Annotated in this window: 107 protein-coding genes and 1 pseudogene (1 of these 108 running past the window's edge); 64 read left to right on the forward strand and 44 right to left on the reverse strand. The window is 59.6% G+C overall.

The genetic code is table 11. The annotated features are described in order from the left end of the window. Positions 1-142: 142 nt before the first annotated feature. The 5 genes and pseudogenes from AEAC466_RS35525 to AEAC466_RS35545 all read right to left on the reverse strand — a co-directional run. Positions 143-655: pseudogene (locus tag AEAC466_RS35525) on the reverse strand (transposase); the annotation flags it as partial. Between the two features lie 633 nt (positions 656-1288). Further along, the gene (locus tag AEAC466_RS35530) at positions 1289-3850 is read right to left on the reverse strand and encodes a toll/interleukin-1 receptor domain-containing protein (protein ID WP_155913672.1); all 2562 of its coding nucleotides are present in this window, start codon (positions 3848-3850) and stop codon (positions 1289-1291) included. Between the two features lie 308 nt (positions 3851-4158). Next, complete coding sequence (gene rpiB, locus AEAC466_RS35535) at positions 4159-4608, reverse strand: ribose 5-phosphate isomerase B (protein ID WP_023458636.1); 450 nt, start codon at positions 4606-4608, stop codon at positions 4159-4161. Between the two features lie 152 nt (positions 4609-4760). Continuing rightward, the gene (locus AEAC466_RS35540; RefSeq protein ID WP_023458637.1) at positions 4761-5642 is read right to left on the reverse strand and encodes an MBL fold metallo-hydrolase; all 882 of its coding nucleotides are present in this window, start codon (positions 5640-5642) and stop codon (positions 4761-4763) included. Positions 5643-6167: 525 nt separating this feature from the next. Beyond that, positions 6168-6773, reverse strand: a complete 606-nt coding sequence (locus tag AEAC466_RS35545; RefSeq protein WP_444826222.1) for a DUF6968 family protein — start codon at positions 6771-6773, stop codon at positions 6168-6170. A 171-nt stretch (positions 6774-6944) separates the two neighbouring features. On the opposite strand from AEAC466_RS35545, the gene AEAC466_RS35550 reads away from it, so the two are divergent. Beyond that, positions 6945-7652 (forward strand): hypothetical protein, encoded by a 708-nt coding sequence (locus tag AEAC466_RS35550; protein WP_023458639.1) that lies wholly within the window; start codon positions 6945-6947, stop codon positions 7650-7652. A 12-nt stretch (positions 7653-7664) separates the two neighbouring features. Here AEAC466_RS35550 and arsC read toward each other — a convergent pair whose 3' ends face one another. From arsC to AEAC466_RS35565, 3 genes are read right to left on the reverse strand one after another with little or no spacing between them, the layout of a single operon-like run. Further along, complete coding sequence (arsC, locus tag AEAC466_RS35555) at positions 7665-8087, reverse strand: arsenate reductase (glutaredoxin) (RefSeq protein WP_023458640.1); 423 nt, start codon at positions 8085-8087, stop codon at positions 7665-7667. Next, positions 8084-8773, reverse strand: coding sequence for an aquaporin (locus AEAC466_RS35560; protein ID WP_023458641.1), 690 nt, complete (start codon positions 8771-8773; stop codon positions 8084-8086). The genes arsC and AEAC466_RS35560 overlap by 4 nt, the downstream gene beginning before the upstream one ends. Then, a complete protein-coding gene (locus AEAC466_RS35565; protein WP_023458642.1) occupies positions 8773-9108 on the reverse strand; it encodes an ArsR/SmtB family transcription factor in 336 nt (111 codons plus the stop codon). Before AEAC466_RS35565 ends, AEAC466_RS35560 begins: the two co-directional genes overlap by 1 nt. Before the next feature lie 79 nt (positions 9109-9187). On the opposite strand from AEAC466_RS35565, the gene AEAC466_RS35570 reads away from it, so the two are divergent. Together AEAC466_RS35570 and AEAC466_RS35575 are read left to right on the forward strand one after the other, a co-directional pair. Next, on the forward strand, positions 9188-9469 hold the full coding sequence (locus AEAC466_RS35570; protein ID WP_023458643.1) for a metal/formaldehyde-sensitive transcriptional repressor: 282 nt from the start codon (positions 9188-9190) through the stop codon (positions 9467-9469). Positions 9470-9472: 3 nt separating this feature from the next. Beyond that, positions 9473-10333: a nickel/cobalt efflux transporter gene (locus AEAC466_RS35575; protein ID WP_023458644.1), complete on the forward strand. Its 861-nt coding sequence runs from the start codon at positions 9473-9475 to the stop codon at positions 10331-10333. 22 nt (positions 10334-10355) lie between these two features. On the opposite strand, the gene AEAC466_RS43780 is transcribed toward AEAC466_RS35575, so the two are convergent. Continuing rightward, entirely contained in the window at positions 10356-10793 is a 438-nt protein-coding gene (locus AEAC466_RS43780) for a hypothetical protein (protein WP_023458645.1), read from the reverse strand. Between the two features lies 1 nt (position 10794). Then, positions 10795-11211: a GreA/GreB family elongation factor gene (locus tag AEAC466_RS35585; protein WP_023458646.1), complete on the reverse strand. Its 417-nt coding sequence runs from the start codon at positions 11209-11211 to the stop codon at positions 10795-10797. Between the two features lie 381 nt (positions 11212-11592). Between AEAC466_RS35585 and AEAC466_RS43785 the strand changes: the two genes are divergently transcribed. Further along, the gene (locus AEAC466_RS43785) at positions 11593-12174 is read left to right on the forward strand and encodes an EF-hand domain-containing protein (protein ID WP_023458647.1); all 582 of its coding nucleotides are present in this window, start codon (positions 11593-11595) and stop codon (positions 12172-12174) included. Positions 12175-12386: 212 nt separating this feature from the next. Here AEAC466_RS43785 and AEAC466_RS35590 read toward each other — a convergent pair whose 3' ends face one another. Further along, positions 12387-13259: a hypothetical protein gene (locus AEAC466_RS35590; RefSeq protein WP_155913676.1), complete on the reverse strand. Its 873-nt coding sequence runs from the start codon at positions 13257-13259 to the stop codon at positions 12387-12389. A gap of 270 nt (positions 13260-13529) precedes the next feature. On the opposite strand from AEAC466_RS35590, the gene AEAC466_RS35595 reads away from it, so the two are divergent. Beyond that, a complete protein-coding gene (locus AEAC466_RS35595; RefSeq protein ID WP_023458649.1) occupies positions 13530-14294 on the forward strand; it encodes a response regulator in 765 nt (254 codons plus the stop codon). Positions 14295-14394: 100 nt separating this feature from the next. Continuing rightward, positions 14395-14886: a MarR family winged helix-turn-helix transcriptional regulator gene (locus AEAC466_RS43790; protein WP_162148955.1), complete on the forward strand. Its 492-nt coding sequence runs from the start codon at positions 14395-14397 to the stop codon at positions 14884-14886. A gap of 16 nt (positions 14887-14902) precedes the next feature. On the opposite strand, the gene AEAC466_RS35600 is transcribed toward AEAC466_RS43790, so the two are convergent. The 3 genes from AEAC466_RS35600 to AEAC466_RS35610 form a co-directional block, all read right to left on the reverse strand. After that, on the reverse strand, positions 14903-16246 hold the full coding sequence (locus AEAC466_RS35600) for a chloride channel protein (protein ID WP_031238960.1): 1344 nt from the start codon (positions 16244-16246) through the stop codon (positions 14903-14905). 221 nt (positions 16247-16467) lie between these two features. Further along, a complete protein-coding gene (locus AEAC466_RS35605; protein WP_031238961.1) occupies positions 16468-19713 on the reverse strand; it encodes a TonB-dependent receptor in 3246 nt (1081 codons plus the stop codon). A 438-nt stretch (positions 19714-20151) separates the two neighbouring features. Further along, a complete protein-coding gene (locus AEAC466_RS35610) occupies positions 20152-21735 on the reverse strand; it encodes a GH39 family glycosyl hydrolase (protein ID WP_023458653.1) in 1584 nt (527 codons plus the stop codon). Between the two features lie 171 nt (positions 21736-21906). Here AEAC466_RS35610 and AEAC466_RS35615 point away from each other — a divergent pair, with 171 nt between their 5' ends. Both AEAC466_RS35615 and AEAC466_RS35620 read left to right on the forward strand, forming a co-directional pair. Beyond that, complete coding sequence (locus tag AEAC466_RS35615; RefSeq protein WP_023458654.1) at positions 21907-22182, forward strand: hypothetical protein; 276 nt, start codon at positions 21907-21909, stop codon at positions 22180-22182. Positions 22183-22312: 130 nt separating this feature from the next. Continuing rightward, a complete protein-coding gene (locus AEAC466_RS35620; RefSeq protein WP_023458655.1) occupies positions 22313-22708 on the forward strand; it encodes a response regulator in 396 nt (131 codons plus the stop codon). Positions 22709-22713: 5 nt separating this feature from the next. On the opposite strand, the gene AEAC466_RS35625 is transcribed toward AEAC466_RS35620, so the two are convergent. The 3 genes from AEAC466_RS35625 to AEAC466_RS35635 all read right to left on the reverse strand — a co-directional run bounded on the left by AEAC466_RS35625 (position 22714) and on the right by AEAC466_RS35635 (position 26031). Further along, the gene (locus AEAC466_RS35625; RefSeq protein WP_023458656.1) at positions 22714-23850 is read right to left on the reverse strand and encodes an alpha/beta hydrolase; all 1137 of its coding nucleotides are present in this window, start codon (positions 23848-23850) and stop codon (positions 22714-22716) included. A 73-nt stretch (positions 23851-23923) separates the two neighbouring features. Continuing rightward, entirely contained in the window at positions 23924-24997 is a 1074-nt protein-coding gene (locus tag AEAC466_RS35630; protein WP_200863966.1) for a lipoprotein N-acyltransferase Lnb domain-containing protein, read from the reverse strand. 137 nt (positions 24998-25134) lie between these two features. Further along, on the reverse strand, positions 25135-26031 hold the full coding sequence (locus tag AEAC466_RS35635) for a LysR substrate-binding domain-containing protein (protein ID WP_023458658.1): 897 nt from the start codon (positions 26029-26031) through the stop codon (positions 25135-25137). Between the two features lie 305 nt (positions 26032-26336). Here AEAC466_RS35635 and AEAC466_RS35640 point away from each other — a divergent pair, with 305 nt between their 5' ends. Then, positions 26337-27242 carry a class I SAM-dependent methyltransferase gene (locus AEAC466_RS35640; RefSeq protein ID WP_023458659.1) on the forward strand — a complete coding sequence of 302 codons (906 nt, stop codon included), beginning with the start codon at positions 26337-26339 and terminating at the stop codon, positions 27240-27242. Between the two features lie 49 nt (positions 27243-27291). On the opposite strand, the gene AEAC466_RS0122510 is transcribed toward AEAC466_RS35640, so the two are convergent. From AEAC466_RS0122510 to AEAC466_RS43795, 4 genes are all read right to left on the reverse strand, one after another. Beyond that, the gene (locus AEAC466_RS0122510) at positions 27292-27741 is read right to left on the reverse strand and encodes a hypothetical protein (protein ID WP_023458660.1); all 450 of its coding nucleotides are present in this window, start codon (positions 27739-27741) and stop codon (positions 27292-27294) included. Between the two features lie 216 nt (positions 27742-27957). Beyond that, positions 27958-28317, reverse strand: a complete 360-nt coding sequence (locus AEAC466_RS35645) for a sigma factor (protein ID WP_023458661.1) — start codon at positions 28315-28317, stop codon at positions 27958-27960. Between the two features lie 79 nt (positions 28318-28396). Continuing rightward, the gene (locus AEAC466_RS35650) at positions 28397-29167 is read right to left on the reverse strand and encodes a hypothetical protein (RefSeq protein WP_023458662.1); all 771 of its coding nucleotides are present in this window, start codon (positions 29165-29167) and stop codon (positions 28397-28399) included. Between the two features lie 70 nt (positions 29168-29237). Next, entirely contained in the window at positions 29238-31151 is a 1914-nt protein-coding gene (locus tag AEAC466_RS43795) for a glycoside hydrolase (protein ID WP_023458663.1), read from the reverse strand. Between the two features lie 169 nt (positions 31152-31320). Between AEAC466_RS43795 and AEAC466_RS35655 the strand changes: the two genes are divergently transcribed. The 3 genes from AEAC466_RS35655 (at position 31321) to AEAC466_RS35665 (ending at position 34194) form a co-directional block, all read left to right on the forward strand. Continuing rightward, positions 31321-32676 carry a globin-coupled sensor protein gene (locus AEAC466_RS35655; protein WP_031238971.1) on the forward strand — a complete coding sequence of 452 codons (1356 nt, stop codon included), beginning with the start codon at positions 31321-31323 and terminating at the stop codon, positions 32674-32676. A 110-nt stretch (positions 32677-32786) separates the two neighbouring features. Then, positions 32787-33530, forward strand: a complete 744-nt coding sequence (locus AEAC466_RS35660) for a hypothetical protein (RefSeq protein WP_023458665.1) — start codon at positions 32787-32789, stop codon at positions 33528-33530. 163 nt (positions 33531-33693) lie between these two features. Next, complete coding sequence (locus AEAC466_RS35665; protein ID WP_023458666.1) at positions 33694-34194, forward strand: arsenate reductase ArsC; 501 nt, start codon at positions 33694-33696, stop codon at positions 34192-34194. 120 nt (positions 34195-34314) lie between these two features. Here AEAC466_RS35665 and AEAC466_RS35670 read toward each other — a convergent pair whose 3' ends face one another. Further along, a complete protein-coding gene (locus AEAC466_RS35670) occupies positions 34315-35880 on the reverse strand; it encodes an alpha/beta hydrolase (RefSeq protein WP_023458667.1) in 1566 nt (521 codons plus the stop codon). 133 nt (positions 35881-36013) lie between these two features. Here AEAC466_RS35670 and AEAC466_RS35675 point away from each other — a divergent pair, with 133 nt between their 5' ends. The 6 genes from AEAC466_RS35675 (at position 36014) to AEAC466_RS35700 (ending at position 42433) form a co-directional block, all read left to right on the forward strand. After that, entirely contained in the window at positions 36014-36475 is a 462-nt protein-coding gene (locus AEAC466_RS35675; RefSeq protein WP_023458668.1) for a hypothetical protein, read from the forward strand. Between the two features lie 134 nt (positions 36476-36609). Further along, a complete protein-coding gene (locus tag AEAC466_RS35680; RefSeq protein ID WP_023458669.1) occupies positions 36610-38055 on the forward strand; it encodes a caspase family protein in 1446 nt (481 codons plus the stop codon). 210 nt (positions 38056-38265) lie between these two features. Continuing rightward, a complete protein-coding gene (locus tag AEAC466_RS35685; RefSeq protein ID WP_023458670.1) occupies positions 38266-39927 on the forward strand; it encodes a S41 family peptidase in 1662 nt (553 codons plus the stop codon). Between the two features lie 9 nt (positions 39928-39936). Beyond that, positions 39937-40311, forward strand: coding sequence for a hypothetical protein (locus tag AEAC466_RS35690; RefSeq protein WP_235074299.1), 375 nt, complete (start codon positions 39937-39939; stop codon positions 40309-40311). Between the two features lie 79 nt (positions 40312-40390). Continuing rightward, a complete protein-coding gene (locus AEAC466_RS35695) occupies positions 40391-42031 on the forward strand; it encodes a Na+/H+ antiporter (protein WP_023458672.1) in 1641 nt (546 codons plus the stop codon). A 6-nt stretch (positions 42032-42037) separates the two neighbouring features. Next, positions 42038-42433: a hypothetical protein gene (locus AEAC466_RS35700; protein WP_155913678.1), complete on the forward strand. Its 396-nt coding sequence runs from the start codon at positions 42038-42040 to the stop codon at positions 42431-42433. Positions 42434-42494: 61 nt separating this feature from the next. Here the strand turns inward: AEAC466_RS35700 and AEAC466_RS35705 are convergent, their stop codons facing one another. The 3 genes from AEAC466_RS35705 to AEAC466_RS35715 all read right to left on the reverse strand — a co-directional run bounded on the left by AEAC466_RS35705 (position 42495) and on the right by AEAC466_RS35715 (position 44683). Then, a complete protein-coding gene (locus tag AEAC466_RS35705; protein WP_023458674.1) occupies positions 42495-42935 on the reverse strand; it encodes a VOC family protein in 441 nt (146 codons plus the stop codon). After that, positions 42932-43444 carry a hypothetical protein gene (locus AEAC466_RS35710; protein ID WP_023458675.1) on the reverse strand — a complete coding sequence of 171 codons (513 nt, stop codon included), beginning with the start codon at positions 43442-43444 and terminating at the stop codon, positions 42932-42934. The genes AEAC466_RS35705 and AEAC466_RS35710 overlap by 4 nt, the downstream gene beginning before the upstream one ends. An 84-nt stretch (positions 43445-43528) precedes the next feature. Further along, complete coding sequence (locus tag AEAC466_RS35715) at positions 43529-44683, reverse strand: phosphotransferase (protein ID WP_023458676.1); 1155 nt, start codon at positions 44681-44683, stop codon at positions 43529-43531. A 426-nt stretch (positions 44684-45109) separates the two neighbouring features. Here AEAC466_RS35715 and AEAC466_RS35720 point away from each other — a divergent pair, with 426 nt between their 5' ends. The 24 genes from AEAC466_RS35720 to AEAC466_RS44520 all read left to right on the forward strand — a co-directional run bounded on the left by AEAC466_RS35720 (position 45110) and on the right by AEAC466_RS44520 (position 67298). Next, complete coding sequence (locus AEAC466_RS35720) at positions 45110-45430, forward strand: hypothetical protein (protein ID WP_031238981.1); 321 nt, start codon at positions 45110-45112, stop codon at positions 45428-45430. Then, positions 45417-46853 carry a phage terminase large subunit family protein gene (locus tag AEAC466_RS43800; RefSeq protein WP_155913680.1) on the forward strand — a complete coding sequence of 479 codons (1437 nt, stop codon included), beginning with the start codon at positions 45417-45419 and terminating at the stop codon, positions 46851-46853. Before AEAC466_RS35720 ends, AEAC466_RS43800 begins: the two co-directional genes overlap by 14 nt. After that, positions 46853-48187: a DUF1073 domain-containing protein gene (locus AEAC466_RS35725; protein ID WP_023458679.1), complete on the forward strand. Its 1335-nt coding sequence runs from the start codon at positions 46853-46855 to the stop codon at positions 48185-48187. The genes AEAC466_RS43800 and AEAC466_RS35725 overlap by 1 nt, the downstream gene beginning before the upstream one ends. A gap of 3 nt (positions 48188-48190) precedes the next feature. Further along, on the forward strand, positions 48191-49291 hold the full coding sequence (locus AEAC466_RS35730; protein ID WP_023458680.1) for a DUF2213 domain-containing protein: 1101 nt from the start codon (positions 48191-48193) through the stop codon (positions 49289-49291). After that, the gene (locus tag AEAC466_RS35735) at positions 49291-49728 is read left to right on the forward strand and encodes a structural cement protein Gp24 (RefSeq protein ID WP_023458681.1); all 438 of its coding nucleotides are present in this window, start codon (positions 49291-49293) and stop codon (positions 49726-49728) included. Before AEAC466_RS35730 ends, AEAC466_RS35735 begins: the two co-directional genes overlap by 1 nt. Before the next feature lie 14 nt (positions 49729-49742). Further along, complete coding sequence (locus AEAC466_RS35740; RefSeq protein ID WP_023458682.1) at positions 49743-50696, forward strand: DUF2184 domain-containing protein; 954 nt, start codon at positions 49743-49745, stop codon at positions 50694-50696. Positions 50697-50699: 3 nt separating this feature from the next. Beyond that, positions 50700-50876, forward strand: a complete 177-nt coding sequence (locus AEAC466_RS44515) for a hypothetical protein (protein ID WP_023458683.1) — start codon at positions 50700-50702, stop codon at positions 50874-50876. Positions 50877-50880: 4 nt separating this feature from the next. Beyond that, positions 50881-51369 (forward strand): DnaT-like ssDNA-binding protein, encoded by a 489-nt coding sequence (locus tag AEAC466_RS35745; RefSeq protein WP_023458684.1) that lies wholly within the window; start codon positions 50881-50883, stop codon positions 51367-51369. After that, a complete protein-coding gene (locus tag AEAC466_RS43805) occupies positions 51369-51740 on the forward strand; it encodes a hypothetical protein (protein ID WP_023458685.1) in 372 nt (123 codons plus the stop codon). The genes AEAC466_RS35745 and AEAC466_RS43805 overlap by 1 nt, the downstream gene beginning before the upstream one ends. A gap of 2 nt (positions 51741-51742) precedes the next feature. Continuing rightward, the gene (locus AEAC466_RS35750; protein WP_023458686.1) at positions 51743-52051 is read left to right on the forward strand and encodes a hypothetical protein; all 309 of its coding nucleotides are present in this window, start codon (positions 51743-51745) and stop codon (positions 52049-52051) included. Next, the gene (locus AEAC466_RS35755) at positions 52048-52479 is read left to right on the forward strand and encodes a phage tail terminator-like protein (protein ID WP_023458687.1); all 432 of its coding nucleotides are present in this window, start codon (positions 52048-52050) and stop codon (positions 52477-52479) included. The genes AEAC466_RS35750 and AEAC466_RS35755 overlap by 4 nt, the downstream gene beginning before the upstream one ends. Before the next feature lie 77 nt (positions 52480-52556). Further along, the gene (locus tag AEAC466_RS35760) at positions 52557-53276 is read left to right on the forward strand and encodes a hypothetical protein (RefSeq protein WP_023458688.1); all 720 of its coding nucleotides are present in this window, start codon (positions 52557-52559) and stop codon (positions 53274-53276) included. A 191-nt stretch (positions 53277-53467) separates the two neighbouring features. Beyond that, on the forward strand, positions 53468-53905 hold the full coding sequence (locus tag AEAC466_RS35765) for a hypothetical protein (RefSeq protein WP_023458689.1): 438 nt from the start codon (positions 53468-53470) through the stop codon (positions 53903-53905). 8 nt (positions 53906-53913) lie between these two features. Then, the gene (locus AEAC466_RS35770) at positions 53914-54222 is read left to right on the forward strand and encodes a phage tail assembly chaperone (RefSeq protein ID WP_023458690.1); all 309 of its coding nucleotides are present in this window, start codon (positions 53914-53916) and stop codon (positions 54220-54222) included. A gap of 101 nt (positions 54223-54323) precedes the next feature. After that, positions 54324-56732: a hypothetical protein gene (locus AEAC466_RS35775; protein WP_023458691.1), complete on the forward strand. Its 2409-nt coding sequence runs from the start codon at positions 54324-54326 to the stop codon at positions 56730-56732. 86 nt (positions 56733-56818) lie between these two features. After that, a complete protein-coding gene (locus AEAC466_RS35780) occupies positions 56819-57412 on the forward strand; it encodes a hypothetical protein (protein WP_023458692.1) in 594 nt (197 codons plus the stop codon). Beyond that, positions 57409-58005 (forward strand): hypothetical protein, encoded by a 597-nt coding sequence (locus AEAC466_RS35785; RefSeq protein WP_023458693.1) that lies wholly within the window; start codon positions 57409-57411, stop codon positions 58003-58005. Before AEAC466_RS35780 ends, AEAC466_RS35785 begins: the two co-directional genes overlap by 4 nt. 3 nt (positions 58006-58008) lie before the next feature. Beyond that, complete coding sequence (locus AEAC466_RS35790) at positions 58009-58446, forward strand: DUF6950 family protein (protein ID WP_023458694.1); 438 nt, start codon at positions 58009-58011, stop codon at positions 58444-58446. Continuing rightward, complete coding sequence (locus tag AEAC466_RS43810) at positions 58439-61252, forward strand: phage tail protein (RefSeq protein WP_023458695.1); 2814 nt, start codon at positions 58439-58441, stop codon at positions 61250-61252. Before AEAC466_RS35790 ends, AEAC466_RS43810 begins: the two co-directional genes overlap by 8 nt. After that, on the forward strand, positions 61249-61440 hold the full coding sequence (locus tag AEAC466_RS35795; RefSeq protein WP_023458696.1) for a hypothetical protein: 192 nt from the start codon (positions 61249-61251) through the stop codon (positions 61438-61440). Before AEAC466_RS43810 ends, AEAC466_RS35795 begins: the two co-directional genes overlap by 4 nt. 2 nt (positions 61441-61442) lie before the next feature. Further along, positions 61443-63812, forward strand: coding sequence for a hypothetical protein (locus tag AEAC466_RS35800; RefSeq protein WP_023458697.1), 2370 nt, complete (start codon positions 61443-61445; stop codon positions 63810-63812). 36 nt (positions 63813-63848) lie between these two features. Further along, positions 63849-64295, forward strand: coding sequence for a hypothetical protein (locus tag AEAC466_RS35805; RefSeq protein ID WP_023458698.1), 447 nt, complete (start codon positions 63849-63851; stop codon positions 64293-64295). Continuing rightward, positions 64292-66433, forward strand: coding sequence for a hypothetical protein (locus AEAC466_RS35810; RefSeq protein WP_023458699.1), 2142 nt, complete (start codon positions 64292-64294; stop codon positions 66431-66433). Before AEAC466_RS35805 ends, AEAC466_RS35810 begins: the two co-directional genes overlap by 4 nt. 10 nt (positions 66434-66443) lie before the next feature. Next, complete coding sequence (locus tag AEAC466_RS44520; RefSeq protein ID WP_155913682.1) at positions 66444-67298, forward strand: hypothetical protein; 855 nt, start codon at positions 66444-66446, stop codon at positions 67296-67298. Here the strand turns inward: AEAC466_RS44520 and AEAC466_RS35815 are convergent. After that, positions 67295-68365 (reverse strand): acyltransferase family protein, encoded by a 1071-nt coding sequence (locus tag AEAC466_RS35815; protein ID WP_023458700.1) that lies wholly within the window; start codon positions 68363-68365, stop codon positions 67295-67297. The two genes, AEAC466_RS44520 and AEAC466_RS35815, sit on opposite strands and share 4 nt — an antisense overlap. 139 nt (positions 68366-68504) lie before the next feature. On the opposite strand from AEAC466_RS35815, the gene AEAC466_RS35820 reads away from it, so the two are divergent. From AEAC466_RS35820 to AEAC466_RS35830, 3 genes are read left to right on the forward strand one after another with little or no spacing between them, the layout of a single operon-like run. After that, the gene (locus AEAC466_RS35820; RefSeq protein WP_023458701.1) at positions 68505-68795 is read left to right on the forward strand and encodes a hypothetical protein; all 291 of its coding nucleotides are present in this window, start codon (positions 68505-68507) and stop codon (positions 68793-68795) included. Continuing rightward, a complete protein-coding gene (locus AEAC466_RS35825) occupies positions 68792-69238 on the forward strand; it encodes a D-Ala-D-Ala carboxypeptidase family metallohydrolase (protein ID WP_023458702.1) in 447 nt (148 codons plus the stop codon). The genes AEAC466_RS35820 and AEAC466_RS35825 overlap by 4 nt, the downstream gene beginning before the upstream one ends. Before the next feature lie 24 nt (positions 69239-69262). Next, positions 69263-69565: a hypothetical protein gene (locus AEAC466_RS35830; RefSeq protein WP_023458703.1), complete on the forward strand. Its 303-nt coding sequence runs from the start codon at positions 69263-69265 to the stop codon at positions 69563-69565. Here the strand turns inward: AEAC466_RS35830 and AEAC466_RS35835 are convergent. Then, a complete protein-coding gene (locus AEAC466_RS35835; protein ID WP_023458704.1) occupies positions 69562-69879 on the reverse strand; it encodes a hypothetical protein in 318 nt (105 codons plus the stop codon). The two genes, AEAC466_RS35830 and AEAC466_RS35835, sit on opposite strands and share 4 nt — an antisense overlap. A gap of 252 nt (positions 69880-70131) precedes the next feature. Here AEAC466_RS35835 and AEAC466_RS35840 point away from each other — a divergent pair, with 252 nt between their 5' ends. Then, positions 70132-70521 (forward strand): response regulator, encoded by a 390-nt coding sequence (locus AEAC466_RS35840; RefSeq protein ID WP_081714649.1) that lies wholly within the window; start codon positions 70132-70134, stop codon positions 70519-70521. Between the two features lie 11 nt (positions 70522-70532). Here the strand turns inward: AEAC466_RS35840 and AEAC466_RS35845 are convergent, their stop codons facing one another. Continuing rightward, a complete protein-coding gene (locus AEAC466_RS35845) occupies positions 70533-70757 on the reverse strand; it encodes a hypothetical protein (RefSeq protein ID WP_023458706.1) in 225 nt (74 codons plus the stop codon). A gap of 82 nt (positions 70758-70839) precedes the next feature. Further along, positions 70840-72807 (reverse strand): alpha/beta hydrolase family protein, encoded by a 1968-nt coding sequence (locus tag AEAC466_RS35850; protein ID WP_023458707.1) that lies wholly within the window; start codon positions 72805-72807, stop codon positions 70840-70842. 146 nt (positions 72808-72953) lie between these two features. On the opposite strand from AEAC466_RS35850, the gene AEAC466_RS44890 reads away from it, so the two are divergent. Then, positions 72954-73094 (forward strand): hypothetical protein, encoded by a 141-nt coding sequence (locus AEAC466_RS44890; RefSeq protein ID WP_023458708.1) that lies wholly within the window; start codon positions 72954-72956, stop codon positions 73092-73094. A gap of 467 nt (positions 73095-73561) precedes the next feature. Here the strand turns inward: AEAC466_RS44890 and AEAC466_RS35855 are convergent, their stop codons facing one another. The 3 genes from AEAC466_RS35855 to AEAC466_RS35860 are packed head-to-tail and all read right to left on the reverse strand — an operon-like array spanning position 73562 to position 74664. Next, complete coding sequence (locus tag AEAC466_RS35855; RefSeq protein WP_023458709.1) at positions 73562-73900, reverse strand: hypothetical protein; 339 nt, start codon at positions 73898-73900, stop codon at positions 73562-73564. Further along, the gene (locus AEAC466_RS44165) at positions 73888-74256 is read right to left on the reverse strand and encodes a DUF4329 domain-containing protein (RefSeq protein ID WP_081714650.1); all 369 of its coding nucleotides are present in this window, start codon (positions 74254-74256) and stop codon (positions 73888-73890) included. The genes AEAC466_RS35855 and AEAC466_RS44165 overlap by 13 nt, the downstream gene beginning before the upstream one ends. Before the next feature lie 24 nt (positions 74257-74280). After that, entirely contained in the window at positions 74281-74664 is a 384-nt protein-coding gene (locus AEAC466_RS35860; RefSeq protein ID WP_023458710.1) for an RHS repeat-associated core domain-containing protein, read from the reverse strand. A gap of 144 nt (positions 74665-74808) precedes the next feature. Here AEAC466_RS35860 and AEAC466_RS35865 point away from each other — a divergent pair, with 144 nt between their 5' ends. Further along, positions 74809-74988, forward strand: a complete 180-nt coding sequence (locus tag AEAC466_RS35865) for a hypothetical protein (RefSeq protein ID WP_023458711.1) — start codon at positions 74809-74811, stop codon at positions 74986-74988. 8 nt (positions 74989-74996) lie between these two features. Here AEAC466_RS35865 and AEAC466_RS35870 read toward each other — a convergent pair whose 3' ends face one another. The 7 genes from AEAC466_RS35870 to AEAC466_RS35900 all read right to left on the reverse strand — a co-directional run bounded on the left by AEAC466_RS35870 (position 74997) and on the right by AEAC466_RS35900 (position 79943). Continuing rightward, positions 74997-75176 (reverse strand): hypothetical protein, encoded by a 180-nt coding sequence (locus AEAC466_RS35870; RefSeq protein ID WP_155913684.1) that lies wholly within the window; start codon positions 75174-75176, stop codon positions 74997-74999. Between the two features lie 21 nt (positions 75177-75197). Continuing rightward, the gene (locus tag AEAC466_RS35875) at positions 75198-76010 is read right to left on the reverse strand and encodes a SagB/ThcOx family dehydrogenase (RefSeq protein WP_023458713.1); all 813 of its coding nucleotides are present in this window, start codon (positions 76008-76010) and stop codon (positions 75198-75200) included. A gap of 17 nt (positions 76011-76027) precedes the next feature. Next, positions 76028-77326 carry a YcaO-like family protein gene (locus AEAC466_RS35880; protein ID WP_023458714.1) on the reverse strand — a complete coding sequence of 433 codons (1299 nt, stop codon included), beginning with the start codon at positions 77324-77326 and terminating at the stop codon, positions 76028-76030. After that, positions 77317-78189 carry a TOMM precursor leader peptide-binding protein gene (locus AEAC466_RS35885; RefSeq protein WP_023458715.1) on the reverse strand — a complete coding sequence of 291 codons (873 nt, stop codon included), beginning with the start codon at positions 78187-78189 and terminating at the stop codon, positions 77317-77319. Before AEAC466_RS35885 ends, AEAC466_RS35880 begins: the two co-directional genes overlap by 10 nt. A gap of 326 nt (positions 78190-78515) precedes the next feature. Then, positions 78516-78848, reverse strand: coding sequence for a transcriptional regulator (locus tag AEAC466_RS44760; protein WP_023458717.1), 333 nt, complete (start codon positions 78846-78848; stop codon positions 78516-78518). Next, the gene (locus AEAC466_RS44765) at positions 78845-79477 is read right to left on the reverse strand and encodes a hypothetical protein (protein WP_023458718.1); all 633 of its coding nucleotides are present in this window, start codon (positions 79475-79477) and stop codon (positions 78845-78847) included. The genes AEAC466_RS44760 and AEAC466_RS44765 overlap by 4 nt, the downstream gene beginning before the upstream one ends. Positions 79478-79700: 223 nt before the next feature. Beyond that, positions 79701-79943, reverse strand: coding sequence for a PilZ domain-containing protein (locus AEAC466_RS35900; RefSeq protein WP_023458719.1), 243 nt, complete (start codon positions 79941-79943; stop codon positions 79701-79703). Positions 79944-80143: 200 nt separating this feature from the next. Here AEAC466_RS35900 and AEAC466_RS35905 point away from each other — a divergent pair, with 200 nt between their 5' ends. After that, complete coding sequence (locus AEAC466_RS35905; RefSeq protein WP_023458720.1) at positions 80144-80899, forward strand: AcvB/VirJ family lysyl-phosphatidylglycerol hydrolase; 756 nt, start codon at positions 80144-80146, stop codon at positions 80897-80899. Positions 80900-80916: 17 nt separating this feature from the next. On the opposite strand, the gene mprF is transcribed toward AEAC466_RS35905, so the two are convergent. Together mprF and AEAC466_RS35915 are read right to left on the reverse strand one after the other, a co-directional pair. Further along, positions 80917-83502, reverse strand: coding sequence for a bifunctional lysylphosphatidylglycerol flippase/synthetase MprF (gene mprF, locus AEAC466_RS35910; RefSeq protein WP_023458721.1), 2586 nt, complete (start codon positions 83500-83502; stop codon positions 80917-80919). Positions 83503-83632: 130 nt separating this feature from the next. Continuing rightward, a complete protein-coding gene (locus AEAC466_RS35915; RefSeq protein ID WP_023458722.1) occupies positions 83633-84220 on the reverse strand; it encodes a DUF1003 domain-containing protein in 588 nt (195 codons plus the stop codon). Between the two features lie 506 nt (positions 84221-84726). Between AEAC466_RS35915 and AEAC466_RS35920 the strand changes: the two genes are divergently transcribed. From AEAC466_RS35920 to AEAC466_RS35970, 11 genes are all read left to right on the forward strand, one after another. Beyond that, positions 84727-87066: a glycoside hydrolase family 95 protein gene (locus AEAC466_RS35920; protein ID WP_023458723.1), complete on the forward strand. Its 2340-nt coding sequence runs from the start codon at positions 84727-84729 to the stop codon at positions 87064-87066. Positions 87067-87217: 151 nt separating this feature from the next. Then, a complete protein-coding gene (locus AEAC466_RS35925) occupies positions 87218-89914 on the forward strand; it encodes a TonB-dependent receptor (protein ID WP_023458724.1) in 2697 nt (898 codons plus the stop codon). 201 nt (positions 89915-90115) lie between these two features. Continuing rightward, positions 90116-91423: an alpha/beta hydrolase family protein gene (locus AEAC466_RS35930; RefSeq protein ID WP_023458725.1), complete on the forward strand. Its 1308-nt coding sequence runs from the start codon at positions 90116-90118 to the stop codon at positions 91421-91423. Between the two features lie 91 nt (positions 91424-91514). After that, positions 91515-92291 carry a FadR/GntR family transcriptional regulator gene (locus tag AEAC466_RS35935; protein WP_023458726.1) on the forward strand — a complete coding sequence of 259 codons (777 nt, stop codon included), beginning with the start codon at positions 91515-91517 and terminating at the stop codon, positions 92289-92291. 127 nt (positions 92292-92418) lie between these two features. Then, positions 92419-93690 carry a D-mannonate dehydratase ManD gene (manD, locus tag AEAC466_RS35940; protein WP_023458727.1) on the forward strand — a complete coding sequence of 424 codons (1272 nt, stop codon included), beginning with the start codon at positions 92419-92421 and terminating at the stop codon, positions 93688-93690. 109 nt (positions 93691-93799) lie between these two features. After that, entirely contained in the window at positions 93800-97285 is a 3486-nt protein-coding gene (locus AEAC466_RS35945) for a glycoside hydrolase family 2 (RefSeq protein ID WP_023458728.1), read from the forward strand. A gap of 159 nt (positions 97286-97444) precedes the next feature. Continuing rightward, complete coding sequence (gene ybaL, locus AEAC466_RS35950; RefSeq protein ID WP_023458729.1) at positions 97445-99169, forward strand: YbaL family putative K(+) efflux transporter; 1725 nt, start codon at positions 97445-97447, stop codon at positions 99167-99169. 147 nt (positions 99170-99316) lie between these two features. Continuing rightward, the gene (locus tag AEAC466_RS35955; RefSeq protein WP_023458730.1) at positions 99317-99877 is read left to right on the forward strand and encodes a hypothetical protein; all 561 of its coding nucleotides are present in this window, start codon (positions 99317-99319) and stop codon (positions 99875-99877) included. 96 nt (positions 99878-99973) lie between these two features. Next, positions 99974-100345: a hypothetical protein gene (locus AEAC466_RS35960; protein ID WP_023458731.1), complete on the forward strand. Its 372-nt coding sequence runs from the start codon at positions 99974-99976 to the stop codon at positions 100343-100345. Between the two features lie 208 nt (positions 100346-100553). After that, entirely contained in the window at positions 100554-105293 is a 4740-nt protein-coding gene (locus AEAC466_RS35965; protein WP_155913686.1) for an autotransporter outer membrane beta-barrel domain-containing protein, read from the forward strand. 360 nt (positions 105294-105653) lie between these two features. Beyond that, positions 105654-108518: a hypothetical protein gene (locus AEAC466_RS35970; RefSeq protein WP_023458733.1), complete on the forward strand. Its 2865-nt coding sequence runs from the start codon at positions 105654-105656 to the stop codon at positions 108516-108518. A gap of 74 nt (positions 108519-108592) precedes the next feature. Here the strand turns inward: AEAC466_RS35970 and AEAC466_RS35975 are convergent, their stop codons facing one another. Next, positions 108593-108799, reverse strand: coding sequence for a hypothetical protein (locus AEAC466_RS35975; protein WP_023458734.1), 207 nt, complete (start codon positions 108797-108799; stop codon positions 108593-108595). A 30-nt stretch (positions 108800-108829) separates the two neighbouring features. On the opposite strand from AEAC466_RS35975, the gene AEAC466_RS35980 reads away from it, so the two are divergent. Together AEAC466_RS35980 and AEAC466_RS35985 are read left to right on the forward strand one after the other, a co-directional pair. After that, positions 108830-110434 (forward strand): oleate hydratase, encoded by a 1605-nt coding sequence (locus tag AEAC466_RS35980; RefSeq protein ID WP_023458735.1) that lies wholly within the window; start codon positions 108830-108832, stop codon positions 110432-110434. 79 nt (positions 110435-110513) lie between these two features. Next, positions 110514-110894, forward strand: coding sequence for a hypothetical protein (locus tag AEAC466_RS35985; RefSeq protein ID WP_023458736.1), 381 nt, complete (start codon positions 110514-110516; stop codon positions 110892-110894). 26 nt (positions 110895-110920) lie between these two features. Here the strand turns inward: AEAC466_RS35985 and AEAC466_RS35990 are convergent, their stop codons facing one another. Further along, positions 110921-111550, reverse strand: coding sequence for a hypothetical protein (locus AEAC466_RS35990; protein ID WP_023458737.1), 630 nt, complete (start codon positions 111548-111550; stop codon positions 110921-110923). Between the two features lie 634 nt (positions 111551-112184). On the opposite strand from AEAC466_RS35990, the gene AEAC466_RS44530 reads away from it, so the two are divergent. Continuing rightward, positions 112185-112361 carry a hypothetical protein gene (locus AEAC466_RS44530; RefSeq protein WP_155913688.1) on the forward strand — a complete coding sequence of 59 codons (177 nt, stop codon included), beginning with the start codon at positions 112185-112187 and terminating at the stop codon, positions 112359-112361. A gap of 488 nt (positions 112362-112849) precedes the next feature. Beyond that, on the forward strand, positions 112850-113680 hold the full coding sequence (locus tag AEAC466_RS44535; protein ID WP_155913690.1) for a hypothetical protein: 831 nt from the start codon (positions 112850-112852) through the stop codon (positions 113678-113680). 127 nt (positions 113681-113807) lie between these two features. Here AEAC466_RS44535 and AEAC466_RS35995 read toward each other — a convergent pair whose 3' ends face one another. Beyond that, on the reverse strand, positions 113808-114392 hold the 3' portion of the coding sequence (locus AEAC466_RS35995) for a tyrosine-type recombinase/integrase (protein ID WP_023458738.1). 384 nt of this gene lie beyond the right edge of the window; 585 of the gene's 969 nt are visible here — the last part of the coding sequence; its start codon lies beyond the right edge, outside the window — the gene reads right to left on this strand; the stop codon is at positions 113808-113810.

Below are 114392 nucleotides of genomic sequence, written 5' to 3' on the forward strand. Positions count from 1 at the left end.
ATTGTTGATATGAACGGTGCGCCCCACTATTTTTCGTCAATCTTCGATAAAGCTGTTGATGAATATTCTGAGATGTTTAGGGTTTACCCCATCGATGATGAGTTCCTCAATCTAGCGATGAGACAGTGGACCATCTTTAGAGATTGGGAGCGCCGGTTCCACACGGGTCCTGCTTCTCTTCCTGAGTATTGCGCTGCTTCGGCGCGGCCACGACCGTGGCGTCGATCAATTGCCCGGACATCGCAATATAACCAGCGTCCCGGATCATGGCGGCGAATTGCTTGAACAGGCCTTCAATCGCACCAACCTTCACCAGGCGTTCGCGGAACAACCAGATCGTCTTGGCGTCAGGCACTTTGTCACCGAGACTTAACCCCAGGAAGCGCATGAAAGACAGCCGGTCGTTGATAAGAAACTCAGTCCTATCATCGCCCAGATTGTTCTGGGTTTGGATGATCAGGATCTTGAACATCATAACGGCATCAAAAGGGGGACGTCCCCCCTTGGTGCCGTCACAATAGCGGACAGCCGTCTCCAACGCCGGGCGGAAATGCTCGAAATCCACAAGCCTGTCATAGGCCTCGAGCTGATCGCCAAGATCGCTCAACCGCTGTAGTCTGTCTTCAACGTCAAAAAATCCAGCCTGACCATTCATCGAAACCTCCGATGGAAACCATAGTCAGTGAATCACGATCTGCCCGCCTTGACGAGGGGTTTTTAGAGCCGTCCAGCTTGGAACAAACTTATAGAACAGCCATGGCGCATTATGTCGCTCGGCATAAGGGAATGGACAAAGGGGTACTAATCAGTGGAGGTTGGTATTACTGGCGTCTTGTGACGCGGACCCTAGTTGATAGGCTACTGATTGTAGGGCTTTCGTCTGCTATTGGGAATTTCGCGGGCCACAACGCGCAATGGCTGCTATGGGCGCAACTAAGACATCATTGCGAAGTTGAGCAGATCAGGATTGAGGTAGTCCCAAACGTAGCCAAGAGAAGAATAGGTCACGATCCGTGGGTTGTATAGCTCAGGTTCATCGAGGCTTGCAGCACGCGGTGAATACTTTCGGCGTGGCGTGGCGGGTCATCAGAACGGGCGAGCCGCACACCTTGCAAAAATGCCGTGCTTTCAAATTGCCGCTTTCGGCGCGCATGCCGTATCGCGCCGCCTCGCCTAGGGGCGGCCCCGGTTTCCATAGAAAGGCCATTAGTTGACATTTTCCCACCTTTCCTCCGGGCGTACTAATCGAGACCTGCTGGGGTGATCGGTGCAAACTCAATGTTGAGGATCAATACCCCTTGTATTGACTTGCCCAGAGGCGGACTGAGGCGTCCAAGTTGGTACGGTCCCCATTAATGCCTCGTGCTATGATCCGTCCTAGTGTATCAGAATCCGACACGCCGAACTGTTCGAGACTTTTGTGATGAACTGTTGCTTCCGTCCACCTTCTCGCTTTTATTGCAATCTCAATTTCTAACCGTAAGATCTCTGCGTCAAAATATCGGTGCCGATTTTTGCCAGTATGAGTTCGTGCTTTCGCAGCATCACGATCTTCGCGGGCCTCCTTTATCTTTCCAGATGCAAGATGTACTTTGGCGCGCATCAAATACGTAGCTGCGAGATCTGGCGATATGCGAACTGCATCATTAGCGGATTGCAGTGCCGCAGGATATCGACTTAAGGCAAGATCCTTTTCTGCGCTACGAAGCTGATAGAACGAATAATTGTTTCGGTCGGAAGCTCTTTCAAGGCGTTTGAGGACATCTAACATGCGGAAGTCATATTCCAAAGAATGCCGATCGAGCGTCGCCGCCAACGACCTCGCTAAAATATCCAGAATATACGCGGAATCCGACGCCACGATTAGAGCACTGTCAGCGTAATCAATCGCCTTTTCATAATCCCGCGTTAATAATGATAAAAGGGCAAGCTCTCGTAGCAGAGAGACGTCGTCACGTAGAGTTTCACGCGCACGATGGAATTCCGCCTCAGCAGCAGGAAAATCGCCGAGAAGTCTAAAATTGAAACCGCGAACAAAAGCTCCCGCCGCTTTCGAATAAACATCGTCTACGGCGTTGAGCTTTGCTACGGCGCTTTTTACGGTAGCGTCATCGCCCAAACGTGCCGCACTGAGTCCCAATGTTCGGCAAGCGTAGATGTAGGCCGCGTTTGTTAGTGATGCTTGGTAGCTAATTGCAGAATTGCTGTAATCAATGGCCTTCTCATACTGTCTTTTGTTGTAGGCGTGGCGTGCGAGATAGATATAATGTGAAGGCAAGATGAACTGGCTGCTCCAGTTCGTTGCAGTTGTCCCAGCCGTACCGGCCTCGATGCTGGCAATACTTGCGGCATCAATTATGTTGACGGGTATGACTCCGTCATCCTTATATTCGGCTAGAAGAGTCGCAAACTTGATCGCAATAGCGCCCGTCCTTTCTGAGCCCAAGTCAAAGCGCCGGTCCCGACCGGCAGCTTCGACTAGCGGCGCCGATATACTGTATATTCCATGTTCTTCGACAATAACGTGTTTGTCCAATAACTCGTTGCAAACTTCAGCGGCGTCTTCGAACTTATCAAAAAGCGCTGGAATGAATTCGGCTGGAACGTTGAAATAGTGGTTCAACACCGAGACAAAAAACTTGCCGTTTTCTGAGAGCTCAATGCTGTCAAGCAATTTTCGAGAACGATCCCTGCTGACTTCGTAGATGTCATCAAGATTGCCGAGTGCGATCGCTGGCGGATATAACTTGCACTTCTCAAGAATAAAATCGTAATTTTGAACATGACCGCGGCCCAACTCTACAATTTGTCCTATTTGATTGGCGGTCAGTGAAATATGGCGAGTGCGCGACTTTTGGACAATATATTGTCGTGCAGCTTCAGCGTTCATCGGATTAAGGTCAAAGAACGCGATATTCGGAAATGCGGACCTAGCTCTGGCCACCGGTTTCCGCGTTGTAACGAAAAAGACGCGGAGCGCACCTGACTTATTGGACGATTTAACCACCGCCGAGGCTATATTCGTGAGGCTACCGGAGTGATTGATAATACCCCCTCTATCTGAAAATATGACATATTGCTTCTGGGCAGCTAATGTTTCGAGAATACTGTAAAGGTTGCGTCCGCAAGATTCTGCATCATCCGACTTGAATTTCTGTCTCAGGTCCGAAATCGTCTCCGGTGAGATCAACTCGTTCACAGAGCCGTACAGATCGATGGCGATATCCGCACAAGATTGAAAGATGTGAAAGTCGACGACGCGGTTGGGTCGACTAAGCGATGGATAGAGGTTTCGCATCACCTGGTTTATTAAGGCGCGCCTACCCAGTAGCGCCAGACCTGAAACCGAAATACCCGTGATCTCTTTGTCAGGGTCAAGAACAAGGCCTTTTATCTGCGCTAATTCAGCATCCCTGCCGACAAAGTCATCTTCATCTTGGCGATCAATAGCGCTTAACTCTAAGAGGTGACGCTGGATAGCTTGTGCAATGGTGGATGGTTTGGTTAACGTTAAGAATGCAGCGAACTCACGCAGGTTTTCCGGGATATCAGAAATTCCCCCACCATCCGTCGTGAAGACTAGTATTCGTTTGAGACGATCATCCTTTATCCTTTGCCGCGCTTCACGAATTTCATTTTGCACCCAACGGGAGCCAATTGCCTTTGATGTAGCAAAAAGTGCGAAAATTTGGCAACGTTCAAATGCACGGACGATTACTTCCCAATTAGGAAGGCCGCCCTCAAACGTTGCTGCATCATATTCAGCAAACCGTTCTCCAACAATTTTGTATACGGCTTCAACCAGCGGCTTGTCAGCTGAACTGTGCGAAAGAAAAACCTTACCTATCACCGTTCCCCCCGGCTAATTTGTCAATTTACACTTGCAGTTAGGGCATATTAACACTCAACCTGCAATAGGCTTCTTTGCCGATTCATTGGCAGCCTGCCGTAGGTCGAATATGCCTCTGATGCGATTGTAGCTCTGAACGATTCCCCCCAAGGGCGCCGACATGGGCCCAATTACTTAATTCATCCTAGCGGAATATTAACTCGCTGATGTCCGGTCTCGGGCGTCGAATGGTGAATCGTGAATGTCCGGAACGGGCGTGAAGGCGACTATCTTATCTCAGAAATGTAGGCGGGTTGAATGGCGCCCAGCTAAAGCTCGGCGGCTTTGATCATGTCCACGCGGCGGGCGTGACGGCCGCCTTCGAAATCGGCATTCAGGAAGGCATCGACGATATCGAGGGCCAGGGCTTCGCCGACGACGCGCGCGCCGAGAGACAGCATATTGGCGTCGTTATGTTGGCGGATCATGCGGGCGGAGAAGGTATCCGAGCACACACCGCAGCGGATGCCCTTGACCTTATTGGCTGCCATCATGATGCCTTGCCCGGTGCCGCACAGGATAATGCCAAACCGGAATTCGCCGGACGCCACACGTTGGGCGGCGGCGATGCCGTGTTCGGGGTAGTCGGTGCTATCGGGCGAGGTCGGGCCGATATCGACGACCTCCCAGCCGCGCGCCTTGATGTGGCTGGCGATCGACTGCCTCAGCGCAATGGCAGAGTGGTCGCTTGACAGGACTATGCGGTCGGTAGCGGTCATCGCGATGTTTTCCGTAGGGAGTAAAGGTGCCCCACCACCCCGCCCTACGGGCGCGGGTCCCATGGCGTGTCGGACGCTGTACGTCCGCCTACGCCAAACCCCACCGTAGGTGGGGAGGTACAGGGAGTAGGCGGGGAGGTGGGCGGCTTGTTTTACTTCGCGGACAGGGACGGCTTCCAGGCGTAGTGGTCGCCGGATTTCACCACCGTGCCGACGCCGGGATAGGGGAAGTGCGGCGAGAACAGGCGTTCCTGGCTGGCGGCCCATTTGGCCAGCATGGCTTCGCGGGTGTCGCGGCCGACCGCTTCGTCGGTGTCGTAGCCTTGTAGCCATTGCGGCTCGGCCAGGGAGATGATCGAACTATGGGCCGTGTCGCCGATATCGAGCAGGCGGTCCTTGCCCGATACGATTTCATAGCCGACGTGGCCGGGGGTGTGACCCTTGATCGCCATGGCGGTGATGCCGGGGGCGACGATGTCACCGGGTTCAAAGGTTTTGACGTGGCTGGAGATGGCGGCGACCAGCTTGGTCTGTTCCGGCTTGGCTTGCAGCCACGCCCATTCGGCACTCGACATACGGATCATGGCGTTGGGGAAGGCCAGCTTGCCGTCCGATGTCACCAGCCCGCCGATATGGTCCGGGTGGGCGTGGGTGATCAGGATGTCGGTGACGGCGTCGGGGGTAAAGCCGCCCTTGAGCAGGCTGCCTTGCAAGGCGCCGCCGACGCCGGTGTCGATCAGGACGACCTGGGCGCCGGTCTTGACCAGCAGGGCATCGACGCTAAGCGTGATCTTGTCGGTCGGGGCGCCGGCGGCCTTCAGCACCTTGGCGACGGCTTCGGGCCCGACATCGGCGCCAAACACCTTGCCATCATTGGGCGGGGTGAATTGGGCATCGTGCAGGGAGACGGCATCGAGCGTGCCGATCTTAAACGCTTTCGCGGCGGGTTCGGGCGCGGCGGGATCGGCGGCCAGGGCCGCGGTGGCGTGCGCCAGAACCAGGAATGAGCAGGCGGCGAGGGTGTGTTTCAGCATGAGATAGCCCCTATGAGACGAGTCGGCGCGAACTGGCGCGGCGGCAAGATGGCGCATGTTTCGTAAAACAACGATATGGAGCTGTGCGCAGAGTCGCGCAAGGGCAGACGCTGCCGGAATCGGCAATGAGAGGGTCGGTAAAAGGAGAGAAGGGGCGGGCGCGCAGGAGGGGGGGCGCGCCCGCCGGCGCGGCTTCATTATTGGGGGGATGAAGCCGCGCAAACCGTGGCCAGGGACATATCCATTTCCCGGCGAACATGTTGGGCCGATTCGCCCGCAGGCATACATATATAGCACATATTACTTAAGTATCCAAAAAGGACTGTATGTAAATTAGCTTTATGAAGCGTGAACTGAACCAAAATATTCATCTGCGCAGCAATTTTTTGCCGTCGGCGGCAATTGATGCGATCTGTAGATACTGCATAAATGCCATAATTTGCCTCGGATGTGGGCGTGAAACTGGTATATTGTATGTATTTAAGTAATACTTATATGAAGTGGGGGTGATGAAGTGCGGTATGACTATAGTGGCGACTGTTCGGGTCCCGTCTGTGCCGGCGGCTTGCCTTCGCGGGAATGGCCGCAGGCTTCATCATAAAAGGCGCGCGTTTCTTCAAGGTAGGCGATAATACGCCTCAGCCGCTTACCCGCTTTGCCGGGCTGCGTTTCCATATCCTGTTTAAGCGCCGCCAGATGCGCCGTGAGGCTGTCGAGGCTTTGGACGGCGCAAGCGACGTAGGGAACGGGGTGGCCGGGCATCCGGACAACGGCGATGTTTCCTGCCGGTGTCATTAGTTTTGCTTGGCCGAACGCCCCGGTCGTTGGATCTTCCCCGGCGAAATAGGGCAGGCCAAGATCACGACCGCCGAGATAGGTCAGTCGCCCGGTAAGATAGGCGTCGGAATTATAGAGGCGGGCAGCGATGGCGGTAAGGGTCAGGTTGAGCGCCTGAAGACCGTCCGAACCATGGCAGCGATTGACTGTGCTGCCTTCCAGTCCATCTATTTGATACGCGCAGACATAGGCGCCTTTGGGAGCAATCTCGACGGGGCGCCACACATGTATGTCAACCGGGTCATTCCCCGCCCATTCGAAGCGGCGTGTCAGAATCAGATCGGCGGTGGTCATGTCGGTCACGGCGGTGTTCCCCCATTGCGCCGATAGTGTGCGTAATCGCGGGGTATGTCTAGCGGCGGTAGTGTTGCTAATCCCAAGGTTGCGTTTGAGATGTGGTTCGTGTCATGTTTACACGTGTTATGCACGGGGCATCGGCCGCGTCGTTTTGTGTCGGAGGGGGCAATGGCAGATCTTAATCGGCGTCTGATGGTGGCTGGACTGATCGCCTCGGGGGGCGCAGGCGCGGCCGGGTGTGCGGCGGCGGCGGCGAAAGATGGGCCGCTCAAAATCGGCCGGGCCTTTCCTTTGCTGGCGTCCTATTACGATCTGGCGGTCGCGAAGAGGTCCCATTTTAAAATGGGATACACTCTGAGCAAAAAAGGCGTTTCCATAGACAAGATCGCTGTGTCTCTGGTCGAAAAGGGGAAGGAAACACAGCTTCATGTCGACAGCATGGGCTTTGTGAGCCCGTTGCCCGGGCCCGAGCAATTGCGTGGCGAGGCGACGGTGGTCTTCACCGGGCCGAGCGGGGTGGCTTACCGTATGAGTCCGGTTTTCATGCCCGTTTTGCCCCCGTCAATAACGGTCGATGCGAAAAATCTGAGCCTGGCGATCGCGCAGGTCAATGCCTGGCTGCACAAGCTGACCGGGCCTATGGCGCCGATGGTTCCGCAGATCACGTGTCTGTTTATAGCGGGACCTTCGTCCGCGCAGGTCCGGTTGGCCAGCGGCGAGGTAAAGTCGTTGCCGGCGGGGCTCGACAAGATGAAGATGCCGGGGGTTGGGCCGGGACGGGTACTTTTTGACGCTGGCCGTTGGCCCACTGCGCAGAGTTTGAGTTTTGATACTGTGCCCGCCTTCTGGGCCATTGGACCGCTCGTGAAGAAATAGCCGGCCGGTGGCTCAGCCGACGCGGTGGCCGGTGGCGTCGATCATCAGGCTGCCGTCTTCCTTGGTGAAGGGGCCGGTGGGCCAGCGGTCGAGCAGGTCGAGTACGGTTTCGGACGGGCGGCACAGGCGGGTGCCTTTTCCGGTGACGACGATGGGGCGGTTGACCAGGACGGGATGCTGCAACATGGCCTCGATCAGTGCATCGTCGCTGACGCCCGGTTCGAGCAGGCCCAGCTCACGCGCCGGGGACTTGGTTTCGCGCAAAGCCTCACATGGGGTCAGGCCCGCCGCCGCCAGCAGGGCCAGCAGAGGTTCGCGTTGCCAGCCGGTTTGCAGGTAGTTGATGACGGTGGGGGTGTAGCCGGCGGCTTCGATGACGGCCAGGACGTTGCGCGACGTGCCGCAATCGGGATTATGATATATGGTGACGGTCATGAGGGCAGGCTTTCCTGAGTGGGCGGTTGCAGCAGCCAGTGGCAGACGGCCAGGGCCGCGAGGGCGCCGGCGATCTGGGCCAGGATGAACAGCGGCGCATCCTGGGGGCGGATACCGGCGAAGGTGTCGCTCAGGCTGCGCGCCAGGGTGACGGCGGGATTGGCAAAAGAGGTCGAGGCGGTGAACCAGTAGGCGGCGGTGATGTACAGCCCAACCATCACGGCCACCGCATCGGCGCGCGCCTGACGGACGGCCAGTATGGTCAGGATCAGGCCGAAGGTGGCGACGCCTTCCGACAGCCACTGGGCCGGGCCGGTGCGGACCTTATGTGAGGCTTGCGCGATATCGAGGCCGAACATGGCGTGGGCCAGCCAGACGCCCAGCACCGCGCCTGCGATTTGAACGCCCGTATAGGCCAGGCCGGTCCGGGGCGCGATTTCGCCCTTAAGGGTGAAGATTAGCGACACCACCGGATTGAAATGGGCGCCCGACATCGGGCCGAAGGCGGTGATCAGCACCACCAGCATGGCGCCGGTGGCCAGGGTATTGCCCAGCAGCGCGATGGCGACGTTACCGCCCGCCAGGTGCTCAGCCATGATGCCGGAGCCCACCACCGTGGCCAGCAACAGGGCCGTTCCGATCAGTTCGGCGGACAGTTGGCGAGCGAAGGGTGTGGGCGTGGCCATTAACAGCACGCCCGGTTGAGGCGGTCGAATACCGGCTGGCACAGATCGGGACGGCCGCCGCAGCAATCGTCCATGAGGAACAAGATCAGGTTTTGAAGGGCGTCGAAGCGGGCGACATAGCGGATGGTGCGGCCATCGCGATGGCTGTCGATCAGGCCCGCCTGGGTCAGGATTTTCAGATTGGCCGACATGGTGTTCTGTTTGACGCCCAGTCGGTCGGACACGTCGCCCGCGGCAATGCCCTCCGGTCCGGCCTGAATCAGCAGGCGCAGGGCGTCGAGCCGGGTTTCCTGGCTGAGGGCATCGAAGGCGGCGAGGGCGTCTTTTTTATCCATATATCATGATTAGTCGATTCATTTGTTAGGTGCAAGCCGATCGTTGACATAAGATAGGGGGGTATCCTATATTTATCGCATGTCACATGCCGATCGTGAAAAAGAAAAGATGCTGGCGCGGGTACGGCGCATCCGGGGCCAGGTCGAGGCCATAGAGCGCGCCTTTGAGGCCGAGGCCGAGAGCGAAAAGATCATGCACCTGATCGCCGGGGTGCGCGGGTCCGTGTCCGGATTGATGGGGGAGGTGGTCGAACACCATATCCGCTACCATCTGGTCGACGGCGAGAAATTCCCCGGCGCGCTCGATGCCGACGCCCAGGAAGCCCTGGTCGAGATCATCCATACCTATGTCAAGAAGTAGGCCGTGACCGATTTCGCGCACCTGCTTCAGCAAGGGGCGGCCAATGCGTGGCTGTTCATTCCGTCCGCCATCCTTTTAGGGGCGCTGCACGGGCTTGAGCCCGGCCATTCCAAGACGATGATGGCGGCCTTTATCGTCGCCGTGCGCGGCACGGTGGGGCAGGCGGTGTTGCTGGGGCTGTCGGCGACGGTGTCGCATACGCTGATTGTGTGGTTGATCGCGCTGGGCGGGCTGTGGCTGGGTCAGAGGTGGGACGCCAATGTCGCCGAGCCCTATTTTCAGGTGGCGTCGGCGGTGGTGATGCTGGGGGTTGCGTTGTGGATGATCTGGCGCACCTGGTCCTACCGGCAGGGCGGCGATCAGGGTCATGATCATGGGCATCACCATCACGATCATGACCATGACCATGACCACGGGCACGACCATGATGATCACGGGCACGATCACCACCATGACCACCATGATCATGACCACGATCCCGCCTATGCGGACGCCCACGAGCAGGCCCATGCCGAGGACATTACGCGCCATTTCGCCGGGCAAACCGTGACGACGCCTCAGATCATCATATTCGGCCTGACCGGCGGGCTGATCCCGTGTCCGGCGTCGATCACCGTGCTTTTGCTATGCCTGCAACTGAAGCGGATCGCGCTGGGGGCGACCTTGGTCTTGTGTTTCAGCATCGGGCTGGCCCTGACCATGGTGGCGTCGGGGGTGTTGGCGGCCATGAGCGTGCGTCACATCTCAAAGCGGTTCAAGGGGTTTGGACGCGTGGCCAATGCCGCGCCGTACCTGTCGGGCGCATTGATTTCGCTGGTGGCGTTCTATGTCGGCTGGAGCGGTTTGCAAGGTATTTTGAAGTAGGACCTTCGCTACCCGTCATTGCCTAACCATCATTTGCGGCGCGACCGCAAGCGGGTTGCGGGATATGGCGTTCGGCTTCGGGTTGGTACAGGACGTCCATCAGTCTTAGCCGTTCGATTCGTCCGCCATGGCTGACGGCCGCGCTCTGGCCCGCCTTCAGACCGAGCAAGGCGAGACCGCGCAGGGCGGCGACCGAGATGCAGCGCCCATCGGGCACATAGTCCTGAGGCAGGACCAGGGTCCGTTCGTGGACATGCAGGCCATCGATTTCAAAGGCCAGACGGGTATCCAAGGTCACAATGTCGGCAGGCATGGTGTCGGGGCTGACGATGCGGACCTGGGACAGCTTGCGCGCCAGGGCCCGGGCCAGGGCGTCATCCTGATCCGCGCCAGTGCGGACCAGATGTTCGAGCGCGTGGTGATCGCGCGGCGTAAGCAGGAGCGGGGCGGGCGTATGCATGTCATTCCCCCCGCGCTGTCGTCAGGACGGTCAGGGTTTGGCGGCCACCACCGGGCGTGACGAAGGCGATGGGCTTTGCGGGCGCCAGACCGATCAGGGCGGCGCCGACCGGGGTGAGGACCGAAATGCGGCCTTCGGTAATGTCGGCGTCTTCCGGGCGAACCAGTTGCACGCGCCGCGCCGCGCCGTCCCCGGTCTGGAATTCAACCCAGTCGTACAGGCGCACGCGGTCATGGGGCAGGGCGTCATCAGGCACGCGGCGGGCGCGGTCCAGTTCGGTCAGCAACTGGTCGGCGGCGTCGGCCAAGGGACCGCCGACGCCTTCAGCCAGGGCGGTCAGTGTGGCGAAATCGCTGTCGCCGATGACGATATCGGGCGGGCGGGTAGTTTTCGGTTTTTGAGCTTGGATCGGGGACATGGCAGGGACTCGCGCACGGGCCGGAGCGGGCGCGAAACGCGCCCGGCGGCGAAAGGATGTTTGGGGTGATGTGCGCCGGACTGGCGATGGCCGGGTTCCGGAAGGGTTTCAGCGTATCGCGCCATCCCGAAATCCGGAAGGCGCGCGGCCGGACTTCGGGCTATGATCCCGTGACGGGATTTCCCTTGAGCCAGTTCACGAGTGTCAGACGTGCGCGAATATCCATGGCGCGCAGTCTAATGCCGGTGACGGGTGTGTCAAGGGCGGGGCCTGTCGGGGGTGTGAACGCACTCCGTATCGAATGCTGATGTTCGCCGGTCTATGGTTCGTCCGCGCCGGGCCTTTTTCGCCGGACCGCATTACCCAACCACAGGATATGTCATGAAAACGACGCTCGTAACCCTATGCGTGCTCGGCGTTTGCGCCGCCGCGCCCGCCCTTGCCCAGACGACCGGAAGTGCGGCGCAGTCTGACGCGCATATGACTGGGGCTCCCGTGGTTGGCGCTCCTATGGTTGGCGCACCCAAGCCTGATATGCCCAAGATGGCGACACCCATGACGGGTATGCCGATGACGGGCGGCGGGGCGATGGTCGAGGCCAATATGAAGATGATGGACACCAATGGCGACGGTATGGTCAGCATGGATGAGCGCGCCGCCGCCGCCAAATCGATGTTCACTGCTGCCGACACCAATGCGGATGGACAATTGTCCGCAAACGAAATGACCGTCGCTGCGACCGCCGACCATGCGGCCACCGGCATGACGGTTGATCCGGCCCGGATCAAGATAATGGTGTCCCACAAGATGGCGCAGGCCGACACCAATAAGGATGGCCTGATCAGCATGGCTGAGGCGGAGGCCGCGTCGAAGGCCATGTTCATGGCGGCCGACGCCAATGCGGACGGGATGTTGTCGCGCCCGGAAATGATGGCCGGCATGAGTATGCATATGTCGAAATAGCCGCTTTGAAGCCTGAGACTGCAAGCCTGAGACGGTATGCGTTCTCAGGCGGCGGTCAGGGCATGAGGAACGACGTGCCTGGTCGCAAATGGTTTGTCGAGTTGCGGTGAAGCGAGGCGTATGCCGACGGACGCTCGGCACTCACGCCTAGAATGGCAGCTTTATTCCGAAAGCCAATATGGTGCCGGCTTTCGCCAACTAAATATCTTATCTCATACGATCAGGCTTACACTCTTGCCTGCTTTGCTGTTGGCAAGGTTGCTTGTCTTATCTGCCGTGCTGGGTTTTTCCACTTTGTCCTGGCCGGATTGGGAGGGGCTAGTTGATGCGCTGTCCTTTGCCGCCGTAAGCAGCGACAAGGCGACGTCGGCTGCACTCACGGTATTGGGCTCGCTGGTCAGAGTGGTTAGCGCCTGTTTAGCCGAATTGGCTGTGTTTGTCGTCTCGTCTTTGCCCGAGACCAGAGCGTTAACAGCATCTTTTGAAAGCGAAACCGTGTCTCCACTCACAGAAGGCGCGTCGGTAAGACCGAAGCGTTGGGCCACCATTTGTATGGTAATGGTTTGAGTCGTTTTCTTCCCGCTGTTTTCGTCATAGTTCGAAGCAAATTGTGCCATGCCGGCTTTCCAGTCCTCGACGGTATTATATTCCGCATCCCCCATTAGGGAGACAAACAACAACTTCTGGTCGTCGGACGAAAAGGTATTAATGGCATTCAGACTGTTGGCGGGGCCGCCCGTTCCAGAGGCAGCTCTAGCTGAGTACTGATTGCTGACCTTATCAATGCGCTTTGCGATATCAGAATTATGGTATGCATCGATAGCACTTTTTAGATCGTCCGGGTTGCCGGCTTTGTAGAGCTTCGCGCCATTGCAGATTAGGTCCGTCAAACGACGGTACGCATCAACTTGATCATCAAGAGAGGCTTTTGAACCTGAGGCAAGGGCAGAAACGGCGCTGGCTACCCGGTCAGAATAGATTGTCTTTGCGGGCGATGCCACAGGAGCCGAAGGCTGAACGGGGGGAGTGGGTGTTACTACCGCACTCGGTGAAATTGAGGCGGTTGCAAACGTTACGCTATCCATGCTTCGATTCCTTCGTCAAAGCGCATTTTGCGCCAGGCATAAGTAGGGTCAAATATGAATGCGACCCTACCAATTTGCCTTTAATTGAAAGCTAACGTTGCGCTTCGCTGAAACGTCGTACCGGTAGGTTGAGTGGGCTTTGCTTTTGGTCCAGTTGCCGAAAGCTGCAATCCGCACGCGCATTTTGTATAACGACGATATTCTATGTTAACTCCGATGCGTTAGGCTGGTTTCAGTACCTATTGAATAGAGTTGTACGGGAATATTTTTATGGCGGACGGCCTGGCGTTAATTATCGAAGACAGTCACACCCAGTCACAGATCATCGGCAAGATGGTCCAGAGCGAGGATTGGACCTATGCGACGGCCAAAACGCTCGAAGAGGCGTTGAGCGTGCTGGTGCGCCAGCGGCCGTCGCTGGTCTTTGTCGATATCTTCCTGGGCGAGGAAAACACGCTTGGGCACCTTCAGGCGATCCGCGATCTAGCGCCGGAAGCCACGATTGCGGTGATGACGGCCGGCAGCCGCGAAGAGGCGATAGACGAGACCTTGCGCGCCGCGCGCCGCGCCAATGTCGATTACGTCCTGCGCAAGCCGTTCACGCCCAAGCAGCTTCGCGCCATCGTCCAGGCGGCCTATGACAATACGAGCGAAGGGCGCAAACGCAATCACGCCCTGGTGGTCGACGACAGCCCGGTGGTGTCACACCTGACCGCTCAGATATTGACCGATAACGGCTATCGCGTCAGCACGGCGAAATCGATGGAGGAGGCCCTGGCCAATCCCGATATCGCGCATCTCGATCTGCTGGTGTCGGACATCTTCATGCCCGGCATGGGGGGATTGGAAGGCATCAAGATCATTAAGGGCACGTGGCCCAAGGTGCGGGTGCTGGCCATGTCGGCGGGACTGGGCGAACGGGTGACGTCGGAACGGGCGACATCGGCCGCCGTGCGCGCCGGGGCAGATGCCGAAATCCGCAAGCCGTTTCAACCGCATGAACTGATGCATACGGTCATTGATCTGATGGCGTAGAGACTCTATGGCTTGGGAGATTATGGCCTGACGACCTGAGGGTGTCAGGCCTCGGTTACGGATGACAGATCCGGCCGATCTTCGGACAGCGAGTCGTGATATGGATGACAGACCCCAAAGAGCGCTGGATGCGATCAGGCGTATCGTCCAGGCTGCGCGTCTGTCATCCGCGCAATGCGAGCGCGCCTCTGGCCTGACGACGGCGCAACTCTTTATCCTGCGCTATGTCAGTGAAAACGACGGCGTGTCGATCAACGACCTGGCCGCACAAAGCCTTACGCATCAAAGTACGGTGTCCGAGGTGGTTGGCCGGCTGGAAGCCAAGGCCTTCCTGACGCGCAAGATATCGGCCACGGATGGACGCCGGCGCGAGTTGCATATTACGGCGGCGGGCAGGGCGGCGGCTGCGCGTCCGGCGTCGACCATACAGGAAACCCTGACCCAGGCGCTTAGGTCACTTGACGGACAGGCGCTCGAAAATCTGGTCAGCGGACTCGATGATCTGATCCGCGCCGCCGGACTTGATGACCAGCCCGCCGGTATGCTCATGGAAGAGTCGTTTCAGGACGCCCCCGAACCGCCTCTGGCCTGACGGCAAACGGGCCTGTTCAGGCGCCGGTCGAAGCAGCCTCGCTGCGGCGCATCCGGCGTTCCTCATCGATAAAGGTTTGCGACAGGCTGTGATACAGCGGCCGCGGGCAGATCAGCCGGGAGACGCTGTAGGCCAGGACGCTGGCCGCGATGAGCGGCATGACCATGTTGTGGCTGTTGGTCATTTCCATGACGATGACGAAGGACGTCAGCGGCGACTGAACGACGCCGGAAAAATAGGCGACCATCCCGAGCAGCACCATGGTGCCCAATGGGGCGACGGGAAGCAGCCAGTGCATGTCGGCGCCGAGTCCGGCCCCTGTCGACAGGGATGGCGCGAACAGGCCGCCGGGGATGCCGCTGGCGCTCGACAGCAGGGTGGATACCCATTTGAGGACGCCAAACAGGGGTGAGCCGGTGTCAGCCCCGCCCAGCAGGGACCGCGCTTCGGAATAGCCAGTGCCGAATATATCGGTGCCGCTGACCACGCCAATGAGGGCAACCGACAGGCCGCACAGGGCGGCGAACAGTATGCGGCGGCGTTCGAAAAAGCCGTTGAAGACGCGGCCCAGGCGTTTGTTGCAGAACACGAGAATGCGGGCGAACAGGCCCCCCAGCGCCCCGCCGCCCAGACCACAGACAAGAACGGCCAGGGTATCGGGGAGTGGCTGAAGATGGGCATCCGAATGCCCGAAATAGATATAATCCCCGACCATGCCAAGGGAAGCGATACCGGCCAGCATGACGGTAAAGATCACGGTCCCGGATGTCCTTTGCTCGAAGGACTTGCCCAGCTCTTCGATGGCAAAGACGATACCCGCCAGCGGGGTATTGAAGGCGGCGGCGACGCCGGCTGCGCCCCCGGCCAAGAGGAGTGCCGATTCATTGCTGACAATGCCGCCGATGCGGCCGGTCATGCGCATGAGCGCCGCGCCGATCTGCACTGTGGGGCCTTCACGGCCGATCGAGGCGCCCGTCAGCAAGCCCAGGAACAGGAGCGCCGTTTTCCCGAGCACGACACGTAATGACACCAGACGGTCGAGGCCTTTGGGGTTATGCCGGACGATTTCGGTGGCGGCGATGACTTGCGGAATACCGCTGCCCTGGGAGCCGGGGAACCAGCGGCGGGCGGCAAAGGCGCTTATCGCAAATCCAACCGGGGTGATGACAAGCGGCAGCCATCCGACCTTCGCAACGCCCAAATGAAAGAGGGCTTGCGCGCCGTCGGCGACCTTGGCGACCAGAACCGCGACCACGCCGACAAGCAGGCCGCCGATCCAGAATACGAGCTGTGACCGCCAGTGTCTCAGGCTCATCCAGCGCGAAAATACAGGCCTGAGGCGACGGAGATCTTTTGGCATATCATTTCCACGGCGTTTGAACATCAATTGCAAGGGGGCCCTTACAATTAATCGGGCGGGAGGTATCCAAAAATCGGCCGAAGCGGGTTCACTTTTTACGGCTTGCTGTTACGGGCGGGCGTCGATGCCAAATTAAGAACGCCGATCTGAGCCAGTCAGATCGGCGTTCTACTGCTTTGCCTTTATGCAGCGAAACGTGGGTTACACGTTTCGGATGCGGTTTAGAACTTTACCTGCACACCAGCCTGGATGCGGCGATCGTTCTTGAACCAGGCATTGGGGGCCAGGGTGCCGTTCTGATCGACCTGCTGTTTCAGGACAGTGTCGGTATCGAGCAGGTTGGAGCCTTCGAGGCTCAGTTCGACACGGTCGTTGATACGGTATTTCAGCGAGCCGTCGAGATAGCCGGCGGCGTCCTGCCAGATCGGGAAACCGATGCAGCAGTCAACCGAGGTGACCAGGAAGCGCGAGCGCCAGTTATAGGCCAGGCGTGCCGAGAATTTCGGCTTTTCGTACATGAAGATCAGGTTGTACGAATCCTTGGAGATGCCTTCCAGGGCATGCGGATTGATCGAATCCGACGCCTGCCTCAGGCCGCCGCCGCCCGTATTGGTGCCACCGTCGGCCGATTCCGAGATCAGGTTGGTATTGGTGATCCCGTTATTGACGACGTGGGTGTAGTTCGCCTGGATGCCCAGACCGTTGAACGGTCCCGGCAGGAAGTCGAAGAAGCGTTGATAGGCCACTTCGAAGCCCTTGATGGCGGCGCCGTTGCCATTGACCGGGCCGTTGACCTTCACCGTCTTGGTGACGCCATTATTGGTCAGGGTCAGGTCGTAGCTCCCGTACTGGATATAGTCGTAGAACTTTTTGCTGAAGCCGGTGAAGGTGAAGGAGCCGACGCTGGCGAAATAGTGTTCGATGGAGAGGTCGAACTGATCGGCCGTCATCGGTTTCAGGTACGGGTTGGCGGCGTTGCTCTGGTAGCTGAAGTTGTAGCCGACGGCCAGGCCGTTGCTGTCATAGACGATGCGCGGATCGGTCGGGTTGGTGGCGATCGGCGACCCTTGACGGTCGATGGAGGCGTAGTTTTTCATATAGCCCAGGTCGGGCCGCGACATGGCCTTGGAGGCGGCGAAGCGCAGCACCCATTCGTCGTTCAGGTCGAACTTGATATTGAAGCTGGGCAGGACATTGTGGTGCGTCGCCGTGGCGGTGCTTTGGATATAGGCGTTGTTGTTGAAGGCGAGGTCGCTGGCCGAGATCAGGCAGCCGGGCGTCCAGCTATTGTAGGGATGTTGCGGGTCGGAGGTGTTCACGGTTCGGGTACATTGCAACTCCGCCGGGGTGTAGGTGGTGCTGAACGGTTGCGGCAGCAGGATGCCGCCGACGGATTCGTTGCGGGTTTCGACGTAGCGCACGCCGATATTGCCCGATACGCCGAAGCCGAACAGAGTGGCGTCATGGCCGCCGAATTTCAACATGGCGTAGGCGGCCTTGGTCTTTTCCGAGGTCGGGTGGATTTCCGGCGCGGTGTAGCAGCCAAAGTCACCGGACGAGATTTCGCCTGCACGGTAGCCGGCATTCGAACAGACCGGGTAGAAACCGCTGAAGCTGCGGGTCGTGCCGTTGTTGCCGAGATTGTCGCCCACGGCCGCCGACGATTTCAGGTGATCCATGTTGAAGAAGACGAAGGACTGGGTGCCCATCACACCGCCACGGAAGAAATCGCTGTTGAAGGTGTGGCTCTGGTACGGGTCGGTGCCGTAGACGGGCAGGTCGGCATTGTAGACCGCCGACTGATTGCCCCAGGTCGAGGTGATATTGGCCCAGTTATAGGCGCCCCAGCGGACGGTCTGGTCGCGGTCGGCATAGCGCGCGCCGACCTTCAGGGTGTCGAGCCAGGTGCCGTTAAGCGACCATTCGAAATCGGCACGGGCGGCGGTTTCGGTGCCTGACGATTCTTCGGCGTGATCGGAGGCGGAATAGTAGTTGTAGTTATGCGCGTTGGTGAAACCGCCCGTCGCCAGGTTGACATAGGGCACATTGGTATCGGTCAGGGTCATGACCGGATATTTGCCGGTCGTGTCCAGATACATGTTGCCGTAGGTGTTCATGTTGACGTTGGCGTTGAAGTTCGCCACCTCGGACTTCACGTGCTGGACGTCGAAGCTGGCGCGCATGGTGTCGGAAATGTCCCATTTCAGGTTCACCGACACGTCTTCGGTATATTCGTTGTTCTTCAGGTAGTTGGACGCGGACTGGATCTGGGCGCCGCGGCGGGCGTCGGCGCCGGTCGCGCAGCCCGACCAGGAGTGACAGGTGGCCAGCAAGGGAACGCCCGGCGCGATCGAAGCAACATTGGCGGCCGATGCGGCATCGTCGTCGGCCAGGTAGCCGATCAGGGTCGACATCTCGCCGGTCAGGAAATTGCCGTTGCCGTCGAAGGTGAAGGGGGCGGTGCCGTTGGCGGGCTTGACCACGTCGGGATTGGTTTCGACATAGTCGGTCGGCAGGCCGTAGACGCTGAAGGCCGAGCCGGAAATGGCGTATTCCTGCCACGAATTGCGGTACTGGGAGCGGTTATATTGCGCGGTGAGCAGCAAGGAGCCGTCATTGGAGCGCCATTGCGCCGCCAGAGCCACGCCCTTGCGGTTGCGGTCATAGACGTTTTCGCGGTTGTAGACGACGGACGGAATGTACTTCAGGCCGGGGCCGAAGACGGATGGCACGTCGAATATGCCCATGCGGTCGTATTGGATGCCTTGCGAGCCGGTATAGACCTGTGACACGGCGAAGTTGGCCATGACGCCAAATTCGCCCAGGTCGGTGGACCAGCGGTCGGACCAGATGGCGGAGGCGTCGTAGCCTTCCTTCTTGGCCAGGTCGCCATAGTTGGTGCTGGCGTTGACGACAAGTAGGCGGCCCTTGCTGTCGAAGGGCAGGCGGGTGCGCAGGTTGATCGAGCCGGCTATACCACCTTCGATCAGGTCGGCGGTCTGGTTCTTATAGGTATCGACGCCCGCCATCAGTTCCGGTGAGACATCGCCCCACGACAGGCCGCGCGAGGAGTTGGCCGAGAAGGTGTCGCGGCCGTTGAATTCGGAGCGGACCTGCATCAGGCCGCGCACCAGGACGCCGGAGGGTTCAGCGGAGAAGTGCGACGTGTCGTCCGTGCCGTTGAAGCGCACGACGGTGATGCCGGCGACGCGTTGCAGGGCTTCGGCGACCGACTTGTCCGGGAAGGAGCCGATGTCTTCGGAGGTGATCGAATCGACGATGGTATCGGCGTTACGCTTGATCTGCTGGGCGGATTTCAGCGATTTGCGCACGCCGGTGACGACGACTTCGGTGGAATCGGCGGTGGCGGTAGTAGTGGGGGCGGCATTGGCGGCGGCGTCCTGCGCGCTGGCCGGTGTGAAGCCGATGGCCAGTGCGGCCACCGCAGTCAGGCATGCGCCTGTCATCAGTGTTTTTCGCGTATGTCCAAATTGACGGATGATCATCTTGGTCCTTCCTGTGGGCGCCCATGCGACGCGACGGTTATGGCAATACGTTCAGCCCGAATGCGGCCCCTAACGTAACCAACGCATAAATTGGTGCGTACCAATACACGCGCAAAGTTGTCATATGTCCATCTCAATGCGGCTGAGTTCCGTGACTCTTGGTCACAATTTTATATAATTATTGTATTTATGTCGCAATTTAGCCATAAAAAGACCTTTACAGGTGAAAATATCGACATATTTCCTCTGTAAAAACATGATGTTATTAATTGGTTTTAATTTGGTTCTATCAAAATTGGTCGTGACTGGACCAGAGGCAGGTGGCCGTGTGTCTCGCAATTTCGCAACGCGGTGCTGTCCCGGCAGGGAAGGCCGTGCACCGGTATGATCGGAGAGTCGTTATTTTACCGGTGTCAGGGTGACGAGGACGATATCGTTGCTGCGCATGTCCAGCGCCACGGATGCCGTGCCGGATTTGGCCACGGTTATGTTGCGGGCGGTTTCCGGCGCATCGCGGGTGAGGGCGTTCATGTGCGCGATCTGGTCCGGGGTCAGCGATTTGGGTGCGCCCATCTCGATATAGGCCGAATAGGCGTCATTGGCGCGGAAGCCGGTGCGATGGACGCGCAGCGCATAGGTGCCGGGTGTCAGGTGAGACAGGTCAAGCGTGAGGCCCGGTGCGGCTTCGTTGGGGACGATGCGGCTATAGAAGGGTTTGTTGCTGACCGGCTGTTCCGGCTGCTGGAAGTCCCAGACCACGGCGGCGACCGAACCGGCGTCGGTGGCGGCCCAAACCTGCGCGTCGGTCGCGGGGATAGACTTGCCGGTCAGGGCGTTGAGATATTTGTAGGCGAACCAGGCCGGTTTGCGGATGCCTTCGCGCGTCATCAGGCCGAAGCCGCCATGGAAGGGCGTCGGCGGTGGGCCGGGTTCTTCGAACAGGTCGGTATAGACCCAGTAGCTCATGCCCTGGAGCAGGCCCTGGCTGGCCTTTAGTTTGGTGAGGATATAGGGCGCGCTGATATAGCTGTCGTGGACCAGGTCGCGCGGCGTATAGCTGGTGCTCCATTCAGTGAAATAGAGCGGCAGGCCGGGATAGGCCGAGGCTTCGATTTCGGCGCGGACGCGGCGGATGTCGCCGATGATGGCGTCGGGCGAGGGCGAGAGCTTGGTGTCGGACTTGCCCTCTTCGTCGAGAAAGCCGCCATCGACGCCATAGGTGTGGGTGGTGACGAAATCGACCGCCGCGCCGGCTTTATGAACGTGGGCCAGGAATTCCGGCACCCAGGCGGCGCCAGCCGTGGACGGACCGCCGACGCGCAAGGCTGGATCGATCGCCTTGATCGTATTGGCGGTCAGGACATAGAGGTCGAAATAGGCGGCCTGATCGGCCTTTTCCCAGAAGCCGTCGAGATTGGGTTCGTTCCACACCTCGAAGAACCAGGTGCGCACTTCGGCGGCGCCATAGCGCGTCAGGATGTGGCGGATGAAGGCGTCGATCAGGTCTTTCCACGCATCCGGCTTGGGGTGGGAAGTGTTGCCCTGCCAGTAGAAGATACGGTTGTCGGAGGTTTTCAGCGCCTCGGGCGTGAAGCCCAGTTCGACGAAGGGTTTAATACGCCGGGCCAGCAGGGCATCGTAGAGATAGTCGAGTTTCGTCCAGTCACAGACGGTCTTGCCGTCCACGATCTTCACCGTGCCCAGTACATCGTGGAAGATGGCGTGGAAGCGGATATAGCGAAAGCCCAGTTCATCGACGGTTGTTTTCAATTGGCCCAGGCTGTCGTCGCGGATCAGGGTGCCGGGAAAATCGGAGCCTATGGACAGGTCGAAAAAGCGATCCACTGGCGTTGTCGCGCGCGAGAGGTCGAGTGCTACGGTGCGGCCCCTGGGCGGCAGGGCCTTGGCCGTGACGACGGCAGGTGCGACCATGCCCGCCAGTATCAGAGTGGAAAGGGTGCGCCGGGATATCGGGTTCGCCATTTTCGTCCTGCCTGCTTGCTTGCTTGTCTTGTTGTTAACTGATAGCGCTACCAAAAGGCCATGGCAAGCGGAACGCTACCTGATCTTGATGCGGTTCGCCTTGTCCCGCATCCGTTCCTTATGGCGAACGCCGTATTGTGAGATAACAAAGTTTCCAAGAAGGATCTCCGCATGGCCAAATCGATCGTTTCGCACGCGTCTCGGGTACTGAACGTCTTGCCTGCTGCGCATTTTTTGACGCGTACCCTACCGTCGCCTCGGATCGTCGCGGCGGCGGCTGTGTTGAAGCATCCCGCGGTGCGTCGCGCGGCGCCGGGCCTTAGCGCTCTTGCCACCGTCGGACTGGCGACTCTGGCGCTGGTGTCGCTGGCCAAAAGGGTGAAGGCTCGAAAACAGGCGCGGATACCCGGAGATGCGGGGGCGCTTGAGCGTTCGTCCGCAACCTAATTTTATACGGCGGTCCGGTATGATTAGCGGGCCGTTAACCGTCTTCGAATAGGCTCTTCCCGTGCTGGGGGAAGCGGAGACAGGGCTGTCGGGCGGCAGCCAAATACTGCCGAATAGGTGCAGAATGAACATGACCCCTCACGCTTCAGTTTTTCATGACGGTCCTGTCCGTGTTCTGGTCGTCGATGACAATGAGCCGTCGGCCCTGACGCTGACCTGGGCTATGGAAATGTACGGCTATGATGTTCGCACCTGTCACGACGGCCGGGCAGCGGTCAAAATAGCCGATGATTTCGATCCCGATATCGTATTGATGGACCTTGGGATGCCGGTCATGGACGGAGTAGAGGCGTGCCGCCGTTTGCGCGCCAATCCGGCCCATCGCCATACGCTTGTCATCGCCCAGACCGGATGGGGCGACCGCGACTGGCGCCAGAAAACCGCCGAAGAGGGCTTCGATTATCACCTGGTCAAACCGATCGACCTGGATGAACTGCTGGGGCTTATTTCAAGGACGGCGCAATAGATACGTCACGGTTTGAAGACGCGTTTTACAGTTTCGACAAAGGCATAGTCCCATGCCTGCCAGTCATGACCGGCGTAAAGTGTCGTCAGGGTGCAATTGACCGACGCGGCATTGGCGGCGCGGCAAACGGCATCGGTCGCTTTTACGAAGGGCGTTTCGAACCGGCCCGCTTCTACGTAAAGATCAAGCGGCGCGGCGTGGCTGAAATCGAAATAGCTGGGGCCCATACCTATGGACCCTCCGGCGGCCTGGCCGAACACGCCCCTGTGGCGGAGGGCGAAACTCACGGCCCAACTGGCGCCACTTGAGACGCCAAACGTCATCCGGTCTTGAGGGCGGTGGCTGGCATGAAAGGTTGTTTCCGCCAGCGGCATCACCTCGTCACGCACGAAGGCTTCGTGAGCGAGGTATTCGGGCAGTTGCATGGTTTTACCGGGCAGATATTCGCGGTTGCGCTGGTCCTTGCCGCCCGCGACCAGTGGCGGGCCGGCGCCATAGGCTATGCCGACGAGCAGGATAGGCCGTATCGCGCCTTTTAGGATGAGATATTCCAGTAACTGCGCGTAATGCTGCGCGCTTGCGCCATCCGCCATATATATGACGGGGTAGCCGTCGGCGGGGATTTTGCCCGGCGGGGTGTAGATGAAGAGGTCGCGCTTGGCTTTCAAGTTGACGCTGTCGAAGGCGATTTCGGTGATGTGCCCCTGCAAGGTGTCCACGGCCTCAGGGGCAGGGGGTGCATGTGGGCCGCGATAGGTGAGGCGGGGCGAGTCATCGACAGCCGGCAGCATGAGGGAGATGATCGCTTGATCCATACCCGGCACCCGGTAGGCGGCGCCCCACAGGGTGCCGGTGGCATCGTGGTCGAGACGCTCCATCTGCGCCTGGAAGGTGCAGCATAGCCCGGGCGGCTCACCCGAACCGCGCGCCGCAATGCGGATGATGTTGCCATCCACCCAATAGGCCAGCGCTTGGTCGCCAAGATGTTTGGCGGCCTGTTCCGGCGTGAAATCGACGGCAGACCGGCAGTAGTCGGTACATGGCGCCGGTTCGGGAACGGTCGGGGTCTGGCCGAACGCGTCGCCCGCCATCCCGGCCGCCAGTCCCGCCAGCGTTGCGCATAATGCCTTGATCGTTGTCATCGCATCCCCCTGCAACCCTATGTAGGCACGGCGGCTGAGGATTGTGAAGTCTTCATGTTGGGCATCGGCCCGGTTATTTTCCCGAGCGGAGGTAGGCGCTCCAGGCGGCGTCCGACGGAAATTCGGAGGGCGGGCGCAGGCCCGGCCGCAGGGTGCGCAGGCGTTCGAGCTGCGCGGCGGGCAGGCTGTTGTCCACCAGGCCCAGTTGCTGAAACAGGCTGAGCGAATAGCCAGGTATCCAGCGGCGGACATCATAGACCGGCACCGAGGCGAAGCTTTCCGGCGCCAGATTGATGAAGGCGGTCATGCAGCTTTCGTCCAGGGTGGAGTAGAATTTCGGCTGGGTGCTGATGTCGTTGGCGAAGGCGAGGATGCGGCGGAAATAGGCGCGTAAGGTCTCCGGGCTTTGGCGGATCGGATAGATCTGAAGATTGTCCGGCGGCGTCCGCGACAGGCGTTCCCAGAACAGGTCGCGTTCCGTCGCCAGTTCGGGATAGAGCTGGTCGTGGCGGAAGAAGCCCGCAATGGCGTCAAAGGATTTGCCCTTGGCCTGACGCGATTCCATCGACACGACGACGTGGCTTCCGTCTGCGAAGCGGAACGACAGAAGGATGTGCGCCGTGGCCTTTGATGTGCCGAAGGGTTGGATGACGAGATCGGCCCCGTCCAGTTGCGACAGGTCGAAGCGCGCCGTCGTCCACACCGGGATTGACGGCTGACCCGTGCGGTGCACGGCATCGCGGTAGTTGGATAGGGTGACGATGTTGCCATCGATAGTGGCCGTGGCGTGGCGGCCCATTAGCGGCACCCAGTCCTGTTCGACCGGCGTTTTTGTCATATAGGCGGTGGCTAAGACGCCGAGCAGTAGGGCCGCTACGCCGCGTTGCGCCAAAAGGCGGTCAGCGGGCCGGTGAAGGTGGCGGAGTCTGGGCCAGAATCTGTCGGTAGGGAAGAACCAGAGCAGGCCTATGGCGACGGGAAAGAGTACCGCGCCTACCTGACGCAGCCACACGGGCCAGCCGAGCCAGTAGAAGAGGGCCAGGCCGAAATAGAGGGCGAGGAGGACGATGGTGCTGTTAAGCGCGGCCCGGCCCACCAGGCGGGCGTAGCGCAATCCGGCGGGGTGTGACCTCACGTGTAGCGGCACAGGCGCGGCCCCTTTCCCAAATCGCAGCGGTGGCAAAATCTAGCGCCTGAGGTCTATCACATGACGCGTCAATCAATAAAGCGCATCCCTTTGTCATCATACAGACCGCAGACATTCAGGGCGGCGAGCGGCAGGGCTTATATTTTCGTCCGGCCGACGCGATCACTTAGCCATTGGGTTAGCTGTTTTGTGGGTTCGCTCAGGCGATTGAAATTGCGGCTCACAATAAAGTAAGCGCCGTAGGGCAGGGACAGGTCGAACGCCTGAACCAGGCGCCCCGCCGCTATTTCATCGGCGACGAGTATTCGGTCGATGAGCGCGATGCCCTGGCCCTGCAGAGCCGCCTGAAGCACAAGGCCGCCATCGGGCAATACGGGACCACGGGTGGTTGCGGGCAGGTCCATGCCCGCCGAACCGAACCATTGCGCCCAGCCATCTCTGTTTTCTTCATGGAGCAGAACGTAGCGGAGCAGGTCGGCCGGATTGGAAGTGTGGCCATCGCGGTCGCGCAAGGCGGGCGTCATCACCGGGATTATATCGACGTCGGCGAGCCGCCGGCTTTCTGTGCGTGGCCAGGTGTGCCGCGCGCGGCTGTAGCGAATGGCGATGTCGGCGTCCTCAGCACGAAACTGAACCAGCCGCGGGTCTGAATCGACAACCAGATCGATGTCAGGGTGATCGCGCTGAAACGCCGGCAAATGCGGAATAAGCCAGCACGCCGCAAACGAGGGTTCCACGGATATGCGCACAAGCTGTGATGCCCGGTCGCTGCGTAACGTCCTGAGGGTCGCATCGATATTGTCGAACGACGGGGTCAGAACGGACAGGAGCTTAACGCCTTGGTCCGTTAAGATAACCGCTCTATGTCGGCGTTCAAACAGGGCATGGCCCAATTCAGATTCGAGGTCGCGGATCTGGCGGCTGATGGCTGCCTGGGAGACGCAGAGTTCGTCCGCGGCCGCCGTAAAGCTGTGTAGCCGGCCTGCGGCTTCAAAGCTCCGTAACGCGGTTAAAGGCAGTCGTCCTCGCTTCATCCATAACCTCAAGTCATGCGAGTAGATGCATTAACTCGTTTGAGCGAACCCAGCAAGGCGAGAATACTGGGGTCGAAAGACTACTGGGGCCAGAAGGAGTATTCAGCATGTGGGCAAAGATAATCGAGACTTTGGTGGACGTTATTCTCATCATGACGTTTCAGAGGCGATAGCCAGGCTCAAAGCCGTGTCGAGACGGCGATAGTATGTTCACGCGCACCGGTGTTTGCAGCTTTCAGCTAAGGCTTGTGAATTGTCGCCCTATGGTGACAATTGTGGGCTGATGATTCGCAAGAAGGCTCACAATGGCTAAAGATGACGCTGCCTGTCCGTCGTGCCAGTCGCGAGACCTGAACATCGAGTATGAGCTGATTGATCCGACCTATCATACCGCCAGATGCAGGCGGTGTGGTTTTATCGCCATGCACCCTTATCCTTCGGATAGGTTCCTGCATGACCATTATAAATCGCGCGAATTGTACAATGCCGGCAACGAAGCCTCCAGTTACGATCGGGCGGTCGCGGATCGAAGTGCGCTGTTACAAGGGCTTTTGACCCGCGCGGGGATTACCGATACGACCGGTCGTTCCATCGATTTCGGCGCCGGTGTCGGCATCGCCGTCGCCGCTCAAAAGGCGCTTGGGTTCGACGCCGCAGGCATAGAGACCAATCCGAGTGCACAGGCGGTGGGCCGGGAGATATTTGGCGTCGATATTCGCGATATGGACATGAAGGATATGCCGAATGACTTGAAGCTCTTCACCGTGTTTGAGGTGTTGGAGCACATCAAGTTCCCCGGCGACTTCATGGCGGAGGTGCGAGGGCATATGGCGCCCAACGGCGTTGTGGCGGGGTCCGTCCCGAACTATGATGGTATGGCGCGATATGTGCGGGGAAAGCACTCCATCGCCCTGGCCTGGCCCGAACATGTCAATCAATTTACGCGCAAGACGCTGGCGGACACGCTGAAATCTGCTGGCTATGAGGTGGTCTATATTGGTTTTCCGCCACCCTATGGCGTCGTCATAAAGCTGGGACTTCGCGAGTGGCTTAGGAAGGGGGTGGGCGAGGGGCCGTTTCTCAACGTGTTGATTCAGGTTCTGACGTGGGTCAAGAAATATATCGCCTACCCACTGCCCAATCTTATCGCAGAGCACACGGGGCTTCTGGGGCACGGACTCGTTTTCGTTGCCATCAATCGCAACGCCTAAGTCGAGCAGGGGGCGTCAGGCGACGCCCGCCGCCTTGAAGCAAGCGCGCTTACTTCGCGGCTTTTTTACCCGACTTCTTCACCGCGCCTTCAACCTTGGCAATCTTAACCTTGGCAGTTTTAGCCTTGGCGGTCTTAACCTTGGTATCCCTAGCCGGGGCAACCTTAAGCTTCGAAACCTTGGCCAAGGCAAGGTCAGGCTCTGGTTTTTCGGATATTGGCTTTTCAGAGATTGGCTCTTCCACCAAACGATGTTTGATCGCCAGATCATACAGGGCGTCCAGAGTGGCTCTATCCTTAATTTCGGGGTCGCTCAGGGTCAGGAAGGCTGCCTTGACAATGATCTTGCTGCCTGCCTCAGGGCAGGCGGACTGAACATGGGCGTACAGGGCGTCGCCGGTCAGGCCCTTTGCTGCACCCTCTTTGAGCGCATCATAGACGGCAACCTTCTTCGCGCCTTTCTTGAGGCCTTTGGGCTCGCTCTTTTTCTTGTCGCTCATTTTTTAAAACCTCTTGGTAATCAAGCCATGCACAATGGCGTATAATCGTCAGTATACGTCCTTTTTCGGTCACGTGCCAGGTGATTCCTGATTAAATAAAAAGATAGCTTTATCAATCTGTTGACGAAAGTGTACGTAATGGATGCGGCGGTGTGTGTTGTGATATTAATCGCATTTTTCGCGAATAGTCAGCGCGGGGCCGGTCGAAAGCGAATGTCAGTGCCTTAGCCGCGGGTGCGCCGGCAACAGGGCGTCGAGCGATCCCAGTGCGGTGACGGCTTCGTCGCGCAGGATCGAAAACAGCCAGTCAGAGGCCGTGCCCGGAAAGGTCTGGAAGTCTTCTGCCCGCCGCCATATCGCCACGAATGTTGCGGTGATGACGCCTTCGGCGGCGGCGCGGTCCGGGGTGACGTCCAGAAGAAGTGCCAGCATCTTGCCCGCCATGAGGTGATAAATCGCAGTCAGGGCTGGTCGTTCACCGGCGGCGACGCGGGCGATCAGAATGTCGAGGGCATCGACGGATCTGCCGCTGCTCTTGGCCGTTGCAATATCTGTTTCAAGGCGTATGGCCGGCATCCGTACCTCGTGCTGTTTCAGCAGGGAGCACATGACAGCCATAAGATTTCAATTAGGCGTTTCGGGCGTGCGTTGCGGGCTATTTCTTCTTTGACACGGTTATATGAAATTTCGGCGTGTAGATGGCTTTCATCAGGGCAAGGTCGCGTTCAAAGGCTTCCGTGCCTCCGCACAGGGCTTCGTTATCAAGGTCCAGGTCGGATTTTTCCGTGCCTTTCAGGGCCGCGGTAAGGCTGGTGAAGTCCTTGGCCGATGTCCCACCGCCCTTGTCACCAGTGGTGAGCGCAGCACCGAGGATCTGTTCCATCATGTCGTCACCTTCGACGCGTGATTTCACGATGTCGATGCAGCGCAGGCTTTGGGTCAGGACCTCGGGCGCCACGTCCGCCGGGGCGGCGCGCACCGGCGTCAGCCAGACCGCCGGATTGTTGATATGATCAACGAGACGGACGGCGAAGACCTCCTGGTCGGTCGGGGTGACGAAGGCGTCCATGGGCATGGTCGAGGTGTCGGCCTTCTTGTGCTTTTTCTGATAGGCGGTCCGTGCTGTGTCGACGCGTTGGCTGTAGTTCAGGTACAGGTCGCGTTGATTGGCGGGCAGGGGATCGAGGGTGTGACGGTCGGCGGACAAAGCCAGGGCATAGATCCATTTGTCATGTACCGCGCCGCCTTCGGCCGCCCGGTACAGGTCGGTGAGCGGGCGGCTTAGGGCGGCCTCGATTTCGCCGGTTAGTTTCGGCCCCAGGCTCAGCGCGGCGGCGCGGTCCACCGGTGGCCCGACGGGAGCGTCGTCAGCCCAGGCCGGGGCGGACAGTAGCGTCAGGGCGACGCAGGCTAAGGCTGTTTTCATGGTGTTTCCCCCGGGGGCTGTTTCCCCTGTTTCCCGCAGCAACCATAGATAGGGGTGGAGGAAAAGGGAACTACTTAAATGCGGGCGGATCGGCGGGCGGGCAGAGGTCGACGGGTGGCGTTTTCGGTCGCGCCACGCGCACGCAGTCCGAGGCCAGGCCTTGCCACGGCGCGTCGCCGAAATTGGCGGTGAGGACGCGGCCGTCGGCGTAGGTGGTTTGTTGCACGAGCCGGTCGGGCGTCAGCCAGTCGAAGCCGGTCAGAGCGACGGGGGTATCGACGCCATGGGCGGTGCGGAAGTCATCCTGGGCCGCCTTGAGCCACGGGCCGACGCGCGCCAGTTCGCGCCGGTCGAGATTCCACATGGTGGGCGTGCCGTAGAGCAGGGCGCGGGCGAAGCGGCGGCGTTCTTCGCCCTTGACCTTCATCAGGCCAAATTCCCAGCGATCGGCCGCGACCACGCTGTCGTGGAAGACGGCTTCGAACAGGGGTAGGCGGTCAGCGGCACCGAACAGGGAGCGGGCTTCGTCGGCGGTCGGGGTGAAGGGGGTAAAGAAGAGGGGCGGGCGTTCGCCGGGCCACCAGCCATTGAAGCGTTTATCGCTAAGCAGAGGCCAAATGGCCAAGGCATGGGTTTGGGCGGTGCCGTGGGAATAGTGGGCGACGCCGCTGCTCCAGGCGGTGACGTTTTCGGAGCCGATCACCAGATGGTAGGTGTCGATCCCCTGGTTCAGGCGGGTCAGGCGGTTGGCGCGGTCCTTGGCCTGGGTCATGGGGTGATCGGGGCTGAAATCGGCAAAGAAATCACCGAAGGCGTCCACGTCGATAAAGACCTGATTTGCGCCGTCGGCGATGTGGCCGGCATAGCGCGCGCCGGTGACCGATGGGCCGGGGTGGCGGGCGATGGCTTCGCTGGACATATAACAGCCGCGATTGGCGAAGCCGACCTTTGGCTTGCCGTCGGCGGTTATGATGCAGCCGGACGGATAGAGGTCGTCGCTCCAGACGGCGGAGGGGGAATCGGCGGTGGCCGGCGGCTGGCCGTTGTCGAAGGCATCGTAGGGGCCGGCCAGATAGCCCATGGCGGCGGCGCGTTTCAGGTAGGCGGGGCCGACCACAGTCTTGTTTTCGCGCGGGTTCTGGTCGTAGCTCAGGACGATGCGGTCGATGCCGAGCGTTTTCAGGTCATCGAGAAAGGCCAGGTCGCGTCCATCGCCCCAGACATAGGCCTGAGGCGCCCCGAACAGGCGGGGCAGGTCGGGCACGGCCTTGTCCGCAAAGGTGGTGTGCTGATGGCGGTCGATCATCAACTGGCGGAAAAAATGCGCCGGGGCCAGGGGTTCGGGGGCGCCCAGGGCGAACAGCAGTTCCAGCGTGCCGGCGCCTTCGGAAAAGTCGTGGCTGAGGCGCGTTTGCAGGCCGTCCGCGTCGATCACGCACAGTTTCGAGGCCAGGCCGTCGCCCAGGGCATAGGTGACGGCGCGGGTTTTGGTGAGATAGCTCCAGGCCGGAAAGGACAGGAGGGTGGTGCCGCCCAGGCAGCGCTGGGTCTTATAGGCGGCGCGCCAGAACGGATCGGCGGCGCCATAGGCCATGCCTTCGCCATCGGGGATCAGCCAGGTGCCGTCAGTGGCGGCGGGCAGCGGCCAGACGAGGCGGGTCGTGCCCGTGACGGTTAAGGTCAGGCGCAGGGCGTCGCCTTCGGTCGACAGGGTGATCAGGCGGCCTTCGGCATCGGTCCAGCGCCAGCCCGCGCCATCGCGTTCGGGCGTGGCTGATTCGGCGGGATGCAGCGGCGGCATGACGGCCACCACCGATTCGTTATTCGGGTGGGCATCGATTTGCAAGGTGGCCGGATCGACCGAATAGGTGGCGGTTCCGGTTTGCAGAGTAATGGGGGGCGCGGCAATCGCGCAGGCGGGCGCCATAACCAGGCCGCAGACGGTCAGGACAAGGCTCAGAGGCGTTTTGACTATGTGGCGCATGGTCGCACGATACCACAAGAAATCTGTTAACGCTATTCGCCTTATAGTGGTCGATGTACACAGGCCGATAGGCCAAATTTCGCGTTTAAGAGTAAATTTACAAAAGAAACGCACTCTGTCACAAAAAATGGGTCGGGGCATGGGCCTGACGTTCCCGCCGGAGATACGCATGACACAAATAAAAACGGATGCCGCATCTGAACGCCGCGCGTTTCACGCTATCGGCGACGATGTCCGCCAGACCTTACGGGAGCATCGCACCTACATCCTCGGTCTGCTGCCGGATGCGCTTACCAGCTTTTATGATCATGTCGAACAGTTCGAGGAGGCCCGCCAGTTCTTCCGCGATCGCCGCCATATGGACCACGCCAAGCAGAAGCAGATTGAGCATTGGGGCGTGTTGCTGACCGGTCATTTCGACGACGCCTATGTGGCTTCGGTCACGACCATCGGCGAGGTGCATAACCGCATCGGGCTTGAGCCGCGGTGGTATATCGGCGGGTACAACTTCCTGCTTAATTCGTTGCTGGCCAGCATCGCGCGGCGCGCGCCCAAGGGGATGTTCGGAAAATCGAGCACCGAGGATATGCTTCGATTGCAGCAGGCGGTGACGCGGGCGACATTGATGGACATGGATTATGCCATTGCCGTTTACCTTGATGCCGGACGGCGTCAGCGCAACCAGATCATCGAACAGATCGTCGGGTTCGAAGGCTCGGTGTCGTCGATTCTGGCTGAAGTGTCGGGCAGCGCGAAGGGGCTTAATGAAACGGCGACGGGGCTGTCGAGCATATCGACCCAGGTAAGCAGTCAATCGATGGCGGTGTCGGCAGCTTCGGAAGAAGCGTCGGTCAACGCCCAGACGGTCGCGGCGGCGGCGGAAGAGCTGGTGGCGTCGATTTCGGAAATTTCGCGTCAGGTGAACGAGGCGATGCAGATCGCCGGCACGGCGACCCAGAACGCCGAGCGCACGTCGTCGCGGATGCAGGAGCTGACCGGTGCGGCGCAGAATGTCGGCGAAGTGGTCAATATCATCAACAATATTGCCGGTCAGACCAATCTGTTGGCGCTGAACGCCACCATCGAGGCGGCGCGAGCGGGCGAGCAGGGCAAGGGCTTTGCCGTCGTGGCCACGGAAGTCAAGTCGTTGGCCAACGAAACCAGTCGCGCGACCCAGACGATCAGCGCTCAGATCGCCGGTATTCAGAAATCGACATCGGAAGCGGTGGATGCGATCAATGAGATCAGCAGCATCATATCGTCACTCAGCCAGGTATGCGCGGCCATAGCCGGATCGGTGCGGGAACAAAGCGGCGCGACTCAGGAAATATCGGTCAATATCCAGCAGGTGGCGACCGGTGCGGGTGACGTGACGCGCAATATTACCGGCGTGTCGCAGGCGGCGCAGGAAACATCGAACGCGTCGCGCTTCGTGCTCGATGCATCGGGGACGTTGGGGACCCAGGCGGAGCGGCTGGGCGGCGAGGTGACGCGGCTTATCGAAAGTGCCCGGTCTGCGAGATAGGCGATTTGGGCGATAGGCGACTTGCTCCCCTAAGATTGGGCTCCTAAGATACATTCCGGCCATAATTTGGTTGCAGATGCGGTTCAGGGTGCTGCGTCGGAGGTGTGTTCATGTCTGTATCCCGTATTGTGCTCGCGTTTGCCGTGACGGCCTTTTTAGGCGGTGCGTCGTTTGACGTAGCCATGGCGGCCGGCGATGAGGTGGTGGTGGCCGCGACGCCCCCGGCCAAGTTGCCGACAGCGGCCGAAGTGGCGAAAGCCAAGGCGGACGCCGATGCCAAGGCCGCAAGCACCGCAAAGCCCGCCAGCACACAGGATCAGGTCATTGCCCGTCTGGCGTCTGCGCCGCGTATCGACCGCAGCGGTCCCGCGCCCGCCGATGCATCGGGCGCCCGCGTGCAGCCGAGCGGCGACAAGACGGGCCTTAGCCAGATACACGGATCGGCGGGCGTCAGCATCGGCACGGGCGGATACCGCAGCGCCTATGTCACCTCGGTTATTCCGGTCGGTGAAACCGGGCTTTTGGGCATAGCGGTCAGCCAGACCGATTACGGCAAGAACGGCGGCTATTACGGATACGGCTATGATGGTTACGGTTATGGCGGCTATGGCTATGACGGCTATCGTCATGGATACCGGGACGGCTATCGTATGGGCCAGCGCGGCGGCACGTCGCAATCGTTTGGCCTGTCGCTTGACATGACCGGCCGTGGCCGCGCCAATTCCGATACGCCCGAAGGGTGCGCACCAGGCTTCCGCGACGGCGGACGCTATATCGAACCGGTCTGGGTCACCCAAATGCGCGACCGCGACAGCGACAACGAATGTCAGGCCGCCGTGGCTGATAAGCCGTAGCGGGCGCTAAAGGCGGACCAGACTTTTTACAACGAGTATAGGCGACGGGTAGGGTTTGTCCGCGTCAGATGTTAAGCGTCTCAGGATATGGTGAAGGTTGCGTTTTAATATGATATGAAGGTGATGGGCGTAGGCCATCATAAAGCTCTGATGAGTAGGTCATATGAAATCTGTGCTGTTCCTGTGTTCCTCCAATGCCGGCAGATCGATTTTAGCCGAAGCATTGGCCAAAGAGCTTGCCAGCGATCACTTTCAGGCGTTTTCAGCCGGAGAGGAACCGAAATCATCCGTTAATCCTATGGTACTCGCACTCCTGACGCAAAAAGGTGTGTCGACTGAGGGCCTGCATTCCAAGTCATGGCAGACATTTGTCGGCGAAGATGTTCCCCACATCGACCTTGCCATTACGCTGTGCAACAACGCCGTCGGGGAAATGTGTTTTCCGATGATGGGTGTCGATTGCGTTGCCCATTGGGATATACCCGATCCGGGCGCGGCGAATACGATAGACGAGCGGAAGCTGGCCTTCGAACGTGTGTATGAGCGCCTGTCTCGCAATATCCAGGATCTTTGCGATCTGCCGGATTATGAGGGCCAGAGATTGGAGGTCGCGGTGAATCACATCGGCTGGCGCAATTCCGTATCTGCCGAGGGCGACTTGTAAATCGACGGCGCTCACGCCAGGGGCGCCTTCCTATTCCGGTCCGATTGACTCAGGTCGGCACTCCAGGCCCTTGCGGTTACGCGCTTTTTTCCTGAAAAGAACAGCACAGGTTTTGCAAAGTCAGGGGCGTTTCGCGTCTGGGCGGGCGGTGAGATACATCTGCCAGGCAATGGTTTTCAGCAAGGCCGTGCGGTCATTGCCGTTGGCATAGAGATCGAAATGGGTCTTGTCCGGTACGAAGGTGAAGTCTTCGTGCGCGCCCAGACCGTCGAACACCGCCTTGAGCTTGTGCGCGGCGCCATCAAGATAGAAGGTGTCCGCCGTGCCGACATAGAGATGAATCTTGCCGTCGAGGTCGGGCTTCAGGCGGGGCCAGTCGCGGGCGACGATCTGGGCGATGTCCCAATGGGCACGCCAGTAGGCGGCGACGGCCGGATCGACCTTGCCCGTGGCGCGGTCGAACATGGGGACCGGCTTGCCATCCGCGCCCTTGGGCGAGAACACCCAGTCGAACGACGCCATCTGACCGCCATAGGCGCCGAGCGCCTGTTCCAGCCGGGCGAAATCCTTGAACGTGGCCAGTACTTTGCCGTGGTCGCGTACCAGAGGCACGGGCTTGCCGTCCGCATCGGTATAGACATTGGCGTCGGGCCGGTAGAGATCGGCGTTGGTGAAGTCGGAGAAGTCGCTGGAGTCGGGTGAGGTCGGCCATGTGCCGCCGAACACGGTCGGATAGCGCACCTGCAGCCACAGGCTGGTCCAGCCGCCTGACGAATGGCCGGTCAGGAAGCGTGAGGACGGTTTGGCATCCGTTGCGTACTGGGTTTCGATCCACGGGATCAATTCCGTGGTCAGGGCTGTTCCCCATGGGCCGTTATTGACCGAGTCGGCAAATTCGTGTGCGCCGGTCGGCAGGCTCTGGTCGAGGAAGACCCAGATCATCGGCGGTATGTCGCCGGACGCCATCATGGCCGCCATGCGGGCGGCTGCGAACTTCTGGCTGGCCAGGGTCGCGCCGAAGCCGCTGGTCGTATAGACCGTCGGGTAGGTCTGGCCCGCCTTGGGGTAGCCCGGCGGCAGGGCGACCCAGCCGCGAATATGCGTCGGCGTGCCGCGGAAGGCCGACAGGGCAGGGCTTACGAAATCGATCGCACGGACGCCGGCCAGGCTGGCGCGCACGGCCTGGGCCTGATCGGGGGGCAGCCGTTTCAGCACGTCGTCGTCGCTGCGTTCGGGCACAAGGTCGCTGAGGGTCAGGAGCGGCGCGTCACCCGGCAGATTGGCCGAAACCACGGGCGAGACGCGGTCACCCGCGCCGCGTCCGCCGTAATTATAGTCGTGATTGCGATCGAGCACGGCCTGAACGTAGTATTGACCCGGCGGCAGATCGGAAAAGGCCGAGGGGAAGGCGTCGGTGTCGGCATCGACCACGATCGTCTGACCGGGCGCGGCGGTGTTGATCTCACGCGCGGCGATGGCCGTCCCGGTGGGTTCGAAGGGGGAGGTATCGACCTCGGTCGGCGCGGGCTCTCCGGGCTTGGCCTTGGTGGCGAAGATCAGCAGACGGCCGCTTACCGGCGCTTCGGCCGTGGCGGGCACCTCGACCTTGAACTGAACCTCGGCATAAGCGGAGGACGTACAGGCCAAAGTGCCGGCCAGCACAGTTGCAGCGATCATCGCGCGCATTAGAACCTCTCCACGTTTCGGTCCGTGAAGGAAAGCAAAAGTCCAGGCCCGATGCAATGTCTGTTTGAAATGCGCCCATAATTGTGGAACGCTTTGCTTGTTATCAGGTTGTAAAAGAGGTTGGGGGAGCACAATGGATTGGCCAAGCGACGCCGATGGCGATGTCATGAGACGCCTTCAAAAAGGGGGCTTCGACTTCGACCGTGAGGTCGAAATCGACTTCAATATCGATTTCGACAGGTGGCCGCCCGACGCCTCAATAATGGCGGTTTTGGCCAACGCGTTCCCTTCGGCAACCGTGTCGGTGGAGGAAGGTTACATGCGGGTCCAAGTGCGGTCGCTTGTTACCTATGCCTTTGATGAAAATGCAGGCCGACCTCACTCAGATATGTGCCGCATTTGGCGGAATATGCGAGAGCTGGGGGATATTATGGAAGCTAAACTCGCCGTAAATTCGATCGGTTGGTGTGGCAGCGGCCCAACAGCCTTAAGGCGTGACCTGTTCGCGGGTGCAGGGGCGGTTACTGCGGCGCTTGTGTCAGACCGCTCATTCCCGTGGGGACACCGAGCTTTCGCACAGCCGGACGTTATATAGCGCGCGTCTGGTCAACCAGACGCACAACCACGATAGCGACAATAGTAACCGGTAATAATTTTCTCAACCCGCAATTTTCGTGCAAAAGTTGGATTGCAGCTGTAGCTTCGGCACTATAAGTCGGGAGGTTAGAAATGGCCAAAAGTTTGGCTTTTGTAGTAGGAATCGCCAAAGCGCAAAAAGACGGCTTCGGACCGCTCACAGCGTGTGAAAAGGATGCAGTCGCAATGCGTGAACTGCTCCAAGCGACCGGCCGCTTTCACGTCGAAATCGCTATAGATGTCTCAGCTGCGAGCCTCAAAACGATTATCCGAACGCAGTACGACAAACATGAAGCAGTCGAAGAAGTCCTGTTTTATTTTAGTGGCCACGGCGAGTCGCTTAGAAGCGCTTCATATATGGTTTTTGATGGGTATAATGTCGCGAGCCCCGATTTAACGGGGATTGCTCTTTCAGATTTAATAGATTTACTGCGACCTTTTTCAGCTGATCGAACTGTGCTCATTGTCGATGCCTGTTTTTCGGGTCAACATCTAATTAAGTCGAGCAACCCAACCTTTGCAGTCCAGCATCAACTCAAGTCTCTTTGGTTCTTCGCCTCTTCAGGGGACAAAGAGGAGACACCAGCAGGTGCTGAGCTCAGCCCCTTCACCAATGGATTCATAGAAATAATTGCCCAAATCCCAGGGCCTGAGATTTACTATATGGATATTGCGAGCGGACTGCGCACTGTATACGGCACCGAAGCTAACATATCGCCGACCGTTAATATTGCCAGTGATGTACGCCAGATGTTTTGTCCGGACAAAGCCAGTTTGCAAACAGTTTTGGACAGGTATGCTAGCCCTGAATCCGCCGGTGATGATACGGAGCAGGAACATGACCAACAGCTTGAGGAGCTAGCTCTTGTCGAGTCCGAATCTGTGTCGGACCTGCTTATTTTGTCAGAATATGAAGCCAAGTTAACAAATGAAACTCAAGCACAAGAGTTGCTTCAGACGATACAATCGAATATTGTGACCCGCGTTGAGACGACCAATACAGTAGCGGAGTTTTATACTTTTAAACTTGAATCTAAGGACCATTACGACTCTGTCCACGATCACGAAGCCATCGTGAGCGCGTTAAAGAACGCGAAGAGACCTGATCGTTTTGTCGAGGCAAGAAGCGTTCGACGCGAGAAGAAGCCGAAACGATCCATTTGGGAGTTTGCCCCATTTGCCAACGTGCTAGAGGCTAAAGAATATGAAATCGAATATATATTGGTAAATCACTCATCGATTAAACGTGTGCATTTCCGACTACTTGCAATACCCAAATTCGGCGCTCTGCGTAGAGGGGTGCTGGAAATCGTGTTCGCTCCGTCCTTAGAGCGTTGCTTTGTATATTCGAGGTTTGCCTTGCAGTGGCGGTCAGATTTTGAAGAATTCGACAATTCCTCGGGATTGAGTGATTGGAGCAGACATGTTGTGGGTTGGGACGGGCTTCCGTCTGACTTGATCGACGAAATGGCTTCGGGTCTTTGTCATCGAATTTCTGATCATGTTCGCGCAGTTTCTGACGAACTGTCGCGGAGGTAATATCTCCATTTCCGGAAGAGTGCATCGGGATATGGGACCTTTATGCCGGTGTGCCAGGTCCGTTTCAGTCGTAAGCTGAAGACGAAGAGCCTCACTTTTTTGTCAGTATACCGGTGTTTTCGCACCTGTGGCAAAAAATAATCGCGATCCGGGTGCGGCGGGATAACGCCCCTCTTGCGGGCGAGAGATAATCGTGATCATCTTCGGTTTATGATGAAAACAGGGTTCAAAAACATCGCGGGGGCGCTCGCGCTCGTGGTCGCTGCGGCGATGCTGGTGTCATGCGGTGGCGGCGGGGGCGGGGGGACGTCCATTCCGTCTTCGGGCGGGGGGTCCGGCGGCGGCGGCGGGTCTGGCGGCAGCAGTTCGGGCTGGGTTTCCGGGGTGTTTCAGGCGGCCAGCCTGTTCAAGGACAAGTGCCAGAGCCCGCGTTCAGGCGTGGACAGCGAAGGCAATGCCTTCCCCGACAAGGTGGGGATGCTTTCGGACGAAAAGAACTGGCTGAGGTCGTGGACGCACGAGACTTATCTGTGGAACACGGAGGTCTACGATACGGACCCCAGCCTGCCCGGTGCGGTTCTCGACTATTTCGGGATATTGAAGACCCAGGCCAAGACGGCTTCGGGCAAGGATAAGGACAATTTCCATTTCAGCCAGCCGACGGCGGATTATCTGGCGCAGCGTAATTCGGCGGCGACCGCCAGCTATGGCGCGAGCTTCACCATTATTTCCGGCACGGCGCCGCGCGATGTACGTGTCGCCTTTACCGACCCCGGTACGCCGGCGGACGATGTGGTTGGCGGCCAGAAAAACCTTATCCGCGGGACGCAGATATTGAGCATCAACGGGATCGATCTGGTCAATGGCGGGACGACGCAGGCGCAGGTCGATCAGTTGAACCAGGGGCTTTTCCCGCCGACGGCCGGGACGACCAACACCTTTGTGGTGCGCGATCCGGGCAGCTCGGTCACGCGGACCATTACGCTGACGTCGCAGAATCTGGTGTCCAAGCCGGTGAACCGCACCAAGGTGCTGACCGATGGGTCTGGGAACAAGGTGGGTTATATCCTGTTCAACACGTTCAGCCCGTATTCGAGCGAAAGCGATCTGGTGTCCGCGATCTCGACCTTGCGCGACGCCAATGTGAGCGATCTGGTGCTGGATATACGCTATAATGGCGGGGGGCTTCTGGCCGTCGCGTCGGAGCTTGGCTACATGGTGGCGGGCAATACGCGCACCACCGGGCGGACGTTCGAGCGGCTCAGTTTCAACGCGGCGGCCGGGACGCGCAATCCGGTGACGGGCGAGACCAATTCGCCGGTGCCTTTCTATAACAGTGCGCAGGGGTTCAGCGTGACGGCGGGGACGGCGCTGCCCACGCTTAACCTGGGGCGGGTGTTCGTGCTGACGACGGGATCGACGTGCAGCGCCAGCGAGGCCGTTATCAACGGTTTGCGCGGGGCGGGCGTGGAGGTGATCCAGATCGGCGGCAAGACGTGCGGCAAGCCTTACGGTTTCTATCCGCAGGACAATTGTGGCACGACCTATTACAGCATACAGTTCAAGGGCGTGAACGATGTCGGGTTCGGGGACTATGCCGATGGGTTCGTGCCGGCCAATTCCACCGAAGCCAATGGCGTCAAGGTGCCGGGTTGTGCCGTGGCGGACGATTACAGCCGCGAATTGGGCGACAGCGCCGAAGGGCTTTTGAGCGCGGCCTTAGGGTACGGCACGGCGGGGAGCTGTCCGGCGGTATCGACCATAGTGGCGAAATCGGGCGCCAGCAGCGGGGCACGGGTGTCTTCGCCCGCCTTGTCTCCGCCGGTCCGCTTTATCATGGACACCAATCGCGACATGACCCGCATACGGTAGGAGGCGCCAGTGAACCGGTCATTGCCAGTTATTGCGGTGGCGATTGCGGGGGCGCTTATGGGCGGGTGCCAGAGCGTGGCGGCCGCCGGTCCTCCTGTGCCGGCGACGGTCGATATGGACGATGCCGGGACGCGGGCGGCGGTGACGGCGGTGCTGGCCAAGGCTTTGGGGCGGGCGCACGTCGAACTGGGGCCCGGGGCGTCGGCGCAGACGGCGACGGTGAGCGTCTTGCCACCGCCGCTGGGGCCGTATGAAACCCATTCGACCGCCATGCCGGTATTGTTCGATATCGTCACGGCGGGGCGCGCGTGCCGGGCCGTGCGGCGCGATACGCAGGCGGTTTACGATCTGACCGGCATCGCGTGTACGCCAGCGGGGCGGTAAGCGCAGCTTTTCCATTTTGGCTTTTGGGGCCGGCTTTTCCCGGTTGATCGGGCAGGGCGGCGCGGGCTATAGATCCGGCATGGAAAGCGTTACTCTGTCTCTGTTTCTGATGGTTGCGGTCGTGGCCAGCGGATGGTTGTCGCGGATGTCGCCGGTGCTTGTGCCGACGCCTTTGGTCCAGATCGGTCTGGGGGCGGTGATCGCGGTCACGACAGGGGCGGCGGTCGATCTCAAGCCCGACGTTTTCTTCCTGTTGTTCCTGCCGCCGCTGCTGTTTTACGACGGGTGGAAGATTCCCAAGGAAGGGTTGTTCCGCGACAAGGGGACGATCCTGCAACTGGCGCTTGGGCTTGTGGTGCTGACGGTGCTGGGCCTTGGGCTGTTTATCCGCTGGATGATCCCGGACATGCCTTTGGGGGTGGCGTTCGCCCTGGCCGCCATTCTGTCGCCGACCGACCCGATTGCGGTGTCGGCCATTGCGACGCGCGTGCCGATCCCTAAGCGATTGATGCATATTCTGGAAGGGGAGGCGCTGCTTAACGACGCGTCCGGCCTGGTGTGCATGCGGTTTGCGGTGGCGGCGGTGCTGACCGGCAGTTTTTCGCTGGTCGATGCGTTCGGCACCTTCCTGTGGGTGGCGGCGGGCGGGATCGGCATCGGGGTGGCCGTTACGTGGGTGATCACCCGGCTGAAGGGGATAATTTCGCGCCGCATCGGCGAGGATACCGGTTCGCAGGTGGTCATCAGCCTGCTTATCCCGTTCGGGGCTTACCTGCTGGCCGAAGAGGCGAATTGTTCGGGCATTCTGGCGGCGGTGGCGGCGGGCATTACCATGAGCTATGCCGAGCAGAGCGGGCAGGTCATGGCCGAAACGCGGGTGCGGCGAAACGCGGTGTGGGATACCATCCAATATACGGCCAATGGCATCATCTTCGTGTTGCTGGGTGAGCAATTGCCGAGCATAGCGGCGCGGGCGGCCAATGTGGTGCGCATGACCGGGCATAGCGATCCGTTGTGGCTGGTCGTCTACGTCGTCGGCATCAATCTGGCGCTGATCGCATTGCGGTTTTTGTGGGTGTGGGTGGCGTTGCGGTTCACCCTGTTCCGGGCGGCGCGCAAAGGGATGGCTGTGCGGCGGCCCAGCCTGAGGCTTGTCGCGGCGACGTCTCTGGCCGGGGTGCGCGGGGCGATTACGCTGGCCGGTGTTTTGACCATTCCGTTCATGTTGCCCGATGGGGCCGCTTTTCCGGTGCGCAACCTGGTCATATTCCTGTCGGCGGCGGTGATTGTGGTGTCGCTGATCCTGGCTAGTGTGGGTTTGCCGTTCCTGTTGAAGGGGCTGGAGTTGCCGCCGGAACCGCAGGCTCAGGCGGAGGAGGATGCGGCGCGGGCGGCGGCGGCCGAGGCTGCCATTGTGGCGATAGAGCAGTTTCAAAGGGCGATGGCGGTGGGCGGGCGCGAAAGCGAGCTTTACGGGGAGGCCGGGGTGCGGGTGGTCGATCTGTACCGCAGGCGCATTGACGGTCGGCATCTGGGCGGGGCGGAAGGGGCGCGATTAAAGCAACTGGAGGAGGCCGAACGGCGGCTCAGGCTGGCCGGCATTCGGGCTGAGCGGGAGACGTTTTATACGCTCAGCCGGTCGCGCGAGTTGTCCGACGAAACGATGCGCAAGCTGGTGCGGGAGGCTGACCTGGTGGAAGCCCGGTTGACGAGCGGGTAGAATGGCGTGTTGATAAAGGCTGAGTTGGAAGCCGAATTCGGTTGCTCTTTGGTGCAGGTTTACTCTGACAGTCATGTTCTTGTCTGGCTGGCCGACGACCGGCGCGCGGTCCGGTTGGTTTTGACCTCCCGGAATATGGAAGCGCCGCAAAACCTGGAATGGTACCAAACCGTTGCAAGGGGCGCCTTAATGGATGGCGTGAACTTTGTGCTGAAGCGGCCGGATAGGTTCATCGAGGAAAAAGCTGGCCGCACGGGGTCAGGCGTTTCCTATCGCCTTGTGGCGGAAAATGTCTCCGTCACAGACCGCAATTTGAAAGCTACAGCTTATGATCCGATAGTGCTGGAGCAAGTCAGGCTTAAGGTGAATAACACGTTCGAACGGGCGGTCGGCTGGACGTGATGTATGGCGAGCAGGCCCCGTTCGTTTCTTTTCGCTTGGTGCTGAGTGGGGCGACTGGATTTTAGTCCGCCTTGTCCATCTGGGCGAAGTGGAGCAGGATGCCGGCCGGATCGATGACGTGGGTCACGAGCGCGCCATAGGCTTCGCGGCGCGGCGGGTTGACCTTCACTTCGTCGAAGCCGCCTTCGGTTTTTACCCGTAGAGCCGTGTCGTACCAGGCCTTAGCGTCGTCGACGACCAGGTGAAGCATGGTGTTGTGAGCCCAGGCTTCGACGAAGGCGTTTTGCAGGAACATATGGGACGCGCCCAATTCCATCAGGGCCAGGTCGGCGTCCTGATAGACCGAGGTCCAGCCCAGGCGGGTGTAAAAGTCGATTGAGCGGCGGAAATTCTGTGTCGCCAGGAAGGGGCGCTGGTCGAGTATGGCGGGCATGATGGGCTCCTTTGGCGTGGTGGTCGGGGCGATGATGGAGATGGCGTGAGGGGGCGGTTCTGGCGTCACGGCTCATTATTTTGATCGACAAGGTCAGACCAGAAGCGGATGCGGCGCGCGGTATTCGGCAAGGCTTTATTGGGCTGTTCGCCCAGTTCTCGCGCCACATAGTCGGCCAGGTCGGTGCCGTAGATGATGATGTCCGACTGATAGATCGAGAATACGGGGTTGCCAACGCTGTTCGGTTCGGCGGGCAGGTAGCGATGGCCGAAGAGGGGGATCAGTTTCGGCGCGGCGGTGACCAGGGCTTTGAGCGCTTCGGCGCGTTCCTGAGGTGTGTCGGGCCGTTCGCCCCAGGATGTCGGCCACAGGGCGTTTTGTTCAACGTCGAAGATCAGGCCGTCATAGGGCCAATCCAGCATTCCGCGAAGAGTGGGATTGTCGGTGCGCCAGTCGTAGGTTTCAAGCCAATGGTCGTTCGACAGATAGGCGATCAGGTCCGGGGGAAAGGTCAGATCGTAGAGGGTCTGAGCGCGGTCGAGCTCCGTCAGGGTGTAGGCGCGTCGGGGGCTTGTCATGGGCGGTATCTCCTGGGGGCGCGTGTCGTATGGTCTTTTACAGTCAGCCTTGGAACGCCGAATTGCGAAGCGCCTGTCCTGAAGTCAGGTTTGGAAGGCAGGGTATTTTGCAAGCGGTTTGCTATCCGGCCAAATTTTTGACAGATGGGCAAGCCAAGCCGCCATGACGACACCGGACTGCGGAAATAAGCCTGAGCGGTCACAGGCTTTAATTGCGGCCTTGAGGTACCAGAGTATTCGACTGCGTCGGGTTGCTGTGCCCCAGATATTGTCCTCGTCCAAAGCTTGATTGAGCATCCAAGTGAGGCTGAATAGCGCCCTTGCGACTGTTACCAAGGTGATTTCCCTCTCAAAAATATGGTCGCTCAATGCAACGGGAAATACAGCCGCCAATTCATTTCTGTAGACGCATTCGATTCTCTGCGCGACGTCTTCGGGGATGACACCGGCACACCAGCAGGATGGGAAGCCGATGCGCCAATATACGGCGTCGAGCAGCATATGGCCGGGGGCGGAAAATTCAAAATCGATGAGCCTGGCGACGCCATTGTCCAACAATAGGTTGTCCGGACATCCGTCGGCATGGACGAGAGCGAGCCATTCGCCAGGATTTACCAGACGCGAGCGAATCGTCTGCAAATCATCTTCGGGGAATTGAAAGCGGGCCAATGCGGGCGGGGGCTGGTCGAGCCAGGTTGCGCCAACCAGATTAGGGGCGATGGACTTGGGAAATGTCGATGCGACGGCGTCGGCGTGGCGTTGTTGGCAGTTTAGGGTTGCCACATGCAGTTCTGCCATCGCGCGCGCGTACGCCGTCATCGCGGATTCCGCTTCGTCTGCCGTTCCTTCGAGCAGAGGCTTTACGAGCGATGGCAGGTGAGCGCCAAAATCGCTGAAAACGATCAGGCCGTTCTCGGCGTCGCCGGCGAGCAAGAGCGGACATTCGCCGGGTTCATTTCCGCAAAGGATTTGTCTGGCTACCCATTCTTTAGCCAGGCCGGAATCTGCGAAGACGGTCGGCGACGTAGAGCAGAACGAAGTGAGCCGCGTGGTCTTCACGATAACAGGGCGCGACGTCTGGCCCAGTTGGGCCTGCGCCCTGAGGATCAGGTTGCGGCGGTCCTCCCGGCCGATAGGTTCGATATTCAGCAGTTTGGCCGGGACGCCGAACGCACGTGTCAGGGCCGCTTCCGCTAGATCCGCCGCGCCGCGTTCGTCGATAGAGCGATAATTGTCCATCCGTTTCCTGACTGCTTGGTCATGGTCGCCGAGGAGGCGCGCAATTGATCGCATGGCATTGGCTGACGCGAAAGAGCCTTGGTGTGCAAAATGGGGCGATTTGATTGCGGCCTCCTGAGGCGGGTCTGCGTGCGGCGCTTCACACGGAAAGAGGGAGGCGGGGTGCTGCCTTAAGGCCCCCACCACCAACGCGCTGAAGCGCGTCGGTCCCCCGCCCCGCAGGTGGGGCGGTATAGGGGGATTGAAAAAAGTTCACGATACGTTCCATTTTTCGATTGACGGAACGTTCGAAAAATGAGACAAATATGCAGGGTCGGAGATGAGCGCCCACACATTGAAAAGAACAGCCCGCAGCCGTCATTGGCGCGGGCTTTTTTATTACGCTCCAGGCTACCGGCCCACCTGATTTAAATGGAACAGTGAACGATGGCCAGGGGCGTAAAGCGAAGCGGCCCTACGCAACGTGATGCGCACCCAGGTGATGTGCGGGCGGGCGATGTGCGGTCGGTCGCTGCGGGCCATGGCGAGGCGGCGATTGCCACCCTTTACGACATTATGAGCGACGCCGGTCAGACCGCGACGGCGCGGCTGGCAGCGGCCAAGGAATTGCTCGATCGCGGGCATGGCAAGGCGACGGCGGGCGGTGACGCGTTTGTGGCGCCTGTGGAGGCGCTGTCCGCACCGCTCAGCGACGCCGATGCAGACCGGGTGGCAGCGCGGATAAAGCAACTGGATGATGAGTTCTGACGAGATCGAGACGATTGCTTTGCGGCACAAGCTGGAAAGCGATTTCTACTTCTTCGTCCGCTACGCCTATAAACAGACGACCGGCCGGCGGTGGTTGCGCAACTGGCACCATGAGGTGTTGTGCGCGCGGCTGGAGGCGGTGTGGCGCGGCGAGGTCAGGCGGCTGATTATCAACATGCCGCCGCGCTATTCGAAGACCGAGATTGTGTGTGTGCTGTTCATCGCCTGGTGTTTGGCCAAGGCGCCGGACTGCGAGTTCATCAATGTCTCCTATGCCGCCCGCCTGGCCGCCAATAATGGCGCCCGGGCGCGCGACATCGTGGCGGCGGCGTGGTTCCGAACCCTGTGGCCCCGGTGTGGGCTCAAGGCGGGCGCCGCCGCCCGGGACGATTGGCGCACAACGAGCGGCGGGGTCATCTATTCGACCGGCTCCGACGGCACGATCACCGGTTTTGGTGCGGGTAAGCCGCGTGACGGGTTTGGCGGGGCGATCCTGATCGACGATCCGCACAAGGCAGACGAGGCGGCGTCCGACACTATTCGCCAGTCGGTCATCGACTGGTTCGGCAATACATTGGAAAGTCGGTGCAATACGGCGCAGACGCCGATTGTCGTCATCATGCAGCGCCTGCATCCGGAAGATCTGTCTGGGTTTTTGCTCGGCGGCGGCAATGGTGAGGATTGGGAGCATATCTGCCTGCCCGCCATCGGGGCCGATGGCCGGGCGTTGTGGCCGGAGAAACATTCGCTGGAGCGGCTCAGCCGCATGAAGGCGGCCAATCTGCGGGTCTTCACCGCCCAGTATCAGCAGGCGCCGTCTCAGGCGCTGTTGCGCGGGGCGTTGTGGACGCAAGGGCTGATCGATGAGGCATGGCGGCGCGGGCGGCTGGCGGCGGAAACACAAGAGTGGGGCCGGGTGGTCGTCGGCGTCGATCCATCCGGCGGCGGGGACGATGTCGGCATTGTCGCGGTGGCCGAATATGGCGACGGGGCGATTGTGCTGGAAGACGCCACGGTATCGGCCGGCGAAGGGGATACGGCACTGGCGCGGACGCTCCATTGGGCGACGCGCGTGGCGCAGACCTGCCGTCGGTGGAATGCCGACTGCATTGTCGGGGAACGCAATTTTGGCGGCGATATGGTGGAAGCCACGCTACGGGCGGCGCAGATCGAGGATCGCGTCGTCATGGTGACGGCCAGCCGCGGCAAGCATGTGCGGGCCGAGCCGGTCGCCGCCTTTTACGACCAGGGCCGCATGGCGCACCTGGACAGATTTACGGAAATGGAAGCCGAAATGAAGCAGACGACGCCGCTGGGTTATCAGGGTGCGGGATCGCCCAACCGCCTGGACGCCCTGGTGTGGGCGATCCATGAATTGAAGCTGAGATCGGGCTTCGGCTACGGTATGTTGGAGGTGGTGTGATGCTGTTTTTTGACCGTCTCATCAATCTGGTTACTGGGCTGGGGCAGGGCAGCGACAAGGCGGCGGGCAATGTCTTTGGGCTGCGCCGCATCGATGACGCCGAGCTGGCGGCCATGCACCGGTCGGACTGGCTGTCGCGCAAGATCATCGACATCGTGCCCAATGACATGACGCGCGAATGGCGCAACTGGCAGGCTGCGCCGGAGCAGATTGCCGCCATCGAGGCGCTGGAAACCGCGCCGGCCATCACCTTGCGCGCCAAGGTCAATGAAGCCTTGCGCCGGGCCCGTCTGTTCGGCGGATCGGCGCTGTTTTTGGGGATGCGTGACGGCACGCCCGATCTGCCGCTTGATGTCGAGCGGGTGGGGGCGGGCGATCTGCTCTACCTGCATGTGCTGAACCGTCAGGACGTGGCGACGGGGGAACTGGATCGCGACGTGACCAGTCCGTTTTACGGCGAGCCGTCGTTTTACGAGGTACGCGGCGGCAATGGCGTGGCGGTGCGGGTGCATCCATCGCGCATGGTGCGTTTTACCGGCGCGCCGGTTCTGGATGGGTGCGGTGGCCCGCTGGCCTGGGGCGATTCCGTGCTGCACGCCGCCTATGACGCCATTCAGAATGCGGCGTCGGCCCAAAGCCATATTGCGTCGCTGATCCCGGAATTGAAGACCGACATCATCTATGTGCCCGGTCTGTCGAAGCATTTGCAAAACGAGGCGACGACCAAGGCGCTGACCGAGCGGTTCAGCTACGCCAACATGCTCAAGTCCATGTTTCGGTTGACTCTGCTGGAAGGCAATGGCGGCTCGGGCGACAGCGCGCGCGGCGAGAAGTGGGAGCAGAAGCAGATCAATTTCGCGCAATTGCCGGAATTGATGCAGCAATATCTCCAGATCGCCGCCGGGGCTGCCGATATTCCTGTGACGCGGCTTTTGGGGCAATCACCCGCCGGGCTGAACAGCACGGGCGATGGCGATATTCGCAACTATTACGACCATATCACCGCGCGTCAGCGGACCGAATTGGCGCCGCGTCTGGGGCGACTGGACGAGGTGTTGATCCGATCGGCCACGGGCACGCGCGATCCGGCCATTCATTACACCTGGGCGCCGCTGTGGGGCCTGTCGGAAAGCGAGCGGGCGGACGTGTTCAAGACGACGGCCGATGCGGCACGGGTTCTGGCCGGATCGGGGGCGGGGACGCCGCCATTGGTGCCGGTGGCGGCCCTGTCGGCGGCGCTGGTCAACCGTTTGATCGAGGACGGGGTCTTGCCCGGACTGGAAGCGGCGCTGGCCGACATCAGCCCGGCAGATACGGCCACTCGGGAGACATAAGCCATGCAATTTACCGATACAGTGACCGTCGCGGGCGCTCGCCGCCGCGACGACGGGGCGCTATTGGCCGAAGCGCGGATCGCGCGCACCGGCATTCAGCTCTACCTCGGGTCCGAGGTAGGGCGGCCTGAATTCGACCGGGTGCGCGTCTATCGCCCCGGCGCGGAGGTGTTCAGCCGCGAGACCATGGCGTCCGCCGCGCACCGTCCGGTGACCAATGATCATCCGCCGGAACTGGTCACGTCCGCCAACTGGAAGACCTATGCGGTGGGCAATACGGCCGATGAGGTGACGGGCGAGGCGGTCTTTATCCGCGTGCCGCTGATGGTCAGCGATGGCGCGGCGGTGGCCGACATTCAGGCGGGCAAGCGGGAGCTAAGCGCCGGATACACCTGCGATCTCGACTTTACGCCCGGTGTGACCGAGGCGGGCGAGGCCTATGACGCCATTCAGAAAAACATCCGGCTCAACCACGTCGCCATCGTGCGGCGCGGCCGGGCCGGCAGCCAAGTCCGCATCGGCGACGGTGCGGCGTCATGGGGCATTGCCCCGATCACAGCAGACGAAAGGACCCCGGATATGCCGGATACTCTGCGTACCGTTATGGTCGATGGCCAGGCGGTTTCCACGACCGGCCAGGGGGCCGAGGCCATTGAGAGCCTGAAAAGCGCCCTTATGGCGAAAGACGAAGAGATCGGCGCGCTCAAGGCCGGTCTGACGGCGGCGCGTGAAGCCGCCCACGATCTGCGCGATCTCGATGCCCTGGTCGCTGCGCGAAGCGAACTGGTCGCCGCCGTCCAAGCCATCGATGCGCGCATCGAGGTCAGCGGTCGCAGCGATGCCGAATTGCGCCGCGCCGCCGTCACCGCCCGCCTGGGCGAGGAGATGACGCGTGACGCCAGCGACGCCGAGGTGTGCGGCATGTTCAAGGCGATCAGCCGCGCCGCAAAGCCCGCCACGGCCTCAGGCGATCCGTTTGCCGGGGCCGTTCGTGACGGCCTGACCGGTGCGGCCACGCCCGCCACCGCCTACCGTGCCATGACCGTTCGACTGACGTCGGCGTGGCAGACCCCAAACCTGAATAGCTCGAAGGGAGCCGCCTGATGCCCGCCATCCAGTCCACCTATGCCGCCCAGCACGCCCGCTGGGTTGAAGGCCTGGTTCTGACCACGGAACCGAATGTCATTGTCACCCGCATCGCCGAAGACGCCGAAGGCGTCGGGTTCGGCAAGGTCTGCGTCCAGGGCGACGCCGACAATACGATCACGGATTCGGAGCCGTCGAAGAAGTTCGAAGGCATTGCCGTGCTCGACGCCACCCAGCCCAACGGCACCTATGAGCGCTATGCCAGCGTCGCCGTGCTGAAAAAGGGCGTCGTCGCCGTTCAGGCCTCGGTCGCTGTCGCCAAGGGGGACGCCGTTTACTTCGTGCCCGCCACGGGCGTGCTGACCAATGTTTCGACCAACAACACCCTCATCCCCAACGCGCAATGGGACACCAGCACCTCCGGTGCCGGTCTCGCCGCGCTGCGCCTCGCCTAAGGAGCCGCCTTACCATGCAAAAGCTAAACATCCAGGACGCTCAGCAAGTCGCCATGAGCTTCCTTCTGCGTCAGGCCGCCCTGATCGAGCCGGAAGTCTACCAGATCAAGTATCAGGACATTCAGTATCCGACGCTGATCCCGGTCGATACGTCGGCGCCGGAATGGATCCAGTCGGTCACCTACATGTCGATGGACGCGGTTGGCCAGGCGCAGTGGTTCAACGGCAATGCCCAGGACGCGCCACGCATCGAGCTGACGCGTGAAAAGTTCGAGACCGGCGTGTCCATGGCCGCCATCGGTTATGGCTATACGCTGGAGGAACTGGGCACCGCTCAGATGCTCGGCATGAATCTGGCGGCCGACAAGGCCTTGGCCGCGCGTCGCGCCGCCGAGGAAAAGATCGATGCCGTGGCCTTTGCCGGTGATGCCCAGAAGGGCTTTTCCGGTCTGGTCAATGCCGCGACGCCGACGGCGACCATGGCGCCGGCCGATGGTGCGTCTTCGGCCACCACCTTTGCCAGCAAGACGCCGGATCAGATCCTGCGCGATGTCAACGGCGTGCTGACCGGCATTTTCACCGGCACGTTGGGGGCGGAAATCGCCGATACCCTGTTGATGCCCTATGCCGTGCTGCTCGACCTGTCGACGCGCCGCATGGACGCCGTCAACCAGACGACGGTTCTGGAATGGATCGAGCGCAACAACATCTTCACGCGCACGACCGGCCAGCCCCTGACCCTGCGGGGTGTGTTCGGTTATCTGGATACGGTGGGCGCGTCGGGCACGAAGCGTCTGGTCGCCTATCGCCGGTCGCCGGAGGTGCTGAAAATGCACCTGCCGATGCCGTTCCAGTTCCTCCAGCCGTGGCAGACCGGGCCGATGCGTTTCGACGTGCCGGGCATCTTCCGCGTCGGTGGTGTCGATATCCGCCGTCCGAAGTCGGTCCGTTACCTGGACGGGATCTAGCACATGCAGATTACCAATATCCAGAAGGGCGCGCGCGGGCTCAATACGACCACCGGCGCGGTCCTGATCGGGCCGGGCGAAAGCGTGGCCGGTATCGAGCTGAACGAGGCCGAACTGGCCATCGCCAAGGCGACGGGCTGGTTCGAATTCGACAGCAAACCCGTAAAGAAGAAGGACTGACACCATGGCAGGGTATGGCAGTGACGACGCGTTCCAGGCGTGGCTGAGCGGCAATGGCCATGCCCTGCCGGCCGGTGCGCCCGCCGCGGCGGTGCTGCGGCAACGCGGCAGCGCCTATATCGATGCGACCTATGGGCTGCGCTTTCCGGGCCAGCCCGTGGGCGGGTTCGATCAGGACCGCGCCTGGCCCCGCGCCGGGGCGGTTCTGATCAGCGGGGCTTTTGTGCCGCCGGAGGTGGTGCCCAATGCCGTGGTGCAGGCCAGTTACGCCGCCGCCTTTCAGGAGGCGGTGTCGCCGGGCAGCCTGTCGGTGGTGGGGTCCGTTGCCGGACGGGTCAAGCGTGAAAAGGTCGAAGGCGCGGTCGAGGTTGAGTACCAGGTCGGCGGCGATATGTCCGCCGCCGGATGGGTTCCGATCCTCACGGCAGTCGAAGGGCTTTTGGCGCCGTTGCTTGTGCCGGTCGCGCCCATTCCCGGCATAGTGGTGGTGTGATGGCGCAATTCGATTATAGCCGGATGCAGGCGACGGCGGCGCGTTTGCTTGGCCGCTTCGCTCAAGGCGAGGTGGTGTTGCGGCGGGCCGGTGCGCCGGTGGCCGATGCCGCCGCTCCGTGGGTTGCGCCCATCGCTACCGAGGCTCAGGCTTGGACGCTTAATGCCACCATCAAGGGCGTCAGCCAGAAATTCATCGATGGCGATCTGGTCACGGCGTCCGATCTGGAGGTGACGGCGGCGGCATTCGCCGACGCACCCCGGGTCGGTGATGTGTTGATCGTCGATGGTCAGGCGCGCACCGTATTGAGCGTCAGCCGCGTGCCCGCTGCCGGTCCGGTGGTGGCATGGACCTTCGTGGTGAAAGGATAGGCATGGACAGTTTCAGCAATGCCATTGCCGCCTGGACCCGTGCGGCCGAGACGCAGATTGCGCGGACCTTTCTTTTGAGCAGCCGCCGTGTGGTCGATCGGATGGACGAGGTCATGCCTGAACCGGTCAGGGGGACGCTGAACGTCTTCGTATCGGCGTCCGGCCATGACCTGATTGCCAGTTATCAGTCGCCGGACGCGCAGGCCGCCAATTACGGCCAGCAGGGCAAGCCGCCCGTTCAGGCCGTGAAACGCGCCGCGCAGGCGTGGCAGTCCATCGTCAAAACGGTCGCCAGCGAGGTGCAGTCATGACCCCCGGTGTCGAGACGCGGATTTGGCTGGCCCTGCGTCAGCGTGTAACCAGTTTGCCGGGCGGATTGGCCATAGATTGGCCGGGCAGCGATTTTACGCCGCCGGCGGATGACGGCGGGCCCTTGGGTTTCGTCGAGGTTCGCCAGGTGCAGAGCCCGGGCACGCGTATTCTGATCGGATCGCAGAGCGCCTCCGGTCGGGCCGGTGTCTTGCAGCTGTCGCTCATGGTGCCCATTGCCCGAGGCGTGGCGGATGCGGCGGTGGCGGAGATGGCCGGTCAGATGGCCGCCCATTTTCCCGCCGATCTCAAACTTCGCTTCATGGGGTTGGAGGTCCGTATCGAACGGGCCGCCGACATCGCCGCCGGTTACCGCGACGGCGTTTACTGGCGCGTGCCGGTCAGTGTGCGCTGGCGTGCCTACGCTTAAATTTCACTTTTCCTCTTCCGGCCCGTGCCGGTTCTCCTGACCCGCTTCGGCGGGTTTTTCCTTGAAAGGACAGACATATGTCTCTCTATCCCGTAGCGGGCGCCAAACTGTATATCGGCGGTGCGCTCAACGACAAGAACGCCGACTTTACCGCCGCCGACTTCGCGTCGCAAACCTGGACCGAAATCGACGGCTGGGAAACCATGGGCGCCATCGGCGATACGTCGAAGGAAATCGCCACCGAGCTGATCAACCGTGGCCGTTCCATCAAGCAAAAGGGCACGCGCGACGCTGGTTCGATGGAAAATGAGTTCGCCATCATTTCGGGCGACCCGGGCCAAGAAGCGGTGTTGGCCGCCGAACGGACGCGCAGCAATTTCGCCTTCCGCATCGTGTTCGATGACGCGCCGATCACCACGGCTAAGGCTGCCACAATCACCATCGCGTCGCCGGGCGTCGTCACCAGCACGGCGCATGGCTATAGCGACGGCGACAAGGTGGTCTTTTCGACAACCGGCGCCTTGCCGACCGGTCTGGCGGCGGGCACCACCTATTACGTGGTCAGCAGCACGGCCAACAGCTTCAGCGTCGCCGCCACCTCTGGTGGTTCGGCCATTGTTACGACCGGCACGCAATCGGGTGTTCATACGGTGTCGAAGGTGGCCTCCGGGTCGCAGCGCCTGTTCATCGCCCTGGTCATGTCCGCCGAAGAGCAGGGCGGCGGCGCCGATACGGTTCAGAAGCTGAAGGCCAAGTTCGGCATCAATTCGAACGTTGTGAAGATCGCGGCGGGTTAGAGCCGGTTCCGGCCCGACACCGGATCATTACACCGCGCGAAGACGCGCGGTCAGGGGAGGGTGATGTCGGCATCCTTCCCGCCCGTAGAGCGCCGATCTGACGGCCTCCGATCGGCGCTCTACATTTTTGTTTTTACGCGTTTTTTTAGACAGCGCTCTTGATGTGCTCTGGCCGACAAAGGAAACAGATTATGGATATTTCGACCCTCAAAAAAGACAGTTCCGCCATCGCCGCCGGCCAATGGGTCGGCGATATTCCCGGCCTGGGGGAGGTGCGGCTCTATGTGCGCGGCCTGTCCAGCGCCGCGGCGGTCAGTTTGCGTCAGCGCAAGGAGCGCGCGGTGCCCAACGATCAGCGCGAGCGCGACGGTAGTCTCAAGCCCGATGCGGCGGTGCGCCTGACGACCGAAGTGCTGCATGAAGCCATTCTGCTCGGCTGGGAAGGCCTGACCTCGGGCGGCAAGCCGTTGGCCTATGACAGCGAAACCGCGCGCAAATACCTGACCGATCCGGATTTTGAGGCCTTTGCCGACGCGGTGGTGTGGGCGTCGCGGGTGGTCGATCGCGGGACGGCAGCCACCAAGGAGGCGTTGGAAAAAAACTCCGTGACGCCGTCCTCTGGGGCCTAGATGGCGGCATGGACACGGCGCCGCCCCCGGCCTTGCTGCCCGGCGCTAACCAGTTTCTTCAGGCGTTTTGGGAAGTTTCCCATGACCGTCCGGTGGGGTTCGGCGTCGGGCCGGTGCCGTTTGGGGCCATCGACCGGTGGGCCAGACGGTACGGCATCGATGACGCGGACGATTTCGATGACCTGGTCGGCGCTATCCGCGTGATGGATGGCGTCTATCTGGACCGGTGCAACAGCGCGTCGGATAAGACTGCGGAGCGCAAGCCCCGCGTCTCGCGGCCATTGACGGCAAATCTATTCGACGTTCTGCTGGGATAAACCCGGCGAATATGGGTTTTGAATGAGGGTGAGCGGCGGACCGTTCGCACGTTAAACGACCCCGCCCTGACCGGCGGGGTTTTTCTTTGGAGTAAACCGCGATGGATATTGCCGAGCTTGGCCTCAAAATAAAGCTCCAGGGCGCGGATGAAGCGCTCAGAGCCTTAAAGGCCGTCCGTGATGAAGCGGGTAAGGCCGAAGCGGCGATCGGGCGTTTGGAAAAGATTTCCGGCCGCGCCGATGGAACTCTAAGGCAACTGGTAACGGGCGCAAATAAGGCTGAGGGGGCGTTCAGGACCCTTGGAAACAGTCTGGGAAACGCCGGTGGGGCGCAGAGCACCTTCGTTTCGCAGGTTAAGGATGCGGAAGGGATTTTTCGCAAGGCGGGCGACAGCTTGCGTGGCTATCAGGCCGAACTGGATCATGCGAGCCAGACGCAACAATCGGTTGGCGCAAATGTCAAGACAGGCCCTGGTCCGAACAAACCGGCGACGGGTCATGGCGGTGGCGCCGAGACAGCGGAACCTGGGGGTGGCGCGGGGGTTCGTGCGGGTGGGTTCGGGCATGGGCCAGGCGCACAGCCAGGAAAGGCGCCCGGAACAGGGCTTGGGACGGGGCCTGGGACGGGGATTGGCGGTGGCGAGGGTGCCGGCGAGGCATTAGGTACATCCTTACAGTCCGCAGGCACAGGGGCGGAAAAAAGCTCGCGCAGCTTCGACAAGTTGAATTCTACCCTGTTTGATATGGGTAAGAGCATGGTGCAGGGCGAGGGATTTTCGACTGTCCTCAAAGGTAGCGCGCTGGACCTCGCGCAGGGCGCTTTGGAAGCCTCGGTTGGCCTTGATGGTCTGGGTGTTGCGGCGCTTGCTGCCAATCCGGTGGTTTGGGGCGTAGGCGCAGCGGCGGGCGTCGCGGCCGGCGCATTTATGGTGTTCAAGTCAGACGTCAATAAGGCGGCGGATACCGACAACTTTGTCAAATCGCTCGGGCTTTCTGAGGGCCAGCTGAAACGGTTGGGGGACACCAGCGTAACCACGGGCGACATGATGACGGGGCTCTGGAATACGGCGGACGAGGCGTTTCACCTGAAAGACACCTTTGACTCCCTTTCCAAGTGGGTCGTGGATAGTTTCCGCGCTATTCTGGATTGGGGTGTTAAAACGTGGATAAACCTGGCGTCTGCTGTTGGCGCCACGATCAGCACCATTCAAAAGGTTTTTGCCAATGTGCCGGCGATTGTCGGAGATGCCTTTATTACGGGAGTAAATTTCGCCATTAAGGCTATCGAAGGGTTGGTCAATAAGGTCATCGACGGCATAAACCTTGTGATGAAATCGGCAAATGGCGTCCTTGGTGCCCTAGGGCAGGCGCCCGTTTTCAAGCCGATTGAACACGTCGAACTGGGGCAGTTTGAAAACAAATTCAAAGGCACCATCACGAACATCAATACGTTTTGGGGGGATGAGTTCAAGCGCATTTCCGGTAATATGTTGGGCGGTATGCAGGCCTTTCTGGACGAGTGGCAAAAGAAATCCATCGAAGCACGTAATGAACGGGTGACCGGCCAGTCCGACGCCATAAAGGAACAAGATAAAGCGGCAACACCCGCGCCGTCCGGTGGTGGCACGGCGCCGTCAAAGGTGACGCCAGAATCGGAGACCGTTGCTGCGGCGTCCGCTGAAACTGCACCCAAATCCGCGACTGTTGGTACAGGCGACCCATCTCTCGCGAGTTTTGCGACCAACATTGCCAATACTGCTCTCACCGGCGGCCTTGGTGCCGCTATGGGGCTTAATGTTGCCGCCGGTGCGCTCGCCAATATCGCGGCGGCAGGTGCGAAGGTGGTAAACACGGCGTCGGATGCGGTAGCGACCGTAAATGACGGTCTTGCGAAGACCGCCGAAAGTCTCCATCCGGTGCGTGACGAGATCGCCGGAATGGGCGAAGACCTGGCCAAGGCTATCGTCAGCGGCAAGAGTTTGGGCGCGACATTCACCGACTCCCTGCGCAAGATGGCTCAAGAATGGATGACCAGCGGTATCCAAAAGATGTTCGATGCTTTGATCGGTGCCAAGGGCAGCGAAGGCACGGGCATATTCGGTGGAATATTTGACAAAGCGGGCGCGGGAGGCGGTTTGGGTAAGGTTCTCAAAGGTCTCGGTGGGCTTTTCGGCCTCGGCAAGAATGCCATGGGCACGGACAACTGGCGCGGCGGGCCGACCTGGGTCGGGGAACGCGGGCCGGAGATCGTCAATCTGCCGCGCGGTGCGCAGGTTATACCCAATCATCGGATCGGGGCGGCGGCGGGCGGCGGTGCCGGGGGTGGGCCGGTCGAGGTGCGCGTGCATGTCGATCAGGATGGCAACTGGCAGGCGGCGGTCGGCAAGATCGCCGGCAAGGTGGCCGGGCCTATCGCTCAGCAGGCCGGCAGCCAGGCCGCCATGGCCGGATCGCAGATCGCACAGAGCAGCATGGCCGACCGTCAGCGCCGCAGTCTCAGGGCTGTTTAGCCCCGGCGGAGCCAGGGAGGTGCGGGTTAATAGCTCTAGCATATTCTTTTTTAAGCGCTTTTTAGCGCCAAGCGGAGACACTCATCATGAGCGTGACCCTTCCATCGTGGCCATCGCCGCAGCAATTTACGCCGCGCCTGATCGGCTATGGCAATGACCTGACGCCGCCGCTGGGCGGCGATATTCAGCGTATCGTCCGTCTTGGCGACCGTTGGGCGGTTGAAGTTACCCTGGCGCCCCAGTATCGCGAAGACGCCGAAATCTGGCTGTCGCGGCTGGCGCAAGGGACGCGCGACAGCGTGATCTACGACTGGCCGCAACGCGAAGGCGGAGTGGGTACGCCGGGGACGCCCGTGGTCAATGGCGCGGGCCAGTCCGGCAACAGCCTGAGCCTGGACGGCCTGACGCCGGGCTATGTGATCGGTGAGGGGCAGTTTTTCAGTGTGATTGTCTCAGGGCGGCGCTATTTGCACATGGCCACGGCCGCGGTGACCGTCAACGGGGCGGGGCAGGCCGTGGTGCCGATCCTGCCGCTTCTGCGCGTTACGCCGCCGGACAATGCGGTGGTGGAGATCGCCCAGCCGAAGATCGAAGGCCTGATCCAAAAGGACGATGTGACCCTGCCCATGGGCGCGACCGGCATCATCATTCTCAAATTTTCTATAACCGAGCAAAAATGACCCTCGATACAGCTTTCAAAACGGCGCTTGACGGCGATGTCGTCGGGCTGTTCGCCGCTATCGAAATCGTGCATCCGGCCGGTACGGCGCGGCTTCTGGACGGATCGGCCGTGCTCGGTTTTAATGGGCACACCTGGACCGGCAGCGATCCGCTCTTCGGATCGCTGGGGAATCTGGAGGCGATCAGCGATGGCAGCGGCGAAGAGGCCCCGGCCTTCAAGCTGTCGCTTTTGCCGCCCAGCGCCAGCGCCGCCGTCGCCATGGTGACGCCCGCCGCGCAAGGGGCGCGCGTCAGCGTCTATGTTGGGTGTTTCAATGTCAACACCGGCCAGGTGGTCGGCACGCCGGACCTGCGTTTTGTCGGCGAGATAGACACCGCCACCCTGTCGCCCGGAAATGCCCAGGCCATGGTGGTGTTCGACGTCGTGTCGGCGTTTGAACGGTTCTTCGCGGTGGAGGAGGGCGCCAAGTTGTCGCACAGTTTCCACACCAATATCTGGCCCGGCGAGCTGGGCTTTGAATATCTGACCAACGTGCTGAGCAAGATGCCGTGGGGCCAGAATGGCAATTTGCCGCCGCTAAGCAGGGCGTAATCGATGACACATGAACTGATCCGGCGTGCCCGGGCCGCGGAGGCCTTGGTCGCGCAATACGAACACGCGCCTTATCGGCTGGGCAAGGCCGATTGCGTGCGCATGGTGGCCAACCATCTGCGGCGCATGGGGCATGCGGTGTCACTGATCAAGGGCGGGACCTATTCGACGCCGCGCGGCGCGGTAAAGGCGCTGGCCAAGGCCGGTTTCGACAGCCTGGAGGCGGCGCTGGACGCGCGGTTTATCCGCATCCCTCCGGCGGCGGCTCTGACCGGCGATGTGGTGGCGATGGAAAGCGATTTTCCGTTGTCGGCCCTGGCGGTGTGTCTCAGCAACAATGCGGTTTTGCATACGCAGGGTGGTGGCTTCGCCATCAGCCGGCCGCTGCAATGCCTGGCCGCCTGGCGGGTGCCGTGTCTGAAGGCGGTGGACCATGGCTGATCCGGTAACGTGGACATTGGCGGCAATCAAGGGCATGGCAACGGCCTATGGGACGTGGGCAACGTCGCACGCCCTAGCTGCGGCGGCGGTTCAGATGGTCGGCAGTAGCCTGCTTAGTATTGCCCTGGCACCGAAGCCGAAGGTTGCGGGCGGGCAGTCCGATTTCAAGGCCGATACGGACGCGGGCATTCCCATAGTCTTCGGGCGCACCGCGACCGGCGGCAATCTGGTTTTCCAGTATCCGCATGGCCGCAAGAACCGGATGCTGGACCTGTTCACCATCCTGTCGGGTTGTGGACCTATCGAAGGCATCGAAAGCTTTATGGCCGATGAGCAGGCCGTGACGTTCAATGCGTCGGGTGTAGTCACCAACACCCCGTCGTTCAAGGACCAGATGTTCATGACGACGCGGATGGGGGCCATACCTGATCTGGCGCTCAGTCAACCGGGCGGGCAGGCGACGGCGGACGGTGTTTTCACGCAATGGACATCGGCGCACTGCTTAAGCGGCTATGCCAGCGCGTGGTGGGTGTGTCAGTACGACACCGAAAAGCTCAACAGTTTGCCCAAGCCGCGCTGGGTGCTGAAAGGTGTGAAGGTCTATGACCCGCGCCAGGACAGCACTTATCCGGGGGGAGCGGGGCCGCAGCGCATCGACCAGCCCGGCACGCACACCTATTCCGAAAACCCGTATCTGCACGCGGTCAAGTGGCTGTACGGCTATTGGCAGAACGGCAAGAAGGTGGCGGGTGTCGGCGTGCCGGCCGAAAATATCGACCTGCCGGCCTTTGTCGCCGGGGCCAATATGGCGGCGGCCATCGGCTGGAAGATCGGTGGTGTGGTGACCACAAAGGACAGCAAGTGGCAGATATTGAAGGCCATATTGCAGGCCGGATGCGGCGAGCCATCGGAGCTGGGGGCCAAGGTGTCGTGCAGTTTCAGTGGGCCGCGTACGTCCCTGGCGACCCTGACCAGCAACGATCTGACCTCCATGCCGACGCTTCAGGCGATGATGTCGCGGCGGGACCGCATCAACACCGTGGTGCCGCGCTATCGGTCGGAAGAGCATAACTGGGAAGTGGTCGCCGCCGATCCGGTAAAGGTTGCCGACTATGTGACGGCAGACGGTGAACCGCGCACGAAGGAAATCGAATATCCGCTGTGCCAGAACCTGACCCAGGCCGGGCAATTGGCGGCCTATGACCTGGTCAATGCGCGCGAGTTTCAGCCGCTGACACTGCCGGTCAAGCCGCGCTGGCTGGGCTATCAGCCCGGCGATTGCATCACTGTCAATATTCCGGAGTTGGGGCTCAATTCGCAAAAGGCGGTCATCATCAAACGCTCGTCGCCCGATCCGGCGACGGGCGCTGTGACCTTGACCTTGCGATCGGAAACCGATGCCAAGCATGCGTTTGCGCTGGGGACATCGGCAGTGCCGCCGCCGACGCCGGGTCTGACTGTGCCGGATTTTACGTCGGTCATTGCGCCGGCGGTCGGGGCCTTTTCGGCCAGCGTCGGCTATCTCACCAGCGGGGCCAATGCCTTGCCGGCGATCACGGTTACTGGGGTAGGGGATAATCCCTTCGCCACGGATATCCTTATTGAATATCGCATCGTTGGGACCAGTGAGTGGGTATTGTGGACATCGGCGCCGGCCACGACCACGCGCTTTACCATCACTGGCCTGGATGCCGGACAGACCTATGAAATCGCCGTGTCGTACCGCACGCTTTTGGGCGGGGTCGGGGCGCGCCGGGTCTATGGCCCGTTTGTTACGGGAGCGGTCAATGCCGGGCAGTTGTCCGGGGTCGAAGGCGTGGCGATCATCAACGGCTTGCAGAGCAACCTGGAAGGTCTGGCTAAGGAAATTCTGAGCCGTCAGAACCTCGATGCGTTCACCAAGGCGTCTTTTTACGACGGTGACGGCAAGTCGGTGAAGACTATCGCTTTGAATGCGGTGGACAAGGCCGATAATGCGGTCAGTGCGTTGAATGTCATCGGGGCTTTGACGCCTGACAAGAGCGCGTTTGTGTTCAATGCAGCAACCGTGAAGGTCGATGGGTCTACGACCCTGGCGCAATATGTCGATGCGACCACAACCCGCGTCGGCACGCTGGAAACGACGGTGGCCATTCAGCAAACGTCGCTGAACGGCATTTCCGGCAAGCTGTCACTAAGCGTTACGGCGCCGGGCGGCACCGGCGGCATAGTTATCGGCGCCGGACCGGCGGGATCGTATATCGGCATGGCGGCGGCTGAGTTCGCCATTTTCGATAATAGCGACACGACGGTGTACACCAAGCCGTTCAGCTACATGTCGGGGATTATCACCCTCAACGCCAATGTGGTCATTAACGGAAATGCCGTGGTCAACGGAACGATCACGACGGACAAGATTGTTGTTCGGGGCGTGTCGGATTCTGCCGCCCGGGACGTGCCTGCCATAAACAATTTGTCGTCCGAAACCACGGTGGCTTCCCTGGTTTTCAATCCGGATGGCGGCCGCGTGCGAGTAAGTTTCCGACTGTCCATCGAAAATACCGGGGGCAGCGATTGCGCGGTGCGGGTCAAGGTTTTCCGCAACGGCGTCAACATGTCCGGATCAATACTAAAGAAAGCTGGCGTCGCCTTCACTGAGGTCTTCACAAGCTATGTCATGGATTATGCTGGTTTGAGCGGTAACCAGACCTATTCAATCAGCGTTCAAACCGTGACCGGCCAAAACATAGGTGACACGGGTGGCTCGCCTTACTCCGCCGGGAATCTGCAATCCGGCAACCTTACCCTCGAGACATTCAAACGATGAAGCAATACGCCATTTACGCCGATGAGCAGCCTTTCACGCTGTTCATCGGTTCGGAAGACACCTTGGCGGCCAATCTGAGCGCATGGGCGCAGTACGGGCAGGCGATTGCCTGGCGGGAATTGGACGATTTCATTCCCGTCTGCGCCCAGATGCCGGATTACGACACATCACAGGTCACGAAAGTTTAATTATGACCATTTCATCGCCTTCAAATCCCGCCCTCATCCTTGATGACGGCGCGGTCACTTTTGCGCCAACGGGCGGCGGCACCTTCACGCGCAAAGGCACGGTCGGAGGTGCTGCGCGCGTCTTCGACACCGGCTCGTCCGCAGCCCCATGGGCGGGTGTTGCGGCGTTTCAAGCCTCGGTGCTGGATCGTTCCAGCGGCAATGAACAGTATGTTCTAACCGTCGAAGGCTGCGCCAACGCGGACTTTACCGGCGAGGTTCGGGGGCTGGCGCAATGGTCGATGTCGGTGGCCGGGCAACAGGACATTGTCGGGCTATCTACGCTTGATCCGATTGACAACACCATCTGGCGCTATCTGCGTCTGTCGGTGCAGGTGTCCGGCACCACGCCCGCCATTGCGGTTACGGCCTTTGTGCGGGCGCTGTCCGATCTGGAAAGCTTCACCTTTGCCGAACTGGTGCAGTTGCAGGTGTTCGCCCTGGAAAACCTGCAAAATGCGGTCGGGTGCTGGTTGCCCTGGGCGACGGGCGTGGTCGGCGGCGGGCCGAATGGCGACGGCAAGTATCCGATCTATGATGGGTTCGGTCATAGTGTTCTGGTCAAATGCCCGGCGCAGATCGCATCTGACGGCGGCGGGCTGTCGCAGGGCAATATCGACGGGCTGACCGAAGTCACCGATGGCACGATTTCGCCCATGGTGCCCGCGACCTTCCCTATCAGCGGCGGGCGGGCGCTGGCCAAGTTCGATCTGTTTGCCCAGATCGCGCGCAACCGCCAGAACATGCCGACGCAATCGAACCTCGCCAACATCGATTACATGTTCGGGATGACAACAGCGGGTATCGAACGCCGGATCGACACAAACGCGTTGATTCAGAATTTCGGTGGAGTCATCGATCCGACGCGTGCGCCGTATAATTGCAAGTTCGATTTCCGCGACTATCGCGCTTTCGCGGCGACGGCGGGGTCGGAGATTATCGAGTCGGCGGATGCAAATGTCGTCACAGCGGCGGACATCGGGAAGGAATTCTGGCTGTCGAATGTCGGGAGCGTGGATGGCTGTCTCTATGGCTGGATCGGCCAGATTGTCGATAGCCGTCATTTCCGTATCTATACCGATGCGACCTTTTCCACGCCGAAGACCTCGTCGGCTTCTCAGGCCAATCTGGACGGGATGTGGGGCAGCGACGACACGGTCGGTATACAGAGGGCGTTCGATGATGCCGAGCCGCCCAATCATTATTCACGCGGCAAGGTCGTGGTTATCCCCGGTATCGCTATCGTTTCCGCCGTCCGGTTTGGATCGATTGCCATCTATGGCTTTGCGTCACAGACCTGCGGGTTTGCGCAACGACCGGAGTATTCTACAACGACCTCTCCCATGGTTGCCGACAAGATTACCGGCGTCTATGCCAGCAAGCGTCCGCACCACTACAGTCTGATCAATCTCAGTTTCTTCGGGCAGAAATATTGTCAGTTCTATACATCGTTCCGGCGGTGTTTTGAAATCCGGGGCGGCAATTTCGGCGCCTTCTGGGAAGGGGCGCCGTATGGCCATATCGAAAACCTGATCTTTATCGAGGCGCAATGGGAAGGTGCATCGTTGCAACAGGCCTTCGCCGGCAAGGCCTATGGCTTACAAGCATTTTCAAACAATTGGTGTGGCATCCGTTGCGGGCTTTGGGACTTGAATGGCCATAGCTGGCACTGCGAAGCCAATGGGCATGCGGGCATATTGAGTCATATGGCGGGGGCGAACCTAACCAATGTCAAATGCTCTTACAATGGTGGGAGTGCAAGCGGGACGTTTATTCATGAAAATTCGGCTAACTATACTGAACTGGGCATAGGCAACTCGGTTACAAATATCCGGGTACAGGAATCCTGGGGCCACGGCATCTGTATCAGCAATGCCGACCCACTAGGCATTACTAACAATGCCGCCCAAAAGAACAAATTCTATCTCGCCGCATTTGACGATGTTGCCAATATGGGGCCTGGTCACGGCGTGCGTCCGGCTAGCCTGCCGACCGTGCGGGCAATGATCTATATAAAGGGCGGTACATCGACCGACAATGTCCTTGATCTTGTCACCGGCACCTACGGTATCTCGGTCAGCGGTGCGCCACCCGAAAACAATGCCACACACGGCTATTTCGACACTGGCAACCCGCAACGCAACATTGTTCATCTGCGCACGCCCGGGACCACGAATGCGCCGTCAGACTGGTATGCCGGTCGAACGACACCCTTGCCCGCCATTCCGGCCGGCACCGGCGCCTATGCGCCAGGTCCTTGGGGGACGGATTCCTCAACCTCGATCGGTGCGCGCAACCCGGAAGTTACCGTCAATGGCGCGTCCGTTCCATAACCATGTCGCCTCAGGGCGTTTTCTTAAGGAGAGAAGATGGGAGCTAGTTATAGGGATGCTGCCGGAAATTTACGCGATGCACTCGGCATCAAGATCGTCGATAATTCCAGCTATATCGACAGCGCGGGCGTGTTACGCGATGCGGTTGGCATCATGGTTTTTTCGGACGCTAAAACCGGAGCTATAGGCGTCAATGTTGTTTCCGGTGTCTATGTTGATGCCGGCGGATTGCCACGCGATCCAGTTGGGGCGCGCATTGTGCCTGGGGCATATATGGATGTGGCGGGCCAATTGCGCGATCCAATGCCAATTTTCTACATTGAGGCACCAGTCATCAACGCCTTACTCGGTCCATTGGATTTTGCTCCATTGCATGGGCCAACTGACAATGCACCGCTGATTTACACAATGCCGCCGGTTACCAGCGGCTGGAATGACCTGTCCATTTGGGACGATACTCAACTATGGAGTGACGACGCATGACAATTGCACGTTTTGGCAATGGTGAAACCTTCGGCTCGATTCGAGCCCGGCTGAATGAGGTTCTTCAGATCGTTGATCCGATTGTCACCCCGCCGAGCTATCCTTGGGATGTCGCGGTCGATCCTAATGTGATCATCAGTCAAACAGAAATCGCCCCTGGCGCTACATTCGCGCACATCAAGTTTACGCTCGACCGGACTCCGTGGCGGACCGTTCGTCTGTTCTTTGGTATTGTCAACGGCAACCAAACTGGCTTCAATACTGTTCTTATGGCTCCATCATTGCCATACATGGCAATGTGGTCGCCGGGCGACGATCTGGACTGCTACGTCTCAATTCCGCTTACCGGTGTTAACGCGAATAGTGTTGCCGGCTGGAAATTCCAGGTCGGGGTTACAGGGGCTTATGGCTCATCCGGTTTTGTTGGGGCTGAAGCTGGTTCCAGTTTTTATGTAAATGTTGTGGCGAGCCCCGCAGTCCCCAACGTCCTTCCCGGCACGATGCCGTTCCATCGCAAACCGCTCAAACTTCAATTGGGCACAGCGTCCTATGACGAAGATATGGCTAACTTCACTTGGTCACGTCTTGGCGTTAAGCCGAGTGGTGGCTCCTGCTGGCGTACGAGTCTGCAATATGGTGATGGTCCCGCGAACGCCAATGAAAAGGGTCTGTACGCCAACGAAGTCACCTATCCCGGTACAGATGCGCATATCAAGGGTACCGATAGTGCCGGTCGCCCTTATGTTCGTATGCATACCAAGCGGTTCCCAGGCTCGCCCAAGAACCAAATCGATATGAATGGGGCATCGACGGCTAACTTCTGGCAGTACCAGGGCTCCTGGCTTTCAGGACAAACTATCGACGCCTTGTGTAATGAAACGGGCGTGTGGGAATTGGAATTCGTCTCTCCTGATCGGCAGTATGCCTGGTCGGCGCACTGGATGATGGGGGTAAATCCAACAACCCACGCTACCGTTTGGCCTCCGGAAATTGACGTTTTCGAGCATTTCAACGGCGTTTATGGCGCATGGGATTTCCAGCAACAGACCTCAACGACACTTCACGCGGGACCGTTTGGCGGCGATCGCAAGCTTGCCAAGGGCATGGGCACCCTGCTCAAGTACATGGGCTTTGATGGCGGAATCAACCTGAACCGCGAGATCCACAAAAGCCAATGTCATGTAGGTGCTGATTATATCACGATCTTCATTGATGGCATTGAAATATGCCAGTTCCAGCATATTCTGAAGCCACCGAAGCCAACAGATACCAAGCTATTTCACCCCATCCTCGACGTGGCCGTCGCACCTCCTAGCGTTGACGATGCCTACGACCAAGGCAGCGGCGATATGCTTGTGTATGGCTACCGCTATTACCCGCTGTCACAGGTTACGTTGGTCGATCAAATGGACGCTAAGCCGTGGGCCAATGGCAAGAAGACGCCGGACCCGGCGGCATCTATGTTTCCGCCCAAAATCACGACGTCAGCGGCTTTGGCTATGGGCGAAGACCGCGCTGTGTCGTATCAAATTGCCGCGAACTCAACCTGTACTTGGGCATTGGAAAGCGGCGGTGCAGATAACGCAGTGTTCTCATTGACCTCGGACGGTTTGCTGACGCGTGATGCCTTTAACTTCGAAGCGCCAATCGACGCCAACGCTGATAACGTCTATGAAATTCTAGTCCGAGCGACGGATACGGCCTCTGGCTCTACCGTTACAAAGCTGCTCAAGTTGACTATTCAGGACCGACCCGAAGGCCCAAGGCCGGAGCAGTTGACTACGGATCAGGCCAACTTTGTTACGCCCCCCTGGACAGGCGGAACATTCACTGACCAAGCTGATGGCTACCACAAAGTCAATGACAATACGACTTACCGCTGCAACTGGAATGCCGGTGTTGTGTCCACTCCATATGACGCCTGGATACAGTCGGTCGAGGTCTATAACCCAACCGGTGCTGCTATTAATTGCGTTCTGTTCCAGCAATACGACGAAGTAGTAAAACAGCAAAGCATTGCAGCTGGCCAAACCGTCATTGTGTCAGGTGTCACTTCTAACTCCTATACGCGCGGTATCGGCATTAAGGGGCAGGGACTTTACGTCAGAAACATGAGCGTCACACCACAGTATACTTAAGGAGAACATCATGGTTGAACCACGCGTACTCAACAGCGCAGACATTCAGGCGGCAGGCGGGGCGTTGGACGCGTCGCTTAAGCCTATAGCTAAGTCCGGCTCCTATGCCGACCTTAGCAATAAACCTACGCTTTTCAGCGGGGCTTACGCCGATTTATCCGGCAAGCCATCGTTGTTCAGTGGGACTTATGCCGACCTTTCCGGTAAGCCGACGCTAGGAGATGCTGCATCTAAAAATGTAGGAGTGGCCGGCGGAGTTGCATCTTATGATGATCCACGGATTGGGTCTGGTGGGGGATCATCGGCTATTCGGCGACACGCCTATGTCTCCGGGAACTATTACTCGCCCTTCCGGGGCACGCGGATAGATACCAACTATCAAGTCGCGGCTGACACCCTCTATGCAATTCCTTTCGTCGTGGATCGTGATCTAACAGTTTCTACTTTGGTCGTAAACGTAGCCAGCGGTGTATCGGCGACCTCTGGAATTGTGGGGATTTACTCAGATAATGGTGGTAAGCCTGGAATGAAGCTTTTTGAAGCGCCAGCATTTAGCTGCGCCACGTCTGCATTTGTTGAAGCGGTTTTGTCGTCAAATCAAACACTGGCAGCTGGTGCGTACTGGATAGTCACACTCTATAATGGAGCGCCAACGATTAAGGGCGTGACAAACACTAGTACTGAATTGACCCATTTTATGGGATCCTCATCATCCAATAACATCGTCAATTCTGCCGGTTCGGCGCCGTCAGGATATAATCAGACCGCAGCACAGGCATATAGTGTAGGTTTGCCAACCACGTTTGGTGCAATATCCCCACGGACGGGAGCGGCCACACCAGCGGCTTTTTTCAAGGCAGCCTAGGTCAATACAGCGGGGCGTCGTCTTGCTATTTTCTTTCCAAGAGCCATTGACGGCGCCTCAACATATTTGAAAAATAAAAGCGTGGCGACCAACACAACAGGCAAGCTGCAAATCAGCGCGATCATCGGCGCTACATACGGGTCTAATAAATATGCAGTATAAAACATGATCGGCATATGGATTAGATATAGGCTGAATGATACCTTTCCCAACCACGCAAGGGGGCGCGCCGATAGCGCAAGGTCGACTTTCGGCATAGAAATGCAGCAAGCGATTATGTGGCACGCGGTAAAGCCATAAAGCAAATCCCGCAGAGTGAACGAGTGTACAGACATTAATGCCGCCGGATAGACAATGCAGAAGGCTAGAACGTGTGATACTGCACCGAGTTTCTGTATGAGATGAATAACTTGCTTCCGGTAGAGCGCCAATGAAATGCCAGCCATGAAATACATGAGGTAGTACACAGTAAGGAGACCGCCCGATAAGATGGATTTGGCTTCGTAGATGTTGTCCGGGCCGTCGCGATGAACGAAGGCCTTAATAGCAAGCAAAGACAGAGCGATAAAAATGGGGACGGCCGACCATTTTGCACGCGATGCGAACCATAGAAGGAGCGGGAACAGGAGCGACGCCCGCATTTCGATGATCAATGACCATATCGCGCTATCCATGAAGGTTGTCCCACGCATGCCGGTCATGAGCAAATGGCCAAGGAAATTCTGCAACGTCAGATCATTGGTGTAGTGGTCAACGCCTAATTTTAAATTCGGATGGGCGTCGCTTACCGCGTTGAATGGGATGGCGGCAATTGTGATGGCGATGGCGAATGGCAGGTATATTCGGCAAAACCGTTTGAGAATAAATGCGGGGTAATCCTGCGATTTTCCCTCTGTATATGAGAGTGTCAGAACAAAGCCGGACAGGACAAAGAACAGCAGTACGGATAGACGCGCCATCTGATGGCTGATGTCGGAATTAATCCCGCCTATTAGACAAATATGGCAGGCGACCACGGTAAGGGCTGCGATGCCCCTGATTGAATCCAGACCAGAAAACCTACTCATAATATGTATCCGAATTGAAACGTTTTTATGCCCAGCAGTTATGCACGTTTCATTAGATACGCACAACTTTTCGCTGCGGTGCATTCAAACAATATTCGCCGCCCGTCACGGGCGGCTTTTTTATGCCCGAAAGGCTTCAATGACTCGCACATATGACACGCTGGACGCCATCGTCGTCATCAGCGCCATGCTGATTATCGGCGGTGGGGTTGGATCGCTGATGTTCTTCGATCCGCCGCAAAACAATCTGCCTATCATTGCCAGTCTGCTCGGGACGCTGCTCGGCACCATTGTCGGGGGCTATGCCGGCTTCCGATGGGGCGCGTCTCAGGGGCAGGGCAATTCCCAGACGTCCCTTGCCGCCGGGCGCGCGACCGTGTCGGCGACATTCCAATCCACCACACCAACTCAAGAGGACACCCAGCCATGACGTGGAGCGCTCACTATTTCACGCTGGACGAATTGATTCATTCCGACACGGCAGTACGTCGTTCGATCAGCAATGTGCCGCCGCCTGCGATCGTCAACCGGTTGAAAACCACGGCGGTCAGCCTGGACGCCGTGCGGCGGTTGCTGGGGCGGCCGATCTTCGTATCCAGCGGGTATCGCGGTCCGGAACTCAACCGCATCGTCGGCGGGGCGGACAGTTCGGCCCATACGCAAGGCTATGCGGTCGATTTCACCAGCCCCGATTACGGCAACCCGCTGCGCGTTGCCGAAGCCATTCGCGACAGCGGTATCCGCTATGATCAACTGATCCACGAAGGGACGTGGGTCCATCTCAGCTTCGATCCGCGCCAGCGTATGCAGACCCTGACCGCCCGTTTCCGGCCGGGGAAGCCGACCACCTACGACACGGGGCTTCATGCCTGATGTCGTGTAAAAGGAGAGTGTGTCATGGCGCTTGATGCCGATGCGTTCGGCCTGGTCATGACGTGGCTTCTGACCATCGCCGGCGCGGTTATATGGGCGGTGCGTCAGGAAGGGCGGATCAACCTGGCCAATGAAAAGATCGCCAATCTGAGCGACCGGCTGAATACCGCAACCGCCGCCCTGGCGCGCTTCGATGAAACGACCCAGGCCCAGGTCGAAGAATATCGCCGTCATACCGACGCCAAGATCGATCAGTTGGGCGCCAGCCTCAGTCAGAAGCTGGAGCGGGTGTTCGACAAGCTGGATCAGAAGATGGACAAAACCTAGGCCTGGCGGACGTAGGCTTCGTCGGTTGTGACGGGGAAGGGGGCGGTATGTCCATTGCGATCGATGCCGATAAATACGCTTTTCAACATGCGCGGTTTGATGACGATCGGCACGCCGGCGGTGAGTTCCAGCTTTTGCTGGCGCCAGTCGTCCGGCGCCTGGCCGACACGTTCGCAGAGGAGCCGGAAATCCGCTTCGGCCAAGTAAAGCGTCAGGCTGTGAATGCCTCGTCCGGTGGCGGTATTCAGGTCGGCCATAAGACGGGGAAAGACGCGCTCTGCGGGGGTTTGGGTGTGCATCGGGGCAATGGTCATTTTGATATCTCCTCCGCGAGGTCTGGGCGCGACTTTTGGGCGCGTTCTTATTTTGTTCCTTTCGCGGTGGTGGAGTCAAGCATGCCAATACCGTTTTGTGGGGATAGATAGCGGCGGGGTGTCATACCCTGTTTATCCGCGAGTGTTGCGTGCCGTCGGTACACCAAAACGTGACCCGGCAGGGGGCAAACGCCGCGGAAACCGGCTGTTCATTTGGCAGGTTCAGCGTCATGCTTCCACGGAGGTTGCGTGATGTCAGTAGTGAGTCAAACATCGGAAGTGATTTTGGTCGCGGATGACAATCCGGATGCGCTGTTTATGGTGCAGTCGATGCTTGACCTGCTGGGCTTTGCCGCCGAATGCGTCGAAAACGGCCGTATCGCCTGCGAACGGGCCATGACGCAGCGTTATCGTTGCATACTTATGGATATCGAAATGCCCGAAATGGACGGGCTGGCGGCCGCTCGGACCATCCGCGATGCTGAACAGGCGGAGGGCGGTATTTTTACGCCCATTTTAGGGATGACGGGGCACACCGATACAGGCACGCGGGTATTGTGCGAACGCGCCGGCATGAGCGGCGTTCTGCTGAAGCCGTTCCTGATTTCGAACCTGGAAGAGAAGCTGGCGGAGATAGGGTAGGGGGCGAGCGCTCAGTTCTGTTTAAAAAATTGGGCAATGAGTGAGTAGACATATACTACCGCCACGGTGATTGCTCCGCCGGCGAATATGGACATCATCTCGCGTCCAAATTCCGGAGCATATAACGAGGTTTCCCCGTCGGTGTATAGTTTATAGGCCAGCCCCAGCGCGATTAAAGCTGTAACGGCCAATACTAATTGCAGAAGGTATTTGAGTTTCCAATCAAACGTCTTCATAGGCAGCCTCCCTTCAAGTGTCAGCGCCATTTTTACCGCGCGAACGTGCTCAGAACAGGCCCACACAGCGCAATTTGCCCTATTACCCTGCGGGGTTATATTTTTCCAGAAACGCCAGCGCCGCTTTCATCATGTCTATGCGGGCGGAGCCGATGGTCTCCCAATGGTCCTGGCCCTTGTAGATGACGAACTCCACCGGCTTGCCCGCTGCCTTTAGCGCGCTTTCCATCTTCCGGCTTTGGCTGATCGGCACCACGGTGTCGTCGGTCCCGTGGATGAGGAGGATCGGGCAATAGGCATTCTCCGCCTGGCGGGCCGGCGAGATATCGTTGTAGAATTTCGGATCACCCAGATATTGCTTCAGCGACAGTATCCGGGGGCTGTCGAAGGCTTGGGTTTTGCTGAGTTCGAAATCGAGCAGGCTTCGGGCATCGGAAACGCCGGCGATGGAAACCGCGCAATTATATATGCCCGGGTCGAGCGTGGCGCCGGCCAGAGCCGCGTAACCGCCATAGGAGGCGCCGAGGATCGCCACGCGTTTGGGATCGACAAGACCTAGCTGGACCAGATGGCGCACGCCGTCGCTGAGGTCGGTCTGCATCCTCTTGCCCCATTCGCCATAGCCGGCCTCGGCAAATGCGCTGCCATAGCCACCGGAGCCGCGGAAATTGGGTTGCAGCACGGCATAGCCGCGTGACGCCGATACCTGGGTCTGCCAGTCAAAATCACCATAATCACGCGCTTCCGGTCCGCCATGCGGCAGCACGATGAGCGGGAGGTTTTTGGCAGCCTTGCGCGGCGGCAAGGTCAGATAGCCATGAATGTCCAGGCCATCCGCCGCCTTGTAAGTGATTGGCTGTTTCTCGGTTATCCATTCCGGCGGCAGGTTCGTATAGTTGCGCGCCAGAACGGAGACCGCTCCGGTTGTGGCGTCCACGAAATAGTAGGTGCCGGCATCCGTGGCGCTTTCGCCGTAAAGGATCATCTGGCGCGGATCTTCGGCGAAGCCGGCGAAACGGATGCGGTACTTTTGCCCCATGACTTGCGGTAAAAGGCTCACCAGCTTTTTCATCAGCGGATCGAAATAGGTGTAGGTCACCCAGTCATCCGAATGGGAATAGCCGATCAACCGCGCGGTGCTCGGGTGGAATATCAGACTGGCAGATTTCGCGTCCCCGACATCGAGTGCCGGCTGGAGTACGCCATCCGCGCCGATCTCGTGATACTCACCCTTGAGCTCATCCTTGCTGAAATAGACAACAACGGAATTACCATCTCGCCCCAGACCTTCGAGAACAGGCATATTCAAGGGCTCGACCATTTTGTATATGCAGCTAAACCGGTTGGTCTTTCCGGGAATGCCGGTGTTGTAATACAGGCGCCATTCCTTGCTTATGTTATTGAACTCCGCATAGGCGATTGGAAAGCCTTCGGGTGTCAGCACGAAGTTTTGCGTATCGTTGGTGCCTTCTACGATCAGGTGCCCGCGCGGCTTGTCCGGCGCGAAACTGAACAGGCAAAGGTTCGGCGGGGACATGCGGTAGCTTGACGCCGTGATCCGGTATTCTCCCTCAACCTTTATACGCTGCGCCCCTCCGACGACGATGTTGTAAAAGCCATCTTCCTTTGAAAACAGCGTCATGACCTCGCGCGTATTGAGATTTACGCTGCGAACGAAAAGGAATTCCTGTTTATAGCCGACAAATTCCTTGATGATCGTGGTGCGCGAGTTCGTAATAACCACATGCTCATTATCGGCCCAGAACAGATCGCGGATCTTGGCCGGCCCGATACCGATATAGTTGGGCTTATTCTCCGCGATTGTGAAATGGATCAGCACCTTGTTGTCGCCACTCTGGCTGATCATGGCGATGCGCTTGCCATCGGGGGATATGGCGATTTGATCGACCAGGGGCGGCGCGGCATAGGCTTCGACCGTCGGCAGCGGCGGCAGGTCGTCGGCGTGTGCGGCTACAGCCGGCAGCAGGCTGGCGGTCGTCGCCGCAGCGGAAAGGCGCAGCAGGCCACGCCGGTCGAGTTCGGATGTCATGGAATGCCCCCTCAGCATGTTACCGCAATGATCTATAGCCGAGTCCGCTATTGGGCAAGCCATATCGATAATGGCGGAACTCTTGCGCCCGGTTCTGTTTTTCAGCGGCATCGCCCGCCAAGCCTTCGACCGCCTGCGCAGGGCCTATGTTGAAGTCAGGTTATTCCGCAGACTACACCGTCAGCGACGAGGAACTCGCCTGGCTCACCGAACGGGTAAAGCTGCTGCAAGAAGCCGTCGGCACCGTCTGCCAGGACCGCCTAAACCCGGCGCACCTCTCGGATTAGTTTGTAAATACAAAGGGATATCGGCATCGCACCTCAACAAGCGCGCCATGCACCTCTCATCCGGCAAGCGCAAACCCCTTATTCTGCAAGGTTCCGAAGCCTAAAACCACCCCAGCACCTCTCGCCCTTTTATCCTGCCTCTCACATAACCGGTAAAAATAGGCCGCAAACACCCTCATTTGCGGCCCATAGCGCGTCCAGATCGGAAGGCAAGATTTCGGCCCGTGAGAGACGCACCCGTCTCCATCCCAAAGCCTTACAGGCAAAGGGTTTTAGGCCGAAGAGTCTCCATAAAAAAGGCCAGAACCTCCAGATTCCGGCGTTTTCGTATAAGTGAGAGACATAAAAAACGATGTGCAGACAAGGACTTAAGGCGCATCGGGAGACAAGCCTTTTATCTTGCCTTCACTCCGTTCCCATTTTGATCTCTTATCTGCTCACGCTAAAATTTAGGAAGCCTGAGCCGCCTATTTTTCATAGCAAGCTTGTTTGACGAGGCTCCCATCACGAAGCACATCGTAGGCCAAGCAAGAAGCTGTGCCATGCGCTGGCATTTTGATGACATCGCCTTGAGTGAAGGCTTTTTGGTGCAAAATCACCGTGATTTTATCAGTTGAGGCGGTAACCCTGGCACTAACATGCTTTGTGTCGAAGTGAGCTTGCTTCGCCTTTTTCAAAACGGCCAACAGGGCATTCAATTCTTCCGGGGAGATGATTTTGTTTTCAACCGCCTGAGCGAAAACAAAAGACGAGCAAATCAAGTTGACCGCCGTGGCCAAAATTATGAGCCTAATCAATTTACGCATTGCTTTAAGTCCTTGCTACCATTTCCACAAACGACAGGTTTTGCCACGTCGGGGTTGCCCTTTTTAACAACAGTCACCTGACCGCTACCGCTGTCATATTTTCTCACAGATCCGCCAGGGCCTGAAACGTAGGATTGATATCCCGGATTCGTCTTGCCAATATCGTTCGCATTCTCGACGTCCGGTCCGGAAAAATTATCTGAGTTGTATTGATCTTTGTCAGGGGTAGTGGGGACAATACCATCTTTAGTTTGCTTAGTGTACTGGCCGTGGCTGTGCCATTCGCTATCATCACTTCCCTTTTTGATGTCATGTCCGGCTACCGAAGTTTTATCGCCGCGATGGACCTCCGTCACGTAGTACTATCCAAAGGCGCCTTTTTAAATCTTAGCCGAGTATTCGTCACCATTTGACCTGGATTGGCTTCCATACTGAGTATCTGCTTGTACAGCCGATTCGTCTTTAGTATCGCACCCGCCCCACCAATGGCAATCAAGGCCTGTAGGATCGGTGTGGTTTATTGGATCACCGTGCACATAGGCGTAGAGATCGAGATCGTCTTTCGAGCCAACTGGGTCGGTTTGTAAGAACCGTCCGGCGATAGGATCGTAGACGCGGGCCTTGTAGTCGTAGAGCTTGGCCTCCGGGATCATGATCTGGCCTGTATAGCGGAAGCGCTCACCCGACCAGCTATCGACATTGTTGGCATCCTTGGGCTCGCCATAGGGGCCGTACTTGTAGAAATTGGTGAGGTTAGCGCTCATATCGGGCGTGGCGATCGTTTTCCCTAAACCGCTTACGACTTAAGTCGGACTTACGGGATCTTTGCCGAAGCGCTGTCGTTCCGGCATTCCGATCTTGCGCGACCTCAGCCTAACTCGATGCCTATGCAATAGTTGAGAGTCCCGATGGCGTCCGCGAAATCCCCCTCCCAGAACCCGTTCGATACCAATATTGACGGCCTGCCCACCCTGGTGGAGCAGATGCTGTTGCACGCCGACACATCCGATCGACTGGAACCCGCTATCGATCTGGCGCTGTTTCTGGCCCGCAGCCGCGCCGGGAAGCATGGCGTGTCAAGGGTCTGACAGGGCGCTCAGGCTGCCCCCTTATTTCCCGCTTCCGTCATATGACGCGCCACATACAGCCGCAGGCATTCGTCGCGCGCATTCAACACGATTTCCGCCAGCGCGAAGCGCTTGTCGTCTTCCGCCAGTTTGATGGTGTGATCCAGCATTTCGATGATCGTGCGATCAGCCTTTTCTTCCGTCTTCACTCTGTTCTCCATTGACATCATTCAATTGGTATCTGTGTTGCCGCCCAAAAGGATGACGGCCATGACGGGTTCGCCCAGCGGGTCCACGCCCAGCAAATCCTCGAGCTCCGCATCGAAGTAGGAGCCGTAACCGAGCGCAGGCAGTCCGAGGGCAGCCGCCGCCAGCAGCAGGTTCTGGCTAAGGTGTCCGGCTTCCAGAGCGGCGAAGCGGTAGCCGCGCCCGCCATACTTGCCTGTGGTGCGCGCCAGTTCCGCCGTGATGACCAGGGCGCACGGGTCCGATAGTCCCGAAGGCGCCGCTTCGACCGAGGCAAAGGGGCGCACGGGCTGGCCATAGTCGACCAGGCAATGGCGGCGCGCGTCGTAGCGGTAGGGCGGCGCATCCGGCCGGATGACATACAGTTCGCATGGATAAAGCGCACCGGCGGATGGGTAGGGGCGGTGGTGAAACACCGCATCCGGGGCCGCGGCGGGCGTGACGACGCGGTTGGCGCGGACCGCCATGTGCAGGATCGCCGACACTTGCGCCAGTTCCACTCCGCCGGCCAAGGCGTCACGCCGGGCCGAGCGCCGGTTCTGCAATGCGGCGGCCAGGCTCATGTCGGGCAGGACCGCCTCCGGCAAGGCGATAAGGATATCTGCAGCGGTCGGGCTGCGCAGCGTGGTGGCGGCCCTCAGGCAGGCCGGGTCGTGCAGGAAACGGGCGATCTGGCGCGCCCGCCTCGGCATGGTGGCGCGATGAAAGCGCGTCAGCTCATGCGCGGTTTCCAGCGCTTCGCAGACCTCGGCGTCGGGATCGAAAGAGGGATGATGAAAGGAAATGGCGCTCGACATGGTGTTGGGCGGGGCGGTTACGGAAACGGATGTGGATCGGGGTTGGTGTCGTGGCCGATGACGCCCCACTGCGTGCGCCATTCGTTGAGGCGGCGCGCATCGGGCGCCAGGGTGCATGCCGGGCCGAACACAAGCGGTTGCAGACCGGGGGCGAGGACCCGCACCACATGCAGGTTGAGGTTGGCGATATCGACCGTGGTCAAATCGACGGCAGCGGGGCTGAAGCCTGCCTGTCCCATGGCGGCGGCGATGTCACCCGATGTGACATGGCCTCGTTCGGCGCTCAGCAGGTGAACCAGCGATACGGTTTCCTCGGAAGAGAAGAGGCGGTTGACGATCTGAAACCGGTCGGGCTCCAGGTAATAGAGCAGGTGATCGGTCGTCGATGTGATGTCGGCGGCGCTGTTGAGCTTGCGTTTGCCGGCGTTCCGGTTGCCCGAGGTCCAGCTATGCAGGCCTTCGGTAACGGCTTTTTCGACGGCGCGCAGAATGAAGGGCGAAGCGGCTGCGGCGACGACACCGCGACCGTCGGCGTTCTGCACCACGCTTGCGACGACGTGCACCCCAAAGGCTTGCGCCAGATAGTAGAGACGGACATTGAGCCGCCTGTTGCGCAACGCCACCTGGACCGGCATATCCAGCCGCTCGATCGCGCCGGTGACCAGCAGTCGCGGCGCCTGACGGGATAACAGCCAGTTCGATGCGAATACGTCGCGTTCGATCACTTCGCACAGGGCACTCAGAGACGCGCCTTCGAAGCTGCTGCCGCAGGCCAGGCCGGTGGAGTCATTCTGGCCGATGCTTTCCTCTTCGTCCCGGCGGGCATAGCCTAGAAAGGTGAGGGCCGCCGGCACCAGCACGGGCCGGGATGACACCATGTCGCGTCCCTTGACCCAACCACGCCGTACCCCCGGATTGAAGAGGCGGACTTCGGCGCGCCCGACATGGATCAGACGGCGCAGGTTGATCGCAGTGTTCCCCAATTCATTGGCGGTGGCGAACTGGATCTTATCATCCCAGTAGATCGAGGCGGCATAGCGTTCCAGCGCTTCGCCTATGGCTGCCCAGCAGGCGCTTTCGCGCGAAAACGCTGCCCCGGTGCCACGTTCCGTGGTCTTAAGTGTCGTCGGTGCATTGCCGCGATAATAGGTGGGCGGCGAGACCAGGGCATGCATGAGAACGAGCCCGCTCCCTTCGCCGGGCGCCAGCGGCTCCTCGACCAAACTGTTGATCAGCCCCTGGCGCGGATTGAGCGATTGGTCGATCACACCCAACAATTCGCGCGAGAACCCGCGTATGGCGTGCCTCAGGCCCATGCGGCGATCCCGCAACTGGGGCAACGGGGGAGGCGGGATACCCGGCTGCCGGATAGGTCGGCGGTCAGGATGTCGAACCGCCAGGCCATGCCGACATCGGTATCGATATGTGCGCCAAGCGCCCAGCGCAGGATTTCGGCGCTGGCCATGACCGCCGCCAGATCGGCAAGACTGAGGCTGGCCGACAGCCGACGGCCCGCTGTGGTCAGTATGGGGGTGGTGGAGCGAGTGGCCGCCTGTTCGCGATGGTAGCGGCATTCCAGGCAGCCTGTCGCGCCGGGCAAGGACATAGGCCCCCAGTTGACGCAGGCGCGGTCAAGCCAGACGGGCAGAAACGGACGCTTTGCGGCACTCGCGGCGGCGTTGGCGCTGCGCAGGCAGTCGAGGTCGGCGGTATCGGAAACGGCGACATGGCATCCGGCGCCGTCCGCCCTGTCCGCCACGGGGAAGCCATTCAGCGCCAGCTTTTCCCGCAGTCGTGTCGCCAGCACGCCCGCACCGTCAATATAGATGGCGGGCAGGATCGTCTCGACCGCGCCACCGTAATGACGCAGCCAGTCGGCTAGCACGTCTGTATGCGGTGTAACGTCCCGCTGTGATGGCGCCGGCTCCCGGGTCAGAACCCGCCGGTCGGTCAAAACACGGACCAGTTCGGTGACCGCCGTCTTTTCCGCGTCGCTGTGGCTGGCGTCGGCGAGGGCGTCGTCCGTCACACCCTGGCGACATTGGTCAGTGACGCGCCGGACCAAGCCAAAGGGATCGGACAGGGGGAGATCGCCATGCGGCGTCAGGAAGCGGACAATGCCGTTGTCCTGAACGACAACATCGACAGCCGGGTCAATATGAATCGTGCCTTCTGACATGACGTTTCCTTCCTAAGGTAAGGACGCCTCCGATTTGACAGCGTCGGCGCCCCAATTCTCTTACCTGTTTCGCAAACCGATCTAGATGAAGCAGCAGCAGCACATTTCGGGACCGGACAGCAGCAGGTCCGGAAGGTCGGTCGGTTCGGAAAGGATTTCGAAGAAGGCCATGTCGTGTCTCCTCAGGGAAAGCCGCCATAGGTGCGGCATACGAATGCTACAGACTCTGAGTCACTTTTCAAGCGTAATAACTTACAACATGTAAGTTATGCTGTGTTATTGTACCGTAATATTGAAAATATAATTGATTTATATGGGTAAAAAAATCAGGCGCTGCGCTTTGAGGCGCCAGGCTTTGGTGGGATAATGCCGATTATAGATTGTAACTGCGTGATATACACGTCCAGTTCTTTCTGGCCTTTGGGGGAAATACTGATCGTTGTCTTGCTGCGGCCCATCTCATGGCTCTTGGACAGTTTGACCAAATCGAACTCATGCAGCTTCTTGACCGCCAGAGACAAAGCCCCATCGGATATGTTGAGCTGGTCGCGCAGGGTGACGAAGTCCATCGCCGCGACGTTCGACAGGGTGGCCAGGACCTTCAGACGCGTCCGTCCATGAACCACTTCGTTCAGGCTGTGCGGGTCTTCAATGCTCATATGCGGGTCCGTCGTGACGAGAGAAACAAGTATATACCCGGTGCGGTCAATAATACCAGACACGCCACCGAAAATAGCATCGGCCTCCAGAACTCGGTTATCGCGAACAACATGACGCCGGCGCATATCGCCCACCCGGCGGCGATCCAGAGCAGCCATCGCGTGCGGCTGCCCATGGCGGTCACGGCGGTCGCGATCATGAACAGGGTGCATTGCAGGCCCGAAATCAGCGGCAGATCGGTGACGCCGCGCGCGTAGCACCCAATGACCAGCAACGGAATCGCCACGGCCACTGCCAGCCATGCGGTCACTATGGCCTGGCCTTCCAGCTTGAATGTCTTTGAGGTGCCCATCAGCATGACCAGCAGCACGGTGCCGCCATATCCCGCCACGGCATTGAATGGCGCCACCAGCACCGAGGGCAGGTAGCCCATCTGTTCAAAGAAGTTCCACAGCCCGGCCAGGCTGTTGCAGATACCCCACCACGCCAACAGCGGCGCACCGGCCATGACCACGGCTTCATTGCGCTGAATGATGCTGCGCAGTTCCTCGAGCTCGTCGCTCATGAACAGCAGTTCGTCTTCCGTCGGCATGGGAAGAAGGCCGCTTAGCGGATCATTGGACGGCATGGGGAGGGCTCCGGTCTTGGTTGCCCGATAGTTATGCATATTCCGGATTATTTGACCACACGGGTGTGACAGCGCAAACGGTGACGCAAAAGGCGCTGGCGACCAAACGGGCTGCACCGGCAGACATCATGTCCGGTGCGGACATGTGGCAATCATTGGGATAGATGCGGCCAGCGCCGCGGGGCCGCAATGCGATGCCCGTTGGCCAGATTTACTTACCAGATTACTTAAAGGCGACGCCGATCTGATCTATGGCCCGCCTGACGATGTGGCAGTCAAAGTGCTGGCCGTCGTCGAAATGCAGTTCGATGTCGTCGGGCACGCCCATGGGGCTGCTAAGCTTAATCAGCGCGCCCTTTTCCGATAGGTTGCGGACCAGACAGGTAATCGTCGAATGTCCGCCATTGAAAACGATGCGCGCGCCTTTAAGTGTACGCTGACGTGGTTGCGAACGTTTTTCTTCCATTGCAAAAGACTCCCCCGTCGGAAAGCCCTCCAGATACGCGAATACTATGTCCAGTTTACGTCGGTATGGTTTCCGGCAAGTTATCGACGGGCTGTATTTGCAAATTTATTTCATCCTGTTACGGAGACACTTGCCCGGGACGCGAATTGTGACATGTTGGAATTGCGGCGCCCTGAACGCGGCAGTCGAGGAGGATTATCATGACGCTTGCCCGGTTTTCATCGCGGATCGGTTTGAAGCCGCTGGTCATGGGCGCGTGCCTGGCCCTCGCGCCGGTGGTGGCCATTGTTCCCGTTCAATCGGCCCTGGCCGAGTCCCAGGCGGTCATTCCTGTAAGCGCCAATCGTGCATCGGACACCTTGATCCTGATCTGGAGCGGTGACGGTGGGTGGCACAGCGATCTGGATGTCCAGTTGGGCAAGCAGTTCGCCGCGATGGGCTATGACGTCATCGGTTTCGACACCAATGTCTGGTTCAGCACCCAGCGCACCGACGTCGAAGTGGCGCGGCAGTTGTCGGCCATGATCGACCAGCACACCCAGGCCAATGGCGTGAAGAAGGTGGTGCTGCTTGGCTGGTCTTATGGCGCCGATGTCCTGCCGATTGCCTATGACCGGCTGGGCCTCGCCGATCAGAAAACGGTGGCGGGAGTGATCCTGCTGGCCGTGTCCAAGGAAATCCAGCTTCAGGTGACCTTAGCCGAAAGGGCCGGACTCGATCCCGGCAATATCCCGGTCGAACCCGAACTGGCGCGCATTCCGCGCAACAAGCTTGTTTGTGTCTACAGCAGCGAGGAAAAGGGTGACACAAGCTGCCTGACTCCCGCCGCCGCAGGCTCCGTGGTGATGGAACTGCCGGGCAATCACGCCTTCAATCACGATGCTGCCACGGTGGCGCGGCGTTTGCTGCCCTTTATCGAGCAGGTCACGCAAAAAGCCCCGCCGCCCAAGGCCTGAAACACAGGTCCCGTATATCAGGCCATCTTCAGCAATCCGCGCACGCCGCCGCTCGACAACAGGGCGGCGTCGGCCAGGGCAGGGACCAGCAGCCATCCCGTCGGTGCGGCGATGTAGCTGCCTTCCCAGCGCGGGCTGAACTTTTCCTTGAACGCGCGCAGGCCCTGAAAGCCGTAGAGGTCTTCTCCGCGATTGAAGATGAAGGTGCCGAGCTGGTTGATGCTGCGCGACAAATAGTGGTTTTCCAGCCCGGCTAGGGGCGCCATGCCAAGGTCAAAGTCGGCGTAGCCGTTTTCCTGTCCCCACAGCATGAGATTGATGAACAGGAAGTCCATGGCGTTTTTCGGCGCGTGGGCGTCGTACCGCATCAGGTCGATGGACAGGATGCGATGGTCGGGCGTGCTCCACAGGTTGGAGAAGGCGACGATATGGCCGTCGCGCTTGAGGACCGCCGTCGGAAACCGGGCGAGATAGGCTTCGTCGAAACGGCCAAGGCTGAAGCCTTTTTCGCTACCGTGGTGAAAGCTGAGCCATGACTCCGACACCGCGCGCAATTCCGCGCTTACGGTTGCGAAGGCGTCTGCCGGAATGATCTCGAACACCAGCCCGTCACGGTTGCCGCGGTTGAAGGCGTGGCGCAGCGATGCGCGGCTGGCTCCGTTGAGGTTGAAATCGCGCAGATCGACCAGTGCGTTTTCGCCGATCTTGGACGCCACCAGCCCGCAATCGACAAAATCGGGGATGGTTTCGCGCCGGACGGCATAGAACACGGGCTTGGCGCCATGGCGGTCGCACAGTTCCCGGAACGCCCAGATCATGGCCTTGAATTCGCTGCGCTTTCCGACCGGCTCGCCCATGGTGACCCAGGTGGCGCCGCGCGACATATATTGAATGAAGCTGTCACCGCTTTCGCTGAACAGCAGCGATTTGTCGCCGAGAAAAGCCAGATTGCCGTCCGTCGATGCGCCTTCGGCCTTTTGCCAGACCCTGTCGGCGTGCGCAAGGTCGGCCTCCGTCGGCCGCGCCGTCGGTTCGGGTTCCGGATTGGTCAGCCGCCAGACCAGGACGATGAGGGCGAGCACGGTGATGCCGACCAGGGCACGCAGAAAGCGAGGCGCGGTCTGGTCGGTGAGGAAGGTCCACCACAGTTCCTGATTATAGGCGACATGCTTGTGCGCGAAGAAACCAAGCCACACCGCCGCCGCCACGGCGCTGAATATGGCCAATATGGTGGCGGGCGACAAAGGGCCGGCCCGCAGCTTGGTCTGGCGATAAAAGGCATCGCGGCTGAGATACATCAAGGCCGCCACGCCCAGCAATATCACGGCTTCTTCGTAGTTCAGGCCCTTGGCCAGGGTGGTGAGCGCGGCAATGACCAGGACAAGAAGCGTCGCGAAATAGGCGCGTTTCATTCGGCTGTGGACGCCGACGCCGAGGAAGAGCAGGGCGACGCCGGTCAGGCTGGCGATGAAGTGCGATATCTCGACCAGGCCCGCCGGCACGAAGACGGACAGAAGCTTTAGCCGCTCCGCCGCGTCGGGCGTGACGACGGACGCCAGCATGATAAGGCCCGAGACAAAGGTCAGCACGCCGAATACGGTCGGGGCCATGGACAGCCAGGCCTCGCTGCCGACGCGGGCGGTATCGCTGATCGCCTTGCGGTGCGGACGCAGTAGCTTTATCGACTCCACGATGGCGACGGCGGCTATGGGCAGAAGCACATAGGTCAGGCGGTAGAGCAGCAGGGCGCTGACGACCTCGGCGCTGCCCATGCGGCGGCTTAATACCGCCAATATCACCGCATCGAACGGACCGACCCCGCCGGGCAGGCCGCTGACCGCACCCAGCAGGCCCGCCAGCGCGAAGACCGGCAGGAGGTGCAACAGACTGCCGCGCGTCTCATCGGGCAGGAAGGCGTAAAGAACGGTTGCGGCGGCGGTCCATTCCCATGTGCTGGCCACGATCTGGCCTACACGAACGGGACGCGACGGCAGGAAGCGGGACAGGGGACCGACGCGCGGCGTCAGGAGGTACAGCGCCAGAACCTGCACGGCGATAAGGGATATGATCACGCCGACAATGTGCGGCAGGTGAATGGCCATGACCTCGTCGGACAGGCTGTTGGCGACATTGAGGCCCAGCAGGCCGAAGCCGCCGAATATGCCGCAAATCGCCGTCACCGCGCTGACCAGCATGATATCGGACGCGCTGAACCCCAGGCCGCTATAAGCGCGATAGCGGGCGCCGCCGGCCAACGCGATTCCCACTCCGCCGGTATTGCCCAGGATGAACGCTGTGATGGAGGTCAGCCACGTCGTTCGCCACGGCGCGGGCTTGCCCAGGCCGGCCATGGACAGGCTGTCGAAGGTGGAGGCCGCCAGCAGCCCCGCGGCCAGGGCGGCTATGGCGAGAGCGAAATCCAATGGCGATGTGCCGGACACGGCGGCTTCGACATCGCGCCAGCGGATGTTGCGGACCTCGCGTGCGATGAAGTAGGCGGCGAGCGCAAACAGCACGCATCCGATCAGGCCGGGGATCCACTTTGGCCAACGGCTGTGATGTTCCGGCACGTCGGCCTGCGTCGTGTCAGCTATTTCCGCCATCTTATCCTCAATAGGGCGTGGTCTTACGCCATGTCCGTCTGCGCGAGAATCATAGGTGCGCCCCAGGATTGTATCAAAGCCAACCGGCTAGGCGACTCGCAAATGCCCATTTTGCCGGGCGCCGTGAATCCTATTCGGCGACCCGGCCTGTCCGTACTGAGGAGGCCTGGGGAATGGTATCGGCGGCTGCGGGCAGGGGAACCGCGGCGAGCCGGGCCATGATCTGGTCCAGGCGGTTCATTATGGCGTCGTCGATCTTTTCATGCAGGCGCATGATTTCAAGCTCCGCCCGCAGATTGACCTCGAAATCGAGTTCGGCGGCGACGCGATCCTTAGCCGACTGGCGGTTTTGGCTCATCATGATGATCGGGGCCTGAATGGCGGCGACCGTGGACAGCATCAGGTTGAGAAAGATGTAAGGATAGGGATCGAATGCCAGGCCCAGGCGCGACAGGACATCGCTGTTCAGAACCATCCATCCGACCAGTATGACCGAAAAGGTGATGATGAAGGTCCACGACCCGCCGATGGCCGCGACCCGGTCGGACAGCCGTTCGCCGAAGGTCGACTGCTGGTCGGCGACCTCGGCGGCGTCGCGCGAGATGGGCATGCCTTCATTGATCCCGGTAAGGACGTTTTGCTCATTGATATCCAGGGCGTCCTTGCGTTTTAGGAAGAAGCGCTCGGCCAGGGCGTCGAGTTGGAAATTTTTAGACATGTTTATCCTTTCAAATGCCGGGCCTTTCAAGACAACAGGCACCTTAAATATGACGTCTTAAATATATGGGCCACTGAACCGGTCCATGACCCGGGACGCTCTTTTTATCAAGTCCCGACCAGACTGGAACAGGTGAAGCAGGGGGGGGCGGTGCGCGGCCGTGACGGCGTTGGCGCGCGAAAAAAGCCCCCGCTTCGAAAAGCGGGGGCGAGGGTAAGGAAGTTCGCTTCGCGAGCACCGGTCAGCACGAGGGAGATGGCTGACAATTACGCAAAAGCTATCAGACTAATATCAGCGTAATGTCAAAACTGCAATCCGGAAAACCGCTGTTTCTGACCTGTCGACGCGGGTGCCCGTGTTTGCGGCAAAGGCAAGGACGCGCGGTTTAGCCGCAAATACCCAAATTTGTCTGCTTGCTGATGGCCATATCCTGTGCCAATAAACATAATACATCAGATGTTTAAAATGATGGCGCCAACCGCCACGGTGGACACAAGGAAACGCATATGATCATGACGCGTCGCGCCCTGCTGGAAGCGGGTATGGGAAGCCTCCTGGCGGCCGCCGTCGTGCCGGGGCTGAGCCTGGCCGCCACGCCCGACTCGGCAAAGTCTGGCACCTTGCTATGGTACGACAAGCCCGCAACGCGCTGGGTCGAAGCCAATCCCGTCGGCAACGGCCGATTGGGCGCCATGGTGTTTGGCGGCATCAAGCGCGAACGCCTGCAACTCAACGAAGACCGGCTTTGGTCGGGTGGGCCTTACACCAACGTCAATCCGGCCGCCCGCGACGCCTTGCCCATCATTCGCCAGATGATCTTCGACGGCCGTTTTGCCGAGGCGGAAGCCTATGCCGAGGCCCATGTCCAGTCGATCCCCATGCGCGAAATGGCGTACCAGTGCCTGGGCGACCTGTGGCTCGATTTTCACGACATCGACGAAACCTCGGCCAGCGACTACCGGCGGGAGCTGGACATCGGCGCAGCCATCAGCCGCGTCAGTTTCAGTTCCGGTGGTGTGCGCTATGTCCGCGAAATCATTGCCTCGCATCCGGACAATATCCTGGTTATTTCCCTGCGTGCCGAAGGCGGTCCGATTGCCGTCGATGTCGGCTTTTCGTCCGGGCTGCGCAGCGATATCGCCCCCGATGGCGACACGCTCGTCCTGTCCGGCGTCAATAATGCCGATCGCGGGATTGCCGGGCGGCTGACCTTTCAGGCGCGCGCCCAGATCGTCGCCGATGGCGGGACGTTGCGCGCCAATGGTCCGCAACTCGAAGTGCGCGGGGCATCATCGGTGTGCATCCGTGTGGCCATGGCGACCAGCTACCGCAGCCCGACCGATGTCACGGGCGATCCCGCCGCCCTCACCAAAAGCCATCTGGCCGCCGTGCGTAGCAAAGATGTCAACGCCTTGCTGGCCGCCCACATAGCCGACCACCGCGCCCTGTTCGACCGCGTCTCTCTGACCTTGCCCGCCGGCAAGCGCGCCGCCCAGGCGACTGCCAACCGGATCGACCACGTGGCGGACAGTGACGATCCCTCCCTGGCCGCCCTCTATTTCCAATTCGGACGCTACCTGCTGATCGCCTCGTCGCGCGACAGCGAACCGGCCAATCTGCAAGGGCTATGGAACGATAGCAATACCCCGCCCTGGGGCAGCAAGTTCACCATCAACATCAACACCGAAATGAACTACTGGCCGGTCGATGCCGCCAATCTGGGCGAATGTATCGAACCGCTGGTCGCCATGATCGGCGAACTGGCGCAATCGGGGGCGCGGACCGCGCGGGAGATGTACGGCGCGCGCGGCTGGGTGGCGCATCATAACACCGACCTGTGGCGCGCGTCGGGCCCGGTCGATCATATGCAGACGGGGCTTTGGCCGACGGGCGGCGCCTGGCTGTGCACCCATCTGTGGGATCATTACGACTATACGCGCGACGGTGCTTTTCTGGATCGCGTCTATCCGCTAATGCGCGATGCGTCTCTGTTCTTCCTCGATACGCTGGTTCGTGATCCCAATACCGGGTTCATGGTGACCAATCCGTCCCTGTCGCCGGAAAACAACCATGGTCGCGGCAGCACCCTGTGTGCGGGCCCGGCGCTGGACAGCCAGCTTCTGCGTGACCTGTTCGCCCAAACCGCACGCGCCGCCGAAATCCTCAAGCGCGACAAGGCCTTGCGCGGCGAAGTCATGGCGATGCGCGGCCGCCTGCCGCCCGACCGGATCGGCGCCCAGGGCCAGCTTCAGGAATGGCAGGCCGACTGGGACGCCGGCGCTCAGGACATCCATCATCGCCATGTCTCCCATCTCTACAGCCTGTTCCCAAGCCAGCAGATCAATCTCGACGACACGCCGGATCTCGCGCGTGCGGCGCAGGTATCGCTGGAAACGCGCGGTGACGACGCCACCGGCTGGGGGCTCGGCTGGCGGCTGAATCTGTGGGCGCATCTGCGCGATGGCGACCATGCCCACGCGGTTCTCAAAGACCTGCTCGGGCCCGACCGGACCTATCCGAATATGTTCGACGCCCATCCGCCGTTCCAGATTGACGGTAATTTCGGCGGGGTGCGCGGCATTATCGAGATGCTGGTCCAGAGCCGTGGCGACAGCATCCATCTCTTGCCGGCCCTGCCGTCGGCGTGGCCGGAGGGCGAGGTGAGGGGGCTGCGCCTGCGCGGTGGTGCGGACATCGATATCGCCTGGTCCGGCGGGCGATTGAAAACGGCGCGGCTGCGCAGCCGCCTGTCCGGACAGCGGACCGTGACGGCCGGAGGCCGCCAAACCCAGGTCAAACTTATGGCCGGCGGCGCTCTGACGCTCACGGCGGCAGACTTTGTCTGATGCTTTAAAAAGATCATACATAACCCATCATACAAATTATTTGACTAAGGTATCTGACAACTGTACAGGGATGAACTGACGGTGGTTCGGCAAAGAAACCGCCGCGAACAGACACAGGGCCGGTTTACGGCCACGAAAAAGGGATGAACAGATGACGATCAAAAACAGTTTGATGACCTCAGGCGCATGTCTGGCCGCGCTCCTCCTGACGACCGGACCGGCCTTCGCTCAGGAGACCGCCGCGCCGACCGATCAGGGGGCTGGGGCAGAAGATACCGTCGTCGTCGTCACCGGCCTGCGCAAAAGCTTCCAGAGCGCCACCGATATCAAGCGCAAATCGGCCCAGATCGTCGATTCCATCGTCGCCGAAGATATCGGCAAGCTGCCCGACACCAATATCGCCGAAACCCTGCAGCGCATTCCGGGCGTCCAGATCGCCCGCAACACGCGCGGCGAAGGCAATGCCTATGTCGTCCACGGCCTGAAGCAGGTCATGACGACGCTCAATGGCCGCCTGTTGTTCACCAATGCCAACCGCTCCGCCACGCTGCTCGATTTTTCGGCCGACATCCTGTCCGGCGTCGATGTCTATAAGACCGCGACGGCGGACCAGATCGAAGGCGGGCTGGGCGGTCTGATCAATATCCACGCCGCGCGCCCGTTCGATTTCAAGGGCTTGCGCGCTTCCGCCACGGTGGCCGCCAATTACAGCGCCATCCATGACGAAGTGACGCCGCGCCTGTCCGGCATTGTGTCCAACCGCTGGCAGACGGCGCACGGCGAATTTGGCGCCCTGCTCGGGTTCCAGTACGAACAGATCGATTCCGGCGGCTACCAGACCGGCACCAATGCCTATGTCAACCGCAACGATCTCTACGACCTGAACGGCGACGGCCATGTCAACAGCGCCAACGGTGCCGACATCATCCAGATTCCGACCAATGCCAAGGCGCAGTATGAGCGCGGCGAACGCCGCCGCGGCGCGCTCTATTCGTCGATGCAATGGCGCCCCAATGACGACCTGACGCTTTATACCGATCTGTTATGGACCTATTCCGGCGGCCATTCCTCGACCAAGGTGCTGACGGTGAAATATGCCGCCGCCGATGGCGCCGTCGCGGGCCCGATTACGCTCAAGCCCGGCACCAACATCGTCGATACCGCCACCTTCACCAACCCGATTGTCCAGGTTCAGCAAGGCTTTTCAGATAACCCGTACAACAATTACAATGCGGCGTTTGGTGGCAAATATCACCACGATCATCTGACGGTCGGGGCCGAGCTGTCGTTCCAGCGCAGCGCCGGTCCGTTCTACAGTCGCTCCATCGTTCTGCAGGGGCGCGCGCCTAAGGCGACGATCGGTCTGTCGGGCGATCAGCCGGACATCAACCTGACCGGGTTCGACGCCACCAGCACCGCCAATTTCGCCTATGCCAGCTATAGCGACCTGGGCCAGCGCACCAACGGCAAGGAAACCGTCGCCAAGATCGATGTCCGCTACGACTTCGACACAGGCCCGCTGACTGCGGTTCTGGGCGGCCTGTACTATTCCGATCACGACGCCAACAACAATGTCTACAGCGTATCCTTCTCTCCCGCCAATTCCGGCCTTCGCGTGCCGTTGTCGGCGGTGACGGAACTGACGCCGGACGATCTGTTCGACGGCAAGAACAGCTCACTGAACCAGTGGGTCACGGTCAAGCGCGACATCCTGGCCAAAATGCGCGACACCCGCATTCTGGTCGGCGTCTCGCCCAACGACCAGGCCTATCCGCTCAACAATGCCTATAATTACAATGAAAAGATAACCGGCGCCTATCTCGAAGCCATGTTCGCCTTCGACACCCTGCCGGTCCCGATCGACGGCAATATCGGCGTACGTCAGGTGCATACCGATGGCGTCAACCACGTCTATCAGGTCGCCATGGCCACGACGCCGAATGCGGTCAAAGGGAGCGACGGCAAGTATTATACCGCCGTCACGGGCGGCAAGCCGTACGATAACCTTTTGCCCAGCCTCAATGTCCGCGCCCGCTTTACCGACGACCTGTTCCTGCGCCTGGCCTACTCCAAGGCGATCTCGCGTCCGGAATTCGGCAACCTGTCGCCGGCCCTGGTGCTCAACAATACCGGCACCGGCAGCGGCGGCAATCCGGCGCTTGAACCGGTCAAGGCCGACCAGTACGACGCCTCGCTGGAATACTATTTCGGCGGCTCCAACATGCTGGCCCTGTCATTGTTCCAGAAGAATGTGACGGGCTTCATCCAGAAGTTCGCCGTGACCGAGGAAATCAACGGCACGTCCTACCAGATCAGCCGTCCGCGCAATGCCGGCACCGGCGATATCAAGGGCTACGAAGTCAGCTACCAGCAATTCTTCGACTTCCTGCCGGGCTATTGGTCCGGGCTGGGCGTCCAGGCCAACTACACCTATGTCGACAGCGCCCTGTCGGTCCTCGGCCAAAGCTATACGGCGGCCGCCGAGCAGTTGTCGAAGAACAGCTATAACCTGACCGGCATCTATGAAAAGGGCCCGGTGTCGATGCACCTGTCGTACAACTGGCGTGACAAGTACATCCAGACCACGTCGGGCGACAGCTTCAACCGTCCGCTGATGGTGGCGCCTCTGGAATCGCTCGATTTCTCGGCGACCTATAAGCTGAATGAGCGCATGTCGATCAAGTTCGACGCCGTCAACCTGACCAAGGCGTACCAGCATCAGTACTACGGTCCGTCGCCGCTCGCGACCGTGACCAATGCCTCAGGCGACTATAGCGCGCCGCTGTTGCCGACCCTGGCCAACCAACTCGACCACAGCTTCGAAATCGGCTTCCACTACGCCTATTAGAGCGCTTTCCGAAAAGTGTGACGCACTTTTCGGATCAAAAAGCGCGTAAAAACAAAAAATTAGAGCGCCGATCTGATGCAGTCAGATCGGAACACGCTCTAAACGCTTATCCGATGTCATACGGTGCGGGCCCTCTCTCCATCCTGTCGGGGAGGGGGCTCGCATTGGATATGCCATTGCCCGTTAATTGAAAGGACGATCATGGCCATCCGCTGGCACGGCGCGCTTGCCCTATATGTCCTTATTGCCTGCGCCGGTGCCGCCGCCGCCCGAACTGTGCCCCCTAAAGGATTGGACGGCAATTTCGACGAAGCGCTGGCCGGTGGCCATGTCCTGCCCGATCCGCTGGTCATGCGCGATGGCCGCCCGGTCACCTCGGCCAGAATGTGGCGGGTCGAGCGCCGACCGGAATTGGTGGCCCTGTTCGAAGACACGATTTTCGGTGTTGCCCCGCCGCCGCCGAAACAGATGCGCTCCGTCGTCACCGACACCGATACCAAGGCATTGGGGGGGACCGCCACGCGCAAGCAGGTCACGCTCTATCTGAACGGCGACACCCAGGGGCCGCAGATGCATGTGCTCATCTACCTGCCCAATGGCGTGAAGGCCGCCCCCGTGTTTGTTGGCCTCAATTTCCACGGCAATCAGGCCATCAATGACGATCCGGCCATCGATATCACCACGACCTGGTTGACCGACTACCAGTCGCCGGGCATCGTCAAGCACCACGCCACGGCCGCCTCACGCGGACAGGACGCCGCCGAATGGCCGCTGGCGAAAATCCTGGCGGCGGGCTACGGCGTTGCCACTTTCGCGCCGGGCGATCTCTATCCCGATAGCGACAACATGATCGCCGAAAGCGTCCACCCCTTTTATGGCACCCAGTCCTCGGCCCCCAACCACTGGGGCGCCATCGCCACCTGGGCGTGGGGCATGAGCCGGGTCTACGACTATCTCGCCACCGATCATCAGGTCGATGCCCACCGCATCATCGCCATTGGCCATTCGCGTTACGGCAAAGCCGCCCTGTGGGCCGGCGCGCGCGACACGCGGTTCGCCATGGTGGTGGCCAATGATTCCGGCGCGGGCGGCGCCAAGCTGTACCGGCGTAATTTCGGCGAAAGCATCCGGGTCATGAACACCTATTGGTTCGCGCCGCGCTTCAAAACCTTCGCGTCGCGTGAAAACGACCTGCCGGTGGACGCCCATGAACTGATCGCCCTGGTCGCGCCGCGCCCGGTCTATATCGCCACGGCAAGCGAGGACCTGTGGGGCGACACGACCGGGCAATTCCTGGCGGCGCAGGCGGCCGATCCGGTCTACCGCCTGCTGGGCACGCAAGGTTTAGGGGTTTCCACCCTGCCGCCCCCTGACACGCCGGTCCATTCGATCATCGGGTTTCACATCCGCACCGGCCCGCACGCCATCACCGACTACGACTGGAGCCAATATCTGCGTTTTGCCGATACCTACCTTCACGCCAAAATTGTAACCCGAATTGTAAAATGAAGCGGACTGCATTAGAGACAGTCATCTGATATATTTGGTGATATATTTTGGATCGGCAGACGCCGATAGGTAAGGGTAGGGCGAAGCAGTCATGTCAATCCCAGCGGACAATCAGAAGCTTTATCAGAACATCATCGCGGCGCTTCAGGCGGATATCGCCGAAGGACGCTTTCGCGAAGGCGATCGCCTGCCGCCGGAACGGGTTCTGGTCGAACGTTTTCAGGTCAGCCGCCTGACGATTCGCGAAGCCATGATCGGTATGGAAATTCTGGGCCTGGTCGCCGCACGGCGCGGTTCAGGCGTCTATGTCACCGCTGCGCCGGCCGGAGGCATCGCCACCAGTGAGCTGGATATCGGTGCCTTTGAACTGACGGCGGCTCGCCGGGTGGTCGAAGGGGAAACGGCGGCGCTGGCGGCCAGCGCGGCCTCGGACGCCGATCTGGCCGAACTGGAAGACGTGCTGACCCGCATGATCGCCGAAAACGCCGAGGGCGAAACCCTGACGCATGATGAGGCCGCCGACCGCGAATTCCACCTGGGCATTGCGCGCGCTACGCAAAACGACGCGCTGGTTCTGGTGGTGAAAACCCTGTGGGACGTGCGCGAACGCTCGCCCCTGGCCATGGAAATGCTGCGCCGCTCACGGTCTGCGGGCGTTAAGCCGCTGATCGACGATCACCGTGCCATTCTCGATGCCATTTCCGCCCGCGACCCGGACGCGGCGCGCACCGCCATGCGCGACCATCTGGGCCGCGTCATCGAAAACCTGCTGGTCGTGACGGAAATGGATGCTATCAATCGGGTGCGGGACGAAACGGCCCGGCTGCGGGGGCGGGCTGGCCTGGCCATATCCCGCGCGGTCGGCTGAGTGCCCATTGTGAAGGGAAAAACCGCCGTTACGCCGATGCCGCCTTGTTTCACCCGACCAGTTCTGTATATTGGTCTGATAAATTTATCTGACCAATAATAACCTAAACGCCCTAAAAGTTCAATTCATGCAAACTAACGACCTCCTGTCTCCTTCCGCCGCACCGACGGCATCTGTCCATCGCGGCGCGGTCATCATCCGTTCAGCCCGTGTCATCGTCACCTGTCCGGGGCGAAATTTCGTCACCCTCAAGATCGAGACGGATCAAGGTGTCTACGGTATCGGCGACGCGACCCTCAACGGGCGGGAAAAATCCGTCGTCGCCTATCTCGAAGAACACGTCATACCGACCCTGATCGGCAAGGACGCTCAGCGTATCGAAGACATCTGGCAATATCTCTATCGTGGCGCCTACTGGCGGCGCGGGCCGGTGACCATGACGGCCATTGCCGCGGTCGATACGGCGCTGTGGGACATCAAGGCCAAGCTGGCGGGCATGCCGCTCTATCAACTGCTCGGCGGCCGGTCGCGCGATGGCGTTTTGGTCTATGGCCACGCCAATGGTTTGGATATCGAACATACGGTCGATGAAGTCGGCCGCTACAAGGAGATGGGCTATCGCGCCATCCGCGCCCAGTCCGGCATTCCCGGCGTCAAGGGCGCCTATGGCGTCGGGCGCGGCGACATGTATTACGAACCCGCCGACGGCACCTTGCCGACCGAAACCCTTTGGAACACGACCGCCTATCTCAGCTATGCGCCGAAACTGTTCGAAAAGCTGCGCGACACCCACGGCTTCGGCATCGAACTGCTGCATGACGTACACCATCGCCTGACGCCGATCGAGGCCGGGCGCCTGGGTAAGGACCTGGAGCCCTACCGTCTGTTCTGGATGGAAGATTCGACACCGGCTGAAAATCAGGAGGCCTTCCGCCTGATCCGTCAGCACACCACGACGCCGCTGGCCGTCGGTGAAATCTTCAACACCATCTGGGACTGCAAGGACCTGATCCAGAACCAGCTCATCGACTATATCCGCACCACGGTGGTGCACGCCGGCGGCATCACCCATCTGCGCCGTATCGCCGACCTGGCATCGATGTATCAGGTGCGCACCGGCAGCCACGGCGCCACCGATCTGTCGCCCGTCTGCATGGGCGCGGCCCTGCATTTCGATACCTGGGTGCCCAATTTCGGCATTCAGGAATATATGCGCCACACGCCGGAAACGGACGAGGTATTCCTGCACGACTACAGCTTCAAGGACGGCTATCTGCATGTCGGCGACACGCCGGGCCACGGTGTCGATATCGACGAAGCCCTGGCGGCGAAATATCCGTATGAACCCAAGCAACTGCCCATCGCCCGTCTTCAGGACGGATCGATGTGGAACTGGTAGGGTTAACCTACAAGGCTGTTAAACTATAAGACAGGTGACGGCGCGGGCATGTATCCGCGCCGCGCCGCAAAACGGGCAAGGCAAACGCTTTTGAAAGGTCAGGGACGTCATGTCGCTTGCTCGCTTGTTGTCACGTCTGTGCATCACTCTTTTGCTCATCGTCGCCGCGCCCGTGGCGGCCAAACCGTCTGAGCAGGAAATCACCGGTCCCTGGCGCTCGGCGCTGTTCGAAGCCGACCCTTCCGGCAAAACGACCGGCGCGGACGCCGCCTATGAAGCGCCGGAATTCAGCGATGCGGCATGGACCGCCGTCGCGGTGCCGCACAACTGGCAGGGCTATACCTATGCCCGTCAGGTGGTCAATGGCAGCCGCCATGGCACGGCCTGGTATCGCAAGACCATCGACATTCCCGCCCGCGCCGCGGGGGAACACGTCTTCCTGATGTTCGAAGGCGTCAATAGCTACGCCACCATCTGGCTGAACGGCAAACCGGTCGGCAGGCATGGCGGCGGTATGACCAGCTTCACCCTCGATGTCACGGCGGCGGCGCGTCCGGGCCGCAACCTGCTGGCCGTGCGCGTCGACAATCCGGCGGGTATCCGGGACCTGCCGTGGGCGGCGGGCGACGACAGCCCGATGAACGGCTTTGCCGAAGGCTCGCAGCCCTTCGGTGTTTTCCGGCCGGTCCACGTCATCGTCAAATCCGGCCTGCGCATCCAGCCGTTCGGCCTCTATGCCTGGGGCACCAAGGCGACCGTCACGGCCGACAGCGCCACGCTCAATGTTCGCAGCGAACTTGAAAATCTCACCGCCACCACACGCCGCTTTCAACTGGTCGATGAACTGGTAGACCGCGACGGCAAGGTCGTCGCCACCGTGACGCGCGACACCGAATTGGCCGCTGGGGCGAAGGTGCGCATCGACCAGGTGTTTCCCGCCATTCCGCGTCCGCACCTGTGGTCGCCGGCCAATCCGTATCTCTATACCCTGCGCGCCCGCCTGATCGAAAACGGCCAGGTCATCGACCGGTCCGAAACCGCCTATGGCATCCGTCATCTCGAAATTGCCACGAATGCCGACGGCACGCGGCAATTGATGATCAACGGCGCACCGTTCTTTATTCACGGTACGGCGGAATATGAACACCTGCTGGGCGATTCCCACGCCTTTTCGCCCGAACAGATCCGCGCCCGTATTGCCCAGGTCAAGGCGGGCGGCTTCAATGCCTTCCGCGACGCCCACTATCCCCACAACCTGCGCTATGGTGAGCAACTGGCGCAGGACGGCCTGATGTGGTGGCCGCAATTCAGCGCGCACAACTGGAACGACACGCCGGAATTTCGCGCCAATTTCCTGGCCCTGCTGGGCGACTGGGTGCGCGAACGGCGCAACAATCCGGCCAACTTCCTGTGGGGGCTGCAAAACGAAAGCACCCTGCCGGAAGCCTTCGTGGCCGAAGCCATGGCCGTGATCCGCGACCTCGACCCGACGGCTTCGGTCGAACGGCTGATTGTCACCTGCAATGGTGGCAAGGGGGCGGACTGGAACGTGCCGCAAAACTGGTCGGGCACCTATGGCGGCGATCCTGAGAAATACGGCGAAGAACTGAAAAAGCAGGGGTTGGTCGGCGAATACGGCGCCTGGCGCTCGCTCGGCCTGCACTCGGAACGGCCTTATCCCGCTACGGGCGTCTATGACGAAAGCACGATGACCCAAATTCTGGAAACCAAGGCGCGGCTGGCGCTGTCGGTCAAGGACCGCGTCGTGGGCGATTTCGTCTGGCTGTTGACGACGCACGAAAACCCCGGCCGCCCCATGCGCGTCGATGGCACCCAGATTTTCGACGGCATCCGTCCGCTCGAACATATCGGACCGGCCAATAACAAGGGGCTGATGACCCTGTGGGGTGAACCGCTTGACGCCTATTACATGCTGCGCGCCAAGACCGTTCCGGCATCGCAAGCTCCGGTCGTCTACATCGTCTCCCACACCTGGCCGGACCGGTGGACCGAACCGGGCATCAAATCCGGGATAGAGGTATTTTCCAACTGCGACAGCGTCGAACTGTTCAACGACGTGACGGGCCAGATATCTCTCGGTGTTCGGCCGAAACCGGCCGACGGCGCGCCCTTTACCTGGGACAAGGTCGATATTCGCTACAATGCCCTGTCGGCGACCTGCCGGATCGGCGGCAAGGCCATGGCGCGCGATGTCGTTACACTTAACCACCTGCCGTCTGCGCCCGATCTGGCGGCGCGCGTCAAGGATCGCAGCGACATCACCAAGGGCAAGACCGGTGCGGCCTATCTTTATCGCGTCAATGCCGGCGGGCCGGACCTGCGCGATGGCGACGGACAGCTTTGGCTGGGCGACCGTCACCTGACCGCCGGCGCCACATGGGGCTGGTCAAGCTGGGCCGACGATTACCCCGATCTCGATCCGGCGCTCGGCAGCCGCCGCGTTCATTACGATGCGGTCGAAGGCACGTCTGAGCAGGCCTTGTTCAGCACGTATCGCTTCGGGCGCGACCGCCTGAGCTACAGCTTCGCCGCTCCGAAAGGCGACTATGAGATCGAACTCTATTTTGTCGAGCCGTGGTATGGCCGCACGGGCATAGACGCCACCGGCTGGCGGTTGTTCGACGTCGCCGTCAATGGCAAGACGGTGCTCAAGGATGTCGATATCTACCACGAGGCCGGGTTCGAACGCGCGCTGAAAAAAGTGGCGAAGGCGTCGTCATCCGATGGCCGTATCGTCATCAGCTTCCCCCGCGTCGCCGCCGGTCAGGCCGTCATTTCCGCCATCGCCATCCGCCAGGCGTCACCGCGCGCCAAGGGGGCGTACGAAAGCGACGGCACCGACCTGATCGCCGCCACCGGTGCGCGGAGCTTCCTCGACAACGGGGACGCCGTCGGCATCGCCAACCTGACCTGGAGCCGCCTGCCGGTCGATCTGCTCGATAGCGACTGGACGCTGACGGCGTTTCGGACCCGTGTCGATTCCGATATCTATATGCCGCTGCGCGACGGCCAGACCGCGCCTGCCGGATGGGCCGATACTGACCTGACTGCGTTGTGGGCAGGCGAGGGCGGCGGCAGGGTCCGCTTCGCCACGCGCCGCTTTGCCGCCGGCGAAACCGTCGCTGCACCGGCCTCCGGGCCGTTACTGGTTCGCCGCCACCTGCCGTCACCCTACGCGCCGGGCGTCTTTACCTTCGTCAAGACGGTCGGCCTGTTCGAAGCCGAAACCGCCAAGCTGGACAAGGCGGTGGTCGGGTCGCGCCTGAAAGGCTATGGCGGCCCAGGCTATGCCGATATCCAGCCGGGCGGCGCCGTCACCTGGACCGTCAGCTACGGCGCGGCCGCGCGCCACAGTTTCAAGTTCCGCTATCAGGGGGCGACGACCGGCCACCTGACCCTGACCGACGAAAGCGGCATTGTCGCCGCCGACATGCCGGTGGCGTTCCCGGCGGGGGAAACAGGTGTCTGGCTTGAAGCCACCATCGAAACGCCGACCCTGGTCAATGCCGGCACCTATGCCCTGACCCTGACGACCGAGACGGGCGTCGTCGTCGATTCCTTGCGGATGCAGTAGGCGGGGTAGGCGCGGTCAAACAGTTTTGTGAAGGGAAAATCGTACGCTTTCGGTTGACAGCCTAGTCCTGCACCCGGAAAGTAAAGCTAATCCGCGATATATGCTCTGTATAGTTGCCATGTTGCGGGCCTTTTCTGTGTCAAACTCTAAAGGCGGCCAATGGACCATCATAATATATCCCTCATAACTACGTTAGCGACCGGTTTTGGATTGGCGCTGGTGTTCGGCTTTATCGCCGAAAAAATCAAATTGCCGGCTCTGATCGGCTATCTATTCGCCGGTATTCTCATCGGGCCCACGACACCCGGCTTTGTCGCCGATATAAACATTGCCTCGCAACTGTCTGAAATCGGCGTCATGCTGCTGATGTTCGGCGTGGGCCTCCATTTTTCCATCGCCGATCTGATGTCGGTGCGCCGCATAGCTCTGCCCGGGGCGGTGGTGCAGATGTCGCTGGCCACCGTGCTTGGCATGGCGCTGGCCATATGGGGGTGGGGCTGGAACCTGGGGGCCGGGCTGGTCTTCGGTATTTCGCTGTCCTGCGCCTCGACCGTAGTGCTGCTTAAAGCGCTGGAGGCGCGCAAGGCGATCGACAGCATGAACGGCCGCATCGCCGTTGGCTGGCTGGTGGTCGAAGACCTAGTGACCGTGCTTGTCCTGGTCCTGCTGCCGCCCCTGGGCCAGCTTCTGGGCACCAACGCCGCCGCCGGGGCGCACGCCACCTTTACCGGCAATATCTGGGCGGAAATCGGCAAGACCTTGCTCAGCGTCGGCGCCTTTATCGCGCTTATGCTGCTGGTCGGGCGGCGCGTCCTGCCGTGGATATTGCTTCAGGTGGCGCGTACCGGCACGCGCGAACTGTTCACCCTGGCCGTTATTGCCGCCGCCATCACCATCGCATGGTGCGCCTCTGAACTGTTCAGCGTTTCGTTTGCGCTTGGGGCCTTCTTCGCCGGCATGGTCATGCGTGAATCGGCCTTCAGCCACCGCGCCGCCGAAGAGTCCCTGCCGCTGCGCGATGCCTTTTCGGTGCTGTTTTTCGTATCGGTCGGCATGTTGTTCAACCCGATGGTTCTGGTAGAAAAGCCGTTGCAAGTGCTGGCTGTCGTCGCGATCATCATATTGGGCAAGGGGATCGCCGCCGCCGCCCTGACCTTGATCCTGCGCTATCCGCTCAACACCGCCCTGACCGTGGCCGCGGGCTTGGCCCAGATCGGCGAGTTTTCCTTCATTCTGGGCGGGCTGGGCGTCAGCCTGGGCATACTGCCGCAGGAAGGCATGAATCTGATCCTGGCCGGGGCTTTGATTTCCATCGCGCTCAATCCGTTCGTGTTCAGGGCGATTGCGCCCGCCACCGCGTGGGTGCTCAGCCATTCCGCCCTGGCGCGCAAGCATGAACGCAGGGACGACGTCCTGTCCGCCCTGCCGGAAACAACCGCGAACAAATACCTGAGCGGTCAGGTGGTCGTGGTCGGTTTCGGCCGTGTCGGCAAACGCCTGACGGCCTCGCTCGACGCGCAGGGCATCGCCTATGTGGTCGTCGAAGAAAACCGCGAACGGGTGGAAGAACTGCGTAAGGCAGGCAAGGCGGCGGTCTTCGGCAATGCCGTTCAGCCGGACGTGCTGGTCCAGGCCCATGTCGCCACCGCCGCCATGCTGGTCGTGGCCACGCCCGATCTGGTCGATATCAGCCAGATGGTCGACGCCGCCCGCCGCATCAATCCGGGTATCGAGATCGTTCTGCGCACCCATAGCCAGGACGAGATGGACTTCCTGCGTCGCGAAAACATGGGCGAGGTGTTTTTCGGCGAGGAAGAACTGGCCAAGAATATTCTGGGTCATATCCTGAAACGCTTCGATACATCGGTCATGCCGGCGCACTGACGCCTGTATTGGTAACGATCGTTATGACACCTTCGTGAGTATTTTTCGGCTAACGTGCTTTGCCGGAAAACCGGTACACGGGTTATACTTTGTCCCTAAGCTTAATGTAGACGGGAACGGGGCGCGATACACTCAGGAGCAAAGGTCATGATCGGCGCATATAGCTATACCATCGTTCAGCCCGCCATACCGTTGCACGCGGTGACGCCGCTGGAACGGCTGGTGCTGGGGGAGGTTATGGACAGCCGTACCCGCCGAAAGCACCTGCACCTGTGCGCCTATGATGATCTGACGACGCGGTTCGACCTGTTCCTTAAAGACGCGGTCGATGCCCTCGACGCCAGCCGGGACCGCGACAGCGTCCTGAACGGCGTCGTCGCCCGACTGATCGCCGCCACGCCCGACGACGCCGACAGCATCAGGCTCGATCTCGACGCCGAAGCGGTGTCGCTGGCCCATATCCTTCAGGATATCGTGCGCCGGTCGGACACACTGACCCATCTGGTCGTTACCTCCGGCTATACCCGATCGGGTCTCGATACTGGCACAGCGGGTGGGGCGGTGAGCGTGATCACAACCTATGACGTCGAACACACATCGACGGACGACAGGATCGAACACTATCTCGACGCCGCTGGGCTGCGCCCCGACCGGGCTGGCGACATAGCTCGGTTAGGCTTGGGTCCCCATACCGCCCGGCTGTATTGAGCGGCGTCGCGGACGGTCTTTTCGCTGTGGGTATCGTCACGCCGTGACTGTTTCATTGCGGCGATTCACCTTAGACCGCTCTGACGGGAGCGCGTCATGTCACTTACCAACGAAAATGTCGAGGCGTTCGCCGCCCTCATGCAGGCCATGCGCGATGCGATGGCCGGCTATGATGTGCCCGAAGGCCGCTCGGGCATTGCCTGCGCCAAAGGCACGATCACCGCACGCCTGAATAACATCAATGTCATATCCGCCGTCCTGGCGGAGCGTGAGCCGAACGCCAAGGACACGTACGAATTTACGCAGACCCTGAACACGCTTAAATGGCTGGCGGGGGATGGCTACGTCACCAGGGACTTCGCCGGCGTCGATCTCAACCTGCAAACCGGCGCCCTTGCCGGCGCGGACAGCTTCGCCGTGGCAATCGAGAGGCTGATGGCCGAACTGGGGACTATGCTTGAGGCTTAGGTTTAGCGCTTCCCGAAACGTGTGATGCAGCGCTTCGCCTCTTGGGCCGACCAGCCTTGTCCAAAGGCGAAGTGCCGGGCGATTGATGTGCGATTTTTGCAGCAATCACAAATTGAAAAATGTGTCGAAACGTCAACAAACAGTATCGACAACGGTAATATATTGAAGATACAACCCGTCCCAGATTTAGATTTTATGGGGGGATAATATGTCTGCATTTGGTATTTCGACGGTTCGGTCGATGCGGAAATATCTTTTCGGGGTTAGCCTTGTCGCGTTGACGGCAGGATATGCCGGTGCAGCATCGGCGGATTGTGTCGGCTCTGACCCCAAAACCTGCTCGGGCGCCACCGTCGGCAAGGTGACGATTACAGAAACCGCAACGGTCGATGTGGAGGCGGGAGCGACCTTATCCGGCGGGGCCGGCGATGACGCAGCTATTGGTGTGACCTCAGGATCGGGGGGACCTACGATTGCCACGATCGTGGTGGACGGGACGGTTTCTGGTAACCGCGCCGGTATTGTCGGCAACGCGACCGCACCAAATTACGCATACCCGTCTACGCGACCCGATATCACGGTTGGAACAGCGGGCCAGATCTTTGGCCAGTCCGCCGTCTATCTCGACCCCGTTTCCGGCGGATCGGGTTACCGCACGGTCATCGCCACGCTTGACAATAGTGGTCTCGTCCAGGGCAGTGTTTACGGGCTGGAGGCTCGTGACAATGCTTCGGGCTTCCTGACCGTCAACAATCGGGCGGGCGGAGTCATTCGCGGAGCAGTGGGCGCCGTTTATGCTCGGGTAGCCAACCTGATCAATGCCGGCCTGATCGATGGTGGGGCCGGTTCAGCTGTCAGCTTCCGCAATATCACGAATACTAATTTCGCTGTTATCGGCGTGGGCGTGACGAATAGCGGCGTCATGACGTCCAATAGCTATCTCGGTACGATCTACGTGCCTGTCGATGGATTCGTAATTAAGAATAGTGGTACAATCCGGAATACGACGGGCTCGGCCATCTATACCAATGGCTATCTCACCTTGTCGAACGCGGCCGGCGGCCTGATAGAGGCGCCCGGCTATGCGGTGCAGGCCAACGGCGGCGCCAACATCATCAATGAAGGGACGATTAACGGCGGCATGTACATCGGGGGAGCCGCCGGATCGGCCTCTATACTGAACAATATAAAGGGCGTGATCAACGGCGACGTGATATTCGGCAACGGTGACGACACGCTGAATGTCGCCTGGGACGCTACGGTCAACCGTATTGCCGGTATTTCAGGGACTATTAATGGTGGTGGCGGGACCAACACCCTGCGTTTCGACATGTCCCAGAGCGTCACCCTAGACAGCGTGTTCTCGCAATTCGTCATGCCGACGAACTTCCAGAAAGTCGGGGTCGTGCTCGGCAGCGGTGTCACCGCGACCTTGAACGGCGATGCGCCGGACGGCCTGTTGATTGGTGGCTCCGGCGATTTCATTACCAACGGGCAGGTGACTTCCGTTGGCGCCGCTTTCGTACAGACCCTTGGCCCCCCTTACGACTATACGTCCCGGCTCGGCTTTACCAACAACGGTGATATCCGCTCGACTTTTTCGCCCGCCGGGGGCGTCATTAGCTATAACGATTATGCCGTATCCTCGTCGAACTTGCGATCGTTCAACAATTCCGGCACGATCTCAGCGGTGGGCGGAAATGGTGTAAACGCCGTGTTCGGTTCGATTCTCGACGCGTCCCCGGATATGACCTTTTCGAACAGCGGCACGATCACAGCCGATGGTACAGCTCTGAACCTTGTGCTTAACGGCGCAACGGGCAGCAACAGCGGTCTCATCCGCTCGACTGGCGGCATTGGAATGACGCTCACTGGTACCATGTCGAATACAGGCGAAATTGACGGGGCGTCGGGGGTTGTCTTGAATAGCGGCCTCTTGTCGAACGCCAGCGCGATCACCGGAGCGACGACCGGGGTGCAGATGTACGGCGGCACCGTGTCGAACAGCGGGACGATCATTGCCGCCAACGGCGCCGGCATAACCACCTATGGCGGTAATATCAATAACCTGGCCGGCGGCGTGATCACCGGCTCCGGCGATGCTATCCAGGGGCCGTATGGCGGCATCACCGTAAAAAATGCAGGCACGATTAATGGCAATGTGAATTTCGCCGGGGCGCCACCTTATTATTACCCCCAGAGCAGCACCTTTGTCGATCAGGGCGGAACCGTGAACGGCAGTGTTTTGTTCGGCTCAGCCGGCGACACCTATGTCACGGATATTTCGACATACGTCGATGGCCGGTTCAGCAATGTCACGGGTACGGTCGACGGCGGCGCTGGCCAGGATACTGTGGTTTTTCAGGTAACCTCATCGACCGCGGCCAAGGTCGGGGTGGTGCCGAGCTTCGAGCGGACGCAGTATGATCTGAACAACGGGGTAAAGCTCGATCTGACCGCGGACCAGTCCTGGAATAATACCTTACTGCTGGCGGGTACAGGCAGTGTGGATTTAACGGGCGACTTTTCGGTCGCCAATGCCCAGGCGCTGGCCGTAACCATGCCGTACGGCGCCAGCTATGCCGACGATCCCGGCACCCTGTCCATTGTCAGCCATGGCAACCTGTCTTTTTCAGAAACGGGTTATAACTACATGGGGGTGTCGTTACTGAACACCACCAGCTTCGAAAATGCCGGAAATATAACCGCCACCAGCGAGTATTTTTTCAGTCCGCCCGCGGCAGCGATCAATGGCGGCGCCCTGGTCACCAATTCGGGCACCATCACGGTAAGCAGTGCGGCGGCTGTGAACGGCGCGTCGAAAGTCGTCAATACGGGCAGCATTTCGCAAGCCGCCAACGGTCAGCCGTCTTACGGTCTTTATGGCGTAAACAATGTTGTCAACAGCGGTACGATCACGACCGGAAATACCGCGGTCACGCTCAGCTACTATAACTATTATCAGCCCGCGCCCGGGGCTTCCCTAGTCAATAGCGGCCTTATTCGCAGCACCGGCGCCAACGCAGTCGAACTCTATTACTCGTATGGCCCGGCGGACCTCACCAACGCTGCCACTGGCCAGATCATCAGTGACACAGGGTATGCGATATATGGCGGCGGATATGGCGCCACCCTGCACAATGACGGGGTCATCAGCGGCAATATCGGCCTCTATGGCGACACCCTGATCGAAAACCATGGTACGATTACCGGGCGTATAGATTTGAACTACGGTAACAGCACGCTTCGCCTGACCGGCGGTACGTTTACCGGTTCCGCGAACGTCTATGGCGGCTATGGCCGGCTTGAACTGGCGGTTACGGATGCCAATGCGCCGACCCTGGCGCTGGGAACCTCCGCCTTTAACGGCTTCTCGGAATTGGACATGCAGGCCGGTACGGCCTCCATGGGCGGAAGCTACACATTCGGTAAGATCGATGTCTCCGGCGGCCGGCTGATCGGCCTTGCCGGCTCTCAGTTGTCGGCGCAGACCATTACCGTCGCCTCAGGGGCGACCTTTGGTTCGGCCGGAACCGTGTTTGGCGATCTGACCGTAAATGGCACCCTCAGCCCCGGCGCGTCTCCGGGCACCATGACAGTCGTGGGTAGTGTCAGTCTGGCCAAGGGCTCGACGTCGCTGTTCGAACTGACGCCGACCGTCAACGACAAATTGCAGGTCATGGGCACGCTTACGATCGCAGATGGCGCGACCCTTAAATTTTCAGGGGTGCCGAATGTGACGCCGGGTAAAAGGCTCGATCTCATAGTGGCCAGCGGCGGCATAACGGGAGCGTTCTCGACCATTTCCGGCTTGCCCGGCAACCTCCACCTCATCCAGTCGGATGACAGCCTCCAGGGGCTGGGGCTGTTCTCGACCAATCCAGACTTCTCGTCCCAGGTGTCGGCGCTTGTCACCAACCTGAACGCCTCGCTGATCGATGGCAAGGTCGGCGCCTCTCTGATCGATGCCATGCCGGCCCTGGTCACCGCGACCGGCGAAAGCGACGCGGCCGCTCTGACCCGCCTGACGCCGCAAGCCTATGCGTCGGCATCGCAACTCGCCGCCGAAAATGCGCTGTCCGTCATTGACGTCCTGCGCCAGGAGTCGCATTTCGCCACGGACGCCGCAGGGCCGTTCGCTTTTGCCCAGGCGATCAACAGCGGGCGAAAGCTGGCGGGCGACGGCGCCAGCGGCATAACCTCGGCCAGACTGAATAACGACGGCATCGTGACCGGTATCGGCTATGGCACCCAATCCGCCTGGGTAAGCGCGTTTTTCGGCCGTCTGAACGGCGTGGAAAAGCTCAGCGCCCTCGACGCGCGCACGACGGCCAACAGCCTTGTCATAGGCACCAAGGGGCAGGTCCGTATCCATGGGGTCAAGTTGGGTTTGATGGCCGCCTATGACCGAGCCGATGCTTCAACAAAGCGTTCGGCGCCGGGCGATATCATGGCAACGGGCCGTTATGCGCTTAAGAGCGTCATGGCCGATCTGGATATATCCTATCGTGCCAGGCTGAATGCCGATTGGGCGTTTGAGCCCCGCCTGGGCGCTAGCTACATCAGCACGACGCGCGACGGCGTCACCGAACAAGGGGGCGGCGCCTTTGCCCTTACCGTCACGGACGGAAAGTCATCGGACTGGTTCATCGATGGGCAGATTGAATTGCAGGGCGGCCAGCATCCCGGCGACCGCTTGCATCCGTTTGCCTCCGCGGGCGTCATCAGCCGCACCGGCGGGGAGGGCGGCCTTGCTTCGGCGTCGCTGAGCGGTCTTGATTTTTCCGTCCTGGCCGATGGCCTTGACCGGAGCGGAACGCGCGCCACCCTTGGCGTCGGCATTCGCTATGATGTCTCTGACCGGTTAAAGACCTCGGCAGGCTTTGACGGCGAATTTGGCGACAATGGCCGCCAACGTCTAACGGTAGGGCTTCACTGGGCTTTCTAGAGCGCGTCCAGACCAGTTTGCCTCCACGTCGGAGGCAGTCAAACTGTGTTTCGGGAAAAATGCCCAAGCACCTCGTGCCGATTTTAGGATGCGTTTGCAATTAAGCCAACGCATCCGAGCTTTTACCTGCCGGCGGCACTGACAAGGGGATGCAAATCGGCGTTGATCTACCACCTGATGTTAGGGGGAAATCGGCACACTGGTGAACCTATTTTCCATCACATTTTTTAAGAACGTTGATATGTGACCTTTTGGCCTCAGCTAAAGGTTGAACGTACACGCAGTGCAAATTGCGCGTTTCGGATATTGTTAACGGATGTTAACCTTCCTTTGGGGCTGAAATCAAAGGGGGCTTGGGCTATGCCGTTCGAAGGACCACAAAAGCAAGAGAAGATCGAAAAGCCTGCAAAGGCAAGATTCAGCTTGTTCGACTGGATGGTGAACTGGATTAAGGGTATCGACCGGAAATCCTTGACGTCCTGGTTGCCGGCCTTTTCCACGGCCTGCCTATTGGTCAGTCTGCTGGTCTTCAGCCTAATCAGTTACATGGCCTATGATGTTCTTGGGGATGGCGACGAATCCCTGCGCTCCTTCCCGATGGTCGCGGCTTTTCAGATTGGCGTGTTGATTACCCTCTTCCTTTCGACGCTGATTGATGCGTCGGAACCAGAGGCCTTGAATTCCAGTGCCGATCCCAATTCGGACGGCTATCGCTTCCCTTTCGCTGTCAGCATTCAGGCGAACTTTATCGAGGCGCTGGGTATCACCGGCACCATCATCTTCCTTTTTGCGAAAGATATCATCGATAAGATCGGTGGCGATGAGGGGGAATTGCCGCTTGTACATCTGGCATTTAGCGCCTTGCTTCACCTTGGCGAAGGAGAATCTGGCAAGGGGGCAGAACAGGCTAATACCCTTTGGGACATCGTAAAGTTGCCTGAAATTGCCACGCTTTTGGTGCTGGCCCTGTCCATTTTTCTCGCCCTCTATGGCTTCTCAATCATCAAACGCAAAAATGAGCTTGAAAGCGGCGACGACGGTTCGGGCATATTCACGTCGATTTTCAAGGGGAAGGGCGCGGTGGATGTTCCCGCACCCACAAGCCCCAAGACGTTGGAGCTGCAGATCGATAAACTGGAAGCGGTCCACAGGCGCCTGGTGGAAAAGGCAAAAAAACAGCATGAGTTAGCGAAGGACCTTCAGGCGCGAACAGGAAACGCCTCAGCCGACACCGGCATCGCCGATGAAATTGCCAGGCATGAAGGTCAGATAGCGGCATTGGGCGCGCAAAGAGATGTGCTCACCAGGGAAGCTACAGAGTTCGATAGCGTTATTTCCACCGTCGCGGCGCTTATTGAAACAGCACAAAAGCGGCTTGAAAGCAGCGAGCGGTCGTTTGCTGACAAACTCTATGGTCGTCTTCTTGGCTGTCTTTCAGCAGCCCTGAACGGCCTGAAGTGCTGCAAGGAGGCCTATTCTGAGTTTGATGCCAAGCTGGCCGATGATATTGAAAAGTTGAAGGCGGGGATCGGCGGCAGGCATGCAGAGCGTGAGCGCCTGGAAGGAATGATTCAGGCCATTGAGCAGGAGGCGACGCGGCTCGAAAGCGATGCGACGGAATTGCAGAGCCGCATCGCGGACATGAAGACGCTGCTGCAGAATATGCTTGCGGACCAAGCGGCATGGGAACGGACCGTGGCCCCCAAGTCCTGGTGGGCGAACGTGACAGGCAATCAACTGGTCGTCACCTCGCCGATTGCACCGGGAACCTACACACGTGACCAAGTTGTCCCAGCAAAGACCAAGAGTGCGGAATGGGAAAAATACCAGACTTCGATCTTGTGGATGTTCCTCTTCACGGTGGCGGCCGGTGTGCTGGATGACCTGTTGATCGAGCTGCCACAGACCGGGCAGGGTGGCTACGGCATCGCCGATTTTCCCGTTCTTCTGCTAGGTCTTTGTGCGTTCTACTTCTTCCTGAAATTCTTCTTTCCCATCGGGTTTGTCGGATCGTGGCGGTCTATCGCGACGGCGCCGGCAAAGCCGGGTGCTGGCACGGGGTATGCAACCATCGACACGCGGTGGCAGGAAACGGTGAGGGTAACCAAGTGGAACCTCGTCGCCATAGTGTTGGTATTGGCCTTAGGCGTGGCCGTGACCTGGGGTGTCAATTCCAAACTCGGTTCGTCCGGTGAGACCCCGAAAGCGACCCAGACGTCTCAAACCTCTCCGGGTGCGAAGGCGGATGCGCGCGGCGAGGCCACAGGGCATCCTGCCGCAACTGAAGCTTCGGGTGAGGCGGAAAAAAAGATCTTGTGGCGTGACATGACGCCGGCGCAGAAATGGCAATTTGTCACCAGTGATAAGAATGAATTCTTCATTCCCTCCATTGCGCTTGCGTTTATAATCGTCGGCCTGATCCTGCTTTTCCCGTTCGCAATCTATGCCATCGAATCCATCCAGGACCGTTTGCGAAAGGCCGGATTTATAGAGAAAATCCTGATCTATTGCGGTTTGGTTGTGGCGCTGATCGGATTGGTGGCCGGTCTTATACTGGCGGCACTCGGGCTTGCGAACTTGCTCCGCGCCGCGACGCCAACCAATACCAGCCCTCATCAACCTCCCGTCGCGACCACCCAGACGGTTTACGTCGACCGCTATCCGCCGCAATTGCAGTGTGAAAATGAAGGCATATCGCAAACGATCAATGGTCTGCGGGTTGTGTCCTGGAAATTCGCCCAGTCAAGCACGCTTGACGTGCGCGAAGACATCAAGACCTGCAAGATTGTTCTTCCCAAACCAGTGGCGTCAGATGGCGCTTTCGACTTCGTGGTTGTGGTCGGTATGGCGTCGCAGGAAGGCGGCTTGAGCCAACCGGATGAGGAAATCACGCGGGCAGGGGAACGCATTCGGAATGCAGAAAAGCAGCTAGAAGCGACCGATGGTTACGTGCAATACCAATGGAACCTCGGCTACCATAAGACGGACGAAGCCAAACTGACGCCGCCTCAAACGGCAATACAACGCCCGCTCGTTATTATTACGGGCCAAGCCAGCTCCGTCGACGCCGTCAAGGCAACGGCGGAGAAAGTCCTGAAGGACATGCATATCGATCCGTCCAACTACGCAGATCAAACGGCTGTCAATTATCCGACAACGGAGCCAAGAGGATTGGTTTGCAAAAAGGGCTGCGAGACAAAGGGCGCCGACGGCTCGAAGCCTTAGCGCTTCATCCGCCGGACCGTAGCGGAACGCGAGCCACCCTTGGCATCGCTTTCGCTACGGTATCTCCCGGCGGCTTATTTAGCCGTGTCCTGATACGTGCGGTGAACTGCCGATAGCGCCTCGGACTGCCAGCGGCAGATTGCCGCGATTTGACCAAAGTCAAACCGATAGACCACCGACGGGTTCATGATCCGTGCGGTAAAGTTGCGCCGCGCCTTTGTGTTCGGGAGGCGGCCATTTTGCGCAATTGTCTTTTGATCCGTGGCGCGGCCTTGCGTCATCCGGATGGTTTTACAGAAAAGGTCCCTCACATGGACACCTCCGTAGCAAACGCACTCTCCTTATCCCGGTCCGATCGTCGCGCCCACCTGATTGGTGGCGGCATCGGGTCATTGGCGGCGGCGGCCTTCATGATCCGCGACGGCAATATGCAAGGCAGTCATATCACCATCTATGAGGCCCTGCCGGTCGTGGGCGGCAGCCTGGACGGCGCCGGCAATCCGGCCGATGGCTATCGCCTGCGGGGCGGCCGTATGCTGACAACCGACAATTACGAATGCACCTGGGACCTGTTCAAGGGGATACCGTCGCTCAATGACCCGGCCACGACGGTGTATCAGGAAACCGTGGCCTTCAACGAGAAGCGCAGATCCCATGCCATGGCGCGGCTGGTCGATAAGAGCCGCCATATCCTGGACGTCAAATCCATGGGCTTTTCGATGCAGGATCGCCTCGAACTGGTGAAAATCTTCGAAGCCTCCGAAGCCGAATTGGGCACCAGCTGTATCACCGACTGGCTGTCCCCCGGCTTTCTGGAGACGCCGTTCTGGTACATGTGGCAGACAACCTTTGCCTTCCAGCCCTGGCACAGCGCCGTCGAATTCAAGCGCTATTTGCATCGTTTCATGCTGGAATTCACCCGCATCGAAACCCTGGCCGGCGTCAAACGCACGGTCTACAATCAGAATGACTCCCTGGTCCGCCCCCTGGTGCGCTGGCTGAAGGCGCAGGGCGTCCAGTTTCAGAGCAATTGCCAGGTCAACGATCTGGAACTCACGCAAGAAAACGGCAAGCACGTCGTCACCGCCATCAAATCCACGCGCGACGGCAAGCCTGAGACCATCCCCGTCCGCAATGTCGATCTGGTCATATTGCAAAACGGCTCCATGACCGACGCCTCAAGCTTCGGCTCCATGACCCAGGCGCCGCAAAAGCTGGGCAAGGCCGAAAGCCACAGTTGGGCGCTATGGGAAACCCTCGCAAAAGACCGGCCAGAATTCGGCGTGCCTTCGGTCTTTAACTCAAGCATCCCCGAAAGCTATTGGTTGTCGTTTACGGTGACCTTGCCCGACACGGCCTTCTTTGACGCCATGCAGAAATTTTCGGGCAACGAAGCCGGCACTGGCGGTTTGGTGACGTTCAAGGACTCCAACTGGTTGATGTCGATCGTTCTGGCGCACCAACCGCATTTCGCCGATCAGCCCGCAAGTGTGCAGGTCTTCTGGGGCTATGGCCTGCATCCGGACCGCATCGGTAACTTCGTCGTCAAGCCGATGTCGGACTGCACGGGGGCCGATATCCTGCAAGAGCTGTGCGGCCATCTCAATTTTGACCCGCACATCGTGCAGTCAGCCAATTGTATTCCGTGCCGGATGCCCTATATCACCAGTATGTTCATGCCGCGGTCGCACACGGACCGGCCTTTGCCGGTGCCTGAAGCCTCGCATAACCTGGCCTTCGTCAGTCAGTTTGTTGAGGTGGCTGACGACGTGGTCTTCACGGTCGAATATTCCGTGCGGGCGGCTATGATCGCCGTCTACCAACTGCTCGATATCCAGCGTCCGGTCGTCCCTATCAATCGCCACGACAATTCACTCACGGTCGACATACAGGCGGTGTTCAAGGCCTTGGCCTGATCGCATCCGTTTGGTTTTCAAAAGCTATCACCCGCAAGAACTATCACCCAGAAGAGCTATCTCCCAAGGAGCTATCACGATGTCATTTTTCCATGCCGTACTGCTCATCGATCATCACACCGCAAAAATCCTGCAATTCGATGCGAAGCAGGTCGAAATCGAGACCGTATTCGAAAAGACCCTCCATACCCGTCAGCACAACAGCGAGGTGCGGACCGAGCATGAATTTTTCACGGAAGTCTGCAATGCGCTCGATGGCATAACCGAAATACTGGTTGTCGGGTCGCACATGGCCCAGGCCGACTTCCGGCGAAATATCGAAAAGCATCACGCTGCGGTTGCCAAGCGGGTTGTCGGCTGGGAAACGGTCGATCATCCGACCGATGCCCAATTGGTCGCCTTCGCCCGGCATTATTTCGCCGAGCATGAGCGGGAGGCGCAATCCCCGCCCGCCGAGTGAGCGCTTATTCCGGGTAAATATAAGTTTCAGGATGCTAGATAAGGTGGCAATTGCGTGCCGATATCGCTCATTAGTATCAGCGCGCATTCCACCGTCCGGCCGTCATTGCCGACAAGCTCTATCGTTCCCGCCGGCATCGTATCGTCCCAGGCGAAGTTATCCGACATGACTTTCAGCATCTCGCGCTTATAGGCCGTATCGAGATTATCCAGTTGATCGCCCTTGGTCTCCAGCAGGGTGATGCGGTTCGGCTTATTGTCACAGCGCACGGCAAACACGAAATCCGGATAAATCTTCGCCCGTTTCCAGCCTTGCAGCCCGTATTGCGACCGCGCCACATTGCGGTGCCACCAGATCAGCGCCTTGTCGCTATCGAGATGAACGGCGACATTCTGTTCTTCGCCGTTGAGATCCTTTTCATAGAGCGGCGCGAACAGACTATGCTCCAGCGGCCCGCCCGTTTTGCCGACAAGCTGCCGCGCTCCTTCCGGTTCAGTCGTTTCCATATAAAACGGCAGAGGCCAGTTATTGCCGTCAACGCGCAGACGAAACTGAATCCGCCCGGCCGCGACATTGTCCTTGAAGACGGCTTCGGCGCGGCCTGTGCGTTCAGATTCCAGTCCTTTACGCAGTTCCTCCACGATCAGGCTGGACAAGGCGCCGATCTTCGCGCCGTCAAACCCGAGCGCCCCAAGGAAATCAAAAATTTAATAATGAGATCATTTCAGACGAGACCCCCATCGAGCCCCTCGAGACCCCCAGTCCCGGTGTTATGTATTGATCACGGTCCGGATTTGTCAGATTGGATGCAGCAGTTGTTCAACATGCTTCCGGTTAGGCCAGGCCTCACGGTTGAGGCGTTGGCGACCGCATTTCACCATTAAAAGTGGTATTGGTAAACTTGAACCTATGTGGTCTCAGGCGGATCAGATGGCTAGGCATCAACAAGGCAGCCCTTCAAATCCACTTCACCTGCATCGCTTATGGAACACTGTTTGTTTCAGTTGCCTTGCTGACCAAAAGCGAAAAAATCACCCAACTTTCGTCCTTTTTTGTAGCGGTTGTTTTTATTTTCTCACCGAATGAACATTTTCTAGTTCAGGTGGCATTGTTTGTTCTCTTTTCTCGCCTATTTACGTATATACGTACAGGAGCGTTTATGTCGGGTTCGTATGCTGGTTTGTGGGTCTGGGCGTATGGCGTTGTCTGTAATGCTTTGGCTTGGGTATTTCTCCGGGCTACTCTTTTCAATCTTACGTCTAGCGGCAGGCTGCTACACAAGGAGGCGTGATGTTGTTTGGAATCTTTGCAAGGCCGGTGCCGCCGGAAGGAAGCCGAGCTGTAGCTGTAATGGTTGTGAAATCAGAGAGTAAGTTTTCAGAAATGCCGCCGGTTGTTACCGTTGGGGCATCGATCGCTCTTATCAATCAGACCCAAAAGCAAACCTTACTGCCAAAGGAAGAATGAGTGCGGGGCTCAGCTGCGGATATGTGCGCTCGTCAGCCAATGACCCGCGACCATTTGTTACAGACTGTATAGGCACTCTTGTCCCCCCGGAATCGTTGTTTAACAAATTCTTCACGAAATAGCCGCGCAGTCAACCTCTGGTGTTGATTGTAATTAGCGCTAGATGAGCTAAGTGTCCTCATTCTCTTTCGAATTCCGGGTACGCTCTTCTGCAAGCATGAGACAAGCCGGAAGCATCCCGCGAACGTGTCCTATGGTGGCGCAGTGGTGATAGGATTGTCTCATGCATCTGCGAGATGGGACTAAAATTCTTGTTTGAATGGCCAATGAGCTTACATCCCGGTCGCAACGTGACGCGCCGAGAATGTTAACGATCCTGCGCGGAGCACACACCTGATGAGTGTGCCCTTGCCACTTGACTCTCGCAATGGTGGCGAGCATTAACTAAACGCGCAGTTATTTTACTGGTCAAGCCAAGGGGAAGGAACATGAGGGTATCTGACTTAGTTCTGGTTGCGTTTTGCGGCCTTGCGATAAATACCACGACCGAAGCGAAGGTCTTTAGCGTCAAACTTCCAAAGGAAGTTACAAGCAAACCAGACATTCGAAAGTTAGCGATTGAGACTATGGCGTCAAAATCGGGAGCTGCGTGGACGCCTCCTGGCGCTATTTCTTCAAGCGGGGAAGTAATCTTGAAGGGACGCCAGTACTTCACCCCAACTCCCGCCGGCGACGTTCAGATCAGTTTGCCAACGGGACGGACGACCTTGGGGGCACTTGATAGCGCACAGTTATCCAAGGTATTCGATATAGTTGACGAGTCTGTCCAAATTGAAGAAATAAATGCTGACGGATCTATCGTTTCTCCTGTCGCAGGTGGCACAATTAAAAAAGGCTTTTATCAAGTCACCTACTACTACTACCGGTACACTACCGTCCCATGCGCCAGAGGAGCGCCTGGATCGGGTGGAATCGCCATTGGCTCAGGCCTTCGCGTGACAGCAGTTCTATCTAGCGCAAAATCCAACGTCTCAGTCTCTGGTTTTATGCCCTTAGCCCTTGCGGCTTCAAACAACCGTGTCCAAGGACATTTAAGGGTTCAAGCTTTCGGAATAGGATCTGGAACCAACACTATTTCAAGCTACTTGTCCGGTGCTTCCGATTTGAATCCTGAAACCATCCGAAAAGCGGTGGAATCGTTCGGGGTCGTTAAGGCTGTTTTCGAAACTTCAAATCTGACGCTCTCGCCAAATTATCTATTTGTAGAGTCCGATGACATTGGGAAGTGTTTAGCCGATTTGGCTACGCCGAGTACGTAAAATATATGGCTTCTTGACCATTACCCTAAATGATTGTCGAATGTCGGTTAAAGTACCCGTTAGATCGTGCTTACTTTGGAAAGATTAAAGACGAGGTCGACGCGGCGGCATCCTATTCTAAAAATTTTCATACCGGATTGAACGGAACGTAGATTTTGGTGGTAACTGCGCTACGGCCTGAATCCTTGTGCGCCGGGAACACCAGTTTGTAATTGCCGAACCTGACATGTGCTTCATTGATAATTGCCAACGACTGGCGAGATAGTGGAACGGAATGAGGTTCCCGCATCTTCATTTTCTCAGACGGTATTTTCCAGACGCAGTTGCCACGGTCCACTTCCGTCCATTCGGCGCTGCGAAGCTCTCCGGGGCGCACGAATATATGAGGTAGGAGCCTTAAAGCCAGCCGCGTGCCGATGTAGCCGTGGTAGGCTTCAATATCCCGCAAGAGCTGGCCGAACGCACCCGGATCAATAATGGCCGCGTGGTGCCGCACTTTTGGTTTTATGAGCGCTTCCCCCAGTTCGGCGGCGGGATTTGTCGCAGCTCGCCCCGTCAGGATGCCGTAGCGGCAGACCCTTGAGATAAAGGCTCTGATGCGGTTTGCCGTCTCGTGATGTCCGTTGGCTTCCACCTTGCGGATGGCCATGAGTATCTCGTAGGGCATCAGATCAACGAGCGCCTGGTCGCCAAGGTCCTTTTCGATGAGGGA

Origin of the sequence: Asticcacaulis sp. AC466, from assembly GCF_000495815.1 — a bacterium.
Taxonomy (GTDB): domain Bacteria; phylum Pseudomonadota; class Alphaproteobacteria; order Caulobacterales; family Caulobacteraceae; genus Asticcacaulis.

Coding starts and splice junctions, on each gene's coding strand:
- AEAC466_RS35925 (WP_023458724.1), top strand. CDS start 87,218: ATGACGATCAAAAACAGTTTGATGACCTCAGGCGCATGTCTGGCCGCG.
- AEAC466_RS35965 (WP_155913686.1), top strand. CDS start 100,554: ATGTCTGCATTTGGTATTTCGACGGTTCGGTCGATGCGGAAATATCTT.
- AEAC466_RS35665 (WP_023458666.1), top strand. CDS start 33,694: ATGAAATCTGTGCTGTTCCTGTGTTCCTCCAATGCCGGCAGATCGATT.
- AEAC466_RS35775 (WP_023458691.1), top strand. CDS start 54,324: ATGGATATTGCCGAGCTTGGCCTCAAAATAAAGCTCCAGGGCGCGGAT.
- AEAC466_RS35840 (WP_081714649.1), top strand. CDS start 70,132: ATGTCAGTAGTGAGTCAAACATCGGAAGTGATTTTGGTCGCGGATGAC.
- arsC (WP_023458640.1), bottom strand. CDS start 8,087: ATGACCGTCACCATATATCATAATCCCGATTGCGGCACGTCGCGCAAC.
- AEAC466_RS35945 (WP_023458728.1), top strand. CDS start 93,800: ATGTCGCTTGCTCGCTTGTTGTCACGTCTGTGCATCACTCTTTTGCTC.
- AEAC466_RS35675 (WP_023458668.1), top strand. CDS start 36,014: ATGGATTGGCCAAGCGACGCCGATGGCGATGTCATGAGACGCCTTCAA.
- AEAC466_RS35815 (WP_023458700.1), bottom strand. CDS start 68,365: ATGAGTAGGTTTTCTGGTCTGGATTCAATCAGGGGCATCGCAGCCCTT.
- AEAC466_RS35980 (WP_023458735.1), top strand. CDS start 108,830: ATGGACACCTCCGTAGCAAACGCACTCTCCTTATCCCGGTCCGATCGT.
- AEAC466_RS43795 (WP_023458663.1), bottom strand. CDS start 31,151: ATGCGCCACATAGTCAAAACGCCTCTGAGCCTTGTCCTGACCGTCTGC.
- AEAC466_RS44530 (WP_155913688.1), top strand. CDS start 112,185: ATGTTGTTTGGAATCTTTGCAAGGCCGGTGCCGCCGGAAGGAAGCCGA.
- AEAC466_RS35790 (WP_023458694.1), top strand. CDS start 58,009: ATGACACATGAACTGATCCGGCGTGCCCGGGCCGCGGAGGCCTTGGTC.
- AEAC466_RS35620 (WP_023458655.1), top strand. CDS start 22,313: ATGACCCCTCACGCTTCAGTTTTTCATGACGGTCCTGTCCGTGTTCTG.
- AEAC466_RS35610 (WP_023458653.1), bottom strand. CDS start 21,735: ATGGCGAACCCGATATCCCGGCGCACCCTTTCCACTCTGATACTGGCG.
- AEAC466_RS35915 (WP_023458722.1), bottom strand. CDS start 84,220: ATGTCTAAAAATTTCCAACTCGACGCCCTGGCCGAGCGCTTCTTCCTA.
- AEAC466_RS35750 (WP_023458686.1), top strand. CDS start 51,743: ATGGACAGTTTCAGCAATGCCATTGCCGCCTGGACCCGTGCGGCCGAG.
- AEAC466_RS44515 (WP_023458683.1), top strand. CDS start 50,700: ATGCAGATTACCAATATCCAGAAGGGCGCGCGCGGGCTCAATACGACC.
- AEAC466_RS35695 (WP_023458672.1), top strand. CDS start 40,391: ATGGAAAGCGTTACTCTGTCTCTGTTTCTGATGGTTGCGGTCGTGGCC.
- AEAC466_RS35850 (WP_023458707.1), bottom strand. CDS start 72,807: ATGACATCCGAACTCGACCGGCGTGGCCTGCTGCGCCTTTCCGCTGCG.
- AEAC466_RS35685 (WP_023458670.1), top strand. CDS start 38,266: ATGATGAAAACAGGGTTCAAAAACATCGCGGGGGCGCTCGCGCTCGTG.
- AEAC466_RS0122510 (WP_023458660.1), bottom strand. CDS start 27,741: ATGAGCGACAAGAAAAAGAGCGAGCCCAAAGGCCTCAAGAAAGGCGCG.
- AEAC466_RS35540 (WP_023458637.1), bottom strand. CDS start 5,642: ATGCTGAAACACACCCTCGCCGCCTGCTCATTCCTGGTTCTGGCGCAC.
- AEAC466_RS35660 (WP_023458665.1), top strand. CDS start 32,787: ATGTCTGTATCCCGTATTGTGCTCGCGTTTGCCGTGACGGCCTTTTTA.
- AEAC466_RS35975 (WP_023458734.1), bottom strand. CDS start 108,799: ATGACGCAAGGCCGCGCCACGGATCAAAAGACAATTGCGCAAAATGGC.
- AEAC466_RS35715 (WP_023458676.1), bottom strand. CDS start 44,683: ATGGACAATTATCGCTCTATCGACGAACGCGGCGCGGCGGATCTAGCG.
- AEAC466_RS35710 (WP_023458675.1), bottom strand. CDS start 43,444: ATGACAAGCCCCCGACGCGCCTACACCCTGACGGAGCTCGACCGCGCT.
- AEAC466_RS35810 (WP_023458699.1), top strand. CDS start 64,292: ATGACAATTGCACGTTTTGGCAATGGTGAAACCTTCGGCTCGATTCGA.
- AEAC466_RS44765 (WP_023458718.1), bottom strand. CDS start 79,477: ATGCCGTCCAATGATCCGCTAAGCGGCCTTCTTCCCATGCCGACGGAA.
- AEAC466_RS35670 (WP_023458667.1), bottom strand. CDS start 35,880: ATGCGCGCGATGATCGCTGCAACTGTGCTGGCCGGCACTTTGGCCTGT.
- AEAC466_RS35725 (WP_023458679.1), top strand. CDS start 46,853: ATGCTGTTTTTTGACCGTCTCATCAATCTGGTTACTGGGCTGGGGCAG.
- AEAC466_RS35875 (WP_023458713.1), bottom strand. CDS start 76,010: ATGTCGAGCGCCATTTCCTTTCATCATCCCTCTTTCGATCCCGACGCC.
- AEAC466_RS35565 (WP_023458642.1), bottom strand. CDS start 9,108: ATGGATAAAAAAGACGCCCTCGCCGCCTTCGATGCCCTCAGCCAGGAA.
- AEAC466_RS35650 (WP_023458662.1), bottom strand. CDS start 29,167: ATGAAAACAGCCTTAGCCTGCGTCGCCCTGACGCTACTGTCCGCCCCG.
- AEAC466_RS44535 (WP_155913690.1), top strand. CDS start 112,850: ATGAGGGTATCTGACTTAGTTCTGGTTGCGTTTTGCGGCCTTGCGATA.
- AEAC466_RS35765 (WP_023458689.1), top strand. CDS start 53,468: ATGGATATTTCGACCCTCAAAAAAGACAGTTCCGCCATCGCCGCCGGC.
- AEAC466_RS35740 (WP_023458682.1), top strand. CDS start 49,743: ATGCAAAAGCTAAACATCCAGGACGCTCAGCAAGTCGCCATGAGCTTC.
- AEAC466_RS35720 (WP_031238981.1), top strand. CDS start 45,110: ATGGCCAGGGGCGTAAAGCGAAGCGGCCCTACGCAACGTGATGCGCAC.
- AEAC466_RS35785 (WP_023458693.1), top strand. CDS start 57,409: ATGACCCTCGATACAGCTTTCAAAACGGCGCTTGACGGCGATGTCGTC.
- AEAC466_RS44890 (WP_023458708.1), top strand. CDS start 72,954: ATGTTGAAGTCAGGTTATTCCGCAGACTACACCGTCAGCGACGAGGAA.
- AEAC466_RS35735 (WP_023458681.1), top strand. CDS start 49,291: ATGCCCGCCATCCAGTCCACCTATGCCGCCCAGCACGCCCGCTGGGTT.
- AEAC466_RS43800 (WP_155913680.1), top strand. CDS start 45,417: ATGATGAGTTCTGACGAGATCGAGACGATTGCTTTGCGGCACAAGCTG.
- AEAC466_RS35640 (WP_023458659.1), top strand. CDS start 26,337: ATGGCTAAAGATGACGCTGCCTGTCCGTCGTGCCAGTCGCGAGACCTG.
- AEAC466_RS35645 (WP_023458661.1), bottom strand. CDS start 28,317: ATGCCGGCCATACGCCTTGAAACAGATATTGCAACGGCCAAGAGCAGC.
- AEAC466_RS35855 (WP_023458709.1), bottom strand. CDS start 73,900: ATGCGTAAATTGATTAGGCTCATAATTTTGGCCACGGCGGTCAACTTG.
- AEAC466_RS35830 (WP_023458703.1), top strand. CDS start 69,263: ATGGCGCTTGATGCCGATGCGTTCGGCCTGGTCATGACGTGGCTTCTG.
- AEAC466_RS35805 (WP_023458698.1), top strand. CDS start 63,849: ATGGGAGCTAGTTATAGGGATGCTGCCGGAAATTTACGCGATGCACTC.
- AEAC466_RS35550 (WP_023458639.1), top strand. CDS start 6,945: ATGGCAGATCTTAATCGGCGTCTGATGGTGGCTGGACTGATCGCCTCG.
- AEAC466_RS35545 (WP_444826222.1), bottom strand. CDS start 6,773: ATGACCACCGCCGATCTGATTCTGACACGCCGCTTCGAATGGGCGGGG.
- AEAC466_RS35635 (WP_023458658.1), bottom strand. CDS start 26,031: ATGAAGCGAGGACGACTGCCTTTAACCGCGTTACGGAGCTTTGAAGCC.
- AEAC466_RS35795 (WP_023458696.1), top strand. CDS start 61,249: ATGAAGCAATACGCCATTTACGCCGATGAGCAGCCTTTCACGCTGTTC.
- AEAC466_RS43785 (WP_023458647.1), top strand. CDS start 11,593: ATGAAAACGACGCTCGTAACCCTATGCGTGCTCGGCGTTTGCGCCGCC.
- AEAC466_RS35885 (WP_023458715.1), bottom strand. CDS start 78,189: ATGTCAGAAGGCACGATTCATATTGACCCGGCTGTCGATGTTGTCGTT.
- mprF (WP_023458721.1), bottom strand. CDS start 83,502: ATGGCGGAAATAGCTGACACGACGCAGGCCGACGTGCCGGAACATCAC.
- AEAC466_RS35560 (WP_023458641.1), bottom strand. CDS start 8,773: ATGGCCACGCCCACACCCTTCGCTCGCCAACTGTCCGCCGAACTGATC.
- AEAC466_RS44760 (WP_023458717.1), bottom strand. CDS start 78,848: ATGAGCATTGAAGACCCGCACAGCCTGAACGAAGTGGTTCATGGACGG.
- AEAC466_RS35570 (WP_023458643.1), top strand. CDS start 9,188: ATGTCACATGCCGATCGTGAAAAAGAAAAGATGCTGGCGCGGGTACGG.
- AEAC466_RS35730 (WP_023458680.1), top strand. CDS start 48,191: ATGCAATTTACCGATACAGTGACCGTCGCGGGCGCTCGCCGCCGCGAC.
- AEAC466_RS43805 (WP_023458685.1), top strand. CDS start 51,369: ATGGCGCAATTCGATTATAGCCGGATGCAGGCGACGGCGGCGCGTTTG.
- AEAC466_RS35935 (WP_023458726.1), top strand. CDS start 91,515: ATGTCAATCCCAGCGGACAATCAGAAGCTTTATCAGAACATCATCGCG.
- AEAC466_RS35625 (WP_023458656.1), bottom strand. CDS start 23,850: ATGACAACGATCAAGGCATTATGCGCAACGCTGGCGGGACTGGCGGCC.
- AEAC466_RS35600 (WP_031238960.1), bottom strand. CDS start 16,246: ATGCCAAAAGATCTCCGTCGCCTCAGGCCTGTATTTTCGCGCTGGATG.
- AEAC466_RS35800 (WP_023458697.1), top strand. CDS start 61,443: ATGACCATTTCATCGCCTTCAAATCCCGCCCTCATCCTTGATGACGGC.
- AEAC466_RS43790 (WP_162148955.1), top strand. CDS start 14,395: ATGGATGACAGACCCCAAAGAGCGCTGGATGCGATCAGGCGTATCGTC.
- AEAC466_RS35755 (WP_023458687.1), top strand. CDS start 52,048: ATGACCCCCGGTGTCGAGACGCGGATTTGGCTGGCCCTGCGTCAGCGT.
- AEAC466_RS35760 (WP_023458688.1), top strand. CDS start 52,557: ATGTCTCTCTATCCCGTAGCGGGCGCCAAACTGTATATCGGCGGTGCG.
- AEAC466_RS35970 (WP_023458733.1), top strand. CDS start 105,654: ATGCCGTTCGAAGGACCACAAAAGCAAGAGAAGATCGAAAAGCCTGCA.
- AEAC466_RS35615 (WP_023458654.1), top strand. CDS start 21,907: ATGGCCAAATCGATCGTTTCGCACGCGTCTCGGGTACTGAACGTCTTG.
- AEAC466_RS35680 (WP_023458669.1), top strand. CDS start 36,610: ATGGCCAAAAGTTTGGCTTTTGTAGTAGGAATCGCCAAAGCGCAAAAA.
- AEAC466_RS35745 (WP_023458684.1), top strand. CDS start 50,881: ATGGCAGGGTATGGCAGTGACGACGCGTTCCAGGCGTGGCTGAGCGGC.
- rpiB (WP_023458636.1), bottom strand. CDS start 4,608: ATGACCGCTACCGACCGCATAGTCCTGTCAAGCGACCACTCTGCCATT.
- AEAC466_RS35865 (WP_023458711.1), top strand. CDS start 74,809: ATGGCGTCCGCGAAATCCCCCTCCCAGAACCCGTTCGATACCAATATT.
- AEAC466_RS35905 (WP_023458720.1), top strand. CDS start 80,144: ATGACGCTTGCCCGGTTTTCATCGCGGATCGGTTTGAAGCCGCTGGTC.
- AEAC466_RS35985 (WP_023458736.1), top strand. CDS start 110,514: ATGTCATTTTTCCATGCCGTACTGCTCATCGATCATCACACCGCAAAA.
- AEAC466_RS35920 (WP_023458723.1), top strand. CDS start 84,727: ATGATCATGACGCGTCGCGCCCTGCTGGAAGCGGGTATGGGAAGCCTC.
- AEAC466_RS35770 (WP_023458690.1), top strand. CDS start 53,914: ATGGACACGGCGCCGCCCCCGGCCTTGCTGCCCGGCGCTAACCAGTTT.
- AEAC466_RS35880 (WP_023458714.1), bottom strand. CDS start 77,326: ATGGGCCTGAGGCACGCCATACGCGGGTTCTCGCGCGAATTGTTGGGT.
- AEAC466_RS35605 (WP_031238961.1), bottom strand. CDS start 19,713: ATGACAGGCGCATGCCTGACTGCGGTGGCCGCACTGGCCATCGGCTTC.
- AEAC466_RS35590 (WP_155913676.1), bottom strand. CDS start 13,259: ATGGATAGCGTAACGTTTGCAACCGCCTCAATTTCACCGAGTGCGGTA.
- AEAC466_RS35595 (WP_023458649.1), top strand. CDS start 13,530: ATGGCGGACGGCCTGGCGTTAATTATCGAAGACAGTCACACCCAGTCA.
- AEAC466_RS35960 (WP_023458731.1), top strand. CDS start 99,974: ATGTCACTTACCAACGAAAATGTCGAGGCGTTCGCCGCCCTCATGCAG.
- AEAC466_RS35820 (WP_023458701.1), top strand. CDS start 68,505: ATGACTCGCACATATGACACGCTGGACGCCATCGTCGTCATCAGCGCC.
- manD (WP_023458727.1), top strand. CDS start 92,419: ATGCAAACTAACGACCTCCTGTCTCCTTCCGCCGCACCGACGGCATCT.
- AEAC466_RS35930 (WP_023458725.1), top strand. CDS start 90,116: ATGGCCATCCGCTGGCACGGCGCGCTTGCCCTATATGTCCTTATTGCC.
- AEAC466_RS35585 (WP_023458646.1), bottom strand. CDS start 11,211: ATGTCCCCGATCCAAGCTCAAAAACCGAAAACTACCCGCCCGCCCGAT.
- AEAC466_RS35825 (WP_023458702.1), top strand. CDS start 68,792: ATGACGTGGAGCGCTCACTATTTCACGCTGGACGAATTGATTCATTCC.
- AEAC466_RS35780 (WP_023458692.1), top strand. CDS start 56,819: ATGAGCGTGACCCTTCCATCGTGGCCATCGCCGCAGCAATTTACGCCG.
- AEAC466_RS35955 (WP_023458730.1), top strand. CDS start 99,317: ATGATCGGCGCATATAGCTATACCATCGTTCAGCCCGCCATACCGTTG.
- AEAC466_RS35845 (WP_023458706.1), bottom strand. CDS start 70,757: ATGAAGACGTTTGATTGGAAACTCAAATACCTTCTGCAATTAGTATTG.
- AEAC466_RS43780 (WP_023458645.1), bottom strand. CDS start 10,793: ATGCATACGCCCGCCCCGCTCCTGCTTACGCCGCGCGATCACCACGCG.
- AEAC466_RS35655 (WP_031238971.1), top strand. CDS start 31,321: ATGACACAAATAAAAACGGATGCCGCATCTGAACGCCGCGCGTTTCAC.
- ybaL (WP_023458729.1), top strand. CDS start 97,445: ATGGACCATCATAATATATCCCTCATAACTACGTTAGCGACCGGTTTT.
- AEAC466_RS35900 (WP_023458719.1), bottom strand. CDS start 79,943: ATGGAAGAAAAACGTTCGCAACCACGTCAGCGTACACTTAAAGGCGCG.
- AEAC466_RS35860 (WP_023458710.1), bottom strand. CDS start 74,664: ATGAGCGCTAACCTCACCAATTTCTACAAGTACGGCCCCTATGGCGAG.
- AEAC466_RS43810 (WP_023458695.1), top strand. CDS start 58,439: ATGGCTGATCCGGTAACGTGGACATTGGCGGCAATCAAGGGCATGGCA.
- AEAC466_RS44520 (WP_155913682.1), top strand. CDS start 66,444: ATGGTTGAACCACGCGTACTCAACAGCGCAGACATTCAGGCGGCAGGC.
- AEAC466_RS35835 (WP_023458704.1), bottom strand. CDS start 69,879: ATGACCATTGCCCCGATGCACACCCAAACCCCCGCAGAGCGCGTCTTT.